Origin of the sequence: Pseudomonas chlororaphis subsp. piscium, from assembly GCF_003850345.1 — a bacterium.
GTDB classification, from domain to species: domain Bacteria; phylum Pseudomonadota; class Gammaproteobacteria; order Pseudomonadales; family Pseudomonadaceae; genus Aquipseudomonas; species Aquipseudomonas piscium.
In genome coordinates this window covers 1,609,346-1,724,688 of record NZ_CP027707.1, presented here as the reverse complement: position 1 = coordinate 1,724,688, position 115,343 = coordinate 1,609,346, and the positions used below count along the sequence as shown (strand labels likewise).

Here is a 115,343-nt window from a genome sequence, read left to right as displayed (position 1 = left end):
TGCACCGCCGGGTGTTCCTGGCTGTAGGCGCCGATGGCTTCGGCGAACGGCAGGGCCTTGTCGCTCACCGTCGAGTCGATCACCCCCAGGTTGAGGGTGCCGCGCAGTTCGCCCTTGAGCGCCGCGGCGTACTGCTCGAAGCCTTCCAGTTCGCCCAGCAGGCGCAGGGTTTCCTGATGGAACAGCTCGCCCTTGCTGGTCAGGCTGAAACCGCCACGGCCACGGTGGCACAGCACCAGCCCCAGGGCCGACTCGAGCTGGCTCATGTAGGTGCTGATGGCCGACGTCGAGAGGTTCAGTTCGTGCTGGGCATTGGCGAACCCCTGATGCCGCACCACGCTGACGAAGATGCGCAATAGTTTCAGATCAGGTAAAGCGTTGGCCATGGGAGCTCCACAAGGAAAATCGACAATGGGGATCGGGTGTCAGGGTCATCCAGGCCCATCAGCGTTCCTCCATAGAGAATCTGGCGATCTTGATTATGGCTGCTATGCAGCCAATCGCGGGCAAGCCTCGCTCCTACAGGAGCACGCGTTTCTGTAGGAGCGAGGCTTGCCCGCGATAGCGTCAGCCCTGACGCCACCCTCCTTCGACAGCGCGAAGTCTATCCTCTAGCGCCGCCATTAGTTTAGAAAAACCTGAACTAAGTATTTGCCCGTAGCGATTCTTCCCGCCCACTACATTTCGCAGAATCGGCCCCACTCGGTTTCGCCGGCACTCCTTGCTGCGCTGAAAACCCTATAAATAAAACAACGATGAGGCCAATCCCGTGGACAAGATTCTCCACCAACCACTGGGCGGCAACGAAATGCCGCGCTTCGGCGGCATCGCCACCATGATGCGTCTTCCCCATGTGCCTACCCCGGCCGGCCTGGATGCCGCCTTTGTCGGCGTACCGCTGGACATCGGCACCTCGCTGCGCGCCGGCACCCGCTTCGGGCCCCGTGAGATCCGCGCCGAATCGGTGATGATCCGTCCGTACAACATGGCCACCGGCGCCGCGCCCTTCGATTCGCTGAACGTGGCCGACATCGGCGACGTGGCCATCAACACCTTCAACCTGCTGGACGCCGTGCGCATCATCGAAGAAGCCTACGACGGTATCCTCGAGCACAATGTGATCCCGCTGACCCTGGGCGGCGACCACACCATCACCCTGCCGATCCTGCGGGCCATCCACAAGAAACACGGCAAGGTCGGCCTGGTGCACATCGACGCCCACGCCGATGTCAACGACCACATGTTCGGCGAGAAGATCGCCCACGGCACCACCTTCCGCCGCGCCGTCGAAGAAGGCCTGCTGGACTGCGACCGCGTGGTGCAGATCGGCCTGCGGGCCCAGGGCTACACCGCCGAAGACTTCAACTGGAGCCGCAAGCAGGGTTTCCGCGTGGTGCAGGCCGAAGAGTGCTGGCACAAGTCGCTGGAACCGCTGATGGCCGAAGTACGGGCGAAAGTCGGTGACGGCCCGGTGTACCTGAGCTTCGACATCGACGGCATCGACCCGGCTTGGGCGCCAGGCACCGGCACCCCGGAAATCGGCGGCCTGACCACCATCCAGGCGATCGAGATCGTCCGTGGCTGCCAGGGCCTCGACCTGGTCGGCTGCGATCTGGTAGAAGTCTCGCCGCCGTATGACACCACCGGCAACACCTCGCTGCTGGGCGCCAACCTGCTGTATGAAATGCTCTGCGTACTGCCGGGCGTGGCGCGTCGCTGAGGCCCGGCCATGAACGAGCGCGAGCAGGTCCTCAACGCCGCGGCCGAGCTGGTGGCGGCCTTTGCCCGTAACGATCGCGAAGCCTACTTCGGTGCGTTCAGCAGCGACGCCAGCTTCGTCTTCTACACCCTCGCCCAGCCCCTGCTGTCCCGCGACGCCTACCAGGCGCTGTGGGACAGCTGGCGCCGCGAGGATGGCTTCGAGGTGCTGTCCTGCACCTCGAGCAACGCGTTTGTCAGCTTGCAGGGGGACACCGCGGTATTTATTCATGACGTCGCCACCGAGCTGCGCATGCAAGGGGAGCAACACTTCAGCCAGGAGCGCGAGACCATTGTTTTCCGTAAACAAGGGTCCGGCACACAACAACAAGGCCTATGGCTGGCCTGTCACGAACATTTGTCCGCAATGCCGGAAGGGCTGCCACCCCCTTAGGTTCTGTACGGAAAGTCGCCGAGCGGCGATCAGGCAAGGCAAAAACAGGCGAGGAACGGCCGGGGTCGCGGACGACTTTAGGCCCCTAAATGAGCATTCCGAGCCTGTTTTTAACGCAGCATGATCGACGCGCAGGCAGTTTACGTACAGAAGCTAGCCAGACAGGTGACGCTCACAAACAATGAGCGCGCCTTTGTGATCGGAGCAGATCATGAATAACAACAACAAAGAAAAAAGCCTTAGCAGCATCGAAACAAACGGGGTCGAACAGATCCCCGACCATGAACGCGACGCCCGGCCCAGCGACCTGTTTCGCCTGATCTTCGGCGGCGCCAATACCTTTGCCACCGCCGTGCTCGGCAGTTTCCCGGTGCTGTTCGGCCTGTCCTTCCAGGCGGGTGTCTGGGCGATCGTGCTGGGCGTGATCCTGGGGGCTTTGATCCTCGCGCCCATGGGCCTGTTCGGGCCGATCAACGGCACCAACAACGCTGTCTCTTCCGGTGCGCACTTCGGCGTGCACGGGCGGATCGTCGGCTCGTTCCTGTCGTTGCTTACCGCCATCGCCTTCTTCTCGCTCTCCGTGTGGAGTTCGGGGGATGCCCTGGTGGGCGGCGCCAAGCGCCTGATCGACCTGCCGGAAACCGACCTGACCCTGGGCCTGGCCTACGGCCTGTTCGCGATCCTGGTACTGACGGTGTGCATCTACGGCTTCCGCTTCATGCTGTGGGTCAACCGCATTGCCGTATGGGCAGCGAGCCTGCTGTTCCTGCTGGGGATCTTTGCCTTTGCGCCGGCCTTCGACAGCCAGTTCGCCGGTACGGTGGCCCTCGGCCAGGTGGGCTTCTGGGCGGCCTTCATCGGCGCCGCGCTGGTGGCCATGAGCAACCCGATTTCCTTCGGCGCCTTCCTCGGCGACTGGTCGCGCTACATTCCCCGCGAAACGCCGAAAGGCCGGATCATGCTGGCGGTGATCGCCGCGCAGATCGCCACCCTGATTCCCTTCCTGTTCGGCCTGGCCACCGCCACCATCGTGGCGATCAAGGCGCCCGACTACATCGCCGCCAACAACTACGTCGGCGGCCTGCTGGCGGTTTCGCCGAGCTGGTTCTTCCTGCCGGTGTGCCTGATCGCGGTGATCGGTGGCATGTCCACCGGCACCACCTCGCTGTATGGCACCGGCCTGGACATGTCCAGCGTGTTCCCGCGGGTGCTGTCGCGGGTCAAGGCGACCCTGTTGATCGGTGTGCTGTCGATCGCCTTCATCTTCATCGGGCGCTTCGCCGCCAACCTGGTGCAGAGCGTGTCGACCTTCGCCGTGCTGATCATCACCTGCACCACCCCGTGGATGGTGATCATGCTGATCGGCCTGCTGGTGCGTCGCGGCTTCTACTGCCCGGACGACCTGCAAGTCTTCACCCGTGGCGAGCAAGGTGGCCGCTACTGGTTCCAGCACGGCTGGAACTGGCGTGGCCTGGGGGCCTGGATCCCCAGCGCACTGGTCGGCCTGTGCTTCGTCAACCTGCCCGGGCAATTCGTCGGCCCGCTGGGCAACCTGGCCGACGGCATCGATATCAGCCTGCCGGTGACCCTGGGCCTGGCCTCGCTGGTGTACCTGGCCCTGCTCAACCTGTTCCCGGAACCGCCCGCGGTCTACGGCCCCAAGGATCCACGCAGCAAGAGCACGGATTCGCTCGATAAACCGGTCATGCGCCAAACCGCCTGACTCAAGCATGACCTGTAGCAGCAGGCTCGCCGGCAATCACGCCTCACACGACGGGTCCGCCAGACCGCGTCGCCTTGATCGCGGCAAGCCTCGCTCCTGCGGGAAGCCTCTATAAGAAAGACAATCGGAGACACGCCACCATGGCTTTAGATCTATTCGTCGTACTCATCTATGCCGCCGGCATGCTGGTGCTCGGCTACTACGGCATGCGCAAGGCCAAGACCCACGAGGACTACCTGGTGGCCGGCCGCAACCTGGGCCCGACCCTGTACATGGGCACCATGGCCGCCACCGTGCTGGGCGGGGCCTCCACCGTCGGCACCGTGCGCCTGGGCTACGTCCACGGCATCTCCGGTTTCTGGCTGTGCGCGGCGCTGGGCCTGGGCATCATCGCCCTCAACCTGCTGCTGGCCAAACCCCTGCTCAAGCTGCGGATCTTCACCGTGACCCAGGTCCTGGAAAAACGCTACAACCCGATGGCCCGCCAGGCCAGCGCGGTGATCATGCTGGCCTACGCGCTGATGATCGGCGTGACCTCGATCCTCGCCATCGGCACCGTGCTGCAAGTGCTGTTCGGCCTGCCGTTCTGGATCTCGGTGCTGCTGGGCGGCGGCGTGGTGGTGATCTATTCGGCGATCGGCGGCATGTGGTCGCTGACCCTGACCGACATCGTCCAGTTCGTGATCAAGACCGTCGGCCTGATGTTCATCCTGCTGCCGATCTGCCTGTATCGCGTCGGCGGCTGGGATGAACTGGTGGCCAAGCTGCCGGCGTCCAGCTTCAGCTTCACCACCATCGGCTGGGACACCATCATCACCTACTTCATGATCTACTTCTTCGGCATCCTGATCGGCCAGGACATCTGGCAACGGGTGTTCACCGCCAAGACCGAAAAAGTCGCGCAATACGCCGGCACCGTCGCCGGCTTCTACTGCATCCTCTACGGCCTGGCCTGTGCCCTGATCGGCATGGCCGCGCACGTCTTGCTGCCAGACCTGGACAACGTCAACAACGCCTTCGCCGCCATCGTCAAAGCCTCGCTGCCGGACGGCATTCGTGGCCTGGTGATCGCCGCGGCCCTGGCCGCCATGATGTCCACCGCCAGCGCCGGTCTGCTGGCCGCCTCCACCACCCTGACCGAAGACCTGCTGCCCAAGCTGCGTGGCGGCAAGCAGTCGAGCCTGGGGATCAACCGCCTGTTCACCCTGCTGACCGGCATCCTGGTACTGGGCATCGCCCTGGTGGTCAACGACGTGATCAGCGCCCTGACCCTGGCCTATAACCTGCTGGTGGGCGGCATGCTGATCCCACTGATCGGGGCGATCTTCTGGAAACGCGCGACCACCGCCGGCGCCATCGCCAGCATGGGCCTGGGTTTCCTCACCGCGCTGGTGTTCATGTTCAAGGACGGCCTGGATGCCAACACCCCGATCTACTACAGCCTGGCTGTCGGCCTGGCGAGCTTCGTGGTGGTGAGCCTGCTGTCTCGTCGTCCGGCAACCCTGGCCAACGCGATCTAACCTCAGGTCAGACGCCGTACATTTTTCTTCGGCGGGTGCAGCGTCGGTGGCTGCACCCGTTTTTTTTCGCCTGGAGGAAAGTCGATGAAGATTGTCAGCCGCGACCGCTGGTTCGAAGTCAGAAACCTGAGCGACGGGATTCGGCTGATCCACGAGCCCTATATCCGGCCGTTCTATCGCTGCAACCTGTGGCATATCCAGGGCCGCGACAGGGACCTGCTGCTGGACAGCGGCTCCGGCCTGATCAGCTTGCGCGAGCAGTTGCCCTGGCTCACCGAACGGCCCTTGCTGGCGGTGGCCAGCCATTGCCATTTCGACCATATCGCCGGGCATCACGAATTCCCCGAACGCCTGGTGCACCCGGCCGAAGCGCAGATCCTCGCCGCGCCCGACGGCGCCAATACCCTGTCTGCCGCCTACGTCGGCGACGAGATGTTCGAGGCCCACCCGGATTGCCCGCTGTGCTACGCCGAATATCGGGTCAAGGCCGCCCCGGCAACGCGCCTGATCGAGGAAGGCGACGTACTCGACCTGGGCAACCGTAGCCTCCAGGTGCTGCATACGCCCGGCCATTCCCCGGGGGGTATCAGCCTCTGGGAGGCGGCCAGCGGCACCCTGTTCAGCGGCGACATCATCTACGACGGCCCGCTGGTCGAAGACGCCTACCACTCCAACCTGGAGGACTACGCCGCCAGCCTGAAACGCCTGTACCAGCTGCCGGTGCGTACCGTGCACGGTGGCCATTTCGGCAGTTTTTCGGGCGCGCAGCTGCGCGCGATGATCGCGGATTGGATCCGTCGGCACCCATGAAGCTGTGCTGTACTGCACACAATCCCGCCCGCTTCAAAGCCCCTGCGCAGGCCCCTGGCGAAAAGAGCGACATGAATAGAGCCGAAGTCCGACAAGCCGTGCATGACTTCATCAGCCGCCTGCTGGATGGCAATGACGGATTTTCCGATGACCTGAGTCTGCAGGCGTTGGGATTGGACAAGCAGGATATCGAGGACCTGATCTTCCACCTGGAAGATGAGTTTGGAGTGACCGCCTTCACCCACGAAGAAGACCAGATGCTCAAGGCGGCGAACAGCGCCAATGACCTGAGCCGGTTTCTGCTGAAGATTTCACGGCGCTAAGGATTTCACGGCACTGAATGCCATTGGCGGGTTGCGAGTTGACGGGGTTGAATCAGAAGGCGGCAACCGTTCGCGAGTGAACCTGCCCTCGCGCGGCTGAAAAGTGACGGGAGCAGGCTGGATGCCTGCCCCACTCCCGAGCCGATAGTTAGCGGCGACGCTGTTGCCGACGCCGTTGTTCGTCGTCTGTGCGGATTGGTACCGGCTGCAATGGCGGCTCGATCAGTCCCAGTGCGACCCCGAGGTCGTGAAGCCAGTTTTGCAGTTTCTCTTTCATAGTGCCCCCCTTAAGGGTCATGCCCAGCGGCAGGGTTCAGGAGCCGCTTAGCTCTGATAATAGCGCTAAGTTCCGCGCATTGCTCAACCTGGATGGCAATGATCTGTTACCGGATTAATCTGAATCAGCCTGCCCGTTTCAGGCCGTCGCCCGCTGATCCGTCTGACTCGCCTGTTGCAGCTCGATCCAGGCATTGAGGTTGGCGCCGAGCATGCCCTTGCGCCACATCAGCCAGGTGGTGGCACTGGCGAATGGCTCGGCCAGCGGGTGGACCGCCACGCTCTCGCGACCGGGCAGGCTGGCGAGCATCGACGCCGACATCAGCGCCACCCCGGACCCGGCAATCACGCAGGCCAGCATTCCCTGATAGGACTCGATTTCTATCGCCCGCCCCATGGCAGCATGGTCATGGGCGAACCAGGACTCCAGGCGCAGGCGGTACGAGCAGCCGCGGCGAAAGGTGAACACCGCGCGCCCTTCGACATCCCGGGCGCTGCGGATCGGCGGGTGATCCGCTTCGCTGATCAATACCAGCTTTTCATCGCACAGCGGCACCCCGTCCAGGCTGGCCAGCTCCAGCGGGCCGTCCACCAGCACGGCATCCAGGCGCCCGGCCAGCAAGCCTTCGAGCAACTCGCTGCTGGGCGCCGATTGCACCTGCAGGTTCACCGCCGGGTAGGCGCGGTGGTAACGCGCCAGCAGCGCCGGCAATTGAATCGCCGCCGTGCTGTACATGGTGCCCAGCACAAAATCCCCGGCCGGCTGACCGCCCTGCACCGCCCCATGGGCCTCATCGCGCAGGGCGAACAGGCGCGCGGCGTAATCGAGCAGCACCTTGCCCGCCGGCGACAGTTGCAGCCGCTGCCGTTCCCGCAGGAACAGCTCGACCCCCAGTTGCTCTTCCAGTTGCTTGAGCCGCGTCGACAGGTTAGACGGCACCCGATGCAGGCGCTCGGCCGCCCGGGTGATGGAACCTTCCTCGGCGACCGCCTGGAAGATGCGCAACTGGCTGAACTCCACGACCATTCTCCAAAAGCGAACAAGTTACTTAATATTATTCATTTTTATAGAAAGTCAATCAGTCCTAGCCTGAGGGTCATTGCCTCTTCGACGGAGCCCGGCCCATGTCACCGCTGATTCGCTTACTCGCCAGTTTCATTGCCCTGATGATGGCCATGGGCATTGGTCGCTTCGCCCTCACCCCGCAGCTGCCGCACCTGCTGAGCGAGGGCCAGGTCGACCTGACCGACACTGGCCTGATCGCCGCCGCCAACTACCTGGGGTATTTCATCGGCGCGCTGGATGCCATGTTCGCCCGCCGCCCGGCCCAGGTCCGCCGACGTCTGTTGGGCGGGCTGTGGCTGTGCGTGCTGCTGACCCTGGCCTCGTTCTGGGCCGACGGCTTCTGGGCGCATTCGGTATTGCGCTTCGGCACCGGCGTGGCCAGTGCCTGGGTGATGGTGATGATCGCCGCCCTGAGCCAGTCGCTGGCCCTGGCCGCCGGCCGGCCACGCCTGGGCGCCCTGGTGTTTGCCGGGCCCGGGCTGGGGATTTTCCTCACTGGCTTGCTGGCCCTGGGCTCGAACCTGTTGGGGCAAAGCTCCGCGACCCTGTGGCTGGTGTACGCCGCGGCCGCCCTGCTGATGCTGCTGGTGATCCTGCCGATCCTGCCGCAACCCGCCCTGCCCGCGCTGGCGGCACAGATGCCACACGCCTCGAACCAGCCCGGCATTCCCCGCCTCGGGCTGATTTATGCGCTGTACGGCCTGGGTTACATCATCCCGGCAACCTTCCTGTCACAGATGGCCAGCGCGCGCTTTCAAGGGCAATGGCAGGCCGACCTGTTCTGGCCGTGCTTCGGTCTGGCGGCGGCCATCGGCGTGGGGCTGGTCAGCCTGCGCCGACACAGCCCGAACGCCACCCGGCACTGGCTGATGGCGACCTTATGGCTGCAAGCCGCCGGGGTCTTCGCCTGTCTGCTGGGCAATGGCGCCGGCCTGGCGCTGGGGGTGATTCTCTGCGGCGCGCCGTTCCTGGCCTGCATGCAGTTGGTGATGCAGCGCTCGCGGGAGCTGGCGCCCCACGCCGCCCAGCGCAACGCCGGTTTGCTCACGGCCTGCTTCGCCATGGGCCAGTTGAGCGGGCCACTGCTGGCGGCCCTGAGCAGCCATTTCAGCGGTAGCCTGCAACCGGCGCTGATCGTCGCCGGCAGCAGCCTGCTGCTGGCAGGGGTCTTGTTGTTGACCCAACAACCGCTTGCCCGGGAGTGCCACGCCACCGCCTGAGCCTGGGGTTACAGCAGGCTGCGGATCCGCCGGCGCAGCCACTGTTCGGCGCTGACGAAGGTGATGCCCAGCAACACCAGCACCGCGCCGATCACGAAATTGAGGCTCAGGGGTTCGCCCAGCAACAGGACCCCGAAGGTGACGCCGAACAGCGGCGTCATAAAGGAAAACACCGCCAGGTTGGCGGCCAGGTAACGGCGCAGCAGCCAGAACCAGGTCAGGTAGCTGAAAAAGGACACCACCAGCCCCTGGAACAGCACGCTGGCCACCGCCACCGGGGTCAGGCTGACATGGGTGACCTGGCCGCTCAGCGCGGCGATCAGCAGCAGGCCGACAAAACCGACGATCAACTGATAGAACAGGGTCAGGGTTGCCGGCGCCTCGGACAGGCGCGAAGCGCGCACCACCACAGTGGTCGCGCCCCAGGCCAGGCCGGCCAGCACGCCCAGGGCGTCGCCCAGCAGCATGCGCGTGTCCAGGTTATCCAGCGAGATGCCGCCGGCGAAGGCAACGCCGATACCGACGAACGCCAGCAGGATCCCCAGCCATTGCAGGGGCCTCAGGCGTTCGCTGGGCAGCAGCCAGTTCACCCCCAGCGCGGTGAAGATCGGCGCGGTATAGAGAAACACCGACATGTGCGCGGCGCTGGTGAGCTTGAGGCCTTCGGCGATAAACAGGAACTCCAGGCCGAACAGGCCGCCGGCCAGCAAACCGCCGCGCCAGGTACTGCCAATCTGTGACCAGCCGCCCTTCCAGCACATCAGCAGGGCCACCAGCAGCGCCGAAATGCCCGAACGGGCGGCGGCCTGCATCACCGGCGCGATATCCGCCGCGGCCCACTTGATCATCACCTGCTGCACGCCCCAGATCAGGCACAGCCCCAACATCACTTGCAGCGCGAACCCATCGGCGCTGCGCCGTTCGATGCTCACCGCAGCCCCTCAGGCAGATTCATGGACATGGCAGTTACTCGACAGAAACGACAAAACCCCGGAACCGGTCCGGGGCGAAGAATGGATGTGCTGTCGATTATCAACCAAACGGACAGAAAAACACGCCCGAAAAAAGCTTCGAGAGAACGAATACTCAGGTCAGTTCAATGCGGTCGGCATGAATAACGATCTGGCCGTTCTTGTACAAGGCACCGATGGCCTTCTTGAAGTTGCCCTTGCTGACACCGAACAGGCCACTGATCACCGTCGGGTCGCTCTTGTCGCTGACCGGCAGGGTGCCGTTGTTTTCCCGCAACTTGGCGAGGATCTTCGCGTTCAGGCTGCTGGCCAGTTCTTCGCCCACCGGTTGCAGGCTGAGGCTGATCTTGCCGTCGGCGCGGATCTCTTTGATGAAGCCCTTTTCCTGTTTGCCCGGACGCAGGAACTTGAACACTTCGTTCTTGTGGATCAGGCCCCAGTGCTTGTTGTTGATGATCGCCTTGAAGCCCATGTCGGTGCTCTCGGCCACCAGCAGATCGACTTCCTGGCCAACCTTGTAGGTCACCGGAGCCTTGTCCAGGTAGCGGTCCAGGCGGGCCGTGGCGGTGATGCGACGGGTGTGCTTGTCGAGGTAGACGTGCACCACGCAATACTCGCCGGCGGTCAGCTGACGCTTTTCCTCGGAGTACGGCAGCAGCAGGTCCTTGGGCAGGCCCCAGTCGAGGAACACACCGATGCTGTTAACTTCCACGACTTTAAGACTGGCGAACTCACCGACTTGAACTTTTGGTTTTTCGGTAGTTGCAATTAACTTGTCGGCGCTATCCAGATAAACAAAAACATTCAACCAGTCTTCATCTTCACTGGGAATATCCTTGGGAATATAACGATTGGGCAGCAATATTTCGCCGTCCGCCCCGCCGTCCAGATATAAACCGAAGTTAGTGTGTTTAACCACTTGCAAACTGTTGTAGCGCCCGACTAAAGCCATTTCCAATACCCTCATTGCGTGGGCGGCATTCTACCCGGTTTTCCGGGCCTGGTTGGCCCGAGTCGCCGGATAGCAACGGATATTTTCCTGAATACCTTGATTTTTATGGCTTTGCGCCAGCAACCGGCTCCGCCCGTCAGGCCAACCGGCAGCGGCTTTTGCCTCAGCGCCCCCAAACAAGCCTCTCTTTGTGCCATTGTCTTTATTTAAAACAGCAGCTTATGGGGATATTCCCGAGACCAACTTAGGAATATTCGGGAGTTTTCCGCTGTTATTTCAGGAAGATATTTACCAAGCAATTGTCAAGCATTTCATGTATGATGGCTGGCCAAATTAATTTTCTGAAGGTTAATGGCCGCCATGCGTGTAAAAGCATCCAACAGCAAAGCAAAGCCAGCTCCAGCCGTTGAAACCAGCGAATCGATCAACGATCAGATTGCTGCTTTCCTGAAGTCCGGCGGCGAGATCCAGCAAATTGCCAAAGGCGTCAGCGGCCAGACTTTCGGCCCGTCCAAGCAGATCAGCCTGGGCAAGAAGTAATTCCCCGCAATACCTCCTGGTCCCTAAGCGCTTTGAACCTCAAGGCGCTAGGACTAGAGTTCTGATCCCTTCCCTCCAGTAGAAATCGACGAACGGCCCTCATCCCCGAGGTTTCGCCGGTATCCTTGCACACGTCTAGATCGGGCATTTCAGTAGGTTCCGCGGTTCCTGCTCCTCGCATTTCATGGAGTGAAGCATGCTCAAACCCTCCCATGTGCTGCTTGCCAGCCTCCTCGCCAGCCCCTTGGCCCACGGGCAGATCTTCCAGCGCGAACTGGGGGACTTCGACCTCAAGCTCAGCAGCACCCCGAGCCGCAGCATGGCCCAGGGCCTGGTCAAACCCTCGGCCAGCGGCTCGTTCCATGGCGGCCTGGACCTGACCCACGACAGCGGCTGGTACATCGGCCAGTGGTCGCCGAGCATGGGCCTGGGCGAGAGCGACCTGGAAGTGGACTCCTACCTGGGCTTCAAGCGCCCCTTCGATCAGACCCTGGGTTATGAGGTGGGGATGATCCACTACAACTACCCGCAACTGGCCCCGCAGGACAGCCAGGAGTTCTACGGCGGCCTGACGCTGCTGGGCAGCCGTTTCGGCGCCGCGTTCAGCCAGGACCCGGACAAGCGCAACAGCACCCTGTTCGCCGACCTGGGCGGCAACCAGCCCTTCGGCATCGGCGTCAGCATCAAGTACACCACTCATCAGCTAGGCAACCCGGTTTCGGTGAGCAATGGCTATGTCGGCAGCTTCAACGACTGGTCGATCAAGTTCTCCCGCCCCTGGATGGGCATCGACCTGAAACTGATCTACAGCGACTCCAACCTCAACGGCAGCGATTGTTCGGCCTATTCTGGACATAACGCGCAATGCGACGGGCTGCTCACCTTCAAGGCCGAGCATTCGTTCTATTGAGCGGCTGAACGGCCGGAGGCTTTCCCGGCTCAGATCAGAAACCCATGCCTTACAAACCCAGGCCTTTACCAGGATTCGCCATGTCACGCCGGTTGCAACACCTCACCCTGTTATTGCTGTTGAGCCTGGTGCTGACCTCCTGCAACCGTGTCGGCCTGGCTTACCGCAACCTCGATGTGATCATTCCCTGGACGCTCAGCGACTACCTGGAAATGAACCGCGAGCAGAAAATCTGGTTCAACCAGCGCCTCAAGGAACACCTGATCTGGCACTGCAGCACACAATTACCCGACTACCTGGAGTGGCTGGACCGTCTGCAGCAGATGGTCGAACGCAATCAGGTCAAGGATGCCGAGCTGCAAGAGCTCACCCGCGACGCCAAGCAGGCCATTGCCCAGACCGCCCGCGCAATTGTGCCTTCGGCCGTCGAGTTGCTGCGGGGCCTGGACGACCGACAGGTCGCGGAAATGAAGGCAGCCTTCGCCAAGGACATGCGCCAACGCCGCAGCAAATACCTCAAGCCGCCACTGGAGCAACAGATCAAACTGCGCGCCGAACGCATGGACAAACGCCTGAATACCTGGCTCGGCCCCCTCACGCCCGAGCAGACCCAGCGGGTGGCGGACTGGTCAACCTCCCTTGGCGAACAGAACCAGCTCTGGCTGGCCAACCGGGCCAACTGGCAGGCGCAGTTCAGTGCCGCGCTGGAGCGACGCCAGAGCAGCGACTTCGATAACCGCATCGAGCGCCTGCTGGTGGATCGCGAAAGCTTCTGGACACCGGCTTATCGCCAGGCCTATGCCAACAGCGAACAGGCGGCGCGCAGCCTGCTGGTGGACGTGATGGCCCAAAGCACGCCAGCCCAGCGTGATCACCTGCGCAACAAGCTGCAGAGCGTGCGCGATGAATTCGAAGCGTTGAAATGCATGAAGACGGCACGCCAGAAGTGACGCCTGAATAGCCATTCAACGAGGTGGGACAGGCGGGCGACCGTTGGGCGGAACCGTCCGGCGGCTGTCGATCTGCCCACGGGTGAAACGACTAGCCTGTGTAGGCACTGTCGCCGCGCCACCTTGTCGCAGGAGAAGACATCATGCACCTCAACGATCATCCGGTCGTATCCCGGGAACAATGGATACAGGCCCGCAAGCAGCACCTGATTCACGAAAAGGCGTTCACCCGCCAACGCGACCAGCTCAGCGCCGAGCGTCGTGCCCTGCCCTGGGTAAAAGTCGACAAGCCCTACCGCTTCCAGGGCCCCCACGGCGAACTGAGCCTGGCGGATCTGTTCGGCGGTCGCAGCCAACTGGTGGTCTACCACTTCATGTTCGCCGAAGGCTGGGACGAAGGGTGCCCGGGTTGCTCCTTCCTTTCCGATCACATCGACGGCGCCAACCAGCACCTGGCCCACCACGACATCGCGCTGGTGGCGGTGTCCCACGCGCCCTTCGCCGAGTTCCAGGCGTTCAAGCGGCGCATGGGCTGGAAGTTCGACTGGGTTTCGTCCGCCGGCTGTGATTTCAACTACGACTTCGGGGTCTGCGCCCGGGCCGACGAGGTCGCCGCCGGCAGCGCCACCTACAACTACGAAAAAACCGACGGCGCCGAAGAAGAGCTGCCCGGCCTCAGCGTGTTCTACCGCAATGAAGCCGGTGAGATCCTCCACACCTACTCCACCTACGCCCGTGGCCTGGACCTGCTGGTGGGGGCCTACAACTACCTGGACCTGACACCCAAGGGGCGCAACGAAGAACAGATCATGGACTGGGTCAGGCACCATGATCGTTATGATGACAAACCGGCCGCCAGTTGCTGCCATGGCGGCTCCTGAGCGCTAGGCCGCGATCGCGAGCCAGCCCGCTGCCCCAGGAGCTGGCTCGCGATCACGTTCGTCCGGCCGATGGAAAAAATCCGCTCGACACAAAACTCTGGCTTGGCCCCCGGCTAAACTTGGCTCCATGAGCCCTGCCTATCACAGCCTCCACGAATACACCCTGCGCATGAACCGGGTGCTGGAGCATATCGACCAACACCTGGACCAGCCGCTGGAGCTGGCCGAACTCGCGCAGGTCGCGCATTTTTCGCCCTTTCACTTCCATCGCCTGTTCACCGCCTGGGTCGGCGAAACCCTGGGCGACTACCTGCGCCGACGCCGCCTGGCCTGTGCTGCCTATCAGTTGGCCAGCCATCCAGAAATGAGCATTCTGGAGGTGGCACTGGGAGTCGGCTTCAGCTCCGGCGAAGCGTTCTCCCGGGCGTTCAAGCAGCATTTCTCGGTCACCCCGAGCACCTGGCGCAGCACCGAACCCAAACGCTGGCACCGCCGCCTCAGTGACGTCCGCGAACGGCGCCTGCGAGAATTGAGCAATCCTGATCAGACACACATCCCGGCCTTCGACGATCCTGACGCCTTCATCCACCTGAAGGAGCTCACGATGAACGTCACCCTCAAGGAACTGCCTCCGGTCCGCGTCGCCTACCTGCGCTATATCGGCCCCTACGGGCCGGGCATCGGCACCTTCTGGCGCGACACCGTCGCCCTCTGGATGGTCGAGAACGGTCTGCTGGGCCGCGTGCGTTATGGTATCGGCCACGACGATCCCTACGTCACCCCACCTGAAAAATGCCGCTACGACGCCTGCGTCGAAGTCCCTGCCGACTTCAAGGCCAACGCCCCCGTCGTTGTCACCACTCTGCTCGGCGGCCTCTACGCCGTCGCCCACTACCAGGGCAAAGGCCCCGACATCGCCGACGCCTGGACCGAACTGTGCCGCGACTGGCTGCCCAAGAGCGGCATGCAATTCGATGCACGGCCAGCGTTCGAACGTTATCCGGTGGATGCGAAATACGACATGAAGACAGGGGAGCTGGAGTGTGAGATCTGCATTCCGGTGAAGGCGTTGTAAGCCGCTCTGGGCTTGGGCGAAACGATACGGGGCAGTCTGTGCTGCCCCGTTTTCTGCACCTCAGGAATACTCGGTCTAGAGACTGTCGCTGGTAGAGAACCCGCCCCCACCCGTCGATCGGGAAGAACTGAACGAGCTGCTGGAACTTGAGCTATTGCTTGAGGAACTGCTCGGGCGGCTGCTGGAACTGTTGCTCGAGCTGCCGCTGGAGCCGCTGCTGGAACCACTGCTCCACAAGCTCGGGGCCGGCCTGCTTGCGCGGCGATGGCTCCCCACCTCATTCGCCACCTGGGAGAGGGACAGCGCGCCCTGCATGAACCCGGCAACCAGAGAGTCAAGATTCATACCTGCGGAATAGCTGTAGCTACTGCTGATATACCCACCCGACTGCAGATCGCGCTCAAGCTGCTTGGCTCTCGCATAGTCGCGCTCGGTATCCCTGCACTTCATCTCCAGGAACGGCACGCGCAGCCGCAGATCATCGAGTTCAGCGCGTAAATCACGCACCCTCTGCACCAGCTCGTCGTCCTGCTGCGTCGCTGTCTGCCCGGCCAGATGCTCAAGCTTGGCATCACTCATCTCGGCCAATTGTCGGGACAACAATTCAGCAACCTGAGCAAAATGCTCGTCCCCCTTGGAGACAAACAGCCCCAGACGCTCATGAACGGCATTGGCCTGAGCCTTGCCGGCCTCCACGGCCTCGCGCTCCGTCTTCAGGCGCGCTTGCAGCACCGATAACAGGGTGCCGGCCAGTGCTTCCTGATACAGCCGCGCCAGCTCGGCCTCCTGAACGGCCCGATGGCTGTCTCGTTGCCACTGGGCGCCCTCATTGGCTTCCTGCATGGCCAGAAGGCTCTGCTCGACCCCACTGTTCTGCGGGAAATTACACAGGCGGGCAATCCATCGATCCAATTCCCGAAAGAACGTTCGGCCAACATAACGATCCGTACCGAACCCGCGGCCCTTCAAGTAGAGGTACAGCGGCTCGGTCTGAAAAACCCGAAGCTTGCCGCGACATTCATCACGCAGCTCCTGGTAAGACGCAGCCGCCTCGTTGCAGCGCTCGACAGCTTCCGCGAGGATCGCGGCTTGCTGTTGGTACGCCGGCTCTACCCTCAACTGCCGGTTGACATCGGCAACGAGGGCCTCGATTTCCTGGGAAACCCTCGACATCTCCTGCAGGTGCTTGGCAACCCCCGCCTCCGCCACCGCCAACTCCTCACGCAACCCAGACTCGGTCCGCTCCCGCTGACCCAGCAAACGCTGAACCTCGTCCGACAGCCGAGCCCCGCCGGCCAACTGAAGGTTGGCAATCTGTGGAAAGACGCCAGCGATCTGTTGTTGCAGGCGCAGCTCCTGCTCGTGGGCATTGGACAACTCGAGCTGGAACCTACGCAGTTCGGCCTCGTATCGCCGAGAGTTCTCGCCAAGGGACGCAATCATGCTGCTCGAGTTCATTACCACTCCAGGATGTAATCGGGTTTGGTTTTGACAGGCCCTTTAACGAAGGTAAAGGCCAACGAGTTGGCCGCCTTTTTACCCATCAAGCGATCATCGACATGACCATCCAGAAGCTTGTCATTCTTGGCGGCCTGATAGGTTGCCTGGCTGACGCGCACGCCAAAGATCGAGGCATAACGCCGTTCCCCGCTCTCGATGCTGGTGATGGGTACCGAGACCACATTGCCTGAGGCATCGCTCGCCTCGGTCAGCAGATACCAGGTCTTGCCTCCAGTCGGATCATAGTTGCGTTCGATCATCGACTTCTCGCCGGTACGGCTGACCACTTCCAGCGTCAACGGCGTGGCTGCGACGGTCCGCAGTCGCTCGAGCTCCTGCAGGCCATGCTCGGCCGCCGCCGTATTCAGCCCCAAGACAGCCTCATTCACCGCTGACAACAGGGGTTGAAACTGAGCCAAGTCCTCTGTGCTCAACCCCATCTTGCGGACCCCGTTCTGTGCGTCCTGCAAGCGGGTGAGATAGGGGCTGATCATGTTGATCCGGGGGATCAGGGCGCCCAGCTTATCGACCGCTGTCCGCGCCGCCGGCACCCCTTGGGTGTCGGCATGGTCCAGCGCGGATCGCGCATCGGCAGCCTGGGCCATCAATTCAGGGAAGGTACTGCTGAGTGAGGTGTACGGGACAGAGGCCAGCAGCTCTCTCAATTTCGCTTCGGCAGCCAGGAGCTGCGACAGGTCATTCAACCAAGCCTCGACAGCCTGGAGATCAGCAGTGCCTTGCTGCAAATTCTTGTTCGCCTGGTCGACCAGTGCGAGGTCATGTTTCCGGCTCTCGGCGGAGACCTTCGACGGGAGTGTGATCCGCATCAGGCCACGAACCCGATCCAGCCGTTCTCTAGCCAGCTCGAACATGCGCTCTGCTGCCGGCACATTTGCCGCAAACATATCGGCCTCAAGCGCGGACAGGCGATTTTGCAGTTGTCCAAGCTGCACAGCCTCACTTTGTGCAAGCCCCTGGGCCCTGTCGACCTTGCCCTGGACAAGACTTGTCTTCATCCCGCCCAAAAAACTCGACGAGAAAGAAAAGCCGAATATCACCACCCCGCTCAAGACAAAAGCGACGGACGCAGGTCCGAGCCATTTACTGCGACTGATGTAGAACTCAGCCAGAAGTCTTGACCAGAAGCCGAGCGGTGGGGACTGGTAGGTAAAACGGGCCGCAAAGAAGTTGCGCACTCCCTCCTCGACCAGGGCATCCTCGACCTCGATCCCCCGGGAGCGGTAGAACTCGCGAATCCGCTCGGCCACCGCTTGCCGGTGCCGAGGCAGGTCCAGGTGTTTCTGCACCTCGGCCTGGCTGTGCCGCAGCTCGTCGATCAGGGCCATGGCCCCCATCTGTTCGGTGAGGGAAACCTGGCTCACCTCAGAGCCCCTTTTGCAGGAGCGCGCTGAAGCGACGCTTGCTGTCCTCGGTAATCGACTCGATCTCGGCGGCCGCCGAAGCGGACTCCTTGCGCAGCTCCTGGATCAGGCTCAGGCTGCTGGCCTGGAAGTCAACCACCGCCTCGGCCAGGGCCTTGACCGAACTGACTTTCAGGTTGGTCCCGTAGCCCGCTTTGAGCGCGGCCTCGAGCTGCTCCCCGCCGACCTTGGCCTGGGCCTCGAGGCTGGAGTTTATGCCGTCGTTCATGGCATTGAGGGTCTGGGTGACTTCGGCCAACCCGCCGGACGACGTGAAGCCCGCCGCCAGGCCGGTGAGCACGATTTCATTGGTGGCGAAAAAGCTCACGGCGCGCTGATACAGGCGCTCCTTCACCGAGTGGTACTGGCTCAAGCGCGCGAACACCAGCTCGGCCGCGTTGTAGCCCGCCTTCAGCTGATCGGCGATGTCGGTGATGATCTGGTAGCGCTTGTCCTCGTCCTGCAGGTTGCGCAACGCCACATCCCGCGCCAGCTCCAGCTTCACCCGCTCGGCCGCCTCCAGCTCGGCCACCTCCAGCGCCGTACCGGCGTCCGCCAGGGTTTTACGCCCGGCATCGAGCTGCGCCTGGGCCACCTTCTGCACCTCACAGGCATCGACCTCGGCCGTTTTCATGGCCAGCCGATAATCCTGGTAAGCCTCGAGAATCAGGGTTTCCAGCTGGATCTGCTCATTGGCCGACTTGGCCACCGCCAGATAATTCTTGCGAATGTCCTCGAAGCGATCCGGAATCGAGCCACGGCGCATGTTCAGCCAGGTCAGCTGGATCCGCTCGGAGAACTGCAGCTTGCCGTCGGCCATCCACTCCATCATCTGCTGCGCATCGGCCTGGATCGAATCGAAACTGGCGGCGATATCGGCATAACGGGTGCTGATATCCATGCTCTGCAACTTGTCGCGCACCGAAGCATTGAACACCGTGGACTGTTGCAAGGTCGCGGCGATATTGGTCACCCGGTTGGCGTCGTACACCGCCACCTTGTCCAGCAGCGCCAGCACGGGTGCATCCTGGGTGGGAAAGTTGATACCGACCGAGCGGAGGGCAGACATGGAGCGTTCGAGGTAGTTCATGAGCGTATTCCCAGTGTGGAGCCTTGGTTCAAAAGCTCCATCATCCTTTGACAGGTGAATAGGCGAAGGGGCTTCCACCCCTCGGAATCAGGTACAGACAGGAGCATCGAAAGCACCGTGCAAAAGACGGTGCCGTCTGGAAATCAGGAGGCTATGCGTGCACATCCCGCGCAGGGTGTTACCCGAGACAGACAGCGGGCAGAACCGCTGAAACAGCCGCTACAGCCCCTGCCGAATGGATGTGCGCGCCGAATGGTAACAGAGCTTGGGGCTGAAAGTTCTCACCTGGACCCAGCACTTTTAGCAGAGTGCCAGTATTGCCCGAAGCTTTTTGCAGGAAGCCGTATTCTGGGAAACGCACGGGGTGTTTTATTGAGCATTGGAGCTGCCCGCCAAGCCGACAGCTTCCTTCTGGGCTAATCAGAAAAGCCCTACAGCCTGCTGTGCACTCCCCTTATTCCCGCCAACCACAGTGCGATTTACAGTCGGTGGGTCGCCCAGATGGCGACCGGGTTTGGCGACCTGGGGAATGGTGTGCAAAAGATTTCTAATTACAGAAGCTTTTGCGCATGCAAAGCTGCTTTACGGCAGTTGTGCGCGGGAGGCCTTCGGGCCTGTCGGTTTTCCATTCCCGGCTCGCCAACCCGCGTACAGCTGCCACCTTTCGTTTGGCGACGTTTGAGTGATAGCTCTTTTCAACTGAATGGAGTTACACATATGAACCGCTACATGCCCATTACCGGCCACGACTGCAACATTCCCTCTTTGCTTATCGACACCCAAGCCCCCGTCGACGTATTGCACAGCGCCGCGGCTTATCGCATTCGTGCAGTGACACAATTGCTGGAAAGCTTTTCGATAGCTGAAGCCTCACATCGAGAACCAGTCATTCTTCAGGAGCTGACATTAGTCTGCACCATCCTGCTACGTGATGGGTGTGATTTGATGGATGTGACGGGACGGCGGCTGCAAGAAAGGCTTTCAATCTAAGTAGTAATGGGCGGTGTTAAGCCGCCCTGTCTTTCAATCAGTTAAAAAATTAGCCCAGATACTTACTAAAATTTTGACATGGCTAAGGCTGATCATGCGCCACCGATATTCATCACCGAACACGGGTTGAAAATAGTCTGCGATTCCTGCCGACCAACGAAAAAAATAACGACTCCATCACCCGTCCCGTACATTGGAATCAGGCTACGGGGCTGTGGTTGCGGCAGGCAGACTTTGAATTGAATGAAAACGTCAAGCTCGGATAATGAAGAAAGGGTTGGTAACTGTGGCGGAGTCCCACCGACAAATACAGAAACCCTTAATCAAACACCTTAAATCCCCTTGATTCGATTTCAATCCCAGAGCAATACAATCACCCCAATACAATATCTTGAACATCTACATCTATTACAACCCCATTAGAGACCAGTACACCAACACCTAACTGCTCATCAAAGACTGCGTCAAATACAAAACCCACCTCTCTATCACGACCCTCATCCGTATACATTATTTTTATTTGCTTCAATTCAACCAGCTCTCCAAACCCAAAAACGTCACAAGTTTTTGGTGCCTTTCTCTCGACCTCATCGCGATCAAAACATGCTCTATAATCCTCAACCTTTGAAAGGTAGTAATTCAGAGCTGCGACCTCTACGCGCTCGATAATTGACTTCTGACTACCTGCAAACTCTAAAAAAGTCATTCTTTGATTGTTGGAAATAGGGTCATCATCAAAAGTCTGGACAATAAGTACAACATTGACCTTCCTATTAAAGATCTCAATCTCATAAGGTCTTGACCAAACCCCATCAAACTCCAACCGACCAAAAAGCTCATCCTCGACAGTGATCATTTCCCTGCTTTCTCCAATAAAGTCTTCTCGCCAATACCACCAAAGTGGCCGTATTTCACTCCAAAGTCCATCGACCCCACTTTCCCTGTATGGATGAAAGAAGGCACCAATTGCATGGTCCTCATATCCTCGACTTCATGCCAAGTAAACTTCTGCTCTTTCAGGAATCCCGCGACGTCTTTTTCTTTGATCCCTAGCTTTTGGGCCAGCATTCTATTCGCCTCCTTGAAATTGGCATTTCGATCCAACGATATTAAGCCGCTCAGCCTTACCTCTTGTATTGCTATTGGAGAGAAGTCCGGATACCCATTTTTATAAGCTATCCCCTCAGGCAAGATATTCTTCATCTCAGGATTATCAAATATAAATCTGGACTCACCTCGCCCCCCTGTCCACGCCCCACCATTAATAGGTGTTAGTTTAATCCGATCCTCATACTTACTTAACTGGGGTACAAAGGGCCCCATATCTTTGGCGGCTAAAGCCTCAGCTTCCGCCGCAACCTTCTTCGCCGCCCGCCTTTCTGCTACAGCTTCCAATATCGTCTTGAGAGTAGCCTTACCTCCGACCACTCCACCCAACGACAGGATGACATCGTCGATAATACTCACCGACTCTGTATTCTTCACCGCCAGCTTCAATATCCGATCAGCGGCATTTTTCGAGGCTAGGTTGTTACTCGAGAAATCCAGGATTTCCTTGCTGTATGCCTCAGCCTGAGCTTTCCCGTACTGCTTCCATTTTTCGGCCGCCGTCAGTTCGCCGTAATAACCCTTTCCAAGGCCGTTGAACAAACCTGAGTCATTAAACTGCTCTGGCGTCGAGGCGAACGCATAGACAGGGTTGCCATAGGCAATGATCGGCTTGCCATCTGCCCAGGTCAGCGGGATTTTTTGATCCGCCAACTGTTTTACGGCGTTTTTTGCAACATCCAGATCGCGCTTGAACCAATCCGTGGTCGGGTCACTCCCCCACTTCTCAACCAAGGCTTCCAAGCGCGCTTTTTCAACTGCGTCAATTTTTTCACCACTGGCGAGGAGCAGCAGATCCTCCCAAAGGGCGTCAGACTTCGGTTTGCCCAGTGTCTGCTCCAGCTCCTCGGCTTTTTTCTTCAGCAGCGGAAGTTCTTGATCACGATGATGCTGGCGATTATTAACCTCGACCCCTGCCCCGCTACCGCCACCTGCGATTGCTCCGGCAGTACCTCCCAGCGATCCGGCCGATGCTCCAAGCCCCGTGGCGATGAGTGTTGCAATAGCTTCCTGATTGCTCTGTTCAATACCAGTTTTACCCAGCGCCTCTGCAATCGCAGGCATCAGGGCTGCCGACGCCCCCGCTCCCAACGCACCGCTCTGTACAGAGCCGCTCGACAGCCCCATCGCAGCACCAGCCAAGGCGTGAAGCAATACCCGGGCAGCACCACCTTCAGCCCATGCCGCTCGGCTGGTGTCATCAGTAGCATTGCGCTTCTGTGCATCAGCGTAATCACCAATCTTTTTGAAGGTGTCGTTGGCCGTGGTATTGGCAACGATGCCAACTGCCGTCGCGCCACCAACGCCTCCGAGGCCCGCCGCGATCAGGCCCGAGGCAATGTCGGCCATGATGCGTTTGTCACCGCCGACGCTCCAGCTAGCAGCATCCGCAAGGGCCGCGTTGGCCTTCGCCTTCTGTTCATCGGTTTTGGCTTTGCTTAGCAGCTCTTTAGCGGAATCCGCCTTGGCTTTAGCTATCAGATTGATGGTGGTACTCGCTAGCTGCGCGGAACTCTGGATCAGATCCATGCGCTCCTGCATCTTCTTCTCGTCCGGCCGGTCAAGATGCTGATTCGCATTGCTGGTATCGCGATTCAGCCCTACCAGATCCTGGGAGCCCGCTGGATCGCGGATGGTGATCGTCCCCTCGCTGACGGCACTGCGAGTGCTGCTGTGATCGGACTCCTTGAGGGCCAGCGGCAGAGTGCCGCCCATTTCCGAATGCGCCCACTTCCTTTCGCTGTCTGGCGTCACCGGTTGCCCTGGTTTGTCCCATTTGGTGCTGGTGTAAGAAGCACTCAGGCTGGCCGACTGGCTTTTGATTTCGCTGGTGTTCTTGATGTCGCTGACGATCAGGCGACCAGTGTCGAGATGGTTCTTGTCGGCACTGGCTTCACTGGCAATCACCGCGCCTTGCAGCTGGGTATTGGCCCCGACATAAATGTCGTATCCCCCTTTACCTGCATACAGTCCGGTCTGGTCAGTCACCGCCTGGTAATTGCTGTTCATCTTGCTACCGGCGATATTGCCGCTGGCGGTCACCATGAAGCCGTAGCAGAACGGCGGCACACAGATGCTGGCGCCGAAACCGCCGCTGGTCTGGCGGTTTTTCTGATCGGCTTCGTCCTGCCGGGAGGCAATATTAAGGTTGCCACCCACCTCTGCCTTGATGGTATCGGCTCGTACCTGCGCACCAGCCAGGGTGGTGTCCTGGCCGCTTTTCAGCATGAGCAGGCCAGTATCCACTGTGCTGTTGACCTGGGTGACCGAGTGGCCCGTGCCCATGCCTTTGGCCATCTGCGCCCCGAGATCGAGGGTGAAGCCGTTCTGATCACCAATATTGAAGCTGGCGCCGATACTGGTCTTGCTGTTGCGATTCTGGTTATCCCATTGCGCACGGTCCTGCGCGCTTTCCAGAGTGATGTCGTTTTTCGCCATCAACAGCGTGTCTTTTGCCTTGAGGCTACTACCCACGACATGAATATCGCCCCGGGTACCCGGCGCGTCCCCTACCGCCGAAATGACCAGACCTGCACCACTGGTCAAGCTCGATTGCTTGGCCGTTTCACTGCTGTATTCGCTGGTACTTTTGCTTCGGGTCGAACCCAACTCAGTCCCAATCTTGATAAGCGAGCCACTGCTGTTGGCTGGCTTACCTTGGGATTGATTCGCCGCATCGGCGCTGAAGCTGTCGGCCGCGTTGTAGGCAGAGAGCAATGCCTGAGCACTCTTGACTGCCTTCAGACGGCCATCATCGGCATCCTTGGCTGCACGGATGTCATTACGAATGCTCTTGACCGTATCGACGACCATGCCACCCACGACACGACCGACCGCCAGGCTCTTCGAGCTGTCGGTGCTGCTTTGCGTGGCAGTTTCCACATCCGCGGCGATGGTCACATTGGAACCGGTAAGATTCATCTCCTTGGTGCTGACCAAATCACTGGACACCACCTTCAGTTCGCGCCCAGCCTCAAGTCTCACACTGCCTTCACTCGATCCCACGGTACTGCCCGTCAAGGTGGTTTGCGCCGCCTTACCGGTGTGGTTCCCGCTCCTGATCGACAGATGCTGGTTGCCCGTGATGTCGTCCACGCCCAGATTGTTGGCCGTGAGAACTCCCGTCAGGTCACGGTTCTTCTGCTTATGCAACTCACTACGGGTGAAGGTGTTTTCGGCCGCATCGATGGTCAGGTCGCGCCCAGCCTGAACTGCCAGGTCCTGAGTACTGACCAATGCCGAGCCTGTTACGGTCGCGTCGCGCTTGGCCGCCACTTCCACGGTGTTGCCGGAGATGACGCTGCCGACTGCCGTGGTTTGGGTCTCGGCTACCTGATCCTTGACCTTGCTCGACTTCAGACCGCCCCAGCTGCTTTTGCTTTTACTGCTTTCGTGACGGGCACTATTTGAGTCGCTAACAGCCAGGATCTGAACGTCATTACCCGCCATCAACTTCGCGGCACCTTTTTCCGCGGTGACATCACTACCCTTGATCAGCAAGTCATTCCCTGCGACCAGTACACTGTCGGTTCCCGAGGTGACAGAACTGCCGATATTGGTCGTACTCGCCACCTCATCAAGCCGACTCTTCTTGCCCGACGAACTCTTCTTGGTCTTGCTGTAGAAGCTGTAGTTGCTGTCCTCCGCGGACTCCAGCGCCAGGTTGCCGCCGGCCACCAGATACGCCTCGTCCCCCGCACTCACCCGACTGGCAATCAGCTCCAGATCCTTGCCGGCACTGAGGGCCACGCTGCCACCTGCAGTCACCGCCGTGGAGACCTGGCTGACCTTGTCGGACTGCCCCTTGTACTTCTTGGAGCTGGAGTACGAGTGCTGTTCGTCCGCCGCCGAGGCCAGGGTCAGGTTGCCGGTGGCGGCCATGGCGAGGTTGCGTTTGGCGTCGATCTGGCTGGCGATGGCCGACAGGTCGCGGCCGCTGTTGATCGTCAGGTCGCGGCCGCTGGTGAGCACCGAGCCGTGCTGGCTGGTGCTGGTGTGCAGGGAGTTGGTCCGGGTCTCGTTGTCCTGCTGTTCGACAGCGGTGAGGTTGGCGTCCCGGCCGGCGTTGATGGTGGTATCGCGCGCGGCTTGCAGCACGCCAGCGGCGTTGTTGAAGTCACGACCGGCCTTGAGCGTCAGGTCATTGGCGGCTTCGATACGCGCGGCGCTGTCAAGGAAGTCACGCCGCTGTTGCAGGTCACCGCCACTGTTCTGGTGGCTGGTGACCGTGCGTTCGTTGATCAGGTCGCCGTTGGCGGTCAGGTTCACATCGCGACCGGCGATGATGCCGCCCGCCTTGTTCACCAGGTTGTTGCCCGCCAGCAGGTCCAGGCGATTGCCGGCTTCGATCAGGCCACTATTGACCAGGTCGTTGCCGGCCTTGGCCGAGAGGTTGTTGGTGGCGCGCAGGGTGCCGGCGTTGAGCAGGTCCTTGCCGGCGATCAGGCTGATGTCCTGACCGGCGATCAGCGCGCCATTGGCGGCCAGGCGGTTGTTGGCGTGGGCCATGTACAGCACCGGCACCAGCACGTTCTCGCCATTCACCTGGTGCGATTCGAGCCAGACGATGTCGTGGGTCAGGGCCGCGACCTGCTCGGAGGTCAGCGAGGTGCCGATCGCCAGGTTGAGCTGCTGCTTGCTCTGCAGCGCGTTATCCATCAGGTACTTGAACAGCTTCTCGTCGGAGTTCTGGCCATCGATGAAACGTTGGCCGGTGCGGGCGACCACCGCCTGCTGGATCAGCCGTTGTTCGTAGAAACCGTCGCCCAGGCGTTTCCAGCTGTTGTCGGGGTTGTAACCCAGGTTCGACAGCAGGTAGTCCGAACTCATGAACTGTTTCTGGTTGGTCAGCACCGGGTTGGTTTCAACCAGGTATTTGTGCGCTTGAGGAGGATTGTCGAGCGTCGGGATGCCCTGGACCCGCACAATGCTGCTTTGCACCTGTTCCGCCGGGGTACGGCTGTATACCGCCGGCTGGGCAGCCGCTGCGCTATCCGTCGGGGTCGCGACGGCAATCGTCGGCAGACTGACATCGACCCCAGGCTGCACAGCGTCAACCTGCGCCAGCTTGCGCTCGGTCGCCGCCACCGGGGCCACGGGAGCGGCCTGGAGCGCCCGCGCCTGGCTCTGGGCCAGGTTCTGCTCGCGCTCGGCGAATCTCAGGCTGATGCTGCCCATGCTCCAGTCCATCGGCGCCGGATTGCGCTGGGTTGCCGCGGTGTCGCCGGCTCCTTCGCTGCTCAGGCGGAACAGGCCGTGTTGCCCGACCGGCAAGGTAAAGCCTGGCAGGGCCAAGGGGTTGATCTGCTGCTTGGCCAGGTCTGGCGGCAATTGCGAGTTGATGTAGATCGGCGTCGAATACTGGCTGCCCGCCGAGGTGTCGCCGGTCTTCTTGCCGCCGCCGACATAGGCGTAATAACCACGCACTACGCCGTTGTCGATCTTCTCCGAGGCGTTGAGCTGGACGCTGGCACCGGACTGGATGATGGCGTCGAAGCGCTTGCCGTCGCTGCTTGCCAGAGCCTTGGTACCACCACCCGCCAGTTTTCGGGTACCGGTCATCAGGGCATTGAACCGCGCCAGGTCGGCTTCGAAGGTAGCGGAGGGCTTGGTGCCATTTCTGGCATTGAAGTCCCTCACCGCGGCGACCGCGCCCTGGTACTCATCCACATGGTTGTATTTGATGGTGGTCGTTTCAATGTCCTGAGGCACCACCCCCTGGTTCTTGATGCTGACGGCATCGATCGCCAGGTTGCCGGAGGAAGCGATAACACTGCTTTCGTTGCTCAATTCCCGAGCACCGATGTTCAACTGCCCGCCGCTGGAGATACTGGAGGCCGCCGTACTGGCGGTCACCTGCAGGCGATCACGCTCGGTGAGCTGCCAGACCGCATTGCGCCGATTGCCCTTTTTCTTGACATGGCATACCCCAAATGGCGCGCACGACAGCTCAGTGATTGCGGCGTAGTACTTCTCGTGTTCCGAGTAGGTGAGGATGTCCATGACGTTCTTCACCGTCATGGCGCGAATGGTCATGTTGCCCAGGCTTTCGATCGTGCCGGAGCGGTTTTCCAGCAGGCTCGACTGGGCCTGCCCGGCATTGGCGGCCACCAGCAGGCTGCCCATGCTGTAAACGTCGGCATAGCGATTAGTGAAGCTGTTGCCCAGCAACTGCATGTCGCCGCCGCTGAAGATCGAGCTGTGCTCGGCATCGCTGACACCGGAATTGAGCAGCGTCCCGGCATTCAGGGTCAGCGCCCCGGCGCTGCCGAGCGAACCATAGTTATTGATCGCCCCGGCATTGACGGTCAGCCCCTGGACGGAGCTCAGGCGTCCGTGATTGGTAAGCAGCCCGCCGACATTGATCCGGGTGTCGCCACCACCGGCGATAGTCGCGGTACCTGGCAGGTCGAGCTGGGCGGCGCCGAAGCTCATGTCACCCAGGCTGGTCAATCGGCCGTTGCCACCGTAGGCGCCCGACAGTTGCAGGTTCAGGCTGCCGTCACTGGCGATCAGGCCATCGTTGCTCCAGTTGCCGCCACCGCCTTCGAAGCTGTCGGAGGCCAGCAGCTGTCGACAGGTGCCGCTGGCGCTGTAGGAGCGGCCTCTTTTCCGGGCAGCTCCTTGAGTTCTTCCAGGCGCCGGCGCTGCTCTTCGAGCAGGCGGTCCTGGCGTTCGCGGATCAGATCGGTGTCACCGGGGGTGGGAGCAGCATGAACGAGGTGTAGCGGAGTCAAGCACAGCAAAGCCAGGCACAACCTCCCCGCGAGGGCGGGTGAGTACATGTTCGATCCCTCGAGACGCATTAGTATCAAAATGATATCAATATGTTAATTGGCCATCATTTTGGCGTCAATCATTCATCCTGCCGGCCGGTGCAGGAGAGAGGCTCTGCAACGGGGGTTCCAGCAAAGAAGTCAAGTCATCGAAGGGCCCAAGCCAGTGAAGGCACAGCCAAGAAAAAGGCCAATAGCTGATCACCGGCCAATAAAAAGCCCGGACAGGGTCCGGGCTTTTTGTCTTGCGCTACGGCTTATTCGGCAGCCGGTGCTGGCTTGCGGCGCTTGAGCGGCGCCATGCCGTCCTGGCTGACCAGGGCATCGCTTTTCGGCCGGTTGGCGGTCTTGCGTTTGGTCGGGGCCTTGGCCGCGGTTTTTTTCTTGTCGCCCTTGGCGTCGGTCTTTTTCTTCTTCACGCCGGCGGCCTTGCCGGAGGCCTTGACCTTCTTCGGCCCGCCGTAGGTACCTTTGACTTCCTTGATGGTGCGGCGCTCGAAGTTCTGCTTGAGGTAGCGCTCGATGCTCGACATCAGGTTCCAGTCGCCGTGGCAGATCAGCGAGATGGCCAGGCCGTCGTTGCCGGCACGGCCGGTACGGCCGATGCGGTGCACGTATTCGTCGCCGCTGCGAGGCATGTCGAAGTTGATCACCAGGTCCAGGCCGTCGACGTCCAGGCCGCGGGCGGCGACGTCGGTGGCGACGAGGATTTTCACCCCGCCCTGCTTCAGGCGGTCGATGGCCAGCTTGCGGTCCTTCTGGTCTTTCTCACCGTGCAGGACGAACGCCTTGTACTCCTGGGCCACCAGTCGGCCGTAGATACGGTCGGCCATGGCGCGGGTGTTGGTGAAGACGATGGCCTTCTGATAAGTCTCGTTGGCCAGCAGCCAGTTGACGATCTGCTCTTTATGCTGGTTGTGGTCGGCAGTGATGATCTGCTGACGGGTGGTGTCGTTCAGCTGGCTGACCGCGTTGAGCTGCAGGTGCTCAGGGTTGTTCAGGACCTTGGCGACCATCTCGCGCAGGCCCGAGCCACCGGTGGTGGCGGAGAACAGCATGGTCTGCTGACGGTTCGGGCACTCGTCCACCAGGCGCTGCACGTCGTCGGCGAAACCCATGTCGAGCATGCGGTCGGCTTCGTCGAGGACCAGCACTTCCACTTCTTTCAAATCGAGGTTGCCGGCGTTCAGTTGCTCGATCAGGCGACCCGGGGTGCCGATCAGGATATCCGGCACCTTGCGCAGCATCGCGGCCTGGACCTTGAAGTCTTCGCCGCCGGTGATCAGGCCGGCCTTGATGAAGGTGAACTGCGAGAAGCGTTCGACTTCCTTCAGGGTCTGCTGCGCCAGTTCGCGGGTCGGCAGCAGGATCAGGGTCTTGATGCTGACGCGGATCTTCGCCGGGCCGATCAGGCGATTGAGGATCGGCAGGACGAAAGCGGCGGTCTTGCCGCTGCCGGTCTGTGCCGTCACCCGCAGGTCACGCCCTTGGAGCGCGAGCGGAATGGCCGCTGCCTGCACAGGCGTTGGCTCGACAAATTTAAGCTCGGCCACGGCTTTGAGCAGGCGTTCGTGCAGGGCGAATTGGGAAAACACGGGTGCTACCTCGAAGATATGCAAAAAAACAGCTGCATAGGGTAACGGTTTCGGGCGCGAAGGCCGAGTTTCTTTCACGCAAACCACAGTAAACAATTGGTTTTTGTCAGCGATTCGTCCTTAACGGTAACTTTCGACGGCTTAAATGTTCTAATCGATTCGTCTCGTCTCATAGAGGAAGCTTCTGACCCCATGGATTTCAAACAGCTCTGGCTCAACGTTCAAGACCTCTGGGGGGCGCTCGATGAGCACCCGCTCCTGCATTCCAGCCTGGCCCTGGTCATCCTGCTGGTGGTGGCCCTGCTCGTCGGACGAGTGGCGCGCTACCTCATCCTGCACGCGGTCAAGCTGCTCGGCCGCCAGCCCTCCCTGCACTGGCTCAACGATCTGCGCCAGAACAAGGTGTTCCATCGCCTGGCGCAGATGACCCCGTCGCTGGTGGTCCAGTTCGGCCTGCACCTGGTGCCGGAGCTGAGCAAGACCAGCCTGGTGTTCCTCGGCAACCTGGCCCTGGCCTTCACCATCCTGTTCCAGGTGCTGGCCATCAGCGCCCTGCTCAACGCCCTGCTGGACATCTACGCCCGTACCGAACACGCGCGCACCCGTTCGATCAAGGGTTATGTGCAGCTGGCGAAGATGGTGCTGTTCGTGTTCGGCGCGATCATCATCGTCGCCACCCTGATCGACCGCTCGCCGCTGCTGCTGTTGTCCGGCCTGGGCGCCATGTCGGCGGTGATCCTGTTGGTCTACAAGGACACCCTGCTGTCGTTCGTCGCCAGCGTGCAGCTGACCAGCAACGACATGCTGCGGGTCGGCGACTGGATCGAAATGCCCCAGGTCGGCGCCGACGGCGATGTGGTGGATATCACCCTGCACACGGTCAAGGTGCAGAACTTCGACAAGACCATTGTCTCGATCCCTACCTGGCGCCTGATGTCCGAGTCGTTCAAGAACTGGCGCGGCATGCAGCAGTCCGGTGGCCGGCGGATCAAGCGCAGCCTGTACATCGACGCCAGTGGCGTGCGCTTCATCAACGATGAGGAAGAGGCGCGCCTGGGCAAGGTCCACCTGCTCACCGACTACATCAGTCGCAAGCAGGCCGAGCTCAAGAGCTGGAACGAAGCCCAGGGCAATGTCGCCGCCATGTCGGCCAACCGCCGCCGCATGACCAACCTGGGGACCTTCCGCGCCTACGCCCTGGCGTACCTGAAGAGCCATCCGGACATCCAGCCGAACATGACCTGCATGGTCCGCCAGATGCAGACCACCGCCCAGGGCATTCCGCTGGAAATCTACTGCTTCACCCGCACCACGGCGTGGACCGACTACGAGCGTATCCAGGGCGATATCTTCGATTACCTGCTGGCGGTGATGCCGGAGTTCGGCCTGAGCCTGTATCAGCAGCCGAGCGGCAACGACCTGCGCGCCGGCCTGCTGCCAGCGGTGCTGGGCGCCAGCCATATCCCCGAGGCGGAAAAACGCGCGCTGTAACCCCCGCCTGATCGCCCATTCCCCGGGGCGATCAACCCTCTATCCGCCTATCTGCTCTATCTGCCTATCTGTAGGAGCGAAGCTTGCTCGCGATCCGCGCAGCGGCCTGACCTCGCGGTGTCTGCCAGATCGCTATCGCGGGCAAGCCTCGCTCCTACAGGGCAGTGGCGGTAATCGCGGTTTTTACGCCGCGACGGCTGATCCACACCGCCGCCAGAATCACCAACGCCCCCAGGAACAGACGCCCCAGCTCTTCATGCTGGTTCCAGATCAACAGGTTGATCAGCAGCCCCACCGGCACATGCAGGTTGTTCATCACCGCCAGGGTCGCGCCAGTGACCAGGCAGGCGCCCTTGTTCCACCAGTACAGCCCCAGCGCGGTGGACACCAGCCCGAGAAACAGCAGCACCGCCCATTGCAACGGCGCTTCGGGCAGGAAGTCCGGCTTGCCGAACAGCAGGAAGGCCGGCAACACCACCGCCAGCGCCCCCAGGTAGAAGTAGCCGAAACGCCGGTAATGCGGCAGGTCGCTCGGATGGCGCGCCACCAGGTGCTTGTACAACACCTGCCCGGCGGCATAGGTGAAGTTGGCCAGTTGCAGCAGCAAGAAGCCCATGAAGAAATCCGGGCTGATGCGGTCGTAGCGGATCACCGCCGCCCCGGCCACCGCCACCAGCGCCGCCAGCAGGCCCCAGGGGTTGAAGCGCCGGTTCAGCGCGTCCTCGATCAGGGTCACATGCAGCGGCGTGAGGATGGTGAACAGCAGCACCTCCGGCACCGTCAGCACGCGGAAACTCAGGTACAGGCAGACGTAGGTCACGCCGAACTGCAAGGCGCCGATCAGCAGCATGCCGCGCATGAACGCCGGCTCCACCTGGCGCCAGCGGGTCAGCGGGATGAACACCAGCCCGGCCAGCAGCACCCGGACCAGCACCGCGAAATAACTGTCGACATGCCCGGCCAGGTATTCGCCGATCAGGCTGAAGGAAAACGCCTGGATCAGCGTGACAAAAAGTAGATAGCCCATGCTCGCCTCGTCTTGAAGAGGCGGCGACGATAGCGGTTTTGCCCCGAACAATGAAACATCCGGCAGACAATCCCCGCGTCTGTAGGAGCGAAGCTTGCTTGCGATAACGATCCGACAGGCAACGCAAAGTCTGGCCGCTTGCGTGGATCGCGGGCAAGCCTCGCTCCTACAGAGGAGTGATAAATCGCGGGCAAAAAAAAGCCCGATCTCGCAAAGCGTTCAATCGGGCCGGAGCACTCAGGAGCAACAAGTGCAAAGGGAGGTTCGATGCGCAAACAAACTTGAAGGGGAGCGCAGGGCCTACTAGACCACCGCGCGATTATCTGGCGATTAACGGATCAGGCGACCTGGGCCAGTTTGGCGTTGGCCTGGTTCAGGCCCTTCTCCTGGAAGTCGCCGCCCAGGTTCATGCCTTCGGCGTGAATGAACTCGACGTCGTGGATCCCGATGAAACCCATGACCTGGCGCAGGTAGGGTTCCTGGTGATCCGCGGTGCTGCCGGCGTAGATGCCGCCACGAGCGGTCAGCACATAGGCACGCTTGCCGTTGAGCAGGCCCTGGGGACCGGTTTCGGTGTACTTGAAGGTCACACCGGCGCGCAGCACGTGGTCCAGCCAGGCTTTCAGGGTGCTCGGAATGGCGAAGTTGTACATCGGCGCGGCCATCACCAGCACGTCGGCGGCCAGCAGTTCATTGGTCAGTTCGTTGGAACGCTGCAGCGAGGCCTCTTCGATCTCGTTGCGCTGCTCGGCGGGTTTCATCCAGCCGCCCAGCAGGTTGCTGTCCAGGTGCGGCACCGGGGTTACCGCCAGGTCACGCAGGGTGATCTGGTCGCCCGGGTGGGCCGCTTGCCATTGCTTGATGAAGGTCTGGGTCAGCTGACGGGAAACGGAATCCTGCTGACGGGCACTGCTTTCGATGATCAGAACGCGGGACATGGGATGTAGCCTCCATCGGGAATGCTGTAGGTCGATGGAGCGCAGATTAAACAGAGTCATATCGATGAAAAAGCGCAAATAACTGCTATAACCAATCAATAAATTCGTTTATAAGCGGAGCAGGCCGCGCACCCTGCTCCGCTTTGCGCTTACTTGGCGGTACAGGTCAGGTCGATGCGCAGCTTGATGATGCTGCGGTTGAACTTGGCCGTGGCGTTCTTGAACTTGCCGGCCGCCACTTCCACCTTGCGCGTGCGCGGGGCTTCGGGGCCGTTGCGGAAGACCACCGTGCAGGCGGCATCGGTGGTGCCGTAGTTGTTCACCTGGATCGAACCGATATCGGCATCGGTGTCGTAGGCGGTGTAGTCGATGCTCACGCCTTCGAGGTGTTTCTTCACGTCGATGGGATAGGCGAACGCACTGAGCGGCAGCAGGGCCAGCAACACACAACAGATTTTTCTCATTCGGCAGTCTCCAATAAGGAGCGCCAGCTTAGGACAAGAGGAGCTCCTCATGAAAGCGCCCCGCGTTACCCTCGATCAATGGCGGACACTGCAGGCCGTGGTCGACCACGGCGGCTTCGCCCAGGCCGCCGAGGCGCTGCACCGTTCGCAATCTTCTGTCAGCTACACCGTGGCGCGCATGCAGGACCAACTGGGCGTGCCGCTGCTGCGTATCGATGGACGCAAGGCCGTGCTCACCGAGGCCGGCGGCGTATTGCTGCGCCGCTCGCGGCAACTGGTGAAACAGGCCAGCCAATTGGAAGACCTGGCCCACCACATGGAACAGGGCTGGGAAGCCGAAGTGCGCCTGGTGGTGGACGCCGCCTACCCCAACGCGCGCCTGGTCCGTGCCCTGACCGCCTTCATGCCGCAAAGCCGCGGCTGCCGGGTACGCCTGCGCGAGGAAGTGCTGTCGGGGGTCGAAGAGGTGCTGCTCGAAGGCGTGGCCGACCTGGCCATCAGCGGCTTCAATATCTCCGGCTACCTGGGCACGGAAATGAGCTCGGTGGAGTTCGTCGCCGTGGCCCACCCGGAACACGCCCTGCACCGCCTGAACCGCGAGCTGAACTTCCAGGACCTGGAAAGCCAGCTGCAAGTGGTGATCCGCGATTCCGGTCGCCAGCAGCCGCGGGACGTCGGCTGGCTCGGCGCCGAACAGCGCTGGACCGTCGGCAGCCTGGCCACCGCCGCCACCTTCGTCGGCAGCGGCCTGGGCTTTGCCTGGCTGCCGCGCCATATGATCGAACGCGAACTCCGGGAGGGCCTGCTCAAGGTGCTACCGTTGGACCAGGGCGGCAGCCGGCACCCGACCTTCTACCTGTATTCGAACAAGGACAAACCCTTGGGCCCGGCCACGCAGATCCTCGTCGAACTGCTGCGCACCTTCGACACCGCGCCGCTGGACGCACCGTTCGCCGCCCCGGAACAAGCCTGAACCCACACTTGAACCCTCCACGCGCCTGAACAGGAATTCAGCCATGGCCTATTTCGAACACGAAGGATGCACCCTGCACTACGAGGAATACGGCCATGGCGAACCGCTGGTGCTGGTTCACGGGCTCGGTTCCAGCACCCAGGACTGGGAAAAGCAGATCGCCGAGCTGTCCGCCCACTACCGCCTGATCCTGCCCGACGTGCGCGGCCATGGTCGCTCCGACAAGCCCCGCGAGCCCTACAGCATCGCCGGTTTCAGCGCCGACCTGGTCGCCCTGCTGGAGCACCTGAAGCTTTCGCGGGTGCATCTGGCGGGCCTGTCCATGGGCGGCATGATCGCCTTCCAGCTTGCGGTGGATCAGCCCGGGCTGCTGAAAAGCCTGTGCATCGTCAACAGCGCGCCCGAGGTGAAGATCCGCAGCGCCAACGACGCCTGGCAATGGTTCAAGCGCTGGAGCCTGATGCGCCTGCTCAGCCTCGAAGCCATCGGCATCGCCCTGGGCGGCAAACTGTTCCCCAAGCCGGAGCAGGGCGAGCTGCGGCAAAAGATGGCCGAGCGCTGGGCAAAAAACGACAAACGTGCTTATCTCGCAAGCTTCGATGCCATCGTTGGCTGGGGGGTTCAGGAACGACTTTCGCAAGTCGCCTGTCCAACCCTGGTCATCAGCGCCGACCGTGACTACACCCCGGTCGCACTGAAAGAAAGCTATGTGAAACTGCTGCCCGACGGGCGCCTGGTGGTGATCGCCGATTCGCGTCACGCCACGCCGCTGGACCAGCCGCAACGCTTCAACCAAACCCTGCTCGAGTTTTTAACCGCAGTCGACACCACCACCCAGGATCACTGACCCATGCTGAAAAAAATCGCCCTCGTCGCCGGCTCCGTTCTGTTCGCTGCCAACCTGATGGCCGCCCAACCGGCCAAGGCGCCTCACGTCCTGCTGGACACCAGCTTCGGCAAGATCGAAGTCGAACTGGACCCGGTCAAGGCCCCGATCTCCAGCAAGAACTTCCTCGACTACGTCGACAGCGGCTTCTACACCAACACCATCTTTCACCGGGTGATCCCGGGCTTCATGGTCCAGGGCGGTGGCTTCACCCCGCAGATGGTGCAGAAGGAAACCCGCGACCCGATCAAGAACGAAGCCAGCAACGGCCTGCATAACGTACGTGGCACCCTGTCCATGGCCCGCACCTCGAACCCGAACTCGGCCACCAGCCAGTTCTTCATCAACGTCGCCGACAACGCCTTCCTCGATCCGGGCCGCGATGCCGGTTACGCGGTGTTCGCCAAAGTGGTGAGCGGCATGGACGTGGTCGACCAGATCGTCAACTCGCAGACCACCACCAAACAAGGCATGCAGAACGTGCCGATCGACCCCGTGCTGATCAAGTCGGCCAAGCGCATCGACTAATGCGTCACCGGGAGTCCCGGCGGAGCACTGGTGCAGTGCTCCGCCTGCTTACTGATAAGGAGAGCCCGCCACGCGGGCGTCAGATCCCATGCTCTATCGTCGTTTTGAACAGCTGATCGATATTTTCCGCGACGCTCCCACTGCCGCTCCCCCCAACCGCGTACTGCCCTTCTACCTCTATTACATCAAGCAGGTCTGGCCGAGCTTCGTCGCCCTGCTGGTGGTCGGCCTGTTCGTGGCGCTGATCGAAGTGTCGCTGTTCAGCTACCTGAGCACGATCATCGACCTGGCCCAGGGCACGCCCAATGTCGAGATCTTCAAGACCCACGGCCTCGAGCTGGCCTGGATGGCAGTGGTCGCGCTGATCTTCCGCCCGCTGTTCGTCGCCCTGCACGACCTGCTGGTGCACCAGACCATCAGCCCGGGCATGACCAGCCTGATTCGTTGGCAGAACCACAGCTATGTGCTCAAGCAGAGCCTGAACTTCTTCCAGAACGACTTCGCCGGGCGCATCGCCCAGCGCATCATGCAGACCGGCAACTCGCTGCGCGACTCCTCGGTGCAGGCGGTGGACGCGCTGTGGCATGTGCTGATCTACGCGGTCAGCGCCCTGGTGCTGTTCGCCGAGGCCGACTGGCACCTGATGATCCCGCTGCTGATCTGGATCGCCAGCTACATCGGCGCCCTGCGGTACTTCGTGCCACGGGTCAAGAAACGCGCGGTGATTTCCTCGGACGCCAACTCCAAGCTGGTCGGCAGGATCGTCGACGGCTACACCAACATCACCACCCTCAAGCTGTTCGCCCACACCCACTTCGAGCAGAACTACGCCCGCGAAGCCATCGGCGAACAGACCGAGAAAAGCCAGCTGGCCGGGCGCGTCATCACCAGCATGGACGTGGTGATCACCGCCATGAACGGCCTGCTGATCGTCTCCACCACGGGCCTGGCCCTGTGGCTCTGGACCCAGTCGCTGATCTCGGTCGGCGCCATCGCCCTGGCCACCGGCCTGGTGATCCGCATCGTCAACATGTCCGGCTGGATCATGTGGGTGGTCAACGGCATCTTCGAGAACATCGGCATGGTCCAGGACGGCCTGCAGACCATCGCCCAGCCCATCAGCGTCAGCGATCGCGAACAGGCGCCACGCCTGGCGGTGGCCAGCGGCGAAGTGCGTTTCGAGCATGTGGACTTCCACTACGGGAAAAAGACCGGGGTCATCAGCGACCTGAACCTGATCATCAAGCCGGGGGAGAAGATCGGCCTGATCGGCCCGTCCGGCGCCGGCAAGTCGACCCTGGTCAACCTGTTGCTGCGGCTCTATGACCTGCAGGACGGGCGCATCCTGATCGACAACCAGAACATCGCCGAGGTGACCCAGGAAAGCCTGCGCGAACGGATCGGCATGATCACCCAGGACACTTCGTTGCTGCACCGCTCGATCCGCGACAACCTGCTGTACGGCAAGCCCGACGCCACCGACGAGGAACTCTGGGAAGCGGTGCGCAAGGCCCGCGCCGACGAGTTCATCCCGCTACTCTCCGACGCCCAGGGCCGTACCGGCTTCGATGCCCACGTCGGCGAGCGTGGGGTGAAACTCTCCGGCGGCCAGCGCCAGCGCATCGCCATTGCCCGGGTACTGCTCAAGGATGCGCCGATCCTGATCATGGACGAGGCCACCTCGGCCCTGGACTCGGAAGTCGAAGCGGCGATCCAGGAAAGCCTGGAGACCCTGATGCAGGGCAAGACCGTGATCGCCATCGCCCACCGGCTCTCGACCATCGCCCGCATGGACCGCCTGGTGGTCCTGGAGAAAGGCCGCATCGCCGAGACCGGCAGCCATGCCGAACTGCTGGCCCAGGGTGGCCTGTATGCGCGCCTGTGGCAGCACCAGACCGGAGGGTTTGTCGGTATCGACTGACCGTAGCCCAGTAGCCGCTGCCGAGCCCGCGAGGCTGCGATCGGCTTGGGCGGCATTCCGACGAAGCAGTCGCAAACCGGTGAATGCGCTCCCTCAGGCAGATCAAGGTTGCAAGATTTACGACCGCTGCGCGGTCGATCGCAGCCTTCGGCAGCGGCTACAGAAAACGCCAGAGCCCTTTACACCGGGCCCTGGCGTTTTTTTTCACACTGGAATTGTAAAAAAAGCCTGCTGTACTCAGAGCCTAGGTTCTGGTGCAGGGCCTGTAGCCAGGCTGCACGGCTGCATAACGGCTTTATCGGATCGATAAGGAATAACTTCTATGTCGCTGTTCAAACGTTCAGTCACTGAGTTGTTAGGTACCTTCTGGCTGGTATTGGGTGGTTGTGGCAGTGCCGTACTGGCGGCCGCGTTTCCGGATGTCGGGATCGGCCTGCTGGGCGTGGCGCTGGCCTTCGGTCTTACCGTCCTGACGATGGCCTTCGCCATCGGCCATATCTCCGGCTGTCATCTCAACCCCGCGGTGTCCGTCGGCCTGGTGGTCGGCGGGCGTTTTCCGCTCAAGGAACTGCCCGCCTATGTCGTCGCGCAAGTGATAGGCGGGGTGATCGCCGCGGCGCTGCTGTACTTCATCGCCAGCGGCAAGCCCGGTTTCGAGCTGGCCAGCGGGCTGGCCTCCAACGGCTATGGCGAACATTCGCCGGGGGGCTACTCACTGGCGGCGGGTTTTGTCAGCGAGCTGGTGATGACCGGGATGTTCGTGGTGATCATCCTCGGCGCCACCGATAAACGTGCGCCGGTGGGCTTCGCGCCGATCGCCATCGGCCTGGCGCTGACGCTGATCCACCTGATCTCGATTCCAGTGACCAACACCTCGGTCAACCCGGCGCGCAGCACCGGGCCGGCCTTGATCGTCGGTGGCTGGGCGATCCAGCAACTGTGGCTGTTCTGGCTGGCGCCGATTCTCGGCGCGGTGGTCGGCGGTGGCATCTATCGCTGGCTGGGCAAGGAAGACAGCTGACAGCACCCCGAGGGTCACGCCTGCCGATACGGCAGCGCGGCCCTCGCCTCTTCGGCGTAAGCCAGCACGCCCACCCGCTCCTGCTGGAGAAAATCTTCCACCGCCGCTTTCAGGCCTGGGTGCCGCAGGTAGTGCCAGGACCGGGTAATCACCGGCTCGAACCCCCGAATCAGTTTGTGCTCGCCCTGGGCCCCGGCGTCGAAACGCTGCACGCCCTGGGCGATGGCGTAGTCCATGCCCTGGTAGAAACAGGTTTCGAAATGCAGGCGATCGAACTCCGCCAGGCAGCCCCAGTAACGCCCATAAAAACTGTCGCCACCGATCAGGCTGAAGGCCATGGCCACCGGCCTGGCGTTCTGCTTGGCCAGCACCACGCGGATGGCCTCGGGCATGCGCTCGGCCAGCAGACTGAAAAAGGCCCGGGTCAGGTAGGGTGACTGGCGCCGCACCGCATAGGTGTTGGCGTAACAGGCGTAGACAAAATCCCACTGCGCTTCGCTGAGTTGCCGGCCTTCGAGCCACTCGAACTCGATGCCCTGCCCCGCCACCTGTTCGCGTTCCTTGCGCATCTGCTTGCGCTTGCGCGAGCTGAGGGTATCGAGAAAATCCTGGAAGTCCCGATAGCCGCGGTTCTGCCAATGGAACTGGCAACCCAGGCGCTGCAGCCAGTCGGCTTGCCCGGCCAGGGCGGCATCGGTAAAGGTGTCGGTGAAGTTGATATGGGCGCTGGAGAGCCCTTCGATCTCCAGGTAACCGGGCAGGCTTTGCAGCAGTTCGAGGCCGTCCTCCAGGCTCGCCGCCAGCAGCCGCGCGCCGCTGACCGGGCTGAAGGGCACGGCGCTCAGCAGCTTGGGGTAATACTCGATGCCGGCCCGGGCGCAGGCGTCGGCCCAGCCATGGTCGAACACGTACTCGCCGTAGGAGTGCCACTTGCGGTAGCTGGGCAGCGCCGCGATCAAGCGCCCGTCTTGCACATGCAACAGGTGTTCGGCCTGCCAGCCGGAACGCGGACCGAGGCTGCCGCTGTCTTCCAGCGCACTGAGAAAGGCGTGACGCAGAAACGGCTGGCCGTCACTGAGCAGGCCGTCCCATTGCTGCGGATCGACGGCGGCCAGGCTGGTCAAGGATTGCAACGGCATTGGGTTCCCCACAAGTGATGCCACGAACGCGCCGAGTATCGCCCATCACTGCCCCAGGTGCAGCAACAGGAAATCGATGAACGCCCGCGACTTGTGCGGCAAGTGCGAACTGTTGGGGAACACCACGTTCACCGACTGCGAAGGCAAGACGTAGTCGGGCAGCAAGCGCACCAGCCGGCCGCTCGCCAGGTCGTCCTCGACCACCCAGCCGGGCAGTACCGACACCCCCAGGGACGACAGGGTCATGGCGCGAATGGCGGTGGAGGAATTGGACTCGAAATGATTGGGCCCGTTGACTTCGACCTGGCCCAGTAGCGGGTGGCTCAGGGTCCAGTTGGTCGGCCCTTGCAGGTTGCTGTTGGCGATCCACGGCACGCTGTTCAGGTCCAGGGGCTCGCCCACCGGATGGCGCGCCAGAAAGTCCGGGCTGGCCACCAGGACGATTTCGTAATCGGCCAGCTTGCGGCTCTTGAAAGCCGAGTCGGCGAGGTTGCCCAGGCGGATCACCAGGTCGAGTTTTTCCGCCACAAGGTCATTCAACGAAGAGTTGAAGTTATAACAAAGACGGATCTCCGGATAACGTTCGGTGAACTTGGAAATGATCGGCAGTATATAGCGCTCACCATACTCACTAGTTGAACTGAAACGCAACTTTCCGGAAATACGATTATGCCCATGCAGGACATTCTCGAAGGCATTGTCGATGTCCGCGACAATGCCCTTGAACTCGTTATAAAAGTCCTGGCCTATTTCCGTCAGGGATATATTGCGGGTATTGCGGATCAACAGGGTCGCCGACAAAACTTCCTCGAGCGCCTTGACATGCAGGCTGGCCATGGCTTTGCTGATGCACAGGTAGTTGGCCGCCTTGGTATAGGAACCGAAATCGACAACCGCCAGGAATGTCTGGACGCGATTTAGATGCGTGTGCATGTTATAGCTCACTGTTTTTGTAAATCATTGTTAAATCCCATCAAACAATGTTTCAAGTATAGGCGTATCGACACCCTCGGTCTATCGCTCCTATGATCCCGCCGCAAAAGGGAGATCATATGACTTATCGCTACAAAGTGGCTCTTATATTCCTCATCGGATTCTTTATCGACTGTATAAACATATTCATGTCGGCCGTGGCTTTACCGAGCATTGCCCATGATATGCACGTCTCGACTTCATCCGTGGCCTGGGTGGCCAATGCTTATATTCTCGGCCTGACCCTGATCATTCCGGTGAGTACCTGGCTGGCCGGACGATTCGGCAGCCGCGAAACCCTCACCGCCTCGATGCTGGTGTTCAGCACCGCCGTGTGGATGTGCGGGATGGCCGGCAGCTTCCATGAACTGGTGATCTGGCGTTTCGTCCAGGGCATCGGCGGCGGCTTGCTGATCCCGGTGGGCCAGGCCCTGACCTTCAACCTGTTCCAGGGCCCGCAGCGGGCCAAGATCTCCACCCTGGTGATGGCCGTCGCCCTGATCGCCCCGGCCATTTCGCCGACCATCGGCGGCGTGATCGTCGACAGCAGCTCCTGGCGCTGGGTGTTCCACAGCAACATTCCGTTCTCGCTGATCGCCGCCGCCCTGTCCTGGCTGTGGATCAAGGAAGCCCGGCCCGCCAGCCTGGCGCGCCCGGACATCAAGGGCCTGCTGCTGGTCAGCGCGGCCCTTGGCAGCCTGTTGATGGGCATGTCGCTGTACGGTGGCGACTACCCGCCGCTGGCCGCCCTGAGCTGCCTGATGCTGGGCGTCACCTGCGTGGTGCTGTATGTCCTGCACTACCGCCGCTGCGACAACGCCATCGTCGAGTTGAGCCTGCTCAAGAGCAAGAAGCTCAGCACTTCGATCTTCATCTACTACGCAATTCCCGGGGTGTTCACCGGGGTCAACCTGCTGAGCATCTTCTTCCTGCAGAACAGCCTGCACTTCAGCGCCAAGCTGACCGGCATGTTCATGATCCTCTACGCCAGCGGCGCCTTCATCGCCATGCTGGTCTGCGGCCGGGTCTACAACCGCTTCGGCGCCCGGCGCCTGTTCACCCTCGGCATGCTCCTGCACAGCGCCGGCATCGCCACCCTCTACCTGGTCGACAGCGCCGCCGACCTGCCGATCATCGTCATCGCCTACTGCCTGATGGGCATCGGCGGCGGCATTGGCGCCAACACTGCGCAAACCACCTCGCTGATGGACTTCGAAGGTGCCGATACCCACAAGGGCAGCGTGATCTGGAACATCAACCGGCAGATGTCCTTCAGCATCGGCGCCGCGCTGTTCCTGATGATCTACAACCTGCTGCTCGCCAGCCTGGCGTCTACCCCGGCCTATCACCTGACCTTCGTCATCGCGGCGGTGATGGGTCTGTTACCCCTGTTGCAGATGAGCAACCTGACCACGCAAAAGGAATGTCATGCACAACACAATCGTTGAACAGGCCAAACACAGCATCCATGCGGTCCACGAGCTGATCCACGCGGTCTTCACCGACCAGGACGGCAACGGCGCCGCCGCCATCGACCAACTGCTGCCGGCCTTCGCCGAGCACTTCAGCATGGTCACCACCGCGGGCGCCATCGTCAGCCGCGAGCAGGTCGAACAGATGTTCCGCGGCGCGGTCGGTGCCCGCCCCGGCCTGGAGATCCTTGTCAGCGACCTGCACACCGTCTGGCACGAAGGCCACAGCGCGGCGATCCGCTACAAGGAAACCCATCGCCTGGAGCAGAAGGAAACCTCGCGCCTCTCGGTGGTGGTGATCCGTATCCATGAGCACTCGGCCCAGTGGCTGTACCTGCACGAAACACCGTTAAGCTGACAGCGAGTCACCCCATGAATTACCAGATCACCCAGTGCCGGATGCTCTCGCCAAGCATCAAGGAAATCACTCTGGCGCCTCTTGTGCCGGCCCCCTGCGAGGCCACCGCCGGGGCCCACTTCAAATGGTGGATTCCCCAACTCGAGCAATGGCGTCATTACTCCCGGGTCGAACTGGCCGAACATGAGCTGCCCCAGGGCAGCCTGGTGTTCGCCATTCGCCTGAACCCCGACTCGCCCAGCAGCGCTTATATCCGCCAGCTGAACATTGGCGACCAAGTACGGCTCGACGGCCCGTTCAATGCCTTCGACTACGACCTGGACGACAACGACGGCGCCGACATCGCCCTCGCCGGCGGCATCGGCATCACCCCTTTGACCGGTATCCTCAGGCATCTGCGGGCCCGGCAGCGCCCGGCGCGGCTGCACTATTTCGCCAAGAGCGCAGGCGATGCCGCCTATGCCGCGCAGATGCGCGAGCTGTTGCAGGACAGCCTGAGCCTGCACTGCTCCGACTCGGCCGAGGGGCGCCCGTCGGTGGCTGCGGTGCTGGGCCAGTTGCAGCCCCGGGACCGCCTGTATGTGTGCGGCCCGCAAGCCATGCTCAACGACGTGTTCAGCCATGCCCAGAACCTGGGTTTTCCTCGCGAGCGCATCCACTTCGAAATCTTCAACACCACGCTGGCGGAAGACGAACCCGGCTTCGCCGTACATGCCGCGGACTCCGGTATCGACCTGCGGGTGCAGCCTGGCCAGACCCTGCTCGACGCCCTCGAAGAGGCCGGCCTGGACCCGCTCTACGACTGCCGTCGCGGCGAATGCGGGGTGTGCGAGCTGGACGTGCTGGAAGGTGAAGTCGATCACCGCGATTTCATCATGAGCCCGCAGCAGGCCGCCTGCAGCAACAAGATCTACCCCTGCGTATCCCGGGCCAAAAGCCCAAGCCTGAAACTGGTCATCTAAAGAGAGAACCTCGTTGGACAACTACTTCAACGGCAAGGAAGTGCATCGCACGCTGTTCCTTGATCCGTCGCTCTTCGAGCGAGAACAACAACAGGTATTCGCCGCCAGCTGGTGCTACCTGGGCCATGCAAGCCTGGTCCCGGAAACCGGCGACTTCTTCACCGGCGACATCGCCGGCCAACCGCTGGCCATGGTCCGGCAGAAAAACGGCGAGATCGTCGTGCTGCACAACCGCTGCCCGCACAAGGGCGTGAAGGTGTTGGCCGAGCCGCAAGGCAATGTCGGCCGGTTCATCCGCTGCCCGTACCACGCCTGGACCTTCAAGACCGACGGCCAGCTGCTGAGCATCCCGGTGAAAAAGGAATACGACGACTGCGACCTCAGCAGCTGCGCCGCCCACAAGGGCATGCAGCCGGTGGCCGCGGTGGAGAACTATCGGGGCTTCGTGTTCGTGCGCCTCAAGGAACAGGGCATCGGCTTCAACGAGTTCTTCGGCGACTCGCTGTCGACCCTGGACAACATGGTCATGCGCTCGCCCCAGGGGCAATTGCGCGCCATCGGCCAGCCCCTGCTGCACCGCCATCGCTGCAACTGGAAGATGGTGGTCGACAACCAGACCGACACCTGCCACCCGATGGTCGCCCACGAATCCTCGGCCGGCGAAGCCATTCGCCTGTGGAAGGAAACCGGGCATGACGGCCAACCGCCGATGGCCGTGGAACTGTTCTCGCCGTTCATGGCGTCCTACGAGTTCTTCAGCGCCATGGGTATCCGTACCTGGCCCAACGGCCACGGCCACACTGGCGTCAGCAACTCGATCCACAAGGCCTACTCCAGCATCCCCGGTTACTGGGAGCTGATGGTCGAGAGCTACGGCGAAACCCAGGCCGCGGCGATCCTCGACGATACCCGGCACAACACCGTGTATTTCCCCAACCTGATGGTCAAGGGACCGATCCAGACCCTGCGGGTGATCCGCCCGATCTCGGCCAGCGAAACCGTGGTCGAGTCGTGGATCTTCGAGCTGGTGGGCGCACCGGTGCAGTTGCTGGAAAGAACCGTGCAGTACAACAACCTGATCAACTCGCCGTGCTCGATGGTCGCCCACGACGACGTGGAAATGTACGAGCGGGCCATGGACGGGCTGCGCAGCCAGGCCAACGACTGGGTGAATGTCGCCCGCCTGTTCGAACCGGATGAATCCCATGAGCAGACCCAGGTGGTGTCCGGCACCAGCGAACGGGCCATGCGCAACTTCTACAACACCTGGCAGCAGCTGATGCAGGCCCAAGACGGATCGACCGCCCATGGATAATTCACCCCTCGAACAGCTGATCTACCAAGAGATCGCGCTTCTCGACCAACAGGATTTCGACGCCTGGCAACAGCTGCTGTGCGACGACTTCCATTACTGGATTCCCCTGCGCCACGATCAACCCTGCCCGTTGCGCGAATCCTCCCTGCTGTATGAGGACCGCTTCCTCACCACCCTGCGCATCAACCGCCTGGCCAGCGCCCGCAATTTCTCGCAGCAGCCCAAGAGCCGCGGCCTGCACATTGCCCAGCGGCCGGCGATCAGCCTCGACCCGGACGGCCTCAGCGCCTGTTGCCTGACCCCCATGCTGTATTGCGAAGCCCGTGGCGACAGCGAATGGCATTACCCGGTGACCGTGGAACACCAACTGCTGTGCCTCGCCGGCCAGTGGAAAATCCAGCGCAAGAAAGTCCTCCTGCTCAATCCGTCCCGCGCGTTTGAAAGCCTGCAGCTCATCATCTGATTTCCGAGACCCTTACCTGTGAACTCCTCCCACTCCGGTTTCGAAGAAACCCAAGGCACCCGCTCGTTCCCCAACATCGACCTGTTGTACGACTATGGGCAGTTCCTGCGCCGTGCCACCCAGGCCATCGGTCACCTGCCGCCGGCAATCGCCGACAAGCACATCGGCATCGTCGGCGCCGGCCTCAGCGGCCTGATCGCGGCCTATGAACTGCTGCGCGCCGGCGCCACCCGCATCACCCTGTTCGAGGCCTCGAAAGACCACCTCGGCGGGCGTTTCCTGACCCAGTGCTTCGACGACAGCCAACCGCAGTTCATCGCCGAGATGGGCGCCATGCGTTTCCCGCCGAGCGAAGTCGGCCTGTTCCATTACCTGGACCGCTTCGGCATCGGCACCACCGAGGCCTTCCCCGACCCTGGGGTGGTCGACACCGAAATCCACTACCGCGGCGAAACCCACCACTGGCCGGCCGGGGAGAATCCGCCGCCGATCTTCAACACCGTGCACCGGGGCTGGAACGCCTTTCTCAAGGAAGGCGTGCACCTGGACGACGGCACCTACCTGGCGCCGCCGCTGCTGCTCACCGACCTGCTGGAAAAACAGCAGTTCGAGGAAGTGCAGCCGGAATGGCAACGCTACCTGGACTGCTTTGGCGATCACTCCTTCTACTCGGCCATGGTGCAGATCTTCACCTCGAAAAACCCGCCGGGCGGCAAGCGCTGGCGCAAGCCGGAAGACTTCCACCTGTTCGGCTCCCTGGGCATCGGTTCGGGTGGTTTCCAGTCGGTGTACCGGGCCTCGTTCACCGAGATCCTGCGGCTGGTGATCAACGCCTTCGAGGTCAACCAGCGGCTGGTGCCCAACGGCATTTCCACCCTCTGGGAGCGAATCGCCGACGAGGAATTCCATGGCATCGCCCTACGCGACCGGATCTGCCGCACCCGCATCGAATCCATCAGCAAGGGCGCCGACGGGCAGATCCTGCTGCAGGGCTGCAACGGTGAAACCTATGGCTGCGACCGGGTGATCACCACCGCCACCACCCGCGCCCTGCAAGTGAACATGCGCCTCACCCAGGCCGAGCAGTTCGTCAATCGCGATGTGGCCCGGGCGATCAACGAAACCCACATGGTCGGCTCGTCCAAGCTGTTCATCCTGACCCGCGACAAGTTCTGGCTCAAACATGGCCTGGCGCAGAACATCCAGACCGACACCCTGGTCAAGGGCGTCTACTGCCTGGACTACGCCCCGCAGGACCCGGACTCCTGGGGCGTGGTGCTGATCAGTTACACCTGGGAAGACGACTCGCACAAAATGGTTTCGATGACCGACAAGGTCCAGCGCTGCAAGCGTCTGGTGGATGAACTGGCGATGAGCGCGCCGGAGTTCGCTAGCCACCTGGTGCCGCTGGACGGCGACTACCAGCGTTACGTACTGGAATATGACTGGCTCACCGACAAGCAGGCCCTGGGTGCCTTCAAGCTGAACTTCCCCGGCGACGATCTGTACTCCCAGCGCCTGTTCTATCAATTCAAGACCGCCCTCGACCCGCAGCAGGACACCGGCCTGTACCTGGCCGGCTGCGGCAGCTCGTTTACCGGCGGCTGGGCCGAAGGCGCGGTGCAGACCGCGCTGAACGGCGCCTGCGCGGTGATCGCCAGCCTCGGTGGCGAACTGCTGGAAGGCAACCCGCTGTTCGATCTGCAATCGCACTTCCGCTATTGCTGAGCCAGGCCCCTACCGACTTTCGTTGAGACTTTTTCATGTACAGCCAGCTTTCGATCGAAGCGCTCGTTGACGGGTTTCGCCAGGGCAATCTCTGCCTGGATTCCTGGCATCGCGCGCTGCTCGACCAATACGCCGACGCCGGGCACCTGAACAGCTTCATCAGCTTCGCCCCGCAGGCGTTCAGCGGCGACACCGGCACGCCAGAGCAGCGCCAGGCGCCGCTCTATGGCATCCCGGTTTCGTTCAAGGACAACATCAATGTCAGCGGCCTGCCGACCACCGCCGGCACGCCCGGCCTGGCCGACTACCAGCCGGCTGAGGATGCCGGCATCGTCCAGCGCTTCAAGGCGCTGGGCGCGCGGGTCGCCGGCAAGAACAACATGCACGAGCTGTCGTTCGGCGTGACCTCGGCCAACCTGAGCTACGGCGCGGTGGTCAATCCGCGCCATCTGCAACACAGCGCCGGTGGCAGCAGCGGCGGTTGTGCCGCGGCCGTGGCCGCCGGCCTGGTGCCCTGCGCGGTGGGTACCGACACCGGCGGCTCGGTGCGGATTCCCGCGGCCTTCTGCGGCGTGGTGGGTTTCCGCCCGAGCACCGGGGTCTACCCTGGCGACGGCATCGTCCCGGTGTCCCAGACCAAGGACTCGCCGGGCCTGCTGACCCGCAGCCTGGAAGACGCGCTGTTCGTGCATCGGCATCTGACCGGCGCTTCCTTCGCCGCGCCGACTGAAGCCAAGCACCTGCGCATCGGCATTCCCCAGCAGTTCTTCTGGTCCGAGCTGGAGACCAAGGTGCACAGCGATTGCCGCGCGGCGATCGATTGCCTGGCCGACCAGGGCGTGGAGATGGTGCCGGTGGACGACCGTCTGATCGGCGAGATCAACGAAAGCATCCAGTTCCCGCTGCCGATCTTCGAGTTCTTCATCGACTTCCCGCGGTTCCTGCTCAAGGCCGGCCAGGGCGAACGCTTCCTCGACATCCTCGGCCAGATCCGCGACCCGCAGATCAAGAAGACCCTTATGGCGCAGCTGGAAAGCCCAGCCATTTCCTACGAAGACTATGTGCAGGCCTTGATGAGCAAACTGCGCCTTGACCGCGAATATGCCGGGCTGTTCCAGCAGCACCGGCTCGACCTGATCGCCTACCCGACCGTCAGCTGCACCGCGCCACTGCTGAGCGACAGCGGCGCCCAGGAGCATTTCGAGCATTTCGTGCGCAACACCGACCCAGCCAGCAACCTGGCGGCGCCGAGTGTCAGCGTGCCGGTAGCCGCCGCCGGCAGCCTGCCGGTCGGGCTGTCGTTCGACGCCTTGCCCGGACAGGACCACCAACTGCTGCAAATGGCGCAGCAACTGAGCCGCCTGCTAGCCCTACGCTGATTCGTCGCCCGGGTGCGCGGGAGCCGGCCTGCCGGTTTTCCGCACACCCGAGGCGCACCCTCGCTAACTCCAATAACAATTTCATTGCAGGCCTTGCCATGCGCGGTACGTCCATCGCTTCATCCCCTTCAACCTCCCACTGCACGGTCGCCGAACGCCGGCCCTCGGTCGTCGGCGGCGCCATGATCATCGGCGGCACCATTGTCGGAGCCGGCATGTTCTCGCTGCCAGTGATGATGTCGGGACTGTGGTTCCAAGGCTCCCTCGCGGTGCTGGTGCTGTCGTGGTTCTGCACCCTGCACTCGGGGTTGATGATCCTCGAAGCCAATCTCAACTACCGGCCGGGGGCGAGCTTCTCGACCATCACCCGCGACCTGATCGGCCGGCGCTGGAGCCTGTTCAACGGCGCCACCCTGGTGTTCGTCCTGTACATCCTGACCTACGCCTATATCTCGGCCAGCGGTTCGGTGATCCGCCACACCGCCCACAACCTGGGCCTGGAGATTTCCTCGCGCAACGGCGGCTTGGTGTTCGCCCTCGCGGTGGCCCTGGTGGTCTGGCTCAGCACCGCGGCGGTCAGCCGCATCACCACCCTGGTATTCGGCGCCAAGATCCTCGCCTTCTTCCTGACCTTCGGCGGCCTGCTCGGTCATGTGCAGCCACAGGTTTTGCTCGATCGCGGCAACCCGCAACCGGACTACCTGCCCTATCTGTTCATGACCCTGCCGTTCTGCCTGACCTCCTTCGGCTTTCACGGCAACGTGCCGAGCCTGATGAAGCACTACGGCAAGGACCCGCAGCGCATCCGCAACTGCCTGCTGATCGGCACCCTGATCGCCCTGGTGCTGTACACGGTGTGGATGCTCTGCACCATGGGCACCCTGCCCCGCGACCAGTTCAAGGACATCGCCCGCCAGGGCGGCACCATCGATGTATTGATCAGCGCCCTGGGCAGCATGCTCAATAGCGCCCGGGTCGACCTGCTGCTGACCCTGTTCTCCAACTTTGCCGTGGCCTGTTCGTTCCTCGGCGTCACCCTCGGCTTGTTCGACTACATCGCCGACTCCCTGGGCTTCGACGACAGCCCCCGGGGCCGCCTGAAAAGCGCGCTGGTCACCTTCGCCCCGCCGATCGGCTGCGCGCTGATCTGGCCGGAAGGCTTCATCCTCGCCATCGGCTTCGCCGGCCTGGCGGCGACCGTCTGGGCGGTGATCACCCCGGCCCTGCTCGCCCATGCCTCGCGCAAACGCTTCGCCAGCCCACTGTACCGGGTCTGGGGCGGCACGCCGATGATCGTCCTGGTGCTGCTGTTCGGCCTGGCCAACGCCCTGGCCCACCTGCTGTTCAGCTTCGACCTGCTGCCGGTCTGGCGTTAGCCGCCGGCCTCGGCCCAGGCAAAAAAAGGGGGCTCCTCGTCAAGGTGTCCCCCCGATTTCACATATAAGGCGTGTAGGGTATCGAGCATGTGTCAGGTACACATTGCGCGGTCGGCAACCCTTTGTGATGTCCGCTCGTAGATGCACCTCGGGCTTGATGGCTCCGCTGGGGTACAGCACGTCTGCGACCTCCAGTAAGGCCAGTTCGCTGACGCGAATCCCAGTGGTGTGTGTGAGCCACAAAAGCATCACATCACGCTCTGGCAGACGGCCAGTAACGGATGCAACGCGAATCAGGTGTTTGAATTGCCCTGGGCGAAGAGATGTTGCGCGGCGGATGGGTACAGTCATGGGGTTCTCTGTCAGGATTGGTGACGAATCGCGGACGATCCTGAGAGAGTGGGTTGCGGGCCTCCTGAATAGCTTACAGGCCCGCGTGCCGTGCTGTTCACGGAAAATCAGCCGGTCCCCCCTGATGCCTTTACTGCGGACCAGGACAGCTCTTGGCGGCGGCCTGGAGTGCCTTGGCATAGTCCATGTAAGTTTCGGGATCGTAGGGCTCTGCTGTGATCCTGAAACTCGACTTGCCCTGATGGTCAAGTCTCTGCCGAACTTTCAATGCCCACTGCCGACCTTCATGTTTAGCCAGCAGGTCAAAAACATGAGTGTTGAGGTCGCTATTTTCATCCAAGCTGGAGTAGAGATAGCGCAGACTCTTGTACCAGTCACGTATGCCCGTTATGGCTCTCAGTGCTTCCTTCGCTGGCTCCCTGTCTGAGTCCTTCAAAAAGAACATATTGCCGATGGTAAGTTTCCCGGCACTCTCCAGCTCAGATAGTGGTATAGGCAGCGGCTCGCGACTGATCAACCGTGAATACTCGCAGTCGAAGACCCAGCGCCCCGTCTTTACGTATTTATCCGCGTGGACAACCACGCCATTGCCATAATCTTGCTTATATACGCTCGTCATAGTTTTCAGCTCGTAGTAGCCCCAGATCAGCAGCAGTGGAGAGAAAATAGCAAGGGCAATCCACGCCCCTTTATTTTGGCGAAAATTCAAAGTGGCCTCCCGGTGCGCCAATGGGCGTGTAGCCTGAGATCACAGGATTAATAGCCCCCATGGTCTGATAGGTGAATTTCAGCACGTCTTGGCTTTCATTTCGTTCATCTTTCAGTTCACCCCACTTCCTGCACCACTCTTCTCCGGGGGCTGCGTTATTGCTGATGCCGCACAGCTTACCCAGCTGGCGTTCCTCGAACGAACCCCAGGTGTTCTTGTAGTCTGAACGTCGAACAAAGGCATGCACCTTGATTCGCAGGTGGTTGGCCAGCAACTGCGCCAGACTTTCGTTGGTCTGTGGAAAGAACTGGATGCCATCTTCGACAGGGAAGTCCGACCGATTGCCCATACCGGTCCTACAGGCGTAGCTGTCGATCTGCGCCGAACTGGCAAACGCCGAAGGTGAAATCTTGTCGTAGCTCAGTACGTCTAAGGACATTTGGAAATCCCCGGCAAGCTGATAGCCGAAGGCAATCCGATGCGGCACGCCGTGGCTGAACAGCGATAAGTGTTCGATGGGTGATTGCTTGCGGTCCTTGCCCTGGTTCAGGTAGTCGATCAGTTCCTGGACGTTGGCTACGCCAATAAAGCCAGCACCATAGGCGTCGGCGGATTCGCGTGCAGCACTGAGCATTGTTTCACTGTATGACGGGGTGAACACCATCAGCGTCCGCGTCAGGGCGGGCTTGCTGCGTTTGAATTCGGCCAGCTCGCGCACGGCTTGACCGATGAACATCATTTGGTTGCCCGCGCTTTTGTCGTGCTGACTACCGGCGACTGCTATTAGCTCGGGAGTCAACGGCTCCTTGGGGGCTGTTGAGGACGAATTGCCAGGTTGCACCAGAGCACCCGAGAGCAAGGCGCGCTGCTCCAGTTGTGGGTCGGCCAGCAGCTCAGACATCAGTTGATCATCCACTGAGCCGTCCAGGCGAACGGCACCAAGCTTGGCGAAGTCAACGATAGCCTGGATTGCCGCACCGCCGAACTGGAAGCCGCCGAAGGTATCGGGGCTGCCTGAGATGATCGTTCCACCGTGACTGGTCGGGCTCCCTAAGTGGGCCATGGGGCGGCCATTCAGGATGATCGAGAGAAACCCCGTGGTGATGACCGCCCCACAACTGCAGGTGTCACCAACTCGGGCAGCGCCCATGAAGTTGATGCTTATGTCGCCAGAAGCAGAGGCAATTGGAGTGGTGCCATGACCGGGAAGTGGGCAGACGTGTTTGTCACCCAGTCGAGCAGAAGAGAGCATTTATCGTCCTTGCATTAGCTGATCCGCGGGAGAAAAACTCGGCTCCTTGTAGAGCTTTGCGAACCTAGCAAGTGGCGATGGCTAAGGCTTTAGGACGATTCTGAACTATTGTTCCGTGGCTGTTGTGGTTGTAGACGTGACCTACGTATTTGCTCTTACGTGGCATGGTCTGATTTTCCTGCTTACTTCTCGGCTTCCTGTTCCTGGGTCAATACATGGGTCATGGCTACTTTTCCGTGGTCAATGGGGTAATTCGTTGCCGATAGCCGCAACCTGCTTATTGAACTTGTCCATGGCTGCAAATTTCATAGTGACCCGACCCCCAAGGGCAGATAGCCGTACATGCCTTGAGCGGCCCACTCCTGCAAAAGCATCTGCTAGTTCTGGAAGCTCGCGCAGATCGAAAGCGATTTTCTTGCCATCAGTCGTAATGGTGCTAACGATGTACAGCATGTCTACTTCGGCTTTCAGCACTGTTCCTACCGATACGGTTTCACCGCTTGCCAGCACAGCAATGGTTTGAGGCCCGGCGCGATAGTCACTCGCCATTCTTTGCATGGTCATTTCCATTGTGTCTGTGACTGTCGGTAGCCGACTCGCTGAATCAGCTCTCGACAGGCCTGGTTAGCTTCAGGCCTGCATTCGCTTAAATTTCAGTAGCCGACATTCACTCCAGCCCAGTCTGAGGGGACAGGCAAAGAAAAAAAGCCCCGCCGAAGCGGGGCTGAAACGAAAGGAGCTTTAACGGATGAGAAAGAGCTCTTTACAGCAAGTGCATCGACATCAGAACACGTACTGCGCGCGAACGATGAAGCCGTCGCCGTCGTCGTCACCGGTACGCGCGGCCGGAGTCGAACCGCTGGCGGCCGTGGCGTTGGTGACCTTGTCGGTCTTGGCCTTGACGTAGGTGGCGGAGATTTTCACCGCTTCGTTGGCGTACCAGTTCACACCCAGGTTGTGCACCTTGACTTCGGCATCGCCGACGTCGCGGGTCAGGCTGGCAGTGGTGATGTTGTCGTCTTCGACGGTCATGCTGTCGTAGCGATAGAACACTTCCCAGGCACCGAAGGCTTTGTTGGCCGGCTTGATGGCGTCGAACTTGCCAACCTTGTAGCCGCGGGATTCGCCGGTCAGGGTGTAAGCGCCCTGCACGTAGAAGCCATGGCCCTTGATGTCTTCGTAGGCGTTGGAATCAGCCTTGGTCTTACGGGTGATGTATTCACCCTGGATCGAGGCCGGGCCCATGGCGAACGCGGCTTCCAGACCCAAAGCGGTGTCACGGTCGTAGGAGCCGGCTGGCGAAGTCGAGCTGCCGCCCAGCACCGGACGGTTGCCGTTGGTACCGGCATCGTTACCACCCAGGGTCTCGACGCCACGCATGCCCATACGGGTGCGATAACGGGAGTCGAAAGCGGTGTCGGAGACATCGCGCGAAGCCACGTTCACACCGAAGTGCAGGACGTTGCCGGCATCGTGCATCGGGGCGAAGACGAAGCGACCGTTGACCTGCTTGACGCTGTCGCCGTCGGTGTCGTCGGTGTCCTTGCTGAACACGCCGGCCGAGGCATAGAAGGAGTCGGCGAAGGTGCTGGAAGCCTGCAGGCCCATGCCGTTCTGGTGAGTGTTGGCCCAGTCGATCATGTCGTAGGAGATGTTACGTTCCGGCGCGGTGACCCACTTGGAGCTGGTGGCTTTTTCCAGGCCGAAGTCCGGGTCGAAGCGACCGACCTTGATCGACACCGGCTTGAAGCCGTTGTAAGCCAGCGAGGCTTCGTCGAAGTAGCCGTTATCGGAGTCACCGGTGTTGTGGGAGAAGTCGTAGTTGATGGTGTAGGCCCAGTCGGTGTACAGCACGCCGGACAGCTCGAGGAACGCGCGACGGAAGTAAGCGGCGTCGGCGCTGTCACCATTCTTGGTGTAGACACCGTCGAAGCGGCTGTAGTCGGCTTGCAGGCGACCACCGAGTTTGAAGCTGAACTCTTTGTCTGTGGTGGCAACCTCAAGGCCGCCCTTGGTCTTGACTACGATATCGGCGCCATCGGTGGTGACGGTGCCAGCGAAAGCCTGGGCGGTAACTGCCAGGGCCAGGGCGCTGGCGGCAAAACCGGCGAAGTGCTTACGGATCATCGAAGATTTCCCCTAATTGGTGGTCTGTAGCGCTGGAAAAAACACGCGAGTCAGGCCCGCTTGTGTTGGGAGGGAATCTTGGCGGCGGGTTATTTCAGGGGAGTTGCTGCTAGATAAAGATTTAATGACAGCGGAACTTTTTTACTTCCAAACGAAATAAGGCAAAAAGCCTGCTCTAGAGCCTTGGGCGGGGGATTTCGAAGAAAAGCGAGGTAACCACTGCCGTAGGCTGTGATCGGCCGAACGGCCGCAGCGACTTCAAGATCGCTGAAGGCCTTCGGCCTTATCGCAGCCTGCGGCAGCGGCTACAGGAATGCGTACGCCTTGCATGCGTTGGTGTAGCCGCTGGCGAAGCCTGCGATCGAGCGCGAAGCGGTCGCGCTCTTGAGGGCCTTGAGGCTTCAGCGGCTACGGGAGGATTGTCGGGTGAATCAGGCGTTGCGGTTGCGCTCGGCGGCCAGGCGTTCGGCCAGTGCGTCGACGTCGGCGACGGGCGCCTCCGGCATCTTGCGCAAGGTGGCCTGCATCAGGCGCATCTGCCGCAGGAAACGCCGGCAATTGGGGCAGAACAACAGGTGATGGCGCTGGATCAGGCGCTGGCGAAAGCTCAGCTGACCATCGAGATAGTCGCTGGAGCGTGCCACTTGTTCCTTGCAGGTCAGCATTGGCCGGTCTCCTCGAAGTGCTCCACCGTGGCAAAAATCTTCAGCCGCGCCCGGTGCAGCAGCACCCGGACATTGGAGAGGGAAATGTCCAGAAGATTACAGATCTCCTCCAGCTCCAGGCCCTGGCGCTCGCGCAGGGTCAACACGCTGCCTTGCAGTTCCGACAGGCTCAGCAAGGTGTGCTCCAGGCATTCGCGCAGCTCGGCCTCGGTCAGCAGGGCTTCCGGGGTATCGGCGTGCCAGGCGAACGGCGCCACCAGCCAGTGACCGTCAGAGGAAGAAAAACGTTCGTCGCCAATGGTGCCGTGGGGGGCCGGCAAGTCATCCAGCAGGACTTCCCGGCGGTTCTGTTTGTAGCGGCTTTTCGCCGAGTTGGCGGTGATGGTCAACAGCCAGGTCTTGAGGCTGGAACGCCCCTGGAAACCGGCCAGGTTGCGTACCACCGACAGCCAGGCATCCTGCACCACTTCGTCGGCGTGGCGCTGGCCGACAATGGCGTAGGCCACCGCGCGCATGGCGCTCTGGTAGGTGCCGACCAGTTCCTTGTAGGCCTTTTGCTCGCCGGCCAACAGGCGTTCAAGCAGTTGCGTGTCGTCAGCTGCGGACATTCATGCCTCGTAATCGGAATCAGGGATCACAGCCGGCCAGCGCCGCCGGCTCCTGGCAGGAGCCGACGGCCACCGATCAGCGGCTGCGATCCATAAGACTGTCAACGCTTGCGCAGAAGCACACTGCCAATCGAATAACCGGCGCCGAACGAGCTGAGTATCGCCAGCGAGCCGCTGCTCAGGTCATCCTGGTTCTTGTGGAAAGCGATCACCGAACCGGCCGAACTGGTGTTGGCGTAGGTGTCGAGAATCACCGGTGCTTCCTCTTCGGTGGCTTCGCGGCCCAGCAGCTTCCTGACGATCAGGTGGTTCATGCTGAGGTTGGCCTGGTGCAGCCAGAAACGCTTCACGTCGCTGACGTTCAGCTGGTTTTCCTGCAGATGCTCGGCGATCAGTTCCGCCACCATCGGGCAGACGTCGCGGAACACCTTGCGGCCCTCCTGCACGAAGAGTTTGTCCGGCGCGCCGATGCCCTCTTCCGCGGCGCGGTTGAGGAAGCCGAAGTTGTTGCGGATGTTGTTGGAGAACTTGGTCAGCAGCTTGGTGCTGATGATGTCGAACTGGTACGGCGAAGTGGCCAGGTCAGCCCGCTCGATGATCACCGCGGTGGCCGCGTCGCCGAAGATGAAGTGGCTGTCGCGGTCACGGAAGTTCAGGTGGCCGGTGCAGATTTCCGGGTTGACCATCAGGATCGCCCGGGCCTGGCCCAGTTGCACGCTGTTGCAGGCGGCCTGGATGCCGAAGGTGGCCGAGGAGCAGGCCACGTTCATGTCGAAACCGAAACCAGCGATGCCCAGGGCTTCCTGGACTTCGATGGCGATGGCCGGGTAGGCGCGCTGCAGGTTGGAGCAGGCGACTATCACCCCGTCGATGTCCGCGGCGGTCTTGCCGGCGCGTTGCAGGGCCTGCTCGGCGGCGCCGATGGCCATCTGGCAGAGTACCGACCATTCGTCATTGGAACGCTCGGGCAGGCGCGGGGTCATGCGCTGCGGATCGAGGATGCCGTCCTTGTCCATGACAAACCGGCTTTTGATGCCGGAGGCCTTTTCGATGAAGGCCGCGCTGGATTCGGTCAGGGCCTGAACCTCGCCGCGCTCGATCGCTTGCGCGTTGTCGGCGTTGAACTGATGCACGTAGGTGTTGAAAGACTCCACCAGCTCTTCGTTGGAAATGCTGTTGGCCGGGGTGTACAGGCCAGTGCCGCTGATGACGACGTTATGCACGTTCGTTCCTCTATTCTGTTCAGGCAGAAGGTATTGGCACCGTCGTACCAAACCGTAAATGGTCTATCCCGACTGGCGGAATCGGACCTGACATCGCTTTATTGCGCTTTGCCCGGGCGGCGAACGCTCAAAACCGCGGGGCCGGCATTTATAACGGCGAAGTTTGCCATAAACGCTGGCGTTTGGCCCCATCGGCAAGCGTAATCGCCGTAACGCCACCGATCCCTGTAGCCGCTGCCGCAGGCTGCGATCGACCTCGAAGAGGGCGTGCTCCCTGAGATCGCGGGAAGGTCCTTCTGACCTTATCGCAGCCTGCGGCAGCGGCTACAGGCGTCGTATCAGGCTTCCACCTGGCTCCACTGCTTGTTCAGGCGCTTGTCGGAAATCGGCGCCTTGGTGCCCAATTGCTGGGCGAACAGCGATACCCGGTATTCCTCCAGCCACCAGCGGTACAGCTCCAGCTGCGGGTCGCGCTTGCCTTCCTGGGCGTGCTTGCCGGCACGGGCCTGGTACTGGCTCCAGAGGCCAGCCAGCTCGCCGCTCCAGACCCGGTCCTTCTGCACCTGGCTGCCGAGCTTCTCGAAACGCAGCTCGACGGCCTTGAGGTAACGCGGCAGTTCCTTGAGCCATTGCGTCGGGGTTTCGCGGACAAAACCCGGGTACACCAGGTGGCCGAGCTGCGACTTGATGTCGTTCAGCGCCACCGCCTGGGCCAGGTCGATCTTGCCCTTGAAGCGCTTTTGCAGGCCGTGCCAGAGCTTGAGGATGTCCAGGGTCAGGCGCGCCAGGCGCTCGGCGTGCTCGGTCCAGCTGCCGCGCTTGCGCTCGGCCAGCGACGCCAGGCCGGCACCGTCCCGGGGCAGGCTGTCCTCGCCTTCCAGCACGCAGCTGTCGAGGCTGGCCAGCAGAATGTCTTCCACCAGGGCATCGACACGCCCCAGTTCGCGATACAGCAGGCCCAGCTCGGTCAGCCCCGGCAGCTTGTTGCGCAGGAACTTGGCCGGCTCGGCCAGCTGTTGCAGCAACAGGCGCTGCAAGGCGCGGCGATGCTGGAACTCGGCTTCGGCCGGGGTGGAGAAACGCCCTTCCTTGACCGTGCCACCTTCTTCCACCAACGCCGGATATACCGTCATCGACAGCCCGGCGATCTTCTGCTGGGTTTTCTCCGCCACCGCGGCGAACACCTTGGCCTCCACCGGCTGCTGGCTTTTCGCGGTTTGCGGCACGGCCAAGGCAGCCTGGCTAGCCTCGGCGAAACGCGCGGTCAGCTCGGCCAGATCCCGGCCTTCACCGAGGAACTTGCCCTGGGCGTCGACGATTTCCAGGTTCATCCGCAGGTGGCTTTCCACCTGTTGCGCCGACTCGGCCCAGGCCTCGTCGCTGACTCGCGCACCGGTCATGCGCAGCAGCTCGCGACCCAGCGCCTGGGGTAGCGAACCCTGGGCGAAATCGATACGCGCCAGGGCCGCCTTGACGAAGTCCGGCACCGGCACGAAGTTCTTGCGCAGCGCCTTGGGCAGGTTGCGCACCAGGGCAATGCACTTGGCTTCCACCAGCCCCGGCACCAGCCATTCCAGGCGCTCGGCGGGCAAGGCCGGCAGCAGCGGCGCCGGCACCCGCAGGGTCACGCCGTCCCGAGGGTGGTTGGGCTCGAAGTGGTAACTCAGGGCCAGCTCCAGGTCGCCGATCTGCAGGGTGTCCGGGTACTGCATGGCGGTAACTTCACTGGCCTCGCGGGCCAGCACGTCTTCCTCGCGCATGATCAGCAGCTGCGGGTCTTTCTGGCTGTTAACCCGGTACCAGCTGTCGAAGGTCGCGGTCTGGTGGATCTCCGCCGGCAGGCGCGCGTCGTAGAAGGCGAACAGGGTTTCCTCGTCGGCGAGAATGTCGCGGCGCCGGGCCTTGGCTTCCAGTTCGTCGAGCTGCTCCAGCAAGCGCGTGTTGGCGCTCAGGCACTTGGCTTTCGACTGGATCTCGCCACGCACCAGGCCTTCGCGGATAAACAGCTCGCGCGACACCACCGGGTCCACTGGGCCGTAATGCACCGGACGGCGGCCGACCACGATCAGGCCGAACAGGGTGATCTGCTCGTAGGCCACCACCTGCCCGCGCTTCTTCTCCCAATGGGGTTCGAAGTGGTTCTTCTTGATCAGGTGCCCGGCCAGCGGCTCGATCCAGTCCGGCTCGATCTTCGCCACCATGCGCGCATAGAGCTTGGTGGTTTCCACCAGCTCGGCGGTCATCAGCCACTGCGGACGTTTCTTGCCCAGCCCGGACGACGGATGCACCCAGAAGCGCCGCTGGCGAGCACCGAGGTAGTCGCCCTCCTCGGTCTTCTGGCCGATCTGGCTCAGTAGGCCGACCAGCACCGCCTTGTGCAGCTTGGGGTAGTCGGCCGGCTCTTTGTTCAGGCTCAGCTGCAGGTCGCGGCAGATCAGGCTCAGTTGGCGATGGGAGTCGCGCCACTCGCGCAGGCGCAAGTAGTTGAGGAAATTCTTGCGGCACCAGTTACGCAGCGGGCTGGCGGTCAGCGCCTGGCGCTGCTCTTCGAAACCGCGCCACAGATTGACCAGCCCGGCGAAATCCGAGTCGGCGTCCTTCCATTGCGCGTGGGCCTGGTCGGCCGCCTGCTGGCGCTCCGGCGGCCGCTCGCGCGGGTCCTGGATCGACATGGCGCTGGCGACGATCAGCACTTCCTGCAGGCTGCCCAGCTTCGCCGCTTCCAGCAGCATGCGACCCATGCGCGGGTCCACCGGCAGCCGCGCCAACTGGCGGCCCAGCGGCGTCAGCTGGCTGTTGCGGTCCACCGCCGAGAGTTCTTGCAGCAGGTTGAAACCGTCGCTGATGGCCTTGCCATCCGGCGGCTCGATAAAGGGGAAGGCGGTGATTTCACCGAGGCGCAGATGGAGCATCTGCAGGATCACCGCCGCCAGGTTGGTACGCAGTATCTCCGGGTCGGTGAACTCCGGACGGCCGCTGAAATCCTCTTCGCTGTACAGGCGCACGCAGATACCCGGCTCGACCCGGCCACAGCGGCCTTTACGCTGGTTGGCGCTGGCCTGGGAAATCGCCTCGATGGGCAGGCGCTGGACCTTGGCCCGGTAGCTGTAGCGGCTGATGCGCGCGGTGCCGCTGTCGATCACGTAGCGGATGCCCGGCACGGTCAACGAGGTCTCGGCGACGTTGGTCGCCAGCACCACCCTGCGGCCCGGGTGCGACTGGAAAATCCGCTGCTGCTCGGCCGGCGACAGGCGCGCATACAGCGGCAGGATTTCGGTGTGTTTGAGCTGGGCCTTGCGCAGCATTTCGGCAGCGTCGCGAATCTCCCGTTCGCCCGGCAGAAACACCAGCACGTCACCCGGACTGCGGCGCTCGCTGCGCTCATGGGCGGCGATTTCGTCAAGGGTGGCGAGGATCGCCTGGTCCACCGTCAGGTCGTCCTCGACCCGGTTGCCCTCTTCGTCCTGCTCCAGGGTCAGCGGGCGATACCAGGTTTCCACCGGGAAGGTGCGGCCGGAAACCTCGACGATCGGCGCGTCGTCGAAGTGCTTGGAGAAGCGCGTAAGATCGATGGTCGCCGAGGTGATGATGACCTTGAGGTCCGGGCGCCGCGGCAGCAGGGTCTTCAGGTAGCCCAGCAGGAAATCGATGTTCAGGCTGCGTTCGTGGGCTTCGTCGACGATGATCGTGTCGTAGCGTTCCAGGTAGCGGTCGTTCTGGGTTTCCGCCAGCAGGATGCCGTCGGTCATCAGTTTGATCAGGGTGTTCGAGTCGCTCTGGTCCTCGAAGCGTACCTGGTAACCCACCAAGGCACCTAGCGGCGTCGCCAGCTCTTCGGCAACCCGGCTGGCCACGCTGCGCGCGGCGATCCGCCGAGGCTGGGTATGGCCGATCAGGCCGTGCTGGCCGCGGCCGATTTCCAGGCAGATCTTCGGCAACTGGGTGGTTTTACCCGAACCGGTTTCGCCGGCGATGATCAGCACCTGGTGCTTTTGCAGCGCCGCCTTGATCTCGTCGCGCTTGGCGGCGATCGGCAGGCTGTCGTCGTAGCGAATCGACGGTACGCTGGCGCGCCGTGTCACCACCTGGGCGCAGGACGCCTGCATGCGTTCGACCCACTGCCCAAGCTTGGCCTCGTCGGGTTTCTTGCGCAGCTCAAGCAACTGCCGGCGCAACCGGTGACGGTCGGCGAGCATGGCTTGGTCGAGGTTTTTCAGCAGTTGGTCGATTGCAGGCGATTCGGAAGTCATAGGAAAGCAGCGGCAAGCTTCAAGCGAAAAGCCGCAAGATTAACGCAGCTTTGCGCTTTTAGCTTGCCGCTTGTAACTTGCCGCTGGCTGCTGCCCCTTCTATTCGTTATCCCGCTCCTTGCGCCGATACGGGAACACATCGATCACCTTGCCGGCGCGAATGGCGTCCTGCAGGCCTTTCCAGTAGTCGGCGTTGTACAGCTCGCCGTGCAGCTGGTCGAACAGCTTGCGCTGCCCGGCGTCGGCGAACAGGAATGGCGGGAACTCCTCGGGGAACACATCCAGCGGGCCGATGGAGTACCAGGGCTCGGAGGCCATCTCGTCCTCCGGGGTGCGCGGTGCCGGGATGTGGCGGAAGTTGGCCTCGGTGAGGAAGCAGATCTCGTCGTAGTCGTAGAACACCACCCGGCCATGGCGGGTGACGCCAAAGTTCTTCAGCAGCATGTCGCCGGGGAAGATGTTGGCCGCAGCCAGTTGCTTGATCGCCAGGCCGTAGTCCTCCAGCGCCTCGCGCACCTGGGCCGGGTTGGCGTGGTCCAGGTAGAGGTTGAGCGGGGTCATGCGCCGCTCGGTCCAGCAGTGGCGGATCAGCACCGTATCGCCCTCCACCGACACCGTCGAAGGCGCCACTTCCAGCAGTTCCGCCAGGCAGGCCGGATCGAACTTGCCCAGGGGAAAGCGGAAATCGGCGAACTCCTGGGTATCGGCCATGCGCCCTACCCGGTCGACGCTTTTCACCAGGCGGTACTTCTCGATCACCGTGGCGCGGTCGACGTTTTTCGACGGCGAGAAGCGGTCCTTGATGATCTTGAACACGGTGTTGAAGCCCGGCAGGGTGAACACGCTCATGACCATGCCGCGCACGCCCGGGGCCATGATGAACTGGTCGTCGGTGTTGGCCAGGTGGTTGATCAGCGCCCGGTAGAACTCGGACTTGCCGTGCTTGTAGAAACCGATGGAGGTGTACAGCTCGGCGATGTTCTTGCCCGGCAGGATGCGCTTGAGGAAACCGATGAACTCCGCCGGTACCGGCACGTCGACCATGAAATAGGAACGGGTGAAGGAAAAGATGATCGACACCTCGGCTTCGTCGGTGATCAGCGCGTCGATCTGGATGCCCCGCCCTTCACGGTGCAGCAGCGGAATCACCAGCGGCCACTGCTCGTCATGGGTGTAGATGCGCCCCACCAGGTAGGCACCCTTGTTGCGGTACAGCACCGAGGAAAACAGCTCCACCGCCAGCTCCGGGTCCTTGCACACCCAGTCCGGCAGGTTCTCCCGCAACTGCGACTCCAGGCGCCGCAGGTCGCCGGGCAGGTCGGCATAGGCCTCGCTGAAGCTGTAGTCGACGAAGATCTGTTCGAGCATCGTCGACAGATGGCCTTGCGGGCGGTAGGTGCGGGTCTGCGCGGCCCGGGCGCGGCGCAGGCTCGGCCGCGTGGTGTGGATGAACATGCAGCCGTCGCTGATCAGGTCGTGGCTGAACAGGCCGCAGAAGGCCGAGTTGTACCAGGTCTCGGACAGCTCATCGTCGAAGCGCAGGTCGATCAGGCTGATATAGGCGCTTTTCACCAGCGGCCACTGATTGACGTCGAGCAGGGTCTCCAGATCGAAAGTCGTGCGCAGCCGCTGTACCGTCTCGCTGACCTTTTCCTCGTACAAGTTGATCCGCGCCGCCGAGGCAGTCTGCGCCTCCTGCCACTGCGCCTGCTCGAAGCGCGCCCGGGCACCGTCGGTGATCTGGCGAAAGTGCTCGCGGTAATCGTCGAAGCCATCGAGGATCGTTCGAGCGATATCGGCGGCGGGCCATTTCTGCGGCATGGTGAGACCTCTGCGGGAATTCGGAAAAGCCTGAGCTTAGCCAGTGAACCGGGTGCAGGAGAAGTGCAATTTTTCCGCGGATGGCGAAGGATCCCGCCAATTCAACCGCAAGATAGCGATTGCTCGCGCCCCGTCTCTCGGCAACACTCTCGCCCTGCCGAAAAAAGGGCCGTTGCAAGGGCCATCAAAGGAGTTGCGCCGTGAGACTTGTCGATACCCTGCGTTTGTTGTCCCTGGCCGCGATCTGGGGCGCGAGTTTTCTGTTCATGCGCATCATCGCTCCAGTGATCGGCAGCATTCCCACGGCATTCTTTCGTGTCTCCATTGCCGCCACCGGCCTGCTGGTAATCCTCGCGCTGATGCGCATCAGCTGGGACTTCCAGGGCAAGTTCAAGACCGTGCTGCTGCTCGGCGTGATCAACTCCGGTATCCCCGCCACCATGTATTCGGTGGCGGCCCTGGTGTTGCCGGCCGGCTATTCGGCAATCTTCAATGCCACCACACCCTTGATGGGCGTGCTGATCGGCGGGCTGTTCTTCCACGAGAAACTGACCCCGACAAAAATCGCCGGGGTCAGCCTGGGCCTGTTCGGCGTGGGCATCCTGACCCGCGCCGGCCCCATGGCATTCGACCTGGAACTGCTGCTGGGCGCGCTGGCCTGCCTGCTCGCCACCACCTGCTACGGTTTTGCCGGTTTCCTCGCGCGGCGCTGGCTGGACCAGGCCGGCGGCCTCGACAGTCGCCTCTCGGCCCTGGGCAGCATGCTCGGCGCCAGCCTGTTCCTGCTGCCGGTCTTCACCTACAGCGCCATCAGCCAGCCGCCCGCCAGCTGGGGCGGCTGGAGCGTCTGGCTGTCGTTGCTGGGCCTGGGCCTGGCCTGCACCGCCTTTGCCTACATCCTGTATTTCCGCCTGCTGAGCTCTATCGGCCCGGTCAAGTCCATGACCGTGACCTTCATGATCCCGCCGTTCGGGGTGCTGTGGGGCGCATTGCTGCTGGACGAGCCGCTGTCCATGGCCCACCTGTATGGCGGCGTGCTGATCGCCGCGGCCTTGTGGCTGGTACTCAAGCCGGGGGCGCGGGTCGCCTCGCCCCAGGAACTGGCGGATCGCTGATCGCGTCGATTCACTCGGCATTGCGAGCGGTCCTGAAACATGGGCGCGCTCGCTACTTGCCCGGCAGTCTCGATCAGGCTGGGGCGGTAGCCGAACTGCATATCGGACGACCTAACTTTCGCACTTCGGCAAAACAACTTAGAAACAATAAAATTGTCGCCCTCTTCAAAAAGAACAAATACCACTCCCCCAATAAAATCCTCCCTCCAAAAAACAAAAAACATTCCCCTCGCCGTCTTTATTTTCACAACCTTCTTTTACGCCCCCTCGACCAACCCCCATAAAACTTAAACATAATTCGCTAAAAAGCCTGCACCAGAGAGGTCAGCTGATAACAGCAAAGAACTAACCACAACTAACAAAGATTATTCTCGATCACCACAAAGATATTTCTGAAAAATTTCAAAAAAGTTCTCGACCTCTCTCCCCACGTATATTCCCGCCTTCTTCTTTATTAAGTTACCGGCCCTCTCGCAACTTTCCGGACAACTTGATCAGCCCTTCAATACCTATGAACAGATCACTCAGGTCGCGCTGTTACAGCAGCGGCCCTATTGCACTTCATAGCCCAAAAACTCCGCTCCCGATCAGGAAGCGCCTCGCGCCTGCGGGCAGCCATCGAACGCTTTAACCCTCGGCGCGCGCCGCTGATCCCTAGCGCACTCGACGCCATTTCTACCCCTCCGACCACACAGGCACCGCCTTGGAAAAGAAGACCATGACACCCCACAGTTTCAGACCCTCCAGCACCGCGCTCGCCGTCGCACTGGCGTTGAGCACCTTCGCCCCGGCCGTACTCGCCACCACGAACTGGACCGGAGACGCCCATCACTTTGTCTATGACGAAGAAGGCAATGCCTACCGCGTCGACGACAGCAACGCCTGGGAAAACAGCGGCAACTGGAGCAACGGCGCTCCCGCCAGCAATGAGGCGGTCAACATCGATCTCCCCCTCGCCGGACGCAACAACCAGGTCGCGCAACTGGACAGTGCGCGAACGGTCGGTAGCCTGAACGTTGGCACCGCCAACAACGGCCTGGGCCAGTTGAATGTCGGCGGCAGCGGCAAGCTGAACGTCGGTGACAGCTTCACCCTGGGCACCGTACAGGGCGCCACGGGCAAGGCCACCTTCAACAACGGCGCGACCTTGAACACCGGCGGCGACCTGATCGTCGGCAAAGGCGGCTCCGCCGACCTGACCCTCAAAGGCGGCGCCAAGGCCCGCTCCCAGGGCGACACCCTGATCGGCGCGGACCGCGGCGCATCCGGCATCCTCAGTGTCGACAGCGGGTCAATGCTGACCAGCGACAAGCGTCTGGTGGTCGGCGGCGCCGGCAACGGCACCCTGCAGGTCAAGAATGGTGGCCAGGTCAACAGCCAGGACAGCATCATCGCCGCCGACCTGGGCGCCAATGGCAGCGCCAGCCTCGATGGCGCGGACAGCCTGTGGAAGACCCTGGGCGACATGATCGTCGGCCAGTCGGGCAACGGCTCGCTGCTGCTCACCAATGGCGCCAAGGTGCAGAACGGTGGCAACACCGTCGTCGGTGCGCTCAGAGGAGGCAGCGGCACAGTCGGCGTCGACAACAGCACCCTGTCCACCGACAAGACCCTGATCGTCGGTGGCGCCGGCAACGGCACCCTGCAGGTCAAGAACGGTGGTCAGGTCAACAGCCAGGACAGCATCATCGCCGCCGACCTGGGCGCCAATGGCAGCGCCAGCCTCGATGGCGCGGACAGCCTGTGGAAGACCCTCGGCGATATGATCGTGGGCCAGGCCGGCAACGGCTCGCTGCTGCTCACCAACGGCGCCAAGGTGCAGAACGGTGGCAGCACCGTTCTCGGCGCACAAAAAGGTTCGAATGGTTCGGTCAGCGTCGACAACAGCACACTGTCCACCGACAAGACCCTGATCGTCGGCGGCGCCGGCAACGGTGCCCTGGAGATCAAGAATGGCGGTCAGGTAGAGAGTCAGGACGGCGTCATCGGTGCCAACCAGGGCGCCAGTGGCAGCGCCAGCGTCGATGGCGCAGGCAGCCTGTGGGAAACCCTCGGCGACATGATCCTGGGCCAGGGCGGCAACGCCAGCCTGGTGCTCGCCAACCAGGGCGTGGCCAAAGTCGGCGGTGGCACCTTGCGGATCGCCGCCGACAGCAGCTCCAACGCGACGCTTTATGTGGGAGCGACCAGTGACAAGGCCGCCGACGCCAAGGGCGCAGGCCGGCTGGAAGCCAAACGCGTGGTCTTCGGCGAAGGTCAGGGCCTGGTCCAGTTCAACCATAGCGACCGCGACTACCAGTTCGATGCCGGCTTCGAAGGTCAGGGCCGCATCAATCACATCGCCGGGCAGACTGTGTTCAACGGTGACTCCAGCCACTTCACCGGCCAGTTGCGGGTCAAGGGCGGCGAACTGCTGCTGAACAACCGCATGGCCGGGCAAGTGCAGGTCGACAAGAACGCCAGCCTGCACATCGGTGCCTTCAATGGCAGCCAAGGCGAAGTGCTCAGCGACATCAGCAACGATGGCCAGGTGGTGTTCGATCGCAACAACCAGTACCAGTACGACCACGTCATCCATGGCAGCGGCTCGGTCGAGCAGCGCGGCACGGGCAGCACCCTGCTCACCGGCAAAAACACCTACAAGGGCGGCACGCTGATCAGCAACGGCACCCTGCAACTGGGTGCCGGCGCGAACGGCGGCAACAGCGGCTCGATCCTCGGCGACGTGCAGATCGACGCCCCCGGCAGCCTGGTATTCAACCGCGCCAACGGCTACACCTTCGGCGGCGCCCTCTCCGGCACCGGTACCCTCTATAAGCGCGGTGCCGGGCGCACCGAGCTGAGCGGCGACAGCTCCGCTTTCCACGGCCGCAGCTATGTCGATTCGGGCATGCTCGCCGTCAACGGCAAGCTCGGCGGCTCGACCGAAGTGCATGACGGCGCGACCCTGGCCGGCAACGGCCAGGTCGGCAACGTCACCCTGCACAAAGGCGCGACCATCGCCCCCGGCAACTCCATCGGCACCCTGAGCCTGACCGGCGATCTCGACCAGCACAGCGGTTCGACCTTCCATGCCGAGCTGCTGAGCACCGGGGCCAACGACCGGCTGCTGGTGAACGGCGCCGCGCGGCTCGAGGACGGCAGCATCATCAAGGCGGACAAACTCGACAGCAAACGCTACGAGCTGGACCGTCGTTACCTGGTGCTTGCGACCCAGCAGGGCCTGAGCGGTCGTTACCAGCTGACGGGCGATACCTGGGTATCGACCTTCTATGACCTGGTGGACAACTACGACAGCCACAACGCCTACCTGGATGTGCAGCAGACGCGCCTGTTCCAGGAAGCCGCCTTCACCCGCAACCAGCGGGCCACGGCCACCGCGGCCCAAAGCCTGAAAGGCGCGGCCGTGCCGGCGCTGACGCCACCGGTGCACAACAAGCTGTTCGAGGCCATCGCCTATCTGCCCGATGACCACCAGGCACGGGATGCCTTCGATCAACTGTCCGGCGAGTTCCACAACTCCAGCCGTTCGGCGCTGATCCAGGACAGCCGCCTGGTTCGCGACGCGACGAACAACCGCCTGCGCTCGGCGACTGCCGCCCAGGCGGGTGACAGCGCGAGCGACGCGCACTCCGGCCTGACTCCGTGGATCACCACACTGGGCAACTGGGGCGAGGTCAAGGGCGACACCAATACCGCCACCCTGCGCAGCGACACCAAGGGCTTGCTCACCGGTGTCGATACCGCGGTCGGTGACAGCGGCCATGTCGGCGTGCTGACCGGCTACAGCCGTACCGAACTCAAGAGCGCGTCACGCGACTCCTCGAGCGACAACGACAACATCCACCTGGGTGTCTATGGCGGGGCACAGGCCGGCGGCTTCGACCTGCGTGGCGGCATGGCCTACACCTGGAGCCGGATCGACGCCAAGCGTTCGGTGAACTTCGCCGGCTACAGCGACCACCTGAAGTCCAAGCATGACGCCAATACCCTGCAAGCCTTCGGCGAACTGGGCCGGCGCTTCGACCTCAGCCCTTCGGTACAGCTGGAACCCTTCGCCAACCTGGCCTATGTGCAGGTCAAGAGCGAAGGCTTCAAGGAACGTGGCGGCCCGGCGGCCCTGCGCGCCAAGCACGCGTCGGACGAGCAGACGTTCTCCACCCTGGGCCTGCGCGCCAGCGCCGACAAGCAGCTGGACAACGGCAAGTTGCTCACCCTGTACGGCAGCGCCGGCTGGAAACACGCCCTGGGCAGCAACACGCCGTCCAACACCTACCGTTTCGACGGCAGCGATGCGTTCCGCACCGAAGGCGCGGCTTACTCGCGCAACAGCGCGGTCGTCGAAGCTGGGGTGGAAACCCGGGTGACTCCCGAGCTGAGCCTGGGCGCCGCCTACAGCGGGCAACTGGGCAGCGGTGCCAGCGAACACGGCCTGCGCCTGAACGCCAGCTACCGCTTCTGACCCTGTACTGATCACGCAGTGGCGGCCCCGTCGCTGCGTGTTGTGGATTGACCGGCAAGGTGCACTTGCCGGTCTTTTTTTAGCCCTTGGTCAGGGCATGCCTCCAGCAGCAACGGGGGCATCCGTGACTGCCATTCAATACCCGGCACGCTAGCGCCGGGTATTGACCTATACCTGTGTCATGGCGACGTCAGGGTAATCAGGTAGGTCCCCGAGTTCACCGGTTTGCCCGCCCCATCGACCAGCGCATATTGCTGATCGTAGTAGCGCCCCTCTTTGCCGCTGTCCGTCACCAGCTTGACGTTGACCGGCGACTGGCCGACGGCCGTCACCGTGCTTGACGGACCGACACCCTGCACCCGGATGTCGTTACTCCGCGACAGTTGTGGGCACTGGCGCAGGCTCAATACGGCCCCGCCATTGGCAGTCGAGCTTGGCGTGCAAGGTTCCTCGACGATGCTGCCGTGAAAATAAATCGTTCCCTGAATGCTTTGAGGGGCTGCGGAACAGATTCCACTCAAGCCTAGAAACATGCCGACACCTGCCAAAACCAGCTTGCTACTCATTCTGACTATCTCCATTGGGCCTGAAGAGTATGTCGTCAGTGTAGAAGTAATCTTTAATTTTTAAGGTTTTTCCTATTCCCAAAGCTGCAACAAATAAGGTAAAAGCGAATCAATTTTAATGGCAATGAGCCATCACCTCTATCGGCCAGTCCTGGCCAATCTGAAGAGGGGCGCCCCGAACAAAAAAAGGCGCAGCGCCCGCTCCTCATGAATCAGCTGTTTTTGCGGAACACGAACACCAGCCCGACGATGATCAACAGCATGCCGAGCACGCTCAGCGGCGCCAGCCGATTACCGAAGAACAGGTAGTCCATCACGGCCGTCACCGCCGGCACCAGATAGAACAGGCTGGTGACATTCACCAGATTGCCGCGAGCGATCAGCCGGTACAGCAGCAAGGTCGCCAGCACCGAGACCACCAGCCCCATCCACAGCGCCGGGACGATAAAGCCGACGCTGTGCTCGAAGTGAAACGGCTGGAACGGCACAAACAGCGCGCACAGCAACAGCCCGGCCAGGTATTGCACCGGCAGGGTGCCCAGCGGGTTGTCGCTGATGCGCTTCTGCATGATCGAGCCCAGGGTCATGCTCACCAGGGCCAACAGGCCGAAGAGCATCCCGGCCAGCGACATGCCGGCCAGGCCGATGCCCTGGTACACCACCATGATCAACCCGGCCAGGCCCAGCGCCAGGCCGAACATCCGGCTCCAGGAACGCTGACGCTCCATGATCACCACGGTGAGGATCGGCTGCACCCCCATGATGGTGGCCATCACCCCGGGGGTGACCTTCAGGTCCAGGGCCAGCAGGTAGAAGATCTGGTACGCCCCCAGCAACACCAGCCCGGTGGCCACCGCGTACAGCATCGGCTTGCGCCCGCGGGGCAACCGCAGCTTGAGCAGGGGAATCAACAGCACCAGCCCGCACAGGGCGATGGCGAAACGAAACAACAGGAAGGCAAAGGGCGAGGCATGGGCCAGGCCCCATTTGGAGAAGATCGCGCCACTGCTCCAGAGCAGGACGAACAGGCTCGTGGAAGCCGCCGCAAGCGCGGACTTTTTCGATATGAACAACATGAATACCACCTGTAATCAGGCAAATAGCCAACTCAGCCGAGGCTGAAATTCAGTAGTTTTTTCTGGCGGGCACGGGCAACAGCAGAGATTGCTGATCAGCCCCGTACGACAACGCCTGGCGGTGATACGACGGCGCACACCGGCGTGCTACTGACAGGTGGGGGGTAATGACTGATCTGCACAGGCTGCTGGTTCCCGCACGGCACGACGCCAGCGTTGACCGCTGAATCGACTACCGCGTTGATGAGGGAATGAGGCATGTGCTGATCTTTCTGAAGAGGAAGGTGAATCTTCTGATACACCGGGCGCCGACTATAACCAGCGCCCGATATTCATTGCAACGCCTTATCCGAACAGCCAGTAGCCCAGGGCGGTCAGGACCACCACCGCCAGCACCGGGCGCATGACGCGGTAAAGCTTCGGATTGCGGCGCTTCCATTGCTTGACCACGCCGCTGATGCGGTCGCTGAAACGCTTGCTCCAGGCATAGGCCTGGTTGATCCCGCCGACGCGCTCGTCGTCGAGGTTCTGCGGCGCGGTGGCACGCCCCAGCCAGGCGCTGATCCAGCGGTTGATACGCGTCATCAGCGGGTTGCTCAGCGGACGCTCGATGTCGCAGAACAGGATGACCCGGGTCTTGTCGGTTTCGTTTTTCACCCAGTGCACGTAGGTCTCGTCGAACATCACGTCTTCGCCATCGCGCCAGGCATAGACCTGGCCGTCGACGAAAATCCGGCAATCGTCGGAGTTCGGCGTGGACAGGCCCAGGTGATAACGCAGGGAACCGGCGAACGGATCGCGGTGCGGGTTCAGGTGGCTGCCACCGGGCAGCAGGGCGAACATCGCGCCCTTGACGTTGGGAATGCGGCTGACCAGTTCAACGGTCTTCGGGCACAGCAATTCGGCCGATGGCAGCGGCTTGTCGTACCACTTGAGGTAGAAACGCTTCCAGCCCTTCTTGAAGAACGAACCGAAACCGGCGTCGTTGTTCTTCTCGGCGGCGCGGATGTAACCCTCGTCGAACAGGTGCATGGCTTCGTCGCGGATCACTTCCCAGTTGTCCTTGAGCACATCCAGCTCGGGGAACTTGCTGCGGTCCAGGTAGGGCTTGGAAGGCACGCCGGAAAACAGGTACATCAAGGCGTTATAAGGAGCGAATAGCGCCGAATGGTTGACGAACTGACGCAGCACCGGCAGTCGAGCCTTGCCGCGTAAATGCACGTAGAGAGTACTGCCGATGAATAGCAGCAACACCGCGGACTTGGCGGCAAACGAAAGGCTCATGCAATATCTCCTTGAAATAATGACCAGCGGGGCAGCATTCATCCGGCATGGCAGCCTGCCATGATAAACACTCCTGGCCCCTGGAAAAACCCGCACAAACCAACATTCAGTGTTAACAGTCGTGCAATAAAACGCTGATTAACACACGCCAGCTGAACGCCAGCTGATGCAGGTCAGCACAATTGCACTGTGCCCTGCACGCGGCAGCCGCCGTACCTTCGATCGCCGGCAAGCCGGCTCCGGCGATCACCTTTCCTTGTGTCTTACTGCTGATTCTCCTGCTCGGTGAACAGGTCGCTGAACAGCATGCTCGACAGATAACGCTCACCCGAATCCGGCAGCACCACCACTATGGTCTTGCCCTGCATCTCGGGGGTTTCCGCCAGGCGTACCGCCACTGCCATCGCCGCGCCGCAGGAGATGCCACAGAGGATCCCCTCCTCCTGCATCAGGCGCAGGGCCATGGCCTTGGATTCCTCGTCGCTCACCAGCTCGACCCGGTCGACCATCGACAGGTCGAGATTGCTCGGCACAAAACCGGCGCCGATGCCCTGGATCTTGTGCGGGCTGGGCTTGATCTCTTCGCCGGCCAGTTTCTGGGTGATTACCGGCGAGACGCTCGGCTCCACCGCCACCGACAGGATAGGTTTACCCTGGGTCTTCTTGATGTAGCGGGAAACCCCGGTGATGGTGCCGCCGGTGCCGACGCCGGCCACCAGCACGTCCACGGCGCCATCGGTGTCATTCCAGATTTCCGGACCGGTGGTTTTCTCGTGGATCGCCGGGTTGGCCGGGTTATCGAACTGTTGCGGCATGAAGTATTTGCCAGGGTCGCTGTCGAGGATTTGCGCGGCCTTCTCGATCGCCCCTTTCATGCCCTTGGCCGGCTCGGTCAGCACCAGTTCGGCCCCCAGGGCCTTGAGCACCTTGCGCCGCTCGATGCTCATCGACGCCGGCATGGTCAGGACCAGCTTGTAGCCACGGGCCGCGGCGACGAACGCCAGGCCGATGCCGGTGTTACCCGAGGTCGGCTCGATGATGGTCATGCCCGGCTTGAGTTTGCCGCTGCTTTCCGCGTCCCAGATCATGTTCGCGCCGATCCGGCACTTCACCGAATACCCTGGGTTACGCCCTTCGATCTTGGCCAGGATGGTGACGCCGCGGGGCGCGATGCGGTTGATCTGCACCAGCGGCGTATTGCCAATGGAATGGGCGTTGTCGACGAAAATGCGGCTCATGGCTGGGTCCTTGTACAGCGTGAAAGGAAGTCTCCAAGGGTATGCCTCGCACCCATGAGCGTCCAGTCGGGACGAACGACTGCGCTGCCGGGGAGTCAATCGCTATAAGGCATACGGCTGGAGATTCATGCCCATGAAACGTCGCTACAGTTGGCCCCTGTGGACCCTCGCCGGGGTGCTGGTGCTGCTGGCCGCCCTGCACGTCGCCCTGCCCTATCTGGTGCGCGACTATCTCAATGAGCGGCTCGCCAGCATGGGCGACTACCGCGGCCAGATCACCGACGTCGACCTGGCCCTGTGGCGTGGCGCCTACCGGATCAACGGCCTGAAAATCGTCAAGGTCGACGGCAAGGTGCCAGTCCCCTTCGTCAATGCACCACTGGTCGATCTGTCGGTGAGCTGGCACTCCCTGTGGTACGACCATGCGGTGGTGGCCGAAGTGCAGTTCGTCGGGCCGCAGGTCAACTTCGTCGACGGCGGCGCCAACCAACAGAACTCGCAAACCGGCGAAGGCACCGACTGGCGGGCCCAACTGAACAAACTGCTGCCCATCACCCTCAACGAAGTACAGGTCCGCGACGGCCAGATCAGTTTCCGCAACTTCAACTCCAAACCGCCGGTGAACATGAGCGCCACCCAGGTCAACGCCAACGCCTACAACCTGACCAACGTGGTCGATACCCAAGGCAAACGCGACGCCCGCTTCGAAGGCAAGGCCCTGCTGCTGGGCGATGCGCCCCTGGAAACCAACGCCACCTTCGACCCGCTGAGCGACTTCCAGGACTTCGCGTTCCGCCTGCGCGTGCAGGACGTCGAACTCAAGCGCTTGAACGACTTCGCCGCCGCCTATGGCAAATTCGACTTCAACGCCGGCCACGGTGACCTGGTGATCGAAGCCGAGGCCAACAAGGGCCAACTCACCGGCTATATCAAGCCGCTGCTGCGCGATGTCGATGTGTTCAACTGGCAGCAGGATGTCGAGAACAAGGACAAGGGGATATTCCGCTCGATCTGGGAAGCCCTGGTGGGCGCCAGCGAAACCCTGCTGAAAAACCAGGGGAAAAACCAGTTCGCCACCCGGGTCGAACTCAAAGGCAGCGTACATCAGCGTGATGTCAGCGCATTCCAGGCTTTTTTGCAGATTTTACGCAACGGTTTCATCGAGGCCTTCAACGCCCAGTATGAGCGCCCCAAGCCATCCGCTGACTGAGTCACCATGTGACGCCCCATTCAGAGACTGAATGGGGCGTCTGCGTTCACAGTCGACCGGGCGGCGCGCTATAGTCGGCCATCGTGTTTTATTCTTCCGACCTGCTCGATGCACGTCGGCGTTACCGTTCGAGGAATTGCAGATGAAGTTCGAAGGCACCAGCGCGTACGTCGCCACCGATGACCTGAAGCTGGCAGTCAATGCCGCCATCACCCTGGAGCGGCCGCTGCTGGTCAAGGGCGAACCGGGCACCGGCAAGACCATGCTCGCCGAGCAACTGGCCGAGTCCTTCGGTGCCAAGCTGATCACCTGGCACATCAAGTCCACCACCAAGGCCCACCAGGGCCTGTACGAGTACGACGCGGTGAGCCGCCTGCGCGATTCGCAGCTGGGCGTGGACAAGGTGCATGACATCCGCAACTACCTGAAGAAGGGCAAGCTGTGGGAGGCCTTCGAATCCGAGGAGCGGGTGATCCTGCTGATCGACGAAATCGACAAGGCCGACATCGAGTTCCCCAACGACCTGTTGCAGGAACTCGACAAGATGGAGTTCTACGTCTACGAAATCGACGAGACCATCAAGGCCAAGCAGCGCCCGATCATCATCATTACCTCCAACAACGAGAAAGAGCTGCCGGACGCCTTCCTGCGCCGCTGCTTCTTCCACTACATCGCCTTCCCCGACCGCACCACCCTGCAGAAGATCGTCGACGTGCACTACCCGGACATCAAGAAGGATCTGGTCAGCGAAGCGCTGGACGTGTTCTTCGACGTGCGCAAGGTGCCGGGCCTGAAGAAGAAGCCTTCGACCTCCGAGCTGGTGGACTGGCTCAAGCTGCTGATGGCCGACAACATCGGCGAAGCGGTGCTGCGCGAACGCGATCCGACCAAGGCCATCCCGCCGCTGGCCGGCGCCCTGGTGAAGAACGAGCAGGACGTACAACTGCTGGAACGCCTGGCTTTCATGAGCCGTCGCGGCACCCGCTGAGAGGGCATTGTCATGCTGCTCAACCTGTTCAATGAAATGCGTGCCGCCAAGGTTCCGGTGTCGGTGCGCGAGCTGCTCGACCTGATCAACGCGCTCAAGCAGCGCGTGACCTTCGCCGACATGGACGAGTTCTATTACCTGTCCCGGGCGATCCTGGTGAAGGACGAACGGCACTTCGACAAGTTCGACCGCGCGTTCGGCGCCTACTTCAATGGCCTGGAAAAACTCGACGACCACCTGCAGGCGCTGATCCCCGAGGATTGGTTGCGCAAGGAGTTCGAGCGCTCGCTGACCGATGAGGAACGGGCGCAAATCCAGTCCCTCGGCGGCCTGGACAAGCTGATCGAAGAGTTCAAGAAGCGCCTGGAAGAACAGAAGGAACGCCACGCCGGCGGCAACAAGTGGATCGGCACCGGCGGCACCAGCCCCTTCGGCTCCGGCGGCTTCAACCCGGAAGGCATCCGCGTCGGCGACGCCGGCAAACGCCAGGGCAAGGCGGTCAAGGTCTGGGACCAGCGCGAGTACAAGAACCTCGACGACTCGGTGGAACTGGGCACCCGCAACATCAAGGTGGCCCTGCGCCGCCTGCGCAAGTTCGCCCGCCAGGGCGCGGCGGACGAGCTGGATATCGATGGCACCATCGATCACACCGCCCGCGACGCCGGCCTGCTGAACATCCAGATGCGCCCGGAGCGGCGCAACAGCATCAAGCTGCTGTTGCTGTTCGATATCGGCGGCTCGATGGATGCCCACGTGAAGATCTGCGAGGAGCTGTTCTCGGCCTGCAAGACCGAGTTCAAGCATCTGGAGTACTACTACTTCCACAACTTCATCTATGAGTCGGTGTGGAAGAACAACCTGCGCCGCGGCTCGGAACGCACCTCGACCCAGGACGTGCTGCACAAGTACGGCGCCGACTACAAAGTGATCTTCGTCGGCGACGCCGCCATGGCGCCTTACGAAATCACCCAGGCCGGCGGCAGCGTCGAGCACTGGAACGAAGAAGCCGGTTACGTGTGGATGCAGCGTTTCATGGAGAAGTACAAGAAGCTCATCTGGATCAACCCCTACCCGAAAGACACCTGGGGCTACACCGCCTCGACCAACATCGTGCGCGAGCTGATCGAAGACCAGATGTACCCGCTGACCTTGCGCGGCCTGGAAGAAGGGATGCGGTTTCTCTCCAAATGATTGGCGTTGGCCGATCTGACGCTATCGCGGGCAAGCCTCGCTCCTACAGGTATGTGTCGTTCGCGAGATGGACGAACAACCTGTAGGAGCGAGGCTTGCCCGCGATGCTTTTTGTGCCCTACACGAACCGCCGTAGAAACTCGATCTGCTGCCGATACGCCGTCTCCTGCACCACCGGCGTCAGGCGTACCTCGCTGCCCGGCAGGCATTGCGCCAGCCGCGCCAGCGCCAGGGGCGTCAAGGCTCCCAGCCGCGGATACCCGCCAATGGTCTGCCGGTCGTTGAGCAGCACGATCGGCTGGCCGTCCGGCGGCACCTGGATTGCCCCCAGGGGAATGCCCTCGGAGATCATCGGCGCCCCTTGATAACGCAGCTGCGGCCCCAGCAGGCGCATGCCCATGCGGTCGGCGCGGCTGTCCAGGGTCCAGGCGCTGTTGAAGGCATCGAACAGGCTCTGCCCGCTGAACTGACCGATCTGCGCCCCGAGAATCACCTCCAGCGGCGCCTTCGATCGCAGGTCCGGCAGTTGCTTGCCCGACAGTTCCTTGAGGTTCACTCCTGCCCCGGAATACTCCAGCCGCGCGCCCTCGGCCAGCGGCCGGCCAAAGCCGTCGAGCCCGCCCAGTTCCTCGCGGACCACGCTAGCGCAACTGCCCAGCACCTTCGGCGCGTTGAAGCCACCGGGCGCCGCCAGATAGGCCCGTGCCCCCAGGTAGGGCTGGGTAAAACGCAGCCGCTGGCCTTTTTGCAGGATAAAACTGCGCCCCGGACTGAGCGGACGCTCGTCGATACAGGCCCCCAGGTCGGCACCCGCCAGCGCCAGCAGGCACAGCTCCTCGGCCACCACGCTGAAACCACCAAGGGTGATCTCGATCACCGGCGCATCCAGGGCATTGCCCAGCAGCCAGTTGGCCCAGGACATCGACACCCAGTCCAGCGCGCCGCCCTGGGTCACGCCCAGGTGCCGCACGCCAAAGCGGCCGGCGTCCTGCAACAGGCACAAAGGCGTGCTGGCTTCGATCGTCAGGCGGCTCATTCCGGCACCTCCAGTGGCCTGTCGTCGCCACCCAGGCGAATGAATTCGGCGTGGTCCACCGCGGCGAAACGCACGCTGTCGCCCGGTTGCATCAGGCTGTAGCCGTCGCGCTCGCGATCGAACAGCCGGCTCGGCGTACGCCCGATCAGGTTCCAGCCCCCCGGCGACACCACCGGGTAAGCCGCGGTCTGCCGCTCGGCAATGCCCACACTACCGGCCGCCACGCGTTTGCGCGGCGTATCCAGGCGCGGCGCGGCCAGCACTTCGTCCACCAGCCCCATAAAGGCAAAACCCGGCGCAAACCCCAGGGCGAACACCTGGTACTCGCGCTCGCTGTGGCAACGAATCACCTCGCTCACCGACAGGCCGCTGCGCCGCGACAACAGGCTCAGCTCCGGGCCGACGCTGAGGTCGTACCAGACCGGCAGCACATGGCGCTGGCCGCCGCTGCGCGAGTCGGGAGTCAGGTCGGTCAGCGCCAGATCAATCAGCTCCCGGGCCTGGGCCGGGCTCAGGGCTCGCAGGTCGTAGTGCACCATCAGCGTGGTGTAGGACGGCACCAGATCGATCAACCGCTCGCCGAAGGCCGCCCTCAGGCGCTCGCTGGCAGCAAGCATCCACGGCATGTTGGCCTCGGCGATGGCATCGAACAGGCGCACCATCAGGCAGTCGATGGCCACCACTTCAATGCGTATTTTCATGCTGGCAACTGCTGAAGGGCCACGCGGATACGCTGCACGGCGGCCACCGAACTGGCGTTGTCACCGTGCACGCACAGGGTATTGGCCTTGAGGTGCAGGGCGCTGCCGTCGCTGGCCAGCAGCGCGTCGCCACGGGCGATGGTCAGGGCCTGGGCAATGATCTTTTCCGGGTCGTGATGCACGGCTCCCGGCAGTTGCCGCGAAACCAGATGGCCGGCGTTGTCGTAGGCGCGGTCGGCGAAGGCTTCGAACCACAGGGTCACGCCGAACTCGTCGCCCAGGGCCTGGGCCGCGCTGTTGTCCCGGGTGGCCATCAGCATCAACGGCAGTTGCCGGTCGTAGGCGGCCACCGCCTGGATCACCGCGCGCAGCTGCGCCGGGTTGGCCATCATGTCGTTGTACATGGCGCCATGGGGTTTGACGTAGCTCACCCGGCTGCCCTGGGCCCGGCAGATGCCGTCGAGGGCACCGATCTGGTAATGCAGCAGGTCCTGCAGTTCCTGGGCGCCGTAGGCCATGGAGCGGCGGCCGAAACCGGCCAGGTCCTGGTAGGCCGGATGCGCGCCGATGCGCACGCCATTGGCCAGGGCCAGGCTGACGGTCTTGCGCATGATGCTCGGGTCGCCGGCGTGGAAACCGCAGGCGATGTTGGCGCAATCGATGAACGGCATCACCTCGGCATCCAGGCCCATGGTCCAGTTGCCAAAGCTTTCGCCGATGTCGCAATTCAATAACAGGCGGCTCACGGTCAGTGCTCCTGTAGCGGTTGTCGTTTTGGCTGCGGGGATCGTGGTGGGATGCCCACAGATTATCAGTTAGCGCGCTTCGAGTTGCTTGCCACGGGTTTCCGGCAGGCTCAGGGCCGCCAGGATCACGATGCCGTAGGACACCGCAGCGAAGGTGCCGATGGCCGCGCCCAGCGGAATGTGCTGGCTGAGCAGGCCGATCAGCAGCGGGAACAATGCCGCCAGCGCCCGGCCGCTGTTGTAGCAGAAGCCCTGGCCCGAACCGCGGATCCGCGTGGGGAACAGCTCGGTCAGGAAGGCGCCCATGCCACTGAAGATCCCCGAGGCGAAGAAGCCCAGGGGGAAACCCAGCCAGAGCATCACCGCGTTGCTCACCGGCATTTGCGTGTACAGCAGGACGATGGTGAAGGAGCCAGCGGCGAACAGGACGAAGTTCTTCTTGCGCCCGAGAATATCGGTCAGATAGGCGCTGATCACATAGCCCACATAGGAACCGAAGATCACCATGGCCAGGTAGCCACCGGTGCTCAGCACACTCAAACCCCGTTCGGTCTTGAGGAAGGTCGGCAGCCAGAACGTGATGGCGTAGTAGCCGCCCTGGGCGCCGGCCGCGAGCAGCGATGCGCGCAGGGTAGTGCTGAGAATGCCAGGGGCGAAAATCTCGTAGAAGCGCGAGGGGTTGTCAGGCACTTCCCGGGCCCGGGTTTGCCGATAGACCTCCGGGTCCTTGACCAGGCGACGCACGAAGATCACGAAGATCGCCGGCAGGATGCCCAGCAGGAACAAGGCGCGCCAGGCGTCTTCCGGCGGCAGCAGGGAATACATCAGCGCATATAGCAGTGCCGTGATGCCCCAGCCCAAGGCCCAGCCGGACTGCACCATGCCCACCGCCTTGCCGCGGTTTTCCGCGCGGATCACTTCGCCGATCAGCACCGCACCGGCGGTCCATTCGCCGCCGAAACCGAAGCCCATCAGGGTCCGGGCGATCAGCAGTTGCTCGTAGCTCTGCGCCAGGCCACAGAGGAAGGTGAAGAAGGCGAACCAGAGCACAGTGAGTTGCAGGGTGCGCACCCGGCCGATGCGATCGGACAGGATGCCGGCGATCCAGCCGCCCAGGGCGGAGGCCAGCAAGGTGCTGGTGTGGATCAGGCCGGCCTCGGCGGAACTGATGCCCCACAGCGCAATCAGGGTCGGGATGACGAAGCTGAGCATCTGGGTGTCCATGCCATCCAGGCCGTAACCGGCCTTGCAGCTCCAGAACGTGCGGCGTTCCTGCTGGTTGATGTCGCGGTACCAGTCGAAGGGGCCGGCGCGGCCTTTGGCCTTGCTGGCGGCGAGCGTGTCGGGCGCACTCATGGCAAATCTCCACCTTGGTTTTATTGGTATTGTTCTGGGCCCCGACGACGCTTATCGTGAGACGCAGCGATTCTTGGCGCCCGCGCCCTGCCCCGTCCAACTAATAAAAACCGCCTCCAGACATAAGAAAAGTTGATCGCATGAACCTCAAGTTCCTTGAAACCTTTGTCTGGGTGGCGCGCCTGAAAAGCTTTCGCCTGACCGCCGACAAACTCTTCACCACCCAGGCATCGATCTCCAGCCGCATCGCCGTGCTCGAGGGCGAACTCGGGGTGAAGCTGTTCCTGCGCGACTCGCGCGGCGTGACCCTGACCCCGGAAGGCCTCAAGGTGCTCGACTATGCCGAGCAGATGATGGACACCATGCAGGCGCTCAAGCAGTCGATCGAGACCCGCTCGAGCAAGGTCGGGCGGATTCGCATCGGTGTCATGGACACGGTGATCCACACCTGGCTCAGCCCCCTGGTGGCGCGGATGATGGACAGCTATCCCCAGGTGGAAATCGAGCTGGTGGCCGACACCTCGCTGAACCTCTGCGACCAACTGCAGAAAGGCTTTCTCGATCTGGTGCTGCAAACCGACCTGCTGCGCCAGGAATCCATTCGCAGCCTGGAACTGGCCAGCCACCCGATGGGCTGGATAGTCGCCAGCAACTCGATCTACAACCGCGAGTACGCCAACCTGGCCGAGCTGGCCCGGGAACGCATCATCACCTACTCGAAGAACTCCCTGCCGCACCAGGAAGTGCTGAGCCTGATGCAGGCCAACGGCGTGAGCGCGCCACGGCTCAACTGCGTGAACTCGGTGTCGGCCATCACTCGCCTGCTGCGCGACGGTTTCGGCATCGGCGCCTTGCCGCCGGTACTGGTCAGCGAAGAACTGGCGCGCGGCGAACTGACCCTGCTGGCCATCGACCAGCGCCCGCCGAACCTGCAGGTGGTGGTGTCGTGGCGGGTGGGTGTCGAGTTGGTGGAAGAGGTGGTGGTGCTGTGCCAGCAAGTGCTGGAGTGTTATGCGCGCAAGGTGGGGCCGGACTATATCGTGCTGGCGGGCTGACTCACCGCGAAGGCCTTTGTAGCCGCTGCGAAGGCTGCGATCGCGGGCGCAGCCTGCGTGAATCGACTCGATGAGGGTTTGTGAGCCAGCCATCTTTGCGGTTGCTGCGCAACCGATCGCAGCCTGCGGCAGCGGCTACAGGGATCGCGGCGTCCGTGTAGCCGCTGCCGAGCCTGCGAGGCTGCGAACGGCAACGCAGTTGCCGCACAACCTGCATCCGCGATCTGCCTGGAAAAACGCGTCGGCTGGTTTACGACGGCTGCGCCGTCGATCGCAGCCTGCGGCAGCGGCTACGGTCACAAACCCTTCAAGTCACGCTCTTCGATCGGCCGGCTCTGGCGCAGGCGCTTGCCGCCGAGCACCACCCAGTCGATCAGGCGATACAGGCATTCCAGGCCGAACGACAGCAGCAAGGCGCCGCTCATGGCCCAGATCATCGCTTGCGGGGTCAGCAGGATCTGGTAGCTGTAGCCGTTCCAGGTTTCCTTGCGGATATCCGGGTCGGCGGCCAGCGCCACTTGCAGCAGGCGGATGTACCACGGGCCCTGCATGGCCTGGAACTGCTTGTCCAGGGCGCGCTGGCGGCCCAGCAAGTTGCTCAGGCTGTCGGCGTCGCTACGGAACACCGGATCGTCGCTGGCCCGATAGTGGGCGACCAGCGCCTGCAGATCGCCCTTGAAGAACTGGTTGGCGGTGCCCTGGAACCCCTGAAGGCTGGCCTGGGCCTCGATCAGGTGAGCCTCGACACGCTTGGCGTAATCGCTGATGAAACCCGGCACCTGGACGCCGACCAACAGGCCCGCCGCAAACAACACCAGCCGCAGATAACTGAGCAACATAGGGGATGTCCTTATTCGGTCTGGCCGTGCAGCACGCATTCACCGCGCCGCCACAGGCTCCATTGGCCCGGCTCGTAGCGAGTCCAGGTTTCGTTTTCGGTCAGGGGTTCGGTGGCGATCACTGTCACCACGTCGTTGGGCGTGGTTTCCGCCTGGAAGTCGACGATCACATCGACGTCCTTCAGGCGGGCCGGGCCAAAGGGCGCGCGACGGGTGATCTGCGCCAGCTTGGTCGAGCAGTAGCAGAACAGCCAGTCGCCGTCGCTGAGCAGGCAGTTGAACACGCCCTTGCTGCGATATTCGGCGCAGGCGGCCACCAGCGACGGCAGCAGTTCTTCCACTTCCACCGGCTCGGGAAAGGCTTCGCGTACCCGGTTGAGCAGATCGCAGAAAGCCGCTTCGCTGTCGGTATCGCCCACCGGACGATAGAAGCTGACGGCCGGCTGGAAATCCGCCAGTTGGCCGTTGTGGGCGAAGCACCAGTTGCGCCCCCACAGCTCGCGCACGAACGGATGGGTGTTGGACAGGCAGACCTTGCCGACGTTGGCCTGGCGAATATGGCCGATCACCACTTCGCTCTTGATCGGGTAGCGCTGCACCAGGTTCGCCACTTCCGACTCGCTGCTCGCCGCCGGATCCTGGAACAGGCGCAGGCCACGGCCCTCGTAGAACGCGATGCCCCAGCCGTCGCGATGCGGGCCGGTACGCCCGCCGCGTTGCATCAGCCCGGTAAAGCTGAACACGATATCGGTCGGTACATTGGCGCTCATGCCCAATAACTCACACATGCTCGGACTCTCGCTTCAATGCGGGTTACAGACGCGGCTCGATCCGCGAACGCTGGGGGTTGCCGGGCACTGGCGGGCGGCCATAACGATCGTCGCCGGCGCCGCCGAAAGGCTGGTCGTCCGGCTCTTCGGCACGGGCCGCGGCCTTGGCGGCCTCGGCCTGTTCCTTGCGGGCCTTGGAGGCGCGCTCGATCGGCCAGCGGATCAGGACGAACACCAGGTAGATGCCAAAGGCGATCACGCCGTACATGAACAGGTCCGAGACCGCGCGCCAGGCGTTGTTGCCGACCTTGAACAGCATGTCCAGGGCGGTGATGGCCACGGCCGGGGCGAACATCTCCTTGACCGGGTCGACCACGGTCGGGCTGAACAGCAGCACCGCCACCAGCACTCGCAGCGGCTCGCGCAGCCAGCGCCACATCCAGCGGGTCAGGCGCATCCACACCAGCAGGCAGCCCAAGGCGGCGAAGGCGTAAAGCCCCCAGGCGATCAGATAGTCGTTCTCGGTCATGGTGTCCATGGCAAGGCAGGCAAAGAGGCGCTTATGATAACGGCTTTTCGCATGTCAGGCTGCACCGCCGTCTGCCGCGCCCTTAATTGTCACCGCCCCGAGAGCCCTTCATGCCCGTATCCGCCCCCGTCACCAGCGCCCCGATCGCCCGCAAGGCCGAAGGCCCGGACCCGTACGCCTGGCTCCAGGAGCGCGACACCGACGCCGTGTTCGATTACCTGAAGGCCGAAAACAGCTACCAGGAAGCCGCCCTCGCCGACCAGACCGAGCTGCGCGAAACCCTGTTCCAGGAAATCAAGGGACGGATCCTGGAGACCGACCTGTCCCTGCCCTCCCCCTGGGGCCCGTACCTGTATTACACCCGCACCACCGCCGGCGACGAATACGCCCGGCACTACCGCTGCCCGCGTCCGGCCGACGACAGCCTGAGCGTCGACGAAAGCCAGGAACAGCTGCTGCTGGACCCGAACGAGCTGGCCAACGGCGGCTTCTTCTCCCTCGGTGCCTTCAGCATCAGCCCCGACCACCAGCGCCTGGCCTACAGCCTCGACACCAGCGGCGAAGAGGTCTACACCCTGTTCGTCAAGGAGCTGTCCAGCGGCAAGATCAGCGAACTGGCGTTCGCTGATTGCGACGGCAGCATGACCTGGGCCAACGACAGCCTGACCCTGTTCTTCGGTGAGCTGGACGACACCCATCGCCCGCACAAGCTTTTCCGCTATCGCCTGGACGGCACCGCCGCCGAAGAGGTGTTCCATGAGCCGGACGGGCGTTTCTTCCTTCATTGCTACCGCTCAAGCTCGGAGAAACAGCTGCTGCTGTCCCTGGGCAGCAAGACCACCAGCGAGGTCTGGGTACTCGACGCGGCGCAGCCGCAGGACGCCTTCACTTGCCTGGCGCCGCGGGTCGAGCACCATGAGTACGACGTCGACCACGGCCTGCTCGACGGCCAGTGGACCTGGTTTATCCGCAGCAATCGCGACGGCATCAACTTCGCCCTCTACCAGGCGCCGGACCAGGGCACGGTGCCAAGCCAGGCCGACTGGCAGAACCTGATCCCCCACAGCGACAGCGTGATGCTCGAAGGCCTGAGCCTGAACGACTCGGCCATGACCCTGAGCCTGCGCGAAGGCGGCCTGCCGATCATCGAGGTGCACCCCGAGGGCCTGCCGGCCTATCGCGTGCAATTGCCGGATGCGGCCTACAGCCTGCATGTGCAGAACAGCCTGGAATTCGTCAGCCAGCGCATCCGCCTGCGCTACGAAGCGCTGAACCGCCCGGCGCAGATCCGCCAGCTGGAACTGGCCGGCGGCGAACAGAAAGTGCTCAAGGAAACCCCGGTGCTGGGCGTCTTCGACCCGGATGCCTATGTCAGCCAGCGCCTGTGGGCGACCGCGGCCGATGGCACCCAGGTGCCGATCAGCCTGGTGATCAAGCGCGAAGCCCTGGGCCGGCCGGCACCGCTGTACCTCTACGGCTACGGCGCCTACGGCGAAAGCCTCGACCCGTGGTTCTCCCATGCGCGGCTGAGCCTGCTGGAGCGCGGCGTGGCTTTCGCCATCGCCCACGTGCGGGGCGGCGGCGAGCTGGGCGAAGCCTGGTACCGCGCCGGCAAGCAGGAACACAAGCAGAACACCTTCAGCGACTTCATCGCCTGCGCCGAACACCTGATCGCCCAGGGCCTGACCACTTCCGGACAACTGGCCATCAGCGGCGGCAGCGCCGGCGGCCTGTTGATCGGCGCGGTACTCAACCAGCGCCCGGAACTGTTCAAGGCGGCGATCGCCGAGGTGCCGTTCGTCGATGTGCTCAACACCATGCTCGACCCCGAGCTGCCGCTGACCGTCACCGAGTACGACGAATGGGGCAACCCCGAGGAGCCCGAGGTCTACGCGCGGATCAAGGCCTACGCGCCCTACGAGAATGTCGAGGCCAAGGCCTATCCGGCGACCCTGGTGATCGCCGGCTACAACGACAGCCGCGTGCAGTACTGGGAAGCGGCCAAGTGGGTGGCCCGGCTGCGCGCCACCAAGACCGACGACAACCTGCTGCTGCTCAAGACCGAGCTGGGCGCCGGCCATGGCGGCATGAGCGGGCGTTACCAGGGATTGCGTGACGTAGCGCTCGAATATGCATTTGTTTTCAAGATTCTGGGCATTGCCTGAGGAACTCCGGCCGGCGCTCCTGTCTTAACACAGGACCGCCGGCCCCAGGCCATACCGACCGCAACAGACACAAGAAAAAGACCGTGACGACATGCCAGAACCCACCTTGTTGAACAACGAAATCCGCGATTGGCTGATGGACTGCGGATTGTTCGATCAACTCTTGCCGGCCGACTTCAATGCCGCCGCCGGTTACTTCAGCATCAGCAGCATCGCCCAGGGCCAGGAAATCTTCCGCGAAGGCGATGCCGGCAGCTTCATGTGCATCATCCATTCCGGCCAGGTGGCGGTGCAGAAGACCAACAGCGAAGGCGTGCGCGTGACCATCGCCACCCTGCGCAGCGGCCGGGCCTTTGGCGAGATGGCGGTGCTCGATGGCGAGCGGCGTTCGGCCAGTTGCGTGGCCGCCAGCGATTGCCAGTTGCTCAACCTGGGCAAGGACTCGCTGGAAAAAATGCTCAACGACGCACCGAAGATCGCCGCCAAGATCATCCGCGCCCTCGCCGTGTCACTGTCCAAGCGCCTGCGCATGGCCGACGGGCAGTTGCTGTCGCAACAGGTCTAGCCACCCGGCGTCTTGGCTTTCGCCTCGTTCTGCTCCAACCCTGGCAAGGTCTGATCCTTCGGCGGCTTGGGCATGTCGATCGGTGGCAGCAATGGCGCGCCACCATGGGCCGAGGCCTTGGGGGTGCTGGGCGGCGTGACCTGGGGATAAGGGGTCGGGGTCGCGGTGCCGGGCGAGCCGGCGGCGGGGACCGGGGTCACGGGCACGGCCTGCAGTTCCTCGGCGTGCACGGCGCTCATCGCGAGCGCCGCACTTAGCAAGAGCGCTGTGCGGGCAATGACCGTTAGAATAGTGCGCTTCATCAATGGCTCCATCGCTATTGTCAGCCCTCAGGCTACTCCCAACCGGGCCGGTTTGCCTTCCTCATTGAGACCCTCATGAAACGTTTCGTTCTGCTGGACACCACCCCGATTCCCGAAAATGGCGGTGCCTTGTGCCTGTTCGAATACGGCGAGGATTTTGTCATCAAGATCCAGGGCGGCGACGGCGGGCAATTGATGAACACGCGCATGCACGGTTCCGAAGACGCCCTGGCGGAGATCCCTTGCCGCAAGGTGGCCGGACGGCCGAATTCACGGGTGCTGATCGGCGGCCTGGGCATGGGCTTCACCCTCGCCTCGGCCCTCAAGCACCTGGGCAAGGGCGCCGAAGTGGTGGTCGCCGAGCTGGTGCCGGGGGTGGTGGAATGGAACCGTGGGCCGCTGGGGGAGAAATCCGGCCGGCCGTTGCTCGACCCGCGCACGGTGATCCGCATGGAAGACGTGGCCAAGGTGCTGCAGGCCGAGCCCCAGGGGTTCGACGCGATCATGCTCGACGTCGACAACGGCCCCGAAGGCCTGACCCAGAAGGCCAACAGCTGGCTGTACTCCGCCGCCGGGCTGGCGGCCTGCGCCCGGGCCCTGCGGCCCAAGGGCGTGCTGGCCGTGTGGTCGGCCAGCGCCGACAAGCAGTATTCCGACAAGCTGCGCAAAGCCGGCTTCAAGGCCAAGGAAGTACAGGTCTTCGCCCACGGCAACAAGGGCACCCGCCACACCATCTGGATTGCCGAGAAGCTCAAGGCCTGAGCTAAACTTGGCTCATTACCGTCATTAGTCTTTGCATAAAGGTGAACCCATGAGTTCGACCAACACATCCAAGCTCGACCGCATCCTCGCCGACGCCCAGCGCGACCGCGAGATGGGCTACCGCGACAAGGCCCTGAAGATGTACCCGCACGTCTGTGGGCGCTGCGCCCGCGAGTTCTCCGGCAAGCGCCTGAGCGAGCTGACCGTGCACCACCGCGACCACAACCACGACAACAACCCGCAGGACGGTTCCAACTGGGAACTGCTGTGCCTGTACTGCCACGACAACGAACACTCGCGCTACACCGACCAGCAGTACTTCGGCGAAGGCTCCCTGAGCACGCCGAAAGTCGCCAAGGCCACCCACAACCCCTTCGCCGCGCTGGCGGGGTTGATGAAGAAAGACGACGAGTAACCTTCGCTCTTTGCGGTTCGACAGGACCGGCCTCTCGCGGGCAAGCCTCGCTCCTACAGACGCTGACTCTGTAGGAGCGAGGCTTGCCCGCGATGCATTTGCCGGATCCAACCGCCGGCCGACAATCCCCGTATAATCGCGATTTTTCTCGAAGGCACCCCGCTCGTGGCAAACAAAAGGTACAGCTGCATTGGTTTGTATAACCCCAAGTCACCGGAGAACGTCGGTTCGGTGATGCGCGCCGCCGGCTGCTATGGCGTCGCGTCGGTGTTCTACACCGGCAAGCGCTATGAACGGGCCCGCGACTTCGTCACCGACACCAAGAAGGTCCACCAGGACATCCCGCTGATCGGCATCGACGACCTGAAGAAGATCCTGCCCCTGGGCTGCGTGCCGGTGGCGGTGGAACTGGTGGAGGGCGCCCGCTCGCTGCCGGAGTACACCCACCCGGATCGCGCGCTGTACATCTTCGGCCCGGAAGACGGCTCCCTGGACAAGGACATCCGCGACTGGTGCGAAGACGTGGTCTATATCCCGACCACCGGCTGCATGAACCTCGCCGCCACCGTCAACGTGGTGCTCTACGACCGCCTGGCCAAGGGCAACAACACCCGCTCCGGTCCTAAGTTTTAAGCGCTGTTCTGAGCGCTGTTCCGAGTCCGCAGCCCATCCGATGGAACAAGCGACGCGCCAGCGCGGTCAGCGTTATATCCATCCCCCTGGAGACAGATCATGAGCGACAGCAAACAACTGGAAGCTATTGCAACCACTCCCTTGCAGAGCCCGCCGGAGCAGAACGTACAAGGCTGGGAGCGCGTCGGCTCGCTGGCCGGCGGCGTGGCGATGGTCGGCAAGGGCCTGCGCCGTGGCGGGGTCTTCGGCCTGATCCAGGTGGCCATCGGCGGGGTCGCCCTGGCCCGCGGCATCACCGGCCACAGCTCGGCGAAAAGCCTGCTGGAGAAAAGCCGCCAGGACATGCAGAACGTGCGGGCGAAGATCGAGCGCGCCGGCGCGGAACTGAAAACCCTCAAGGCCAATGCCGAGGCGGCGAAGCGTACCGCGACCGGCAACGATTCGCTGAAATCGCCCAAGGCCGGGGTCTGATAGTCGGACGCGAAACTCGCGTTGAATGACGGGACGCTATCGCGAGCAATCGAGCGTCGACCGGCTGCTCCTACAGGTCCTGTGGAGTCCCGAGGTCGACGCTCGATTGCTCGCGATGACCGCAAAGCGGTCGACTCCACTAGCGCAACAAATCGCTGTCGAGCACCTTCGACGAGCCGTCCAGCACGTTTTCACTGAGCTTCACAAACTCTTCGGTACTGACGCTTTCCAGGCCCATCACCGCCCGAGTCACGTCATCCAGCGAACGCTTGTTGCGGGTCTTCAGGCGGATTTCCCGATCCAGCTCCTGTAACAGCAGCACGGCCCTGGCCACCACCGGCGCGTCCACCTGCTCGCCGCGCAGGCTGCTGACGCCATGGCCGCTCTTGGCCAACCGAGCCTCCAGGGCCTGATAACGCTCGTCGCTCATGCCGCCGGCGCGACGCATCAATTCGATGGCGTAGTACTCCGCCAGCCCCTCGCCGATCCAGTCGCTGCGCTCGCTGTCGTTGATCCGGGCAAAGGCCTGGATCACCTCGCGCAGCAGCGGGCTGGTGCCGCTCTCGCTGACCAGCGGCAGACGGCTGTGCAAGAACAGCGAATCGTGCCCGGCCAGGCTGCCGCGCCACATAGGATCAGCCGCGCCGACGATCAGCAACTTGTTGGGATGGCGCGCAAAGGTCGCCTGGATCTGTGGCCAGACGAAGGTCAGCAGGGTCAGCACATCCATGCGCCGCATGCCCTGCCCTTGCGGCGAGGCCACCGTGACTTCGGTTTCCCCCAGCCGGGTGCGGCGACTGCCCAGGGCGCCGGCCAGCATCCAGCCGGTGGGCCGGTCGAACAGGCGCGCGGGGTTATCGATACGGAAACGGTTCTTGCCGATCCGCGGCCAGGCGGTTTCCACGCTTTTCCAGCCCGCGGGCAACTCGAACTCCAGGCGCGATACCAGTTCGATGCCGTCCTGCTGGTCGAGCTTCGCCGCCGGCACCAGCGTATCGCCACGCAACAAGGCCCAATGCGGGGTCATGCGGCTGTCGAAGCTGTCTTTTTTCAGGCTGTGGCTGATCCGTACCCGGTAGCTCAGGCTGGCCTTGCCACTGGCCGGACGCCACACGCCACGCTGTACCGCAGGAGCCTTGGCTGTGCCGGGCTGCCATTGGCCGTCGGCCTTGAAGTCGCTGTAATCGCCATGCTTGCCCAGGTCGAAATCCAGGCTGCGCACCGCCGCACCGTCCGCCAGGGTCAGGCGCACCTCCGCCTGGTCGCTCTGCGGCAACAGACGCACGTGGTAATCCAGATCGACTTTTTTCGCCGCCCACCCCGGCGCACTGAGCACCAGCAGCCAGCCGGCCAGCGCCAGCCTTGCCCCCACAGCCATACACACTCCTTCGTGAAACAACCTTGAACGCGAGCGCGGCGTACCTTCAGCCGGCGCGGAAAATCAGATGATCTTCCCAGTCCTCTTCGGCCACGCTGCCTTCGGCGAGCATGCGTCCGGATTGGGAAATACGCTCGTGGTGCACCGCGTCGCGGTCACCGCACACCAGATGGTGCCAGAGCGGCAGGTCCTTGCCCTCGCTGACCAGGCGATAACCGCAGGTCGGCGGCAGCCATTTGAACTCATCGGCCTTGCCCGGGGTGAGCTGGATGCAGTCCGGCACCGAGGCGCGGCGGTTGGCGTAGTCGCTGCACTGGCAGGTCTTCAGGTCCAGCAGTTTGCAGGCGATGCGGGTGTAGTAGACGCTGTTGTCTTCTTCATCCTCGAGCTTCTGCAGGCAGCACAGGCCACAGCCATCGCACAACGACTCCCACTCCTCCTGATCGAGTTGTTCGAGGGTTTTGCGGATCCAGAAGGGTTCAACTTTGGCGGCCATGGCTCAGGTAATCGGTATCGGACAGGGAAAAGGCCGCCAGTCTAGTGCCCAAGGCCCCGCGGGCCAAGCGCTGGCGACTGTCGGTAAGGCACTACTTGTCAGGCCGCATGCGGCGCAGTAGCTTTGCCTGTCGCAAAGCCCTATGTCCGCGTGCCATTAACGCTCGACCGCGTCGCACCGGTGAACCGCCCAGGGTCAGGAAAAAACCCCATTGCTCAGTTCAACTGCGCTCGCCGGTTTCTCCACATTTCATTCTCAAACGTAGCCAGGAATCTCTGTCATGAGCGCCAATCCCCGCGTTGCCGAGTACGCCATTCACCCGCAGTTCACCGATCGCTGGTCGCCCCGCGCCTTCACCGGCGAAGCCATCCCCGAGGAAACCCTGCTGAGCTTCTTCGAAGCCGCGCGCTGGGCGCCGTCGGCCTACAACTCGCAGCCGTGGCGCTTCCTCTATGCGCGCCGCGACACGCCGAACTGGGAACGCTTCCTCGGCCTGCTCAACGAGTTCAACCGTGGCTGGGCGCAGCACGCCTCGGCGCTGGTGATCGTGATCTCGAAAACCACCTTCACCGCGCCTGGCGCCAGCGAAGAAACCCCGGCCCTGTGGCACACCTTCGACACCGGTTCGGCCTGGGGCCACCTGGCGCTGCAAGCCAGCATCAGCGGCTGGCACACCCACGGCATGGCTGGGTTCGACCAGGAACTGACCCGCAAGGAGCTGAAAATTCCAGAAGGTTATGCCCTGCATGCCGCCGTGGCCGTCGGCAAACTGGGTGACAAGGCGAGCCTCGCCGAGTACCTGCAGGCCCGTGAAGAGCCAAGCCCACGTCGCCCGCTGAGCGAAACCGTGGCCGAAGGCGACTTCAGCCTGTAAGCCTGATACACCCTGTAGCCGCTGCCGCAGGCTGCGATAAGTCCGAAGGACTTCAGCGATCTTCAGATCCTGCGCCCACGTTGTGGGCGATCGCAGCCTTCGGCAGCGGCTACAGAGTTCGTGATCCCTCTCAGTAACCCCGGGCGAAATCCACTTCGCCACGCAATGCCGTGTTGGCCTGATAGGCCCGCAGGTTGTCGATGAACAGCTGCCCCATCAGGGTCGGCGAAGTCGGCGCCGAACTGTGACCGGTCAGCAGCAGGCCCCAGGCGGTCCAGAACGGATGGCGCTGCGGCAACGGCTCCTGACGGCAGACGTCGATCACCGCCCCCGCCAGATGCCCTTCCTTCAAGGCCTCCACCAGATCCGCATCAACCACCGCGACACCGCGGCCGGTGTTGATGAACAGGCCGGTTGGCTTGAACTGCTTGAACAGCGCCGCGTCGTACAGGTCATGGGTGTGCGGGGTGTTGGGCAGCAGGTTGACCACATAATCCACCTCGCCCACCAGGCGCCCGAGCTCCGACAACGCCGCTACTTCGATAAACGGTTCCTGTTCCCGGGCTTCGCTGGCGATGCCGTACAGCTCGACGCCGAATGGCAGCAGGAACTGCGCCACGCTCTGGCCGATATCGCCCGCGCCGACGATCAGCACCTTGCGCCCGGCCAGGCTCTGGCCCGTGCGGTTATCCCACTTGCGCTCGACCTGGCTGACCAGGCGCGCGAGGACTTCGCGCTCGTGGCCGAGCATGTAGGTGAGCACGTATTCGGCCATGACCTGGCCAAAGATCCCCACGGCGCGGGTCAGCCGGTAATGCCGTGGCAGGCCGTCGGCGAGCAGCGGCGTGATACCGGCCCAGGTCGACTGCAGCCACTGTGGCTGGTGGCCCTGGCGCAACAGAGTGGCCAGCAGGTCCGGCTGGCCGAGCCAGACCGGGCAGTCCGCGGCCAGCTTCGACAGTTCGGCGGAATCGCCACTGGTGAGCACTTCCAGGTCAGGTGCCAGCTGACGCAACAAACGGGCATAAATAGCGTGATCGTGTTCGGCAATCAGAACGCGCATGGTTCAAACCTTACAAAACGGTGCAGGCGGCCGCCGACGGAGTATCGCTCCATCGATCGCGGCAGCCGCCAGATATAGTCAGTTCCATTTTCAACGATGCCCCGGACAGGGCATCTACAGGTGTCTGTCAGACCGGATCATTACGGCGCAACAGCTCTTCGGGCAAGTGCTCGATGTACTCGTCCTCGGCCGGTGGCATCTGCAGGTGGTAACCCTGCTTGTCGAGGTTCTCCAGCACCTGGTGAATGTCCTCGCGCGACAGCTTGCGCTCCGGGGTCAGCACCAGGTCGAAGGCGTGCTGCGGCTTGCCGAACGCCAGCAGCAGGTTTTCCGGCACGCGCTCCAGGGCATCGCTCTTGAGCACGTAGAGGTACATCTCGTTCTTGCGCGGGCTTTTGTAGATGGAGCAGATACGTTTCATGGCTGTTCTCCGGCGGTAGCCAGGCTGTCGAGCAGCGCCTGGCCCATCAATTCGCGGCGCCAGCCACGCAGCGAATCGGGCAATTGGTAGGGTCCGTTGGGGAAGCCGCTCTTGAGCAGGCTTTCCAGGGTTTTCTTGCGCAGCATCAGTTCCGGGGCGATGCCCAGGCGCTCGGCTTCGGCCTGGCCCACGGCGCGCAGGCGCTTGAGCAGGGTCGAGGCTTCCATCGGCAACGGCTCGGGGACGGCCGGCGGCCACTGGTCGGGGCCGACGCTGGCGGCACGCTTGATCAGGCCCAGCAGGAACTCGCCGTCCTGACGCACGGTGCGCGGGTGCATGTCTTCGATTTTTGCCAGGGCGCCGAGGCTGTCCGGCTGGCTCTTGGCCAACGGCCACAGCGAGTGCTCACGGACGATACGGTTGCGCGGCAGGTCCCGTGCCCGTGCCTCGCGCTCGCGCCAGGCGCAGAGCTCACGCAGGACCGCCAGCTGCGCGCGGGACAGTTTCCAGGCCAGCTTGGCCTCGCGGTAGACCTCGTAGGGGTCGACTTCGCGGCGCAGGTTGGCCACCAGCTCGGCGCCGTCTTCCAGCACCCAGTTGTATTTGTCCTCGGACAGTTTCGGCCGCAACTGGGTGAAGACCTCGGCCAGGTGCACGGCGTCTTCGGCGGCGTAGCTGACCTGGGTATCCGACAGCGGACGCTGCAACCAGTCGGAACGGGTCTCGCCCTTGGGCAGCTCGATGCCCAGCACTTCCTGGACCAGTCGCGAGTAGCCCATGGAGAAGCCCAGGTTCAGGTAGGCAGCGGCCAGTTGCGTGTCGAACAGCGGTGCCGGCAGGCTGCCGGTCAGGCGCAGCAGGACTTCAAGGTCCTCGCTGCAGGCGTGCACCACCTTGACCACCGCGCTGTTCTCCAGCAAGGCCGCCAGCGGCTGCCAGTCGTCGATGGTCAAGGGGTCGATGAGGTAAGCGCGCTGGCCATCGCCGACCTGCAACAGGCCGGCGATCGGATAGAAGGTGTCGACCCGCATGAATTCGGTGTCGAGGGCGACGAATGGCAGCTTCTGCCACTCGGTGCAGAATTGACCGAGGCTATCGTTGTCGCGAATCCAGTGAATATCGATGGCCACACGGCTCTCCCTTGAAGAATGGCGCGCAGTATATATCGCCCTTGGCGATTTCTGAGCATTCACTCGACAAGAGCCTGCGCGAAATCGGCGCCCGGCCACAAGAATAGTCCGCACCCCGTCGGCTAGCCCTGTTTGCGCAGTACGTAAACCCGCCAGGCGGCACAGCCGGGAATGAAATCCTGGTGGCTGAGCACTTCGAATCCCGCGTCCTTGAACTCGGTCTCGACCTGCGACCTGCTGATCTCCAGTTGTGGAGCACGTTGCAGTTGCAGGGTGCCGTTGTCCTCCAGCCGCTCGTACAGGGCTTTCAAGCGACTGTCGATGCGCACCGCGAGGATCACCGAATCGCGACTGACCCGATGAAACTCGCGCAGCAACGCCAGGCGCGCCTCGCTGCTGGCGACATGGGGGAACAGTTGCAGGCAGACGATGCAGTCCACCGCATTGGCCGACAGGCCGATGCTGAACGATGAACTCTGGAAGGTCTTGACCCGCTTGAGCAGGCTGGCCGGATGGTGGGTCTGGGCGTGGTTGAGCATGTCCTGGGACGGGTCCGCCGCCAGGATCACCCGGTTACTGTGTTCGCCCAGCACCGGCCAGAAACGCCCCGCGCCGCAGGCCAGGTCGAGAATCAGGCCCGGCTCGCCCGCCACCTTCAGCGCGCGGCGGACCAGCCGCTCATCACGCCACAGCGACAGGCGCCGCCCCATCCCGAGCGGACGCTCGTCGCCACAGACGCGCGCATGCGCCTGGTCGTAGCGCCTGGCGAACTCAAGCTCGAGGGGGGATGGAGGGTGCGCGGACATGGTTCTGCTGGCTCTTGTAAGTCTTGGATGAAAAACAGGTTACCGCCCTGATCGTGAAAAAAAGGTCGAACGCCGATCAAGGCTTCATTGCCGCGCCAGCACGCCGTCGACCACGCTGCCCCGGCAGCCGGCGAACAGGTCCAGGTCGGGCTTGTAGACCTGGCTGTCGACCTCCAGCAGACCAAGCATCGAGTGGAACAGATTGTCCTGGCTCAGCGGCTTTTCCCGGCTCAGTTGCAGGCAATGGGTGTCCACCGAGAAGGCCTTCTGATAGCTGTCCGAGAACCAGGCCAGCATCGCCACGTGTTTCTGCTGCGACGGCGCGAGCATGTAGGGCGTGCCATGCAGGAACAGGTTGTATTCGCCCAGGGACTCGCCGTGGTCCGACAGATAGAGCATGGCGGTGTCGACCTTGTCCTGGTTGCTGCGCAGCAGGTCGATCAGGGTCGACAGCACGTGGTCGGTGTACACCAGCGTATTGTCGTAGCCATTGACGATGCTCTCGCGGCTGCAATTGTTCAGGGCGTTGCTCTGGCACACCGGGGTGAAGCGCTCGTATTCCTTGGGGTAGCGCTTGAAGTATTCCGGCCCGTGGCTGCCCATCTGGTGCAGGACCAGCACGGTGTCCTTGTCCAGGGTATCGATGAAATGCTGCAGGCCCTGGAGCAGGATCTCGTCGCGGCATTCACTGTTAGCGCAGAGCGCCGGGTCCTTGAGGTTGCTGACGTCGTCGAGGGTCACCCGATCGCAGGTGCCCTTGCAGCCGGACTGGTTGTCCCGCCAGATCACCTCGAGCCCGGCGCGCTTGAGCACGTCCAGCAGCCCTTCTTCGTTCTTCGCCTTGCTGGCGTCGTAGTTCTTGCGCCCCATGTTGGAGAACATGCAAGGCACCGATACCGCAGTCTCGGTGCCGCAGGAAGACACGTCGGTGAACGCGATCAGGCCCTTTTCCTGACTGAGTTTCGGCGTGGTATCACGCTCGTAGCCCAGTACGCCGAAGTTCTCGGCCCGGGCACTTTCGCCGACCACCAGCACCGTCAGCGACTTGCGTGCGTGGCCCTGCCAGGTCGGATTACGCTGGGCGTCCTCGCCGATCTTGACGAAGGGCTGGCGCGCCGAGACCACTTGCTCACGCAGGTAGCCGATGGAAGCGCCCACGTAGTTGCTCGGCACTATCATCAGGCGCAGTTCATGGTGATTGCGAAACAGCGAGGCCAGCCCCTGATAGTTGGCCAGGGCCACCCCGCCGATGGCTGCCGCGGAAATAACGGAAACCAGCAACTTGCTCAATAACTCGCGGTGCCAGCGACGATAATTAATCGGGGTCTTGAACAATAACCAGGAAGGCAACACACCCAGGAACAGAATATAACCAAGCAACTTCAGCGAGAGTAAGCCTTGCACTTCCGTTGCATTGGTTTCGGCGAAGTTGCGAAACATTCCGGCATCGATCAACACCCCGTACTGGCTCATGAAATAAGCCACACCGGCACTGACCATAAACAATAGAACCAGTACCGGCTTGAGCACCCGGCGGAACGCCAGCAAGGTCAGAATGATGTTGAAGGCGCAGAAGATCATCACCCCGAAGGCCAAGCGCATGGCGATGCCACGGGTGTCCGAGTCGGTAATGCTAAACAGGTGCTGCCAGAGCACAAAGTTGCAGCCCAGTAATAAAAAGGCGCTGGCAATCAGCGTCACCCATTCGGGGCGCAGGGGTTTAATGTTCAGCATGACGATCGGCTTGTTCCTTGAAAGAAGTGCGTCGTCAACAAGCCCGTTATTCAATGACTGCCCACGACAGCACGGACTTTAGGTAGCCGACCATCAACGTTTCGTGAAAAAGAAGCCAACAAATAGTTGGCATGGCTCTTTGCCAAAACTTTTTCGGCGAAAACACTCCGCAACGCACTGGCAAGCGATGTGCCTTGCCCTGCTCGGGCCCGGCGCAAATAATGAGTCGCCCTCGGCCACTCCCCTCGTCATCAAGGATCGACCGCATGAAAGCACGCCTTCTGCTCTGCTCGCTGCTGACCCTCAGCGCCCCGGCATTTGCCGCACCCAACGCCTCGCACCTGGATCAGGTCATCGAACGTGGCCACCTGAACGTCTGCACCACCGGCGACTACAAGCCCTACACCTACCTGCGCTCAGACGGCGCCTATGAAGGCATCGATATTTCGATGGCGCAGTCCCTGGCGCAAAGCCTGGGGGTCGAGGTGAAGTGGGTGAAGACCACCTGGAAAACCCTGATGCCGGACTTCCTGGCGAACCAGTGCGACATCGCCGTGGGCGGCATTTCCGTGTCCCTGGAGCGGCAGAAGAAAGCCTTCTTCAGCGACACCCTGGGCGTCGACGGGAAAATCCCCCTGGTGCGTTGCGCGGACAAGCAGCGCTACCAGACCGTCGAACAGATCAACCAGCCTTCGGTGCGCCTGATCGAGCCGCCGGGAGGCACCAACGAAGTCTTCGCCCGGGCCCGCCTGCCCAAGGCCAGCCTGACCCTGTTTCCTGACAACGTGACCATCTTCGAGCAACTGCTACAGAACAAGGCCGACGTGATGATCACCGACGCTTCCGAAGCGCGCTTCCAGCAGAAGCTCAAGCCAGGGCTATGCGCGGTGAACCCCGAGCAGTACCTGCAATACAGTGAAAAAGCCTTCCTCCTGCCACGGGACGACGTCGCCTGGAAAAGCTACGTCGACCAGTGGCTACACCTGAGCAAGGCCACCGGTTTCTACACCGGCGTGGTCAATCAGTGGCTGGCGGCGCCCACGCCCTGAGTCGTAGCAGCTCGCGAAAAGCCTGGCACGCGGCGCTGCGATAGGCGCCCTTGCGCCCCAGCAGCGCCACGCTGCGGGGCGCCAGGGCCGGTTGCAGGATCACCGGGCGCAGGCCCGGCTGCTCCTGGGTAATGGCCAGCGGCAGGATGGTCGCCAGTTGCCCACGGCGGACGATTTCGACAATGGCGCCTATGGAGTTGGCTTCGATGGCGATGCGCGGTGTTATGCCCTGCTCGCGGCAATAACGGTCGATATGCTGGCGGGTGGCGAAATCGCCGCTGAGCAGCACCAGCGGCTGCCGCTCCAGCTCGGCCGCCGTCAGCTGCCGCGGTAGCTCGGGCTGCTGCTCGCGGCTCACCATCAGGCTCAGGCTCTCCTCGAACAGCAACTGGCTGTCGATGTCCGGCAGGTGCTGCCCGGCAAAGGCGATGCCCAGGTCCAGGCGGTCTTCGGCCAGGGACGCTTCCAGCTGATCCTGGGTCATTTCTTCGAGGCTCAGGGCGATCCCCGGATAACGCTGGTTGAAACGGGTCAGCAGCGGCCCAGCCAGGTAAGTGATGAAGGTCGGAGTCATGCCCAGGCGCAACGAGCCGCGCCGCAGATCCTGCACGTCATGCATGGCCCGCTTGGCCGCCTCCAGGTCCTGCAGGGCCAGCCGCGCATAACGCACATAGGCCTCGCCGGCGTCGGTCAGGCGCACGGTGCGCCCCGAGCGGTCGAACAGCGGCGCGCCGAGGCTGTCCTCCAGTTGCTTGATCTGTTGCGACAGCGTCGGCTGGGACACATGCAAGGCTTCGGCGGCGCGGGTGAAGTTGCCGTGCTCGGCGACGGCCAGCAGGTAACGGATATGGCGTAGCAGCATGCTGGGCTTCCAACTATAGGCAGTACTTATGGAAAGCATAACAAGCCGGTCTTGGACGCTATAGCTGAAATTTCCCATCCTTGCGCCATCAGCGATGCAAGGAGAACCACCATGCAGCACATCATCGACGGCTTTCTCAAGTTCCAGCGCGAAGCCTTTCCGAAACGCAGCGAGCTGTTCAAGCAGCTGGCCACCACCCAGAACCCCGGCACCCTGTTCGTCACCTGCTCCGACAGCCGGGTGGTACCGGAACTGCTGACCCAGCAGGAGCCGGGCGATCTGTTCGTGATCCGCAACGCCGGCAATATCGTGCCCTCCTACGGGCCGGAACCGGGCGGCGTGTCGGCCACAGTGGAATACGCGGTGGCGGTGCTCGGGGTCAGCGATATCGTGATCTGCGGACATTCGGACTGCGGCGCCATGACCGCCATTTCCACCTGCAAATGCCTGGACCACCTGCCGGCCGTGGCCAACTGGCTGCGCCATGCCGAGTCGGCCAAGGTGGTCAATGCCGCCCGCAGCCACGTCTCGGACGAGGCCCGCCTGGATGCCCTGGTGCGGGAAAACGTGATCGCCCAGTTGGCTAACCTGAAGACCCATCCCGCGGTCGCCCTGGCCCTGGAACAGGGCCGGCTGAACCTGCACGGCTGGGTCTACGACATCGCCAGCGGCGACATTGCCGCGCTGGACGGCCCGAGCCAGGGCTTCGTGTCCCTGGCCGAACACCCCGACACCTGCGCCTTGGTCGGCAAACCGCGACACGCGGCTTAAGTGCTCTTTTTTCCACAAGCCTTTTCAACAACCGCTGCACCATCCCCAAAGAGGAACTCGACATGCTGCAATCCCAATTCGCCCAAGCCCCACGCCTGGCCCTGGCCGACACCATCATCGATGCCAAGGCGCGCAAGAACCTGTCGTGGCAACAACTCACCGACGGCACCGGCCTGAGCCTGGCCTTCGTCACCGCCGCCCTGCTCGGCCAGCACGCCTTGCCGGCCGCGGCCGCCGACCTGGTCTGCAGCAAGCTCGACCTGGACCAGGACGCCAGCCGCCTGCTGCAAAGCATCCCGTCGCGCGGCAGCATCCCCGGCGGCATCCCCACCGACCCGACTGTGTACCGCTTCTATGAAATGCTCCAGGTCTACGGTTCGACCCTCAAGGCGCTGGTCCACGAGCAGTTCGGCGACGGCATCATCAGCGCCATCAACTTCAAGCTCGACATCAAGAAAGTCGAAGACCCGGAAGGCGGTTCCCGCGCGGTGATCACCCTGGATGGCAAGTACCTGCCGACCAAGCCGTTCTGAGCCCCCTGTAGCCGCTGCCGCAGGCTGCGATCCAGGCCGCAGGACTGGCGAACCGGCAACGCGGTGCTTCCGGCAGACCGCTTGCGCAGGTTTGGGGGCCGCTTCGCAGCCCAGCGCAGCCTGCGCAGGTGTTATTTAATTTTTAGATAGTCCTGCAAACTTTCTGATTTGCCCCAACCACGCCCCTCCCCGCCTAATCAGCGCCTGAATTCTTCAAGGCCTGGTTATGGAAAACGTTCGCGCAACAACCCGCCCCGCCTTCTGGCTGATGCTCAGCGTGATTCTGGTGGCCTTGAACCTGCGGCCGTCGATGGCCGCCGTCGGCCCCTTACTGTCCAGCATCCGTGGCGATATCGCCCTGAGCTTCAGCGGCGCCGCGCTGCTGACCATGCTGCCAGTCATGGCCATGGGCCTGGCGATGTTCTTCGGCGTGCGCATCGGCCAGCGCCTGGGCGAGCACCGCAGCGTGGTGATTTCGCTGCTGGTCATTGGCCTGGCCACCCTGTCGCGGCTGTTCCTCGATTCGGCGGCCGAGCTGATCCTCAGCGCCGTGCTCGCCGGCCTCGGCATCGCCCTGATCCAGGCGCTGATGCCGGCGCTGATCAAGTCGCGTTTTCCCGACAATGTCTCGCTGTTCATGGGCCTGTACGTCACCTCGATCATGGGCGGCGCGGCAGTCGCGGCGTCCTTCGCTCCGCTGGTGATGAGCCGCACCGGCAGTTGGCGCCTGGGCCTGGCGATCTGGGCGGCGCTGGCGGTCCTGGCGCTGCTGTTCTGGTACGCGCAACGGGCGGCCATGCCGAAACTGCCGGGCGCCGCAACCCGCCACGAAGCCTTTGCCGGCAACCGTCGCGCCTGGCTGCTGGCGATCTTCTTCGGCCTGGGCACGGCGTCCTACACCTGTGTCCTGGCGTGGCTGGCCCCCTACTACGTGGAGCAGGGCTGGAGCGAACAGAACGCCGGCCTGCTGCTGGGGTTTCTCACCGCCATGGAAGTGGTCTCGGGCCTGGTGACGCCGGCCATCGCCAACCGCAGCCAGGACCGCCGCCTGGTGCTGGTGGCGTTGCTGGTGCTGATCATCGCCGGCTTCTGCGGGCTGATCCTCAGCCCGCAGCACCTGAGCCTGCTCTGGCCGTGCCTGCTCGGCCTGGGCATCGGCGGGTTGTTTCCCATGAGCCTGATCGTGTCCCTCGACCACCTGGACAATCCGCGGCGCGCCGGTGGCCTGACGGCCTTCGTGCAAGGCATCGGCTACCTGATCGCCGGCCTGTCGCCGCTGCTCGCCGGGATCATCCGCGACCGCCTGGGCAGTTTCGAGTGGGCCTGGTGGTCGCTGACCGCGGTCATGGCGCTGATGATCCTGATGGTCCTGCGCTTCGATCCACGGCATTACCACCGCCACTTCCAATGACCTGGGAAACGCACCGATGAAACCCGCCAGCTTGCTCAACGCCCACCTCGGCATGCTGCTATGGGCGGTGCTGATCGCCGCCTCGTTCTTCGCCGCGGCCCAGGTCAGCCAGGCCGTCGACCCGCTCCTGCTGACCGGCCTGCGCCTGCTGCTGTCGGCCCTGATGTTCGTACCGTCGCTGTGGCTCAACGGCGCGTTCCGGATCACCCGCGCCGGGTTGCGGGCGCATGCCGTGCTGGGCCTGTTGCTGGCGGTGTACTTCGCCTCGCTGTTCGAGGCGCTGCGGCATACCTCGGCGGTCAACACCGGCATCCTGTTTGCCCTGGTACCGCTGCTGACCCTGCTGTTCGAGAGTGTTCTGCTGAGCGGCAGCCCAGCAAAAAACCGCCTGTTGCCGATGCTGCTGGCGGCCGCCGGGGCCATGCTGCTGACCTTCAGGGGCGGCGGCGCCGAGGGCATGCCGTCGCTCTACGCGGTCGGCGTGTATGGGGTCGGCTGCCTGGCCATGGCCTGTTATTCGCCACTGAGCCAACGGCTGAAAGCCACCAGCCTGAAAGATCGCAGCCCGGCCGCCATGACCTTCTGGAACATGCTGTTCGGCGCGCTGTTCCTGTTCGCCTTCTGCTTGCCGGGCGGTAGCTGGCGCAGCGCCGCCCTGCTCACTCTCAACGATGGTCTGTGGCTGCTGTACCTGGCCTTGTTCGCCACCCTGGCGACTTTTTGGCTGCTACACCGGGCCATCGGGGTGATCGCGCCGGCCACGGTCATTTCCTACATCTACCTGAGCACCCTGTTCATCGCCCTCTTCCACTGGTTCGGGCTGGGCCGGCAACCCTTGCCGAGCGAGCTGCTCGGCACGCTGCTGGTGGGCCTGGGCATGCTCGCGCTGATCCTCGGCAGCCGCCGGCCGGCACCGGCGCTCGGCTGAACGCACAAGACACAGGGACAAGCCGCCAAGCGCTGCTCCACACTGCGCAGGTCGTGTTATCGGAATTAATTGTCCCCTCGTTATCCGTGAAACCCCGGGGCAAGGATTCAATTAGGACGATCGTTCCGTTAGCATCAGGCGAGTTTGCGCACGACCGCGCGAGGTGCTTAACGAGACGGAACTGATGCTGAACAGTAACTTGCTTAGAAAGCTCGATATGCAGGACTTGATGGTGTTCGTCGCCGTGTACGAGCAAAGCAGTGTGACCGGGGTATCGGAAACCCTGTGCGTCAGTCAGTCGACCGTCAGTTACTGCCTGAAAAAACTGCGCACCGGCTTCGAGGACGAGCTGTTTATCAACACCCGCACCGGCATGCGTCCGACCTACAAAGCCACCACCATGTACAGCCACGTGCTGAAGGTTCTCGAGAGCATCAACCTGTGCCACTCCGGGGTCCAGGCCTTCGACCCGACCCGCCAGGCCGTCACCTTCAATGTCTGCGCGCCGGAATATTTCGAACTGCTGATCCTGCCCCGTCTGCTCAAGGGCTTCGACTTCGCCGACCTGCCGGTGTCGGTCAATGTGCACAAGCTGGAAACCGACATTCCCGCCGATGAACTGCGCGACGGCAGCCTGGACCTGGTGATCTGCTTCGGCCCGAACTTTCACCACAACCACCCGGACCTCAAGTCGCAGATGCTGCTGGAGGATGATCTGGTGTGTGTCTTCGACAAGCGCGCGACGCCGCCGCTGGAACCGCGTTTCAGCCTGCAGTCGTTCGTCGAGCGCCGGCATGTCTACCCCACGCCCTGGACCTCGACCACCAACATGGTCGACGGCTGGCTGGCCCGCCAGGCCCATCGGCGGCAGATCGTCGCGCGCTCCAACAGCTACAGCGCGGCGCTGAAGATGATCACCGGCACCGACTTCATCCTGACCCTGCCGCGGCGCATCCAGGCGCTGCTGACCAACGACGCGGTGTTCAGCCATTGCGAAGCGCCCAACGGCCTGCCGGGTTTTACCCTGGACATGCAATGGAGCGCGCACACCGACCAGGACAGCGCCAACACCTGGTTCCGCGAGCAGGTGGTCAAGGTCTGCGCGCAGCAGGGCCTATTGTAGGTTCAGGCCCTGCCGCATTCCGGCTCAGTGACCGATGCTGAGCTTGCCGTAGGACTCGCGGTCGATATCCAGGATCTCCACCGCCAGTTGCAACTCGACGCCGGCCGGCCATTCGCAGAGTTCCTGCAACACCGCCAGCAGGCTTTGCGAAAGCTGCTTCTTGATCTCTGGCGAACGCCCGCTGAGCAACGACAGCTTCACATGCACGAATCCCCGCTCGCCGAGACCGGTGCCGACGCGAAACGTCTCGACCTTGCGCGCGCGGCTCTTGATGTCGTATTCAGCGAACTGCCCGGACGCCACCAACGCGTGGTTGAACCGCAGCAAGGCCTTGTCGGCATCCAGTTGCGGCAGGTTGGCGGTGTATTCCATATGCAGATGAGGCATGGCAGAGCTCCCTGAAAGGTGAGGAAAAAGGCGCTCCATACTACACGCCTGCCTGAATCCTCTACCAAGGGATAAGAAGCTCAATGGGCCTTGGGCGGCGCCACGTCGCGGTCGCTCATGAAGGCCTCCAGCCGCGAACGCAGCCAGCGCTCGGCCGGGTCGGTATCGACATGGCTGAGCCAGACCATGGACAGGTCCAGGGTCGGGGTCTTGAACGGGAACGGCTCCTGGAACAACTGCCCCGACGCGGCCATGGCCGCCGCCGCGTAGTCCGGCAGGCTGGCGATCATGTCGGTCCCCGCCAGCAACGCCGGCAGCGCACTGTACTGCGGCACCGACAATACCACCTGGCGCTGCCGGCCGATCTCGGCCAGCCACTCATCGGCAAAGCCGCTGACATTGGCCGTATGCGACACCAGCACATGCGGGCGCGAACAGTATTCGTCGAGGGTCAGCGGCGTGTCGCTGGCATCGGCGCGCAGCACGCTGGGCTGGATATGCCGCAGCAGCTTGCGCTTGGCGTTGGCCGGCAGCCCACGGGTCTGGCTGATGCCCACGGTGATGTCGCCGGCGGCCAGCAGGTCCGGGATCCGCCAGTAGTCCGCGTGCTGCACCACGAACACCACATTCGGCGCTTCCTGGCGCAAGGTCCGCAACAGCGGTGGCAACAAGCCGAACTCGACGTCGTCGGACAGGCCGATGCGGAAGGTCATGGTGCTGCTGGCGGGATCGAAATCATGGGTCAGGCTCAAGGCCGAGGACAAGGCATCCAGCGCCGGCGACAGGTGCTGGATCAGCTCCTCGGCGCGGGCGGTCGGCTCCATCCGGTGGCCCACGCGAATGAACAGCGGATCGTTGAAGATCGCGCGCAAGCGATTGAGCGCCGAGCTGATGGTCGGCTGGCCGAGAAACAGCTTCTCCGCCGCCCGGGTCACATTGCGCTCGAGCATCAGGGTTTCGAACACCACCATCAGGTTGATATCGGCCTTGCGCAGTTCGTTGCGATTCATCCGCGTGCTCCATCCCCAGGTCGGAGCCCAGTGTAGAAAGGCCCCGCAACGGCGTCTATCGCCATCGAAGGGCCTTAGTTCAAGCCGGAATGACTCAAGGGAAGGTAAAGGTGAACTCCGCCGCGCCATCGGCATCGCCGACCTTGAGCTCGGCATCGCTGCCGGTGCGGATGTAGCCGGCCCGCAGGGGAATGATCGCGCTGTCGCCCACCCGCTGCATGTCGTAGAGGGTGCCGTCGTACTTGATCCGCTGCTGGTTCAGGTCGTTGATCATGATGATGCCGAAGCCCTTGGCGCTGTTGGGCGAAGCCGTCAGGTTGAGCACCGACGGGTCGGTGTGGCCGGGCACTTTGTCGGTGAAGGTGATCTGCGGCCTGGCATTCAACGCGCACTGGCTCAGCTCGATGCGAAACGGCACCGGCGACGAGGTGGAACCCACCTTGGGAAAATTGGCCAGGGAGAAACGCCCAAGCTTCACCGGGATGGTCTTGTACGACTCCACCTCGCATTTGTTGGGAATAATGGGCCCGGTCCCGCCCCCCATATTGATGATAGCGGGCCCCATCAACGGGTAGGGTTTGCGGCAAATGCCGATGGGTATGTTGTCGCTCGGAATATCGACCTGCCCCCCCAGGCTGGCCACATCCTTGAGCAAGTCGACCGCATACAGCATCAGTCCCGAACTGCCGGCGACCCGGTTGATCACCAGCTCGCCGCTGGGCAACTGGCTGGGGGGCACCGTGAGGATCAGCGATTGCAGGTAGTTGGTCACCATCAGCGAGCGCTGGTTCTGGCCAACGCTGGGGTCGAACAGAACCAGGTTCTTTTCCAGCGCGACGGGCTTGGGCGTCTGGGTGATGTCCCTGAGCACACCGTCCGAGGAACTCACGGCAATCTTGAAACCGATGCCGCTGATATTGGTTGGCGCGATGGCATCGGACAATGGCGTGCCCGCGGTCCAGTACGCGGCAGATACCAGCTCATGGGCCTTGTTGCCGGTAGTGCCGCCATACTTGTAGTTGGTGATCAGTGCCACCGGCCGTTGCCACAAGACAGCGCCGACCGGCGTGGTGCTGGTCAATGGCGTCACTTCCACCCAGGGCCGGCCAGCGCCGTTACTGAACGTGCAGTCGATCGCCTGGCTTTCCAGCACGGCGGCCTGTGCCATCGCACCGATCAGGCTCGGAAACAGGCAGGCCAATGCCTGGACGGTGCGGTAAAGCCGGCGCCTGTGGCAGACAGGTCTGAATGCCAATGGGTAGGTCATGGGGGCCATTCTCCATGTGCTGCTTGAGCACGGCCGCGTTGATCGACCGGGCTTCGTTTAGATGGACGATCCGCGTCGCGGCTCATCCTGAAAGAGGGGGATGAATCGATAAAACCGATACGCCATGCCGCAGCATGGCGTATCGAGACCTTCGCGATACCTGGGTATCAGCGGGAGGTACCGAGGGTTACTGGATGACTCCGACGTTGAGGCCGGCAAGAGGCACCTGGGCCGCCTCGCCCAATGCCGAGTTGTATTTCATCTCGCCATAGTTGACGCCGACCAGGCCACCGTAGGTCTGGTAGCTCGGGTAATTGCCGTTGCCGTTGATCTTACCGCTGGCCACCGATTGACGGACGGTGCCCATGTTCAACCCCACCAGCCCTCCCAGACTCGCGTAATAACTGCCACTGACCGGCCCCAGGGCCAGGGAGTTGAGGATCTGGCCATGGTTCTGCCCCACCAGCCCACCGATGACGCTGCGCTGGTCGCCATAGACAGCGCCCTTGGCCGTAGCGGTTTCGATGACCGAGCCCAGGGTGCGCCCGTTGGTGCCCACCAGGCCACCCACGAAGCTGTTGGTACCGGCCCGGACGTCGCCACTGGCTTCGACCGAGTTCAAGTCACCGTCGTTGTTGCCGATCAGTCCGCCAACATGGCTGTTGGTGCCTGCAATGACCTTGCCGCGAGCCACGGCATGGCTGACAGAACCGCCGTAGTTGCTGCCGATCAGCCCGCCGGTATTGCTGTTGGTGCCCGCGGTGACATTGGCCAGAACCTCGGCGGTGTCTATTTTGCCGTAGAAGTTCTGACCGACCAGACCACCCACATGGGTGCCCGAGGTGTCGTTGACCGTACCGCTGGTCCTGACGTCGTTCAACGTGCTGTTCTGGTTGTAACCGATCAGCCCGCCTGCCGATGCACTGCCGTAGCCGTTGACCGTGCCGCTGAAGCTGGACTCCCTGACCGCACTGTTGGTGTTGAACCCGATCAGCCCACCAATATTGCTGGCGCTGTTACCCCGCACCGCTGCCGAGGAGCTCGAGCGCTCGACCGTACCGGTCTGGTTGTAACCGATCAGCCCGCCCATATTCGTGCCCACATAACTGCACGAGTTGTTACCGACTGAACCGCTGCTGGAAGAGTCGGCGATGTAACCGCCCCTGTTGGTCCCGACCAGGCCACCGGCACCGCCTGCAAAGGTACGTGCCAGGTACCCGCCGATGGCGACATTCGCCAAACTGTTGGTAATGCTTGCGGGACCAGTCACACCCAAAACGTTTTCACCGACCAGGCCACCCACCGATGAGGTGTAGGCGTTGCCATTCACGTAGGAGTTGACTGCCACCGATGCGCGATTGATAACACCGCCCGAATTGAGCCCGACCAGGCCACCCACGACGTTGGTGTTCGAGGCGTTGGCGTTGACCCGCAGACCAGTGGTGCTGACGTTGGTCAGAGTGCCGGTGTTCAACCCCACCAGGCCGCCGATATAGCTGAAGCCCGCTCCGGAGGTAGTGCCATTCACCGTCATGTTGGCCAGTTTCAGGTTACTGATACTGCCCGAGTTGCCGGCGAACAGGCCAACCATAGGCCCGGTATTGGTCACGGTGAAACCGCTGATGGTATTGCCCAGGCCGTCGAAGGCGCCGGCGAAAGCGCTATTGCCGCCGATGGACTTGAAGGCGCCGGAACCCTTGAGGTCGGTCCCCAGGACATACCGGCCATTGAGGTTGTTATTGACCGCCTGCAGCTGGGCGGTGTTTTGAATGACATCGTAGAGCGCACCATTCGAGTCGAACGAAGCCCCGCTACCGGACAAGGTGACCTTCGCGTCCTGCCCCAGGGCATAGCCGCTGCCATGGTTCAGCCCGAGGCTGGCATTGGCGCCACTGAGGGTCACGTTGCCGTTGAGCCGGATGGTTTCTTCAGCATTCATCTCGACCCGGGCCTTGATACCGGTGCTGGCCAGCCCGCCATTGACCTCGATGTTGCGTTTGGAAGACAGCTTCAACTGATTGCCGCTGTTCCAGGTGACGGGGCCGCCCACCACTACATCGCCAACACTGCTGGCCAGCTCGATATGGGTGGTCGCCAGGTTGTTCGACAAGGTGTCGGCGTAGACTGTGTCGGTGCCCGAGGCCGCTGTCGGATTGACCTTGACCGACCTCGAAGTGATCTTCCAGTTGCCCGTCTGGCCGTTGCTGGCCAGGGTATTGACCCGGGTCGCCAGTTGCACCTCGGTGTTCGCGCCTTTGGTCTCGATCACACCGCCATTGCCCACGGTGCCGATGGCGCTGGCAGTCATCGCCCCGCCCACCAGCACCTTGCCCATGTCGCCGCCATCGAGGGTGATCTTGCCGGCCGTGCCACGCAGGGTGTTGGCCTCGATGGTGCCCTGGTTGTTGACCACGGTCTGCAACATGGCGTCCGCACTCTTGGCGGTCATCAGCACCTGGCCACCGTCGGCCTTGAGCAGGCCGCCGTTTTTCACCAGGGCATCCACTGCGGCACCCTCGACTTGCAGGTTGAGCAGGTTGTTGCCGTCGAAGTTCAGGGTGAACTTGTCCCCCGCGCCCAGCGCGATCCGGCCCATTTGCGCCTGGATTACCCCATCGTTGCGCACGTTGGTCCCCAGCAGCGCCACGTTACCGCCCTGGGCGGCAATAATGTCGCCGTTGTTGATGATCTCCGCCGGCGAGTTGCCCGAGAACGTGTAGTTGCCGGCCTCGAAGTCTTTATTGGCAATGTCCCGGGTCGAAGCCACCAGCCCCCCCACGTTGACCTGGGCGCCCTGGCCGAACACGACGCCATTGGGGTTGACCAGAAACACCTGGCCGTTGGCATTGATCTGGCCCTGGATATCACTGGCATTGGTTCCGACCACACGGTTCAGTGCAACCGAGCTTTTAGTGGGCTGGTGGAAGGAGACCTTCTCACCCTTTTTGACGCTGAAGTCGTTCCAGTTGGTGATCAGCCTGTCACTTTTCTGGTTGATCGACATTTCCTTGCCATCGTTGAAGGTCAGGATATTGGCGTCTCCGGACACATGGGTATTTCCCGTTGGCAGGGCGAATGCCGAAGACATGGCGCCCACCCCCAGCAGGCTGACAGCCGCCACGACCATGCCCTTGCGTGCGCCCGACTTGCGCCGGCGCCGCGCGCCCTCATGAGCCACATTCCAGCATGCCAGGGCCTGGTTCCAAACCAGTGCATACATTTTGTTCACGGTAACGCCCTCTTCACTAAAGAACGCTCTGCAAACCATTTGCAGAACGACACCACTCCTGCTACGAGCAGGTACTAGAAATATTGCGTTGCGTTCATCCAGACCCGGGGGCGGCGCTCCGGCTTTTCCGGGTTGTTGCCGTTGTCATTCAGAGGCCAGGCAAGCGTCAGGTTGATTTGCTGCGAAGGCCCCGCCCAGCTGGCGCCGATACCGGTCGCCGTGAGCCGGCGGGTATTGTTTTCGGAGGTCCAGGGTTGGCGGTTGACCTTGACCGTGCCGTTGTCGGCGAAGGCGCTGAGCTGCCAGCGCGGGGCCAGGGCGTAGCGCAGTTCGGCGCTGGCCTGCCAGCCTTGGTCGCCACTGCCAGCACCCAATGGATAGCCGCGCACACCGTAGGGACCGCCAAGGCCGAGCTTTTCCGAGCTGTCCAGGTTGCTGTTGGCCCATTGCGCACTCAGCCGGGTATAGAGCTGGAAGCGGTCGCTCAGGCGCTGCAGGCGCGCGGCATTGAGATTGAGCTTGGCGAACTCGCCCGAGGTCCCCGCGGTGCGGCCATCCTGGACTTCCTCCTCGCGGTCGCCGAAGCGCAACCGCCCGCTGCCGTAGGACAGATCGAAGAAGCTCTGGCCGCCCCCGAAAAAACGGTCCTGGCTGTTGCCGCTGAGGCTCAGGGTCCACAGGTCGATCTGTTTGCGACTGCTGAACTCGAACAGGTCGATATCATCACGCAGCCGCTTGTCTTCGTATTGCAGTTGCGCAGTGAGGTCGAAGGTCCGGCTGCGCACCAGTGGCTGGGCGACGAAGAAACTGCGGAAGCTGGCGACACCGTGGTAATCCAGTACCTCGAAGTTCCTGCCCAGGCGGTAGCTCATTTCCGAGTACGCCCCGCCGATGCGGGTCGACCAGGGGCCGACCGGCAACTGGTAGGCCGCGCGGTAATAACGCTGCGACTCGTCGCTGCGCATCGCGCGCAGGCTCAGTTGGTCGCCAAGGCGCAAGGGGTTGTTGAGGTTGAGGCTGCCCCCCAGGCGGTATTCGCCGGTGTAATAACCGCCGAAGTTGTCCGCCTCCAGGGTGCCGTTCAACAGTGGCCCGGACTCGGTATCGACCACCAGGTCGGTGGTCCCGTACTCCTGGCCAGGACGCAAGGTGCCTCGGGCCTGGACCCCGGGCAGGTCGCTCAACAGCAAGAGACTGCGTTCCAGGTCCGCGTCGTATACCGCCTCGCCGCTGTTCAGCGACGACAGCGGCGCCCGCACCACTTGATCCAGGGCACGCGAACGGTTCTGCACTTCGATGCGCCCGTAACGCCCCTCGACCACCGCGATTTGCACCAGGCCGTTTTCAATGTCCTGGGGTGGCAGGAAAGCGCGGGCCAGTACATAACCCTGCTTCTGGTAGTAGTCGGTAATACGCTGCGCGGCCCCGCGCAGACCGGCCAGGTCCAGCTCCTGGCCCTGTAGGTCGGCCAGCAGCGCCTGCAGACGCTCGGTGCTGAAAACCTGGTTGCCCTCGATGGCAAACGTCTCGACCTGCACCCGGATCCCGGAAGTGTCCGGGGCTGCCGGTGCGGCAGGTGTCTCGGCCTTGGGCAGATCCAACTCCAGCTCCGAAGGGGCTGGCTGAGCCGGCTGGACCGACTCGATATCACGCATCGCCTGACCGGCGTTAGGCACCTGCAAGGCTAGGGCGATATTAGGCAATGCCAATGGCAGCAACGCCGCCAGGACGAAACACGACCCACGCCGCCCCAGACTCATGCCCGCCGGTCTCGCGCCATCAGGCGCTCGATCGCAACCGCATAACCACGCACTCGTCCCGACTCTGTCCGTCGCAAAACTACTGTTGTAACCGCGCACTTCCACTCAGCGTCTCCCCGCTGTCTATCGCCACCTGGTAACGAACGACCGTCGCGCTGGCGACGGCTGCCTTTTTTGTTGCGGGCAGGGCGATACGTGTCGTGCCGAAAGGCTCGAGCGTGATCCCCTGCCAACTGACCGATTGAGCTCCGCTGCCCAGTTCCAGCTGCGGGATGGACACGTAGTAAGGCGCCCGGCTGGTGGCCAGCAGCGCCATCTGCCCGTCTGCTCCGGGGGCCTTGTCGAGGCTCCAGACCACTTGCCCGATTGCCTCGTCCGCCTTGCCGGCAAGGCCTGAAGGGCGGTACAGCAGCTTCATGCGCATGCGGTAGGCCAGGCGCAGCAGATTGCTGTCGGTGGTCGTCACCGGTGGCACTTCGAGGAAATTGATCCAGAACACCGACTCGCGATCGCCGGGCAAGGGTTCGCCGGTGTAACGCACCACCAGGGCGCTGCGCTGTTGTGGGTCCAACCGTGAAATGGGCGGCGACAGTACGAACGGCACCGTCAGACGGCTCGGGTCGGCGCGCGTATCCCCCCGGTCCAGCCAGGCTTGCAGGAGGATCGGCGCATCGCCGGTATTGCCGACCCTGACCGTCAACGCCGAGGCATTGGCCGGGTAAATGAAGCGCGTACCGGTAATGGCCAGCGCCGCCTGGGCGTCGGCGCACAGCGACATCAGCAACCAGGCCGACATCAGGCCACCACAGATCCACCGAGCCATGGCCGAGGGGCGGCACAAGCCGCATGCCTGCTGCATCAGTCGCTCCTCACCTGAGCAGGTGCCCCGGCAGTGTCGGGAGGTACCGGGCGGCATGGCAGGTCGAACACCTCATAGCCCTTCGCCTCAGCCACCTTGGCAGAGGCTGCACCGCGCTCGGGCAGGCGGTAGTCGATCAGGCATTGCTGCCCGGGCTCATCGCCCCATTCGACACGAATCGAACCCTGGTCCTTTTCGCTGCGCAGCACCAGGCGACTGCCCTGGCCGACCGCGCCTATTTCCACCCCGCTCTCGGCGTCGGTGGCGATCGCGGCAAACGGCAGGAGCGCGCCATTGGGTTGCAGGCTGTTGATCAGGAAAGAACGCGCCTTGCGGGTCGGGTACGCCAGCATCACCACGGCCCCCGCCACCGGTGCCGTGTTACGCGAACTCACCTGCAGCTCGACGTCGTCGGGCACGCCCAGCGGATCGACATCCACGGTATTGAGCTGGAAAGGCGTCAGGCTGGGCACCACGGCGTAGCCACTGCCGTTCACCCGCGCCCCGCTATAACCGACTCCCGCGCCCAGGGCATGGGGCGCGTAGACCAGGCCGATGGTTTCGCTCAGGGTCTGGGCGAACGTCAGGCCGCCGGGGTGCAGGATCATGCCGCCGGACGCGCCGACGGATGCCTGACGGTAATCGCTGCCCTGGGAAAAACTGGAACTCAAAGCCACCTGGGGCAAGGAATAATTGAGACTGGCGTTGTGGCTGGTTTCCCGTTGCTTAGCATCACGGGAAACAGCCACGGCATAGGAGGCTTTGCCCGCGTCGTCCACTGTCCCGGAAACGCCGCTGGTCAAATGAGTTCCCGTACTCTGGTCGTGACTGACGAAGTTATTGAGCACCGTTGCGCCCCGGGTCTCACGGCCCAGCGGGATCGTAAGGGTCAAGCTCAAGGTCGTATTGCTACTGACTGCCCGACGCCCTGAATACCGGTTCTGTCCCAACGTGCGTTGTACGGCGAAGGAATAGCTGTTGCCCCGCCACTGATTGCTGTAACCCGTGGAAAAGCTCAGGGCCTTGCCTTGTCTATTCCAGTAATTGAGCGCCGAACCACTGGCATAGAAATGCCCGCCAGTGGCCTTCAACTGCTGACTGATATTCACATCCAGCCTGTCACGCATCCGGGAGAAGGCTTCCACCCGTTCGCCGCCCTCGACGAAGTCCTGCAATGCGACCGCGTCATGCAGTCCCAGATAGCCGCTGGTCGAGTAGCGATAAGCCAGTAACGAGAAGTTGGTACCGCTATTGGGCAGGTTCTTGCTGTAGGAAAGACGCAGGCTCGTCCCCTTCAGACGGCCCCTCCTGGGCACGTTGGTTTTGGCCTGGGTCACATCGAAGGCAAAACCTCCTACATCGGTATTGAGCGCGCTCCCCATCAGTACCGACATATAACTGCCCGTGACGGCGCTGCCGATGTATCCGGTAATGTCGTTATCCAGACCGCGCTGGGCTGTCCCTTGCAGCACATACTGGTTACTGCCGCGCAGCCCAGGATCGATGATCTGGCCGGCGGTGAAGCTATATCGGGAGTTCCCAGGGCGCAGTAACTGAACAGTCGTGGCGAATGGCACGGTGAAGCTGCTGCTCTTCCCGTTGGCCTCGGTCACGGTGACGTTCAAGTCGCCGCCGAAGCTGGCGGCTTGAAGATCGCTGATTTCGAAGGGTCCCGGCGCAACGGACGTTTCCGAGATCAGGTAACCACGTTGATAAATAGATACCTTGGCGTTCGAGCTGGCCGTCCCCCGGACAACGGGCGCGTAAAAACGCTCGTTGTCGGGCAGCATCCGGTCATCGCTGGTCAGTTGGGCACCGCGAAACGATACGGAGTCGAACAGATTGGCATCGGTGACGCTTTCGCCCACCAGCAACTGTGAACGCCATGCCGGCAATTCGGTCTGGCCGTAGATGGAGCCACGCTGATAACGGCTACCCGCTTCCGGGGACCAGGTCAGGGTGCCGTTATGCCGCAAGCGCACCGACCCCATATTGAGCCCCATGTTCAGACCGGCGTAAGCGTTGGTCTGGGTTCGGCCGTTATTCTGTGCGCTGAACAGGTTGGTGTTGTAGTTGAGCAGCCCTGCAGAAATGCCGCGATCCCAATTCGCCGGATCGACATAGGTTTTCGACCGGCCTTTCTGCAGGAAATATTGCGGCACCGAAAGATCGATCGTCAGCTTCTTGAGATCGATCTTTGTGGTAAGGCCAGGAATGTAGCGAGCCAGGTCTGCGCAATAGGTGCCCTCCGGCATGCTTTCGGAGGAAGGTTGCGCCGAAGCCGCCTTGTCCAGATCGATACCGGTGCGGACCAGCAACGAACGCTCATAACAAGGCTGGCCCCCTTGCGGCCCATGGGTGTCGCGAAACTCGATGTTCTGCGTGGCGCGCCACTGACCATTGACCAACAGGTCGATGCGGTAGTTGCCCGGAATGAGAAAGCCCTGGCGCTCAAAGCGGCTGGTATCGATGGGGGCACCTTCGGTCTGAAACAACATCTGCGAATCGAATACCACGCCCTGCCCCGCGGGCTCGGCAGTGAAAGTTTCAGCCCATGTTTCAGTCGCCATGACAATAGCCGCCGTAGAAACAAGACATAGAAAAAACCGACCTGGACTCCAACCGTACGAAACTAACGCACAAGCAAAAACAACCAGATAACTACGCTGGACGTTCAACATATTCGATACCGGCATGCAGCCAGGTCATAGAGATGACAAAAACTGCAGGGTGAGAAAAGTTACAGGGACAACGGTTTTTCAAGTACGCGCCGTCCACCGAAGTCATTAATGACCTCGTAATGAACAGAGGCTTTCCGATAAGTCTGAGGAGCCTGTTCAGGCAATGGGAAAAACCCGCTACTGAATGGCGCGATCATTTCATCTTTAACTGCAACCCTTCGCCCATCCAGGGCAACTTCGATCTTGCCGAAAGACACGTAATACGCCGTCGGATTGCTTACCTGAACTCCCAGGCGATTCTCGACTTTGCCTTTTCCATCCGGATGACTGGCTTGCTTGAATTGCCAATCGAGTTTGTTCGCCACCAAGTCCACATCCGACTTCAAGTTCTTGGGTCGAAAGAACACTTTGATTCGGGTTCTGAAGGTAAACTGTAAGACATTTTCATCGACTTCCTTGCGCGGAGGCGTTTCCAGTACATTGAGCCAGAACAAGGATTCCCGATCTTCTGTAAGTTCTTCACCCGTGTAGGAAATACGCAGTGAAGCTGAACTATCCGGATCCAGGCGAATCACCGCAGGGGACACCAAAAATGGAACTTTCATTTCCTCTGGCCCTTTAGTTGAATCACCATCATCAATCCAACTTTGGGCCAATGAAGCAGAAGCACCGGTGTTGTTCATTTTTATTGTAACTTCACGAGCATCCGACGGATAAACCAACCGAGTGCCCTGGATGACTACCGACGCCTGTGCGGTTCCAGAACATACGCCCAAGAACATGACGCCGAGAACGAAAGAAGAAAAAATACGCGCTTTCGGCGTCATGA

At 62.4% G+C, this 115,343-nt stretch carries 99 protein-coding genes and 2 pseudogenes (1 of these 101 cut by a window edge); 46 read left to right on the top strand and 55 right to left on the bottom strand.

The annotated features are described in order from the left end of the window. Positions 1–386: the start of a LysR family transcriptional regulator gene (locus tag C4K38_RS07870; RefSeq protein WP_009047635.1), read on the bottom strand. It extends 508 nt beyond the left edge of the window; 386 of the gene's 894 nt are visible here — the first part of the coding sequence; its start codon is at positions 384–386; its stop codon lies off the left edge, out of view. A 383-nt stretch (positions 387–769) separates the two neighbouring features. Here C4K38_RS07870 and speB point away from each other — a divergent pair, with 383 nt between their 5' ends. From speB to C4K38_RS07840, 6 genes are all read left to right on the top strand, one after another. After that, a complete protein-coding gene (gene speB / locus C4K38_RS07865) occupies positions 770–1,720 on the top strand; it encodes an agmatinase (RefSeq protein ID WP_025805128.1) in 951 nt (316 codons plus the stop codon). A gap of 9 nt (positions 1,721–1,729) precedes the next feature. Beyond that, a complete protein-coding gene (locus C4K38_RS07860; protein WP_053277899.1) occupies positions 1,730–2,152 on the top strand; it encodes a YybH family protein in 423 nt (140 codons plus the stop codon). 211 nt (positions 2,153–2,363) lie between these two features. Further along, positions 2,364–3,875, top strand: a complete 1,512-nt coding sequence (locus tag C4K38_RS07855; RefSeq protein ID WP_053277898.1) for a purine-cytosine permease family protein — start codon at positions 2,364–2,366, stop codon at positions 3,873–3,875. A 140-nt stretch (positions 3,876–4,015) separates the two neighbouring features. Then, positions 4,016–5,395, top strand: coding sequence for a sodium:solute symporter family protein (locus C4K38_RS07850; protein WP_053277897.1), 1,380 nt, complete (start codon positions 4,016–4,018; stop codon positions 5,393–5,395). Between the two features lie 84 nt (positions 5,396–5,479). Continuing rightward, positions 5,480–6,205: an MBL fold metallo-hydrolase gene (locus tag C4K38_RS07845; RefSeq protein WP_053277896.1), complete on the top strand. Its 726-nt coding sequence runs from the start codon at positions 5,480–5,482 to the stop codon at positions 6,203–6,205. A gap of 71 nt (positions 6,206–6,276) precedes the next feature. Next, the gene (locus C4K38_RS07840) at positions 6,277–6,528 is read left to right on the top strand and encodes a phosphopantetheine-containing protein (RefSeq protein WP_053277895.1); all 252 of its coding nucleotides are present in this window, start codon (positions 6,277–6,279) and stop codon (positions 6,526–6,528) included. A 148-nt stretch (positions 6,529–6,676) separates the two neighbouring features. Here the strand turns inward: C4K38_RS07840 and C4K38_RS32700 are convergent, their stop codons facing one another. Together C4K38_RS32700 and ptrR are read right to left on the bottom strand one after the other, a co-directional pair. Beyond that, positions 6,677–6,805 carry a PA1414 family protein gene (locus tag C4K38_RS32700; protein ID WP_009042667.1) on the bottom strand — a complete coding sequence of 43 codons (129 nt, stop codon included), beginning with the start codon at positions 6,803–6,805 and terminating at the stop codon, positions 6,677–6,679. 138 nt (positions 6,806–6,943) lie between these two features. After that, positions 6,944–7,825, bottom strand: coding sequence for a putrescine utilization regulator PtrR (gene ptrR / locus C4K38_RS07835; RefSeq protein ID WP_053278333.1), 882 nt, complete (start codon positions 7,823–7,825; stop codon positions 6,944–6,946). 104 nt (positions 7,826–7,929) lie between these two features. Here ptrR and C4K38_RS07830 point away from each other — a divergent pair, with 104 nt between their 5' ends. Beyond that, complete coding sequence (locus C4K38_RS07830) at positions 7,930–9,090, top strand: MFS transporter (RefSeq protein ID WP_053277894.1); 1,161 nt, start codon at positions 7,930–7,932, stop codon at positions 9,088–9,090. Between the two features lie 8 nt (positions 9,091–9,098). On the opposite strand, the gene C4K38_RS07825 is transcribed toward C4K38_RS07830, so the two are convergent. Together C4K38_RS07825 and C4K38_RS07820 are read right to left on the bottom strand one after the other, a co-directional pair. Beyond that, positions 9,099–10,022, bottom strand: a complete 924-nt coding sequence (locus tag C4K38_RS07825; RefSeq protein ID WP_053277893.1) for a DMT family transporter — start codon at positions 10,020–10,022, stop codon at positions 9,099–9,101. A 154-nt stretch (positions 10,023–10,176) separates the two neighbouring features. Continuing rightward, a complete protein-coding gene (locus tag C4K38_RS07820) occupies positions 10,177–11,013 on the bottom strand; it encodes a CvfB family protein (RefSeq protein WP_023968236.1) in 837 nt (278 codons plus the stop codon). A 351-nt stretch (positions 11,014–11,364) separates the two neighbouring features. Between C4K38_RS07820 and C4K38_RS07815 the strand changes: the two genes are divergently transcribed. From C4K38_RS07815 to C4K38_RS07795, 5 genes are all read left to right on the top strand, one after another. Next, positions 11,365–11,553 (top strand): PFL_1563 family small protein, encoded by a 189-nt coding sequence (locus tag C4K38_RS07815; RefSeq protein WP_016702300.1) that lies wholly within the window; start codon positions 11,365–11,367, stop codon positions 11,551–11,553. Between the two features lie 196 nt (positions 11,554–11,749). Then, positions 11,750–12,463: a TorF family putative porin gene (locus C4K38_RS07810; protein WP_053277892.1), complete on the top strand. Its 714-nt coding sequence runs from the start codon at positions 11,750–11,752 to the stop codon at positions 12,461–12,463. 80 nt (positions 12,464–12,543) lie between these two features. Next, positions 12,544–13,413: a DUF6279 family lipoprotein gene (locus C4K38_RS07805; protein WP_053277891.1), complete on the top strand. Its 870-nt coding sequence runs from the start codon at positions 12,544–12,546 to the stop codon at positions 13,411–13,413. 143 nt (positions 13,414–13,556) lie between these two features. Then, on the top strand, positions 13,557–14,294 hold the full coding sequence (locus C4K38_RS07800; protein WP_053277890.1) for a DUF899 domain-containing protein: 738 nt from the start codon (positions 13,557–13,559) through the stop codon (positions 14,292–14,294). 127 nt (positions 14,295–14,421) lie between these two features. After that, a complete protein-coding gene (locus C4K38_RS07795) occupies positions 14,422–15,369 on the top strand; it encodes an AraC family transcriptional regulator (RefSeq protein ID WP_053277889.1) in 948 nt (315 codons plus the stop codon). 75 nt (positions 15,370–15,444) lie between these two features. Here C4K38_RS07795 and C4K38_RS07790 read toward each other — a convergent pair whose 3' ends face one another. The 3 genes from C4K38_RS07790 to C4K38_RS07780 are packed head-to-tail and all read right to left on the bottom strand — an operon-like array spanning position 15,445 to position 19,380. Beyond that, a complete protein-coding gene (locus tag C4K38_RS07790) occupies positions 15,445–16,827 on the bottom strand; it encodes a coiled-coil domain-containing protein (RefSeq protein WP_053277888.1) in 1,383 nt (460 codons plus the stop codon). Beyond that, entirely contained in the window at positions 16,827–18,251 is a 1,425-nt protein-coding gene (locus C4K38_RS32455) for a DUF6384 family protein (RefSeq protein WP_053277887.1), read from the bottom strand. The genes C4K38_RS07790 and C4K38_RS32455 overlap by 1 nt, the downstream gene beginning before the upstream one ends. 1 nt (position 18,252) lies before the next feature. Next, positions 18,253–19,380, bottom strand: a complete 1,128-nt coding sequence (locus tag C4K38_RS07780) for a hypothetical protein (RefSeq protein WP_053277886.1) — start codon at positions 19,378–19,380, stop codon at positions 18,253–18,255. 717 nt (positions 19,381–20,097) lie between these two features. On the opposite strand from C4K38_RS07780, the gene C4K38_RS07775 reads away from it, so the two are divergent. Next, positions 20,098–20,370 carry a hypothetical protein gene (locus C4K38_RS07775; RefSeq protein WP_053277885.1) on the top strand — a complete coding sequence of 91 codons (273 nt, stop codon included), beginning with the start codon at positions 20,098–20,100 and terminating at the stop codon, positions 20,368–20,370. A 373-nt stretch (positions 20,371–20,743) separates the two neighbouring features. Here C4K38_RS07775 and C4K38_RS07770 read toward each other — a convergent pair whose 3' ends face one another. The 4 genes and pseudogenes from C4K38_RS07770 to C4K38_RS07755 all read right to left on the bottom strand — a co-directional run bounded on the left by C4K38_RS07770 (position 20,744) and on the right by C4K38_RS07755 (position 29,848). Further along, positions 20,744–21,226 carry a DUF6985 domain-containing protein gene (locus tag C4K38_RS07770; RefSeq protein ID WP_053277884.1) on the bottom strand — a complete coding sequence of 161 codons (483 nt, stop codon included), beginning with the start codon at positions 21,224–21,226 and terminating at the stop codon, positions 20,744–20,746. Next, positions 21,223–27,930 carry a hemagglutinin repeat-containing protein gene (locus C4K38_RS07765; protein ID WP_081364267.1) on the bottom strand — a complete coding sequence of 2,236 codons (6,708 nt, stop codon included), beginning with the start codon at positions 27,928–27,930 and terminating at the stop codon, positions 21,223–21,225. The genes C4K38_RS07770 and C4K38_RS07765 overlap by 4 nt, the downstream gene beginning before the upstream one ends. A 107-nt stretch (positions 27,931–28,037) precedes the next feature. Next, positions 28,038–28,262, bottom strand: a pseudogene (locus tag C4K38_RS32855) (ShlB/FhaC/HecB family hemolysin secretion/activation protein); the annotation flags it as partial. Positions 28,263–28,510: 248 nt separating this feature from the next. Continuing rightward, positions 28,511–29,848, bottom strand: a complete 1,338-nt coding sequence (locus C4K38_RS07755; RefSeq protein ID WP_007920640.1) for a DEAD/DEAH box helicase — start codon at positions 29,846–29,848, stop codon at positions 28,511–28,513. Positions 29,849–30,040: 192 nt separating this feature from the next. On the opposite strand from C4K38_RS07755, the gene C4K38_RS07750 reads away from it, so the two are divergent. Beyond that, positions 30,041–31,339 carry a mechanosensitive ion channel family protein gene (locus tag C4K38_RS07750; protein WP_038581308.1) on the top strand — a complete coding sequence of 433 codons (1,299 nt, stop codon included), beginning with the start codon at positions 30,041–30,043 and terminating at the stop codon, positions 31,337–31,339. A gap of 154 nt (positions 31,340–31,493) precedes the next feature. Here the strand turns inward: C4K38_RS07750 and C4K38_RS07745 are convergent, their stop codons facing one another. From C4K38_RS07745 to C4K38_RS07735, 3 genes are all read right to left on the bottom strand, one after another. Then, positions 31,494–32,366, bottom strand: coding sequence for a carboxylate/amino acid/amine transporter (locus C4K38_RS07745; protein ID WP_053277882.1), 873 nt, complete (start codon positions 32,364–32,366; stop codon positions 31,494–31,496). Positions 32,367–32,704: 338 nt separating this feature from the next. After that, the gene (locus tag C4K38_RS07740; RefSeq protein WP_053277881.1) at positions 32,705–33,304 is read right to left on the bottom strand and encodes an FMN-dependent NADH-azoreductase; all 600 of its coding nucleotides are present in this window, start codon (positions 33,302–33,304) and stop codon (positions 32,705–32,707) included. A 149-nt stretch (positions 33,305–33,453) separates the two neighbouring features. Continuing rightward, entirely contained in the window at positions 33,454–33,768 is a 315-nt protein-coding gene (locus tag C4K38_RS07735; RefSeq protein ID WP_025805104.1) for a hypothetical protein, read from the bottom strand. Between the two features lie 49 nt (positions 33,769–33,817). On the opposite strand from C4K38_RS07735, the gene C4K38_RS07730 reads away from it, so the two are divergent. The 5 genes from C4K38_RS07730 to aqpZ all read left to right on the top strand — a co-directional run bounded on the left by C4K38_RS07730 (position 33,818) and on the right by aqpZ (position 39,097). After that, on the top strand, positions 33,818–34,741 hold the full coding sequence (locus C4K38_RS07730; RefSeq protein WP_025805103.1) for a PA3225 family LysR-type transcriptional regulator: 924 nt from the start codon (positions 33,818–33,820) through the stop codon (positions 34,739–34,741). A 43-nt stretch (positions 34,742–34,784) separates the two neighbouring features. Beyond that, positions 34,785–35,588 carry an alpha/beta fold hydrolase gene (locus C4K38_RS07725; protein ID WP_053277880.1) on the top strand — a complete coding sequence of 268 codons (804 nt, stop codon included), beginning with the start codon at positions 34,785–34,787 and terminating at the stop codon, positions 35,586–35,588. 3 nt (positions 35,589–35,591) lie between these two features. After that, complete coding sequence (locus C4K38_RS07720) at positions 35,592–36,155, top strand: peptidylprolyl isomerase A (RefSeq protein ID WP_007920626.1); 564 nt, start codon at positions 35,592–35,594, stop codon at positions 36,153–36,155. An 88-nt stretch (positions 36,156–36,243) separates the two neighbouring features. After that, complete coding sequence (locus C4K38_RS07715) at positions 36,244–38,076, top strand: ABC transporter ATP-binding protein (protein WP_053277879.1); 1,833 nt, start codon at positions 36,244–36,246, stop codon at positions 38,074–38,076. A 322-nt stretch (positions 38,077–38,398) separates the two neighbouring features. Then, positions 38,399–39,097: an aquaporin Z gene (aqpZ, locus tag C4K38_RS07710; protein ID WP_053277878.1), complete on the top strand. Its 699-nt coding sequence runs from the start codon at positions 38,399–38,401 to the stop codon at positions 39,095–39,097. A 14-nt stretch (positions 39,098–39,111) separates the two neighbouring features. On the opposite strand, the gene C4K38_RS07705 is transcribed toward aqpZ, so the two are convergent. Then, entirely contained in the window at positions 39,112–40,236 is a 1,125-nt protein-coding gene (locus C4K38_RS07705; RefSeq protein ID WP_053277877.1) for a GNAT family N-acetyltransferase, read from the bottom strand. A 45-nt stretch (positions 40,237–40,281) separates the two neighbouring features. Then, complete coding sequence (locus C4K38_RS07700; protein ID WP_053277876.1) at positions 40,282–41,169, bottom strand: LysR family transcriptional regulator; 888 nt, start codon at positions 41,167–41,169, stop codon at positions 40,282–40,284. A 119-nt stretch (positions 41,170–41,288) separates the two neighbouring features. On the opposite strand from C4K38_RS07700, the gene C4K38_RS07695 reads away from it, so the two are divergent. From C4K38_RS07695 to mtr, 8 genes are all read left to right on the top strand, one after another. Beyond that, the gene (locus C4K38_RS07695) at positions 41,289–42,656 is read left to right on the top strand and encodes an MFS transporter (RefSeq protein ID WP_041987012.1); all 1,368 of its coding nucleotides are present in this window, start codon (positions 41,289–41,291) and stop codon (positions 42,654–42,656) included. Continuing rightward, positions 42,637–43,038 carry a hypothetical protein gene (locus tag C4K38_RS07690; RefSeq protein ID WP_053277875.1) on the top strand — a complete coding sequence of 134 codons (402 nt, stop codon included), beginning with the start codon at positions 42,637–42,639 and terminating at the stop codon, positions 43,036–43,038. Before C4K38_RS07695 ends, C4K38_RS07690 begins: the two co-directional genes overlap by 20 nt. Positions 43,039–43,052: 14 nt before the next feature. Then, positions 43,053–44,000, top strand: coding sequence for a PDR/VanB family oxidoreductase (locus tag C4K38_RS07685; protein WP_053277874.1), 948 nt, complete (start codon positions 43,053–43,055; stop codon positions 43,998–44,000). A 13-nt stretch (positions 44,001–44,013) separates the two neighbouring features. Further along, positions 44,014–45,315, top strand: coding sequence for a Rieske 2Fe-2S domain-containing protein (locus C4K38_RS07680; protein WP_053277873.1), 1,302 nt, complete (start codon positions 44,014–44,016; stop codon positions 45,313–45,315). Beyond that, the gene (locus C4K38_RS07675) at positions 45,308–45,778 is read left to right on the top strand and encodes an aromatic-ring-hydroxylating dioxygenase subunit beta (RefSeq protein ID WP_053277872.1); all 471 of its coding nucleotides are present in this window, start codon (positions 45,308–45,310) and stop codon (positions 45,776–45,778) included. Before C4K38_RS07680 ends, C4K38_RS07675 begins: the two co-directional genes overlap by 8 nt. A gap of 18 nt (positions 45,779–45,796) precedes the next feature. Further along, positions 45,797–47,506 carry an NAD(P)/FAD-dependent oxidoreductase gene (locus C4K38_RS07670; RefSeq protein ID WP_053277871.1) on the top strand — a complete coding sequence of 570 codons (1,710 nt, stop codon included), beginning with the start codon at positions 45,797–45,799 and terminating at the stop codon, positions 47,504–47,506. 35 nt (positions 47,507–47,541) lie between these two features. Next, positions 47,542–48,885 carry an amidase family protein gene (locus C4K38_RS07665; RefSeq protein WP_053277870.1) on the top strand — a complete coding sequence of 448 codons (1,344 nt, stop codon included), beginning with the start codon at positions 47,542–47,544 and terminating at the stop codon, positions 48,883–48,885. A 98-nt stretch (positions 48,886–48,983) separates the two neighbouring features. Beyond that, positions 48,984–50,261 (top strand): tryptophan permease, encoded by a 1,278-nt coding sequence (gene mtr, locus C4K38_RS07660; protein WP_053277869.1) that lies wholly within the window; start codon positions 48,984–48,986, stop codon positions 50,259–50,261. Between the two features lie 81 nt (positions 50,262–50,342). Here the strand turns inward: mtr and C4K38_RS32525 are convergent. From C4K38_RS32525 to aceK, 10 genes and pseudogenes are all read right to left on the bottom strand, one after another. Beyond that, positions 50,343–50,612: pseudogene (locus C4K38_RS32525) on the bottom strand (site-specific integrase); the annotation flags it as partial. 130 nt (positions 50,613–50,742) lie between these two features. After that, positions 50,743–51,321, bottom strand: coding sequence for a hypothetical protein (locus C4K38_RS07650; RefSeq protein WP_053277868.1), 579 nt, complete (start codon positions 51,319–51,321; stop codon positions 50,743–50,745). Next, complete coding sequence (locus C4K38_RS07645; RefSeq protein WP_053277867.1) at positions 51,302–52,573, bottom strand: PAAR domain-containing protein; 1,272 nt, start codon at positions 52,571–52,573, stop codon at positions 51,302–51,304. The genes C4K38_RS07650 and C4K38_RS07645 overlap by 20 nt, the downstream gene beginning before the upstream one ends. Positions 52,574–52,813: 240 nt before the next feature. Then, positions 52,814–53,131, bottom strand: coding sequence for a hypothetical protein (locus C4K38_RS07640; protein ID WP_053277866.1), 318 nt, complete (start codon positions 53,129–53,131; stop codon positions 52,814–52,816). A gap of 225 nt (positions 53,132–53,356) precedes the next feature. Continuing rightward, complete coding sequence (locus C4K38_RS07635) at positions 53,357–54,700, bottom strand: OprO/OprP family phosphate-selective porin (RefSeq protein ID WP_053277865.1); 1,344 nt, start codon at positions 54,698–54,700, stop codon at positions 53,357–53,359. A 431-nt stretch (positions 54,701–55,131) separates the two neighbouring features. Next, complete coding sequence (locus C4K38_RS07630) at positions 55,132–55,365, bottom strand: anti-sigma factor family protein (protein WP_053277864.1); 234 nt, start codon at positions 55,363–55,365, stop codon at positions 55,132–55,134. Further along, on the bottom strand, positions 55,359–55,973 hold the full coding sequence (locus C4K38_RS07625; protein ID WP_007926857.1) for an RNA polymerase sigma factor: 615 nt from the start codon (positions 55,971–55,973) through the stop codon (positions 55,359–55,361). Before C4K38_RS07625 ends, C4K38_RS07630 begins: the two co-directional genes overlap by 7 nt. A gap of 101 nt (positions 55,974–56,074) precedes the next feature. Further along, positions 56,075–57,196 (bottom strand): beta-ketoacyl-ACP synthase III, encoded by a 1,122-nt coding sequence (locus C4K38_RS07620; protein ID WP_053277863.1) that lies wholly within the window; start codon positions 57,194–57,196, stop codon positions 56,075–56,077. Positions 57,197–57,534: 338 nt separating this feature from the next. After that, on the bottom strand, positions 57,535–61,446 hold the full coding sequence (hrpA, locus tag C4K38_RS07615) for an ATP-dependent RNA helicase HrpA (RefSeq protein ID WP_053277862.1): 3,912 nt from the start codon (positions 61,444–61,446) through the stop codon (positions 57,535–57,537). 99 nt (positions 61,447–61,545) lie between these two features. Next, the gene (gene aceK, locus C4K38_RS07610) at positions 61,546–63,267 is read right to left on the bottom strand and encodes a bifunctional isocitrate dehydrogenase kinase/phosphatase (protein ID WP_053277861.1); all 1,722 of its coding nucleotides are present in this window, start codon (positions 63,265–63,267) and stop codon (positions 61,546–61,548) included. Between the two features lie 200 nt (positions 63,268–63,467). On the opposite strand from aceK, the gene C4K38_RS07605 reads away from it, so the two are divergent. Further along, entirely contained in the window at positions 63,468–64,382 is a 915-nt protein-coding gene (locus C4K38_RS07605) for a DMT family transporter (RefSeq protein WP_053277860.1), read from the top strand. Between the two features lie 718 nt (positions 64,383–65,100). Then, positions 65,101–68,844, top strand: a complete 3,744-nt coding sequence (locus C4K38_RS07600; RefSeq protein WP_053278332.1) for an autotransporter domain-containing protein — start codon at positions 65,101–65,103, stop codon at positions 68,842–68,844. A 179-nt stretch (positions 68,845–69,023) separates the two neighbouring features. On the opposite strand, the gene C4K38_RS07595 is transcribed toward C4K38_RS07600, so the two are convergent. The 4 genes from C4K38_RS07595 to cysK all read right to left on the bottom strand — a co-directional run bounded on the left by C4K38_RS07595 (position 69,024) and on the right by cysK (position 73,008). Continuing rightward, a complete protein-coding gene (locus C4K38_RS07595) occupies positions 69,024–69,410 on the bottom strand; it encodes a hypothetical protein (RefSeq protein WP_053277859.1) in 387 nt (128 codons plus the stop codon). Positions 69,411–69,622: 212 nt separating this feature from the next. Continuing rightward, positions 69,623–70,486 (bottom strand): DMT family transporter, encoded by an 864-nt coding sequence (locus C4K38_RS07590; RefSeq protein ID WP_053277858.1) that lies wholly within the window; start codon positions 70,484–70,486, stop codon positions 69,623–69,625. A gap of 345 nt (positions 70,487–70,831) precedes the next feature. Next, complete coding sequence (locus tag C4K38_RS07585) at positions 70,832–71,770, bottom strand: aspartyl/asparaginyl beta-hydroxylase domain-containing protein (RefSeq protein WP_009042631.1); 939 nt, start codon at positions 71,768–71,770, stop codon at positions 70,832–70,834. A gap of 263 nt (positions 71,771–72,033) precedes the next feature. Next, positions 72,034–73,008 carry a cysteine synthase A gene (gene cysK, locus C4K38_RS07580; protein ID WP_053277857.1) on the bottom strand — a complete coding sequence of 325 codons (975 nt, stop codon included), beginning with the start codon at positions 73,006–73,008 and terminating at the stop codon, positions 72,034–72,036. A 133-nt stretch (positions 73,009–73,141) separates the two neighbouring features. On the opposite strand from cysK, the gene C4K38_RS07575 reads away from it, so the two are divergent. From C4K38_RS07575 to C4K38_RS07565, 3 genes are all read left to right on the top strand, one after another. Then, complete coding sequence (locus C4K38_RS07575; RefSeq protein ID WP_053277856.1) at positions 73,142–74,218, top strand: DUF748 domain-containing protein; 1,077 nt, start codon at positions 73,142–73,144, stop codon at positions 74,216–74,218. Positions 74,219–74,360: 142 nt separating this feature from the next. Further along, entirely contained in the window at positions 74,361–75,206 is an 846-nt protein-coding gene (locus C4K38_RS07570) for an AAA family ATPase (protein WP_016705272.1), read from the top strand. 12 nt (positions 75,207–75,218) lie between these two features. After that, the gene (locus C4K38_RS07565; RefSeq protein WP_009042629.1) at positions 75,219–76,397 is read left to right on the top strand and encodes a vWA domain-containing protein; all 1,179 of its coding nucleotides are present in this window, start codon (positions 75,219–75,221) and stop codon (positions 76,395–76,397) included. A gap of 118 nt (positions 76,398–76,515) precedes the next feature. Here the strand turns inward: C4K38_RS07565 and C4K38_RS07560 are convergent, their stop codons facing one another. The 4 genes from C4K38_RS07560 to C4K38_RS07545 form a co-directional block, all read right to left on the bottom strand. Beyond that, positions 76,516–77,433 (bottom strand): 5-oxoprolinase subunit C family protein, encoded by a 918-nt coding sequence (locus C4K38_RS07560; RefSeq protein ID WP_053277855.1) that lies wholly within the window; start codon positions 77,431–77,433, stop codon positions 76,516–76,518. Next, complete coding sequence (locus C4K38_RS07555) at positions 77,430–78,134, bottom strand: 5-oxoprolinase subunit B family protein (protein ID WP_053277854.1); 705 nt, start codon at positions 78,132–78,134, stop codon at positions 77,430–77,432. Before C4K38_RS07555 ends, C4K38_RS07560 begins: the two co-directional genes overlap by 4 nt. Continuing rightward, positions 78,131–78,880 carry a 5-oxoprolinase subunit PxpA gene (locus C4K38_RS07550; protein ID WP_053277853.1) on the bottom strand — a complete coding sequence of 250 codons (750 nt, stop codon included), beginning with the start codon at positions 78,878–78,880 and terminating at the stop codon, positions 78,131–78,133. The genes C4K38_RS07555 and C4K38_RS07550 overlap by 4 nt, the downstream gene beginning before the upstream one ends. A gap of 69 nt (positions 78,881–78,949) precedes the next feature. Beyond that, a complete protein-coding gene (locus C4K38_RS07545) occupies positions 78,950–80,236 on the bottom strand; it encodes an MFS transporter (RefSeq protein ID WP_053277852.1) in 1,287 nt (428 codons plus the stop codon). A 140-nt stretch (positions 80,237–80,376) separates the two neighbouring features. On the opposite strand from C4K38_RS07545, the gene C4K38_RS07540 reads away from it, so the two are divergent. After that, on the top strand, positions 80,377–81,291 hold the full coding sequence (locus C4K38_RS07540; RefSeq protein ID WP_053277851.1) for a LysR family transcriptional regulator: 915 nt from the start codon (positions 80,377–80,379) through the stop codon (positions 81,289–81,291). A gap of 296 nt (positions 81,292–81,587) precedes the next feature. Here C4K38_RS07540 and C4K38_RS07535 read toward each other — a convergent pair whose 3' ends face one another. Genes C4K38_RS07535 through C4K38_RS07525 form a run of 3 tightly spaced genes read right to left on the bottom strand, consistent with a single transcriptional unit; the run spans position 81,588 to position 83,438 of the window. Continuing rightward, positions 81,588–82,130, bottom strand: coding sequence for a DUF2937 family protein (locus C4K38_RS07535; protein ID WP_053277850.1), 543 nt, complete (start codon positions 82,128–82,130; stop codon positions 81,588–81,590). Positions 82,131–82,141: 11 nt separating this feature from the next. After that, positions 82,142–82,918, bottom strand: coding sequence for a class II glutamine amidotransferase (locus tag C4K38_RS07530; RefSeq protein WP_009047576.1), 777 nt, complete (start codon positions 82,916–82,918; stop codon positions 82,142–82,144). Positions 82,919–82,943: 25 nt separating this feature from the next. Continuing rightward, positions 82,944–83,438 (bottom strand): hypothetical protein, encoded by a 495-nt coding sequence (locus C4K38_RS07525; protein ID WP_053277849.1) that lies wholly within the window; start codon positions 83,436–83,438, stop codon positions 82,944–82,946. Positions 83,439–83,539: 101 nt separating this feature from the next. On the opposite strand from C4K38_RS07525, the gene C4K38_RS07520 reads away from it, so the two are divergent. Both C4K38_RS07520 and C4K38_RS07515 read left to right on the top strand, forming a co-directional pair. Next, positions 83,540–85,594 carry a S9 family peptidase gene (locus tag C4K38_RS07520; RefSeq protein WP_053277848.1) on the top strand — a complete coding sequence of 685 codons (2,055 nt, stop codon included), beginning with the start codon at positions 83,540–83,542 and terminating at the stop codon, positions 85,592–85,594. A 91-nt stretch (positions 85,595–85,685) separates the two neighbouring features. Next, entirely contained in the window at positions 85,686–86,159 is a 474-nt protein-coding gene (locus tag C4K38_RS07515; RefSeq protein ID WP_053277847.1) for a cyclic nucleotide-binding domain-containing protein, read from the top strand. Here the strand turns inward: C4K38_RS07515 and C4K38_RS07510 are convergent. Beyond that, positions 86,156–86,461 carry a hypothetical protein gene (locus tag C4K38_RS07510; RefSeq protein ID WP_053277846.1) on the bottom strand — a complete coding sequence of 102 codons (306 nt, stop codon included), beginning with the start codon at positions 86,459–86,461 and terminating at the stop codon, positions 86,156–86,158. The genes C4K38_RS07515 and C4K38_RS07510 overlap by 4 nt on opposite strands. 75 nt (positions 86,462–86,536) lie before the next feature. On the opposite strand from C4K38_RS07510, the gene C4K38_RS07505 reads away from it, so the two are divergent. The 4 genes from C4K38_RS07505 to C4K38_RS07490 all read left to right on the top strand — a co-directional run bounded on the left by C4K38_RS07505 (position 86,537) and on the right by C4K38_RS07490 (position 88,742). After that, positions 86,537–87,223, top strand: coding sequence for a spermine/spermidine synthase domain-containing protein (locus tag C4K38_RS07505; protein ID WP_053277845.1), 687 nt, complete (start codon positions 86,537–86,539; stop codon positions 87,221–87,223). Between the two features lie 49 nt (positions 87,224–87,272). Next, entirely contained in the window at positions 87,273–87,638 is a 366-nt protein-coding gene (locus C4K38_RS07500) for a YajD family HNH nuclease (RefSeq protein WP_007926907.1), read from the top strand. A gap of 165 nt (positions 87,639–87,803) precedes the next feature. After that, positions 87,804–88,271, top strand: a complete 468-nt coding sequence (locus C4K38_RS07495) for an RNA methyltransferase (protein WP_007926908.1) — start codon at positions 87,804–87,806, stop codon at positions 88,269–88,271. A 99-nt stretch (positions 88,272–88,370) separates the two neighbouring features. Beyond that, positions 88,371–88,742, top strand: a complete 372-nt coding sequence (locus C4K38_RS07490; protein ID WP_053277844.1) for a YgaP family membrane protein — start codon at positions 88,371–88,373, stop codon at positions 88,740–88,742. Between the two features lie 139 nt (positions 88,743–88,881). Here the strand turns inward: C4K38_RS07490 and C4K38_RS07485 are convergent, their stop codons facing one another. Further along, the gene (locus C4K38_RS07485) at positions 88,882–90,120 is read right to left on the bottom strand and encodes a hypothetical protein (protein WP_053277843.1); all 1,239 of its coding nucleotides are present in this window, start codon (positions 90,118–90,120) and stop codon (positions 88,882–88,884) included. A 46-nt stretch (positions 90,121–90,166) separates the two neighbouring features. Then, on the bottom strand, positions 90,167–90,616 hold the full coding sequence (locus C4K38_RS07480) for a YcgN family cysteine cluster protein (protein ID WP_007926912.1): 450 nt from the start codon (positions 90,614–90,616) through the stop codon (positions 90,167–90,169). A 280-nt stretch (positions 90,617–90,896) separates the two neighbouring features. Between C4K38_RS07480 and C4K38_RS07475 the strand changes: the two genes are divergently transcribed. Then, on the top strand, positions 90,897–91,490 hold the full coding sequence (locus tag C4K38_RS07475; protein ID WP_025805057.1) for a nitroreductase family protein: 594 nt from the start codon (positions 90,897–90,899) through the stop codon (positions 91,488–91,490). Positions 91,491–91,620: 130 nt separating this feature from the next. On the opposite strand, the gene C4K38_RS07470 is transcribed toward C4K38_RS07475, so the two are convergent. From C4K38_RS07470 to C4K38_RS07450, 5 genes are all read right to left on the bottom strand, one after another. Further along, positions 91,621–92,553, bottom strand: coding sequence for a D-2-hydroxyacid dehydrogenase (locus C4K38_RS07470; protein WP_053277842.1), 933 nt, complete (start codon positions 92,551–92,553; stop codon positions 91,621–91,623). A 127-nt stretch (positions 92,554–92,680) separates the two neighbouring features. Further along, the gene (locus tag C4K38_RS07465; RefSeq protein ID WP_053277841.1) at positions 92,681–92,974 is read right to left on the bottom strand and encodes a YcgL domain-containing protein; all 294 of its coding nucleotides are present in this window, start codon (positions 92,972–92,974) and stop codon (positions 92,681–92,683) included. Further along, entirely contained in the window at positions 92,971–94,104 is a 1,134-nt protein-coding gene (gene rnd / locus C4K38_RS07460) for a ribonuclease D (protein WP_053277840.1), read from the bottom strand. Before rnd ends, C4K38_RS07465 begins: the two co-directional genes overlap by 4 nt. A 122-nt stretch (positions 94,105–94,226) precedes the next feature. Next, a complete protein-coding gene (locus C4K38_RS07455) occupies positions 94,227–94,910 on the bottom strand; it encodes a class I SAM-dependent methyltransferase (protein WP_053277839.1) in 684 nt (227 codons plus the stop codon). Between the two features lie 84 nt (positions 94,911–94,994). Continuing rightward, a complete protein-coding gene (locus tag C4K38_RS07450; protein WP_053277838.1) occupies positions 94,995–96,644 on the bottom strand; it encodes a phosphoethanolamine transferase in 1,650 nt (549 codons plus the stop codon). 266 nt (positions 96,645–96,910) lie between these two features. Here C4K38_RS07450 and C4K38_RS07445 point away from each other — a divergent pair, with 266 nt between their 5' ends. Beyond that, entirely contained in the window at positions 96,911–97,693 is a 783-nt protein-coding gene (locus tag C4K38_RS07445; RefSeq protein WP_053277837.1) for a transporter substrate-binding domain-containing protein, read from the top strand. Here C4K38_RS07445 and cynR read toward each other — a convergent pair. After that, positions 97,662–98,555: a transcriptional regulator CynR gene (gene cynR, locus C4K38_RS07440; protein ID WP_124345264.1), complete on the bottom strand. Its 894-nt coding sequence runs from the start codon at positions 98,553–98,555 to the stop codon at positions 97,662–97,664. The genes C4K38_RS07445 and cynR overlap by 32 nt on opposite strands. Positions 98,556–98,666: 111 nt before the next feature. On the opposite strand from cynR, the gene C4K38_RS07435 reads away from it, so the two are divergent. The 5 genes from C4K38_RS07435 to C4K38_RS07415 all read left to right on the top strand — a co-directional run bounded on the left by C4K38_RS07435 (position 98,667) and on the right by C4K38_RS07415 (position 103,321). After that, positions 98,667–99,326: a carbonic anhydrase gene (locus C4K38_RS07435; protein ID WP_053277836.1), complete on the top strand. Its 660-nt coding sequence runs from the start codon at positions 98,667–98,669 to the stop codon at positions 99,324–99,326. Between the two features lie 62 nt (positions 99,327–99,388). After that, positions 99,389–99,859, top strand: a complete 471-nt coding sequence (gene cynS, locus C4K38_RS07430) for a cyanase (protein WP_009042607.1) — start codon at positions 99,389–99,391, stop codon at positions 99,857–99,859. Positions 99,860–100,085: 226 nt separating this feature from the next. Then, on the top strand, positions 100,086–101,270 hold the full coding sequence (locus tag C4K38_RS07425) for a cyanate transporter (RefSeq protein WP_053277835.1): 1,185 nt from the start codon (positions 100,086–100,088) through the stop codon (positions 101,268–101,270). Between the two features lie 16 nt (positions 101,271–101,286). Further along, the gene (locus C4K38_RS07420; RefSeq protein WP_053277834.1) at positions 101,287–102,198 is read left to right on the top strand and encodes a DMT family transporter; all 912 of its coding nucleotides are present in this window, start codon (positions 101,287–101,289) and stop codon (positions 102,196–102,198) included. A gap of 184 nt (positions 102,199–102,382) precedes the next feature. Next, positions 102,383–103,321: a LysR family transcriptional regulator gene (locus C4K38_RS07415; RefSeq protein WP_025805042.1), complete on the top strand. Its 939-nt coding sequence runs from the start codon at positions 102,383–102,385 to the stop codon at positions 103,319–103,321. Positions 103,322–103,345: 24 nt separating this feature from the next. On the opposite strand, the gene C4K38_RS07410 is transcribed toward C4K38_RS07415, so the two are convergent. The 8 genes from C4K38_RS07410 to C4K38_RS07375 all read right to left on the bottom strand — a co-directional run bounded on the left by C4K38_RS07410 (position 103,346) and on the right by C4K38_RS07375 (position 115,341). Beyond that, positions 103,346–103,708, bottom strand: coding sequence for a 5-carboxymethyl-2-hydroxymuconate Delta-isomerase (locus tag C4K38_RS07410; RefSeq protein WP_025805041.1), 363 nt, complete (start codon positions 103,706–103,708; stop codon positions 103,346–103,348). 80 nt (positions 103,709–103,788) lie between these two features. Further along, entirely contained in the window at positions 103,789–104,718 is a 930-nt protein-coding gene (locus C4K38_RS07405; RefSeq protein WP_053277833.1) for a LysR substrate-binding domain-containing protein, read from the bottom strand. 94 nt (positions 104,719–104,812) lie between these two features. Beyond that, a complete protein-coding gene (locus C4K38_RS07400; protein ID WP_053277832.1) occupies positions 104,813–105,985 on the bottom strand; it encodes a fimbrial protein in 1,173 nt (390 codons plus the stop codon). Positions 105,986–106,172: 187 nt separating this feature from the next. Next, entirely contained in the window at positions 106,173–109,214 is a 3,042-nt protein-coding gene (locus C4K38_RS07395; RefSeq protein WP_053277831.1) for a two-partner secretion domain-containing protein, read from the bottom strand. A 74-nt stretch (positions 109,215–109,288) separates the two neighbouring features. Beyond that, a complete protein-coding gene (locus C4K38_RS07390; RefSeq protein WP_053277830.1) occupies positions 109,289–110,974 on the bottom strand; it encodes a ShlB/FhaC/HecB family hemolysin secretion/activation protein in 1,686 nt (561 codons plus the stop codon). Positions 110,975–111,053: 79 nt separating this feature from the next. Next, positions 111,054–111,833 (bottom strand): fimbrial biogenesis chaperone, encoded by a 780-nt coding sequence (locus C4K38_RS07385; RefSeq protein WP_053277829.1) that lies wholly within the window; start codon positions 111,831–111,833, stop codon positions 111,054–111,056. Further along, a complete protein-coding gene (locus C4K38_RS07380; protein WP_053277828.1) occupies positions 111,833–114,403 on the bottom strand; it encodes a fimbria/pilus outer membrane usher protein in 2,571 nt (856 codons plus the stop codon). Before C4K38_RS07380 ends, C4K38_RS07385 begins: the two co-directional genes overlap by 1 nt. Before the next feature lie 170 nt (positions 114,404–114,573). Continuing rightward, entirely contained in the window at positions 114,574–115,341 is a 768-nt protein-coding gene (locus C4K38_RS07375) for a fimbrial biogenesis chaperone (protein ID WP_081001442.1), read from the bottom strand. Positions 115,342–115,343: the final 2 nt, after the last annotated feature.

Bases quoted from the DNA above. Each gene is read 5' to 3' on its own strand.
- C4K38_RS32700 (WP_009042667.1), bottom strand. From the start codon at position 6,805: ATGAAAGAGAAACTGCAAAACTGGCTTCACGACCTCGGGGTCGCACTG.
- C4K38_RS07630 (WP_053277864.1), bottom strand. From the start codon at position 55,365: ATGCTGACCTGCAAGGAACAAGTGGCACGCTCCAGCGACTATCTCGAT.
- C4K38_RS07600 (WP_053278332.1), top strand. From the start codon at position 65,101: ATGACACCCCACAGTTTCAGACCCTCCAGCACCGCGCTCGCCGTCGCA.
- C4K38_RS07505 (WP_053277845.1), top strand. From the start codon at position 86,537: ATGAAACGTTTCGTTCTGCTGGACACCACCCCGATTCCCGAAAATGGC.
- C4K38_RS07400 (WP_053277832.1), bottom strand. From the start codon at position 105,985: ATGACCTACCCATTGGCATTCAGACCTGTCTGCCACAGGCGCCGGCTT.
- C4K38_RS07455 (WP_053277839.1), bottom strand. From the start codon at position 94,910: ATGTCCGCGCACCCTCCATCCCCCCTCGAGCTTGAGTTCGCCAGGCGC.
- C4K38_RS07390 (WP_053277830.1), bottom strand. From the start codon at position 110,974: ATGAGTCTGGGGCGGCGTGGGTCGTGTTTCGTCCTGGCGGCGTTGCTG.
- C4K38_RS07770 (WP_053277884.1), bottom strand. From the start codon at position 21,226: ATGATCACTGTCGAGGATGAGCTTTTTGGTCGGTTGGAGTTTGATGGG.
- C4K38_RS07590 (WP_053277858.1), bottom strand. From the start codon at position 70,486: ATGTTGTTCATATCGAAAAAGTCCGCGCTTGCGGCGGCTTCCACGAGC.
- hrpA (WP_053277862.1), bottom strand. From the start codon at position 61,446: ATGACTTCCGAATCGCCTGCAATCGACCAACTGCTGAAAAACCTCGAC.
- C4K38_RS07730 (WP_025805103.1), top strand. From the start codon at position 33,818: ATGAAAGCGCCCCGCGTTACCCTCGATCAATGGCGGACACTGCAGGCC.
- C4K38_RS07500 (WP_007926907.1), top strand. From the start codon at position 87,273: ATGAGTTCGACCAACACATCCAAGCTCGACCGCATCCTCGCCGACGCC.
- C4K38_RS07545 (WP_053277852.1), bottom strand. From the start codon at position 80,236: ATGAGTGCGCCCGACACGCTCGCCGCCAGCAAGGCCAAAGGCCGCGCC.
- cynR (WP_124345264.1), bottom strand. From the start codon at position 98,555: ATGCTGCTACGCCATATCCGTTACCTGCTGGCCGTCGCCGAGCACGGC.
- cynS (WP_009042607.1), top strand. From the start codon at position 99,389: ATGCTGCAATCCCAATTCGCCCAAGCCCCACGCCTGGCCCTGGCCGAC.
- C4K38_RS07685 (WP_053277874.1), top strand. From the start codon at position 43,053: ATGAATTACCAGATCACCCAGTGCCGGATGCTCTCGCCAAGCATCAAG.
- C4K38_RS07740 (WP_053277881.1), bottom strand. From the start codon at position 33,304: ATGTCCCGCGTTCTGATCATCGAAAGCAGTGCCCGTCAGCAGGATTCC.
- C4K38_RS07570 (WP_016705272.1), top strand. From the start codon at position 74,361: ATGAAGTTCGAAGGCACCAGCGCGTACGTCGCCACCGATGACCTGAAG.
- C4K38_RS07475 (WP_025805057.1), top strand. From the start codon at position 90,897: ATGAGCGCCAATCCCCGCGTTGCCGAGTACGCCATTCACCCGCAGTTC.
- C4K38_RS07850 (WP_053277897.1), top strand. From the start codon at position 4,016: ATGGCTTTAGATCTATTCGTCGTACTCATCTATGCCGCCGGCATGCTG.
- C4K38_RS07645 (WP_053277867.1), bottom strand. From the start codon at position 52,573: ATGCTCTCTTCTGCTCGACTGGGTGACAAACACGTCTGCCCACTTCCC.
- aqpZ (WP_053277878.1), top strand. From the start codon at position 38,399: ATGTCGCTGTTCAAACGTTCAGTCACTGAGTTGTTAGGTACCTTCTGG.
- C4K38_RS07565 (WP_009042629.1), top strand. From the start codon at position 75,219: ATGCTGCTCAACCTGTTCAATGAAATGCGTGCCGCCAAGGTTCCGGTG.
- mtr (WP_053277869.1), top strand. From the start codon at position 48,984: ATGCGCGGTACGTCCATCGCTTCATCCCCTTCAACCTCCCACTGCACG.
- C4K38_RS07515 (WP_053277847.1), top strand. From the start codon at position 85,686: ATGCCAGAACCCACCTTGTTGAACAACGAAATCCGCGATTGGCTGATG.
- C4K38_RS07435 (WP_053277836.1), top strand. From the start codon at position 98,667: ATGCAGCACATCATCGACGGCTTTCTCAAGTTCCAGCGCGAAGCCTTT.
- C4K38_RS07845 (WP_053277896.1), top strand. From the start codon at position 5,480: ATGAAGATTGTCAGCCGCGACCGCTGGTTCGAAGTCAGAAACCTGAGC.
- C4K38_RS07510 (WP_053277846.1), bottom strand. From the start codon at position 86,461: ATGAAGCGCACTATTCTAACGGTCATTGCCCGCACAGCGCTCTTGCTA.
- C4K38_RS07525 (WP_053277849.1), bottom strand. From the start codon at position 83,438: ATGGACACCATGACCGAGAACGACTATCTGATCGCCTGGGGGCTTTAC.
- C4K38_RS07665 (WP_053277870.1), top strand. From the start codon at position 47,542: ATGTACAGCCAGCTTTCGATCGAAGCGCTCGTTGACGGGTTTCGCCAG.
- C4K38_RS07780 (WP_053277886.1), bottom strand. From the start codon at position 19,380: ATGAACTACCTCGAACGCTCCATGTCTGCCCTCCGCTCGGTCGGTATC.
- C4K38_RS07690 (WP_053277875.1), top strand. From the start codon at position 42,637: ATGCACAACACAATCGTTGAACAGGCCAAACACAGCATCCATGCGGTC.
- C4K38_RS07540 (WP_053277851.1), top strand. From the start codon at position 80,377: ATGAACCTCAAGTTCCTTGAAACCTTTGTCTGGGTGGCGCGCCTGAAA.
- C4K38_RS07425 (WP_053277835.1), top strand. From the start codon at position 100,086: ATGGAAAACGTTCGCGCAACAACCCGCCCCGCCTTCTGGCTGATGCTC.
- C4K38_RS07405 (WP_053277833.1), bottom strand. From the start codon at position 104,718: ATGAATCGCAACGAACTGCGCAAGGCCGATATCAACCTGATGGTGGTG.
- C4K38_RS07420 (WP_053277834.1), top strand. From the start codon at position 101,287: ATGAAACCCGCCAGCTTGCTCAACGCCCACCTCGGCATGCTGCTATGG.
- C4K38_RS07625 (WP_007926857.1), bottom strand. From the start codon at position 55,973: ATGTCCGCAGCTGACGACACGCAACTGCTTGAACGCCTGTTGGCCGGC.
- C4K38_RS07415 (WP_025805042.1), top strand. From the start codon at position 102,383: ATGCTGAACAGTAACTTGCTTAGAAAGCTCGATATGCAGGACTTGATG.
- C4K38_RS07465 (WP_053277841.1), bottom strand. From the start codon at position 92,974: ATGAAACGTATCTGCTCCATCTACAAAAGCCCGCGCAAGAACGAGATG.
- C4K38_RS07805 (WP_053277891.1), top strand. From the start codon at position 12,544: ATGTCACGCCGGTTGCAACACCTCACCCTGTTATTGCTGTTGAGCCTG.
- C4K38_RS07855 (WP_053277898.1), top strand. From the start codon at position 2,364: ATGAATAACAACAACAAAGAAAAAAGCCTTAGCAGCATCGAAACAAAC.
- C4K38_RS07705 (WP_053277877.1), bottom strand. From the start codon at position 40,236: ATGCCGTTGCAATCCTTGACCAGCCTGGCCGCCGTCGATCCGCAGCAA.
- C4K38_RS07735 (WP_025805104.1), bottom strand. From the start codon at position 33,768: ATGAGAAAAATCTGTTGTGTGTTGCTGGCCCTGCTGCCGCTCAGTGCG.
- C4K38_RS07860 (WP_053277899.1), top strand. From the start codon at position 1,730: ATGAACGAGCGCGAGCAGGTCCTCAACGCCGCGGCCGAGCTGGTGGCG.
- C4K38_RS07840 (WP_053277895.1), top strand. From the start codon at position 6,277: ATGAATAGAGCCGAAGTCCGACAAGCCGTGCATGACTTCATCAGCCGC.
- C4K38_RS07530 (WP_009047576.1), bottom strand. From the start codon at position 82,918: ATGTGTGAGTTATTGGGCATGAGCGCCAATGTACCGACCGATATCGTG.
- C4K38_RS07380 (WP_053277828.1), bottom strand. From the start codon at position 114,403: ATGGCGACTGAAACATGGGCTGAAACTTTCACTGCCGAGCCCGCGGGG.
- C4K38_RS07555 (WP_053277854.1), bottom strand. From the start codon at position 78,134: ATGAAAATACGCATTGAAGTGGTGGCCATCGACTGCCTGATGGTGCGC.
- C4K38_RS07385 (WP_053277829.1), bottom strand. From the start codon at position 111,833: ATGCAGCAGGCATGCGGCTTGTGCCGCCCCTCGGCCATGGCTCGGTGG.
- C4K38_RS07635 (WP_053277865.1), bottom strand. From the start codon at position 54,700: ATGATCCGTAAGCACTTCGCCGGTTTTGCCGCCAGCGCCCTGGCCCTG.
- cysK (WP_053277857.1), bottom strand. From the start codon at position 73,008: ATGAGCCGCATTTTCGTCGACAACGCCCATTCCATTGGCAATACGCCG.
- C4K38_RS07520 (WP_053277848.1), top strand. From the start codon at position 83,540: ATGCCCGTATCCGCCCCCGTCACCAGCGCCCCGATCGCCCGCAAGGCC.
- C4K38_RS07640 (WP_053277866.1), bottom strand. From the start codon at position 53,131: ATGCAAAGAATGGCGAGTGACTATCGCGCCGGGCCTCAAACCATTGCT.
- C4K38_RS07480 (WP_007926912.1), bottom strand. From the start codon at position 90,616: ATGGCCGCCAAAGTTGAACCCTTCTGGATCCGCAAAACCCTCGAACAA.
- C4K38_RS07810 (WP_053277892.1), top strand. From the start codon at position 11,750: ATGCTCAAACCCTCCCATGTGCTGCTTGCCAGCCTCCTCGCCAGCCCC.
- C4K38_RS07375 (WP_081001442.1), bottom strand. From the start codon at position 115,341: ATGACGCCGAAAGCGCGTATTTTTTCTTCTTTCGTTCTCGGCGTCATG.
- C4K38_RS07560 (WP_053277855.1), bottom strand. From the start codon at position 77,433: ATGAGCCGCCTGACGATCGAAGCCAGCACGCCTTTGTGCCTGTTGCAG.
- C4K38_RS07445 (WP_053277837.1), top strand. From the start codon at position 96,911: ATGAAAGCACGCCTTCTGCTCTGCTCGCTGCTGACCCTCAGCGCCCCG.
- C4K38_RS07715 (WP_053277879.1), top strand. From the start codon at position 36,244: ATGCTCTATCGTCGTTTTGAACAGCTGATCGATATTTTCCGCGACGCT.
- C4K38_RS07790 (WP_053277888.1), bottom strand. From the start codon at position 16,827: ATGAACTCGAGCAGCATGATTGCGTCCCTTGGCGAGAACTCTCGGCGA.
- C4K38_RS07585 (WP_009042631.1), bottom strand. From the start codon at position 71,770: ATGAGCCTTTCGTTTGCCGCCAAGTCCGCGGTGTTGCTGCTATTCATC.
- C4K38_RS07795 (WP_053277889.1), top strand. From the start codon at position 14,422: ATGAGCCCTGCCTATCACAGCCTCCACGAATACACCCTGCGCATGAAC.
- C4K38_RS07800 (WP_053277890.1), top strand. From the start codon at position 13,557: ATGCACCTCAACGATCATCCGGTCGTATCCCGGGAACAATGGATACAG.
- C4K38_RS07450 (WP_053277838.1), bottom strand. From the start codon at position 96,644: ATGCTGAACATTAAACCCCTGCGCCCCGAATGGGTGACGCTGATTGCC.
- aceK (WP_053277861.1), bottom strand. From the start codon at position 63,267: ATGCCGCAGAAATGGCCCGCCGCCGATATCGCTCGAACGATCCTCGAT.
- C4K38_RS07830 (WP_053277894.1), top strand. From the start codon at position 7,930: ATGTCACCGCTGATTCGCTTACTCGCCAGTTTCATTGCCCTGATGATG.
- C4K38_RS07725 (WP_053277880.1), top strand. From the start codon at position 34,785: ATGGCCTATTTCGAACACGAAGGATGCACCCTGCACTACGAGGAATAC.
- C4K38_RS07820 (WP_023968236.1), bottom strand. From the start codon at position 11,013: ATGGCTTTAGTCGGGCGCTACAACAGTTTGCAAGTGGTTAAACACACT.
- C4K38_RS07410 (WP_025805041.1), bottom strand. From the start codon at position 103,708: ATGCCTCATCTGCATATGGAATACACCGCCAACCTGCCGCAACTGGAT.
- C4K38_RS07750 (WP_038581308.1), top strand. From the start codon at position 30,041: ATGGATTTCAAACAGCTCTGGCTCAACGTTCAAGACCTCTGGGGGGCG.
- C4K38_RS07535 (WP_053277850.1), bottom strand. From the start codon at position 82,130: ATGTTGCTCAGTTATCTGCGGCTGGTGTTGTTTGCGGCGGGCCTGTTG.
- C4K38_RS07720 (WP_007920626.1), top strand. From the start codon at position 35,592: ATGCTGAAAAAAATCGCCCTCGTCGCCGGCTCCGTTCTGTTCGCTGCC.
- C4K38_RS07575 (WP_053277856.1), top strand. From the start codon at position 73,142: ATGAAACGTCGCTACAGTTGGCCCCTGTGGACCCTCGCCGGGGTGCTG.
- C4K38_RS07745 (WP_053277882.1), bottom strand. From the start codon at position 32,366: ATGGGCTATCTACTTTTTGTCACGCTGATCCAGGCGTTTTCCTTCAGC.
- C4K38_RS07485 (WP_053277843.1), bottom strand. From the start codon at position 90,120: ATGGCTGTGGGGGCAAGGCTGGCGCTGGCCGGCTGGCTGCTGGTGCTC.
- C4K38_RS07470 (WP_053277842.1), bottom strand. From the start codon at position 92,553: ATGCGCGTTCTGATTGCCGAACACGATCACGCTATTTATGCCCGTTTG.
- C4K38_RS07700 (WP_053277876.1), bottom strand. From the start codon at position 41,169: ATGCACACGCATCTAAATCGCGTCCAGACATTCCTGGCGGTTGTCGAT.
- C4K38_RS07595 (WP_053277859.1), bottom strand. From the start codon at position 69,410: ATGAGTAGCAAGCTGGTTTTGGCAGGTGTCGGCATGTTTCTAGGCTTG.
- C4K38_RS07695 (WP_041987012.1), top strand. From the start codon at position 41,289: ATGACTTATCGCTACAAAGTGGCTCTTATATTCCTCATCGGATTCTTT.
- C4K38_RS07675 (WP_053277872.1), top strand. From the start codon at position 45,308: ATGGATAATTCACCCCTCGAACAGCTGATCTACCAAGAGATCGCGCTT.
- C4K38_RS07775 (WP_053277885.1), top strand. From the start codon at position 20,098: ATGAACCGCTACATGCCCATTACCGGCCACGACTGCAACATTCCCTCT.
- C4K38_RS07490 (WP_053277844.1), top strand. From the start codon at position 88,371: ATGAGCGACAGCAAACAACTGGAAGCTATTGCAACCACTCCCTTGCAG.
- C4K38_RS07815 (WP_016702300.1), top strand. From the start codon at position 11,365: ATGGCCGCCATGCGTGTAAAAGCATCCAACAGCAAAGCAAAGCCAGCT.